Here is a 115,343-nt window from a genome sequence, read left to right as displayed (position 1 = left end):
GCCTGCGACGACACGGTCCCCGACGCTGACGAGCACGCCGTCATCCCACATGTGCGCGTAGGCGGAGGCGATGCGCTCGCCGCCGATGGTGTGCTCGATGATGATGAGGCTGCCGTAACCGCCCGACGGCCCGGCGAAGCTGACCACGCCATCGGCGAGCGCGAGGATCGGCGTGCCGTCGTCGGCAGCCCAGTCGGTGCCTGAAGTGAACGCTCGCTCCCCCGTGAATGGGTCTTCGCGCCACCCGAAGTCGCTCGTGTTCACCCACGTCCCGTTCGGTAGCGGGAACACCAGGGAAGTCGTCTCGTGAACTTCGCCGAGTGGCGTGCCGCCGGGCGTCGCCTCGGCGCGCCGAGTGAGCGCCGCCAGGATCGCCTCGGCGACCGGCTGATAGTTCTGATAGCGGTCGGGATTCGCAGAGACCTCCACCGCTTGCGCCGATTCGCCGGGGTCTAGGCTCTGCCAGTCGGGGATATCGAGCAGCCCGCGCGGCGATGGGTAGTTCGGTCCCTTCGCCCCGCCGTAGAACGCCCGCGCCTGGTACTCGGCGTCCATCAGTTCCTCCACGGTGCCCCAGCCCGCGCTCGGGCGCATCTGGAACAGCCCGAGCGAGTCATGGTCGCTGCCCGCCCCGTCGTTCAGGTAGTCGCCCGACCCCGGAACGGCGCTCGGGTTGGCGAGCATCCGCAGCAGGGATTCTGTGAGCGCGGCCATTAGCGCGACGAGGACGCCCATGCGCCCCACGCCCTCGGTCTGCGCGCCGACCGTGATGATCGTCGCGGCGTGCGTGAGCTGTTGACGCTCGAGCGTCACGGTCGCGCCCGAGCGGGTGGTCGACGTGAGCGATTCGGGAATCGGCCCGACGACAAGCGAGGTTGAAGGTAAGCACGCGGCGAAGGCCGCAGGCGACACGAGCAGACCCACGCCGACGAGGCCCATGGGGAGCACTGCGACGAGGATGGCGATGACCGCAACGAGCTTCTTCATGCGGATGCCGATCAGCGCAGGGGGTTGTCAAGCTCGGAGATGCGAAGCGCGCGGCAGGTATCGAAGGTCGGCTCGCAGGTGATGAAGACGGTGAACGCGACCTCGTGGGAGCTGGTCACGGGCTCGGTGCCGTGGATGCCCTCGCGTTGTCGAATGCCGGTGATCGTGTAGGCGACGGTGCCCGGAAGGATCTGTCCCTCGGCTGCCTGCTCCAGCGCAGTCGCCCACTCGTCCGGCACGAGCACGTCGTTGATGTCGAGCCATTGGCGGGTCTGCATCGTGCGGAGCTGCGCCCAGGCGTCCGCGGTCGGGAGATATGTGCGCACGTCAGAGGCGAGCCCGGCAGTCTCATTGCCGGAGGGGTCGCCCACATCCACGATGACCTGCGCATAATCGGTCGGCCCGAACTCGGTCGCGGTGTCCCAGGCGAACAGCGCGGTGGCGAGGGCGCGCGCGAACGTCTCGGGATCGTCGGACTCACGGACGACGCGCGGCGTGCTCGATGTCGGCGACGGCGTGCTGGTCGACGCGCCGGGAGGATCGCCCGCGGTGTTTCCGGGCGAGGGGTCGGAGCGAGGCGCGAGCAACAGCCCGTAGAGCCCGACTCCGACGAGGACGGCGAGCACGGCGGCACCGACGATCAGGAGGATCATGAGGCGACGGGGGAAGCGAGTCTGCGGCATCAGGCACTCTCCTTGGCGAGACGTTGGCGGGCGGCGCGGGCGGCTCGGGCCGCGTCGAAGAAGCGGACGGTGGCGTCGAGGATCGTCTCGACGTGCTCCCACTGTTCGTCGCTCAGTGCGGTGCCGACCTCGGCGGGGTCGTAGTGCGACCACCACTGATCGAGGTCGTTCCAGGTGAGCGTGAACGCCCGCACCGGGTAGCGAACCGGCACGGGGCTTGTCGCTGGCGCGGGAGTCGGGCCGCGCTTGCGTCCTTGCTTCGCGCGCTCCAGCGCCTCTTGAGCGAGCAGCTCCAGCTCGCCGGGCGGCTCGGGCTCATCCTGCGGGATCGCGAGCATGGCGATGGTGCGGGCGTGCGCCGTGGTGATCGACGCGCCCCGGTCGATGGCGTCGAGTTCGGAGCGGGCGAAGCTGCGCACATCCTCCGGCTGGCGGGGGTCGTTCGCGATCCGCTGGAGATCGTTGATCTGCTCCAGGCTCGTGTACGACTTGCGCCCGGTGACCATGATCGCGGCCTGCGCACGGGACTTGCCAGGGGCACCGATCAGCGGTGGTGCCGTGACGGCACCACCGGTCGTTCCGGCGATATTCCCGCCCGCACCGAACTGCGTCGCCGCCTGACGACGGGCGGCATCCTCGGCCATGAGCGTCTTCAGCTCGCGGTACAGCGCCGCGGCCTCGGTCTGTGTGAACGGCTTGTGCAGCACGTTGTCGGCCTGCTCAGCCATGAGCCTCTGGAGCCGGTCGCTGATCCCGGAGCGCACGAACACGTTGACCTTCTTGTAGCCGAGCTTGCGCAGGGCGGCAATGCGGCGAGCGCCGCACACGAGCACCCCCTCCGGCGTCACGGTCGGGGGCTGGAGCAGTCCGTCACGTTCGATGGATGCTGCGAGTGCGTCGATGTCGCCCAGCTCCACGCGATGACGGCTGCCGACGACAATGGAGTCGATGGTGCGCTCCAGCTCGATGTGCCCGGTGCTCGCCGCCATGCGCTCACCTCGCCCCCGCCGGAGTGGGCGCGTTCAGGCCGAGCAGCAGCACGAGGTCGTCATCGGTGAGCAGCGCGCGCAGGGGTTCGCCGACAAGAAGGCGGTACAGCACGCCGCGGCCGACGGCGGTGCGGGCCTGATCGGGATCGGGGTTGCCGAGGATCGCACGGAGCAGCGCGTTCCAGCTCGTCGACGACAGATCGAGCACGGCCCGAGCGTGTGGGTCTCGCCGAAGCGACTCCGCTGCGCTCGCCCGCGACGGCGCTTCGCCGAGTCGAGTGCAGATGTGCTCGATGGCCGCGCGCGCCGTCTGCTCCGGCCAGTCGAGCAGCGTCAGTAGCTTGATCGCGTCCTCGACTGCACGGACGACGGCAAATGCCTCGTCGTCCGATTCGTTCTCGTCCTCACCCGCGGGCGCGACCTGCAACGCTTCGTGGTAGTCGGTGAGCGGGTTCTCCCGGTCGCTGAACCGCTCCGGGTCGTGGAAACCGCTGTATTGCGGCCTGCGTGCCTGATGCGTCGAGCACAGCAGTCCGTTGCCTCGTTCCTCGGCGATCAGTGTGACCTGCACAGCACGGGTGACGACTGCCCACGGATCTTCCGCGTTGCGCACGGCCGGGGTGAGCATCGCGTCGAACGCGGCGCTCGCCGCCTCCCACGGGTCGAGGCCGTGCTTTCGCGCGAGGCTCGCGTACCGACCCGCCGTGTACTCCATGAGCGCCGCGACATCCACGTCGCGCTGCCACGCGCCTTTCCCATCGTCGTGCAGACGCTCCAGGAGCGCGCGCAGTCCCTCCGGAGTGCGGAACGACGTGGGAGCGGCCTGGGCAGACATGGCGCGCTCACAGGCGGCGGAGCGGGTCGCGGCTGACAGAGGACTGGTGCGCGGGCGACTGCCCGAACGCGGAGAGCGGCGCGATGCCCTGGGCACGCGCCCGGATGCCTGGCCGGGTCACCGGAGTTGCCTGCGGCGAGGTCTGCCGACGCTCCTCGACGCGGCGTGCCAGCTCGGTGCGCAGGTCGATGCCGCGTCCGATCATGCGGGCCGAGGCGGACGGGAGCAACTCGGTCGGGCGCACCCACACCACCTGGCTGCGGTCGTGCTCTGCGCTCAGGCGCTTCAGGAGTGGGTGGCCGTCGCGCCACGTCTGTGCGGCGAGCCACGGGTCGGTGTGGCGCGCCAGTTCCGAGATCTCAGCAGCCTCGCTCGGAGTCGGCTTCAGCGTGTGGAGGACATCGGCAAGCCGACGGGCGTGCTCGTCTTCCGGCAGCTCATCGTTCACAGCGCCCCTCCTTCCGATGCAGAGGCGCGCGCGGGCGTCGCCAGCCAACGGCCGACCGTGGACGGATGCACCCCGGTCGCACGAGCGATGGCGGTGTTCGTCATGCCGTCCTCCTTCATCCGCAGAGCGAGTTCTCTAGGAGCAAGGTGCGCAGGCGCTTCCGGCGACAGGTACTCGACCGCGCTCGACACCAACTCGGCCGTCTGCGTCGGCGGCTCTCCACGGAACCGTCGAGTGAGCACCACCGTCAGGTGCGTGATCGCCAGTAGCACGAGCGGCGGAACTGCGGCGACCGATCCCGCGAGCGCAGAAGGAACGTCGGCGTCAGCGGCGACGACCGCGTGGATCGCGTTGGCTGCGACCGAGACCGCGGCACCGGCCATGAGCAGCAGCCACGGATACCAGGCGGCACGCTGCCCCGCGAGCGCGACGACGGACACCGTGGCGACGACGATGATGCCGTCCACGATGAGCGGCCACGCCCACGCCTGGCTCTCATCGACGCCGGAGCGTCGCGCGAGGTCGGCGAGCGCCGTGAACGACAGCCAGAAGGCGGCCGCGGCGATGAATACGGTCCCAGCTACCGCCGTCCACACGGCGATCCGCCCGCGCGGCTGTTGCGTGCTGCCGGGAATCACGAGAGCACCTGACCCGATGAAGGCTGAGCTGCATGGCTGGGCACGGAACTGGCGGCGGGCGCGGACGGTGCGCCCCTCGCTACGCGGTGCGCCGAGCGGATCGTCGTCTCGATCTCCGGCGCGGGCAAGCCTGCGCGCTCGGCAGCCGGCCCCAGCGCGGCACGCACGCGGTCGGGCGGGATGCCCGCCTCGATGAGTCGACACGAGGCCCAGAACAGGCCGCGGTTGCGCTCGCCCTCGCCGCGCATCTCGACCCAGCGGGCGATCCGCTCCACGTCAACGCCGTCCGTTCGCTCGACAGGCATGACGGGCATCGGGCGCGCCGGTCGCGGATCGAGGAACTGCCGCAGCGCGCGGGCATCGACGGGAACCGCATCGCCTCGCCCGGAGCCGATGAGGGCATACGCACTCGGCCCCGCATCGGTGGCGATGATCGAGGGCGGCACGATGACGTAGCCGCCCGATCCCCGGAAGTCGATGCCAGCACGCGCCACCTGCCAGGACGGCTGCATCAGCTCGGGATCGGCCGGGTAGTAGGCATGGACTCCACCCGAGGGCGTGCGGATGAACGCGGCCCAGCGATCCGTCAGCCCCTCGCGCCGGGCCAGCTCGAACGCTGCGAAGCCGCGGATCGCCCCGTGCACGTCGACATCCACGACCTCCAGCCCGGAGATCTGGCCCGTCGGCATCCCGATGTTGGCGCGCGGCCACCGCGCCCACCAGCGAGCGACCTGGCGCGGTTCGGTGCTCGCCTCGTGGAATCCCCGCTGGGTCAGCGGGCGCTTGCCTCCTGTGACGCAGGGAAAGACCGGGATGCCTGCCTCGGCGTAGCGACACGCTGCGGCGCTCGGCGACAGGCCGGTGAGCGAGGCGAGCAGGGCGGCGGCATCCATCGGCTGGCGCTCTCCACGCGAGACTTCCGGCATCGTCATCTCGGCACCTCCTCTGACCTGGTCGTGAGCCGTGGGGCTCTTGTCGATCAGGTGCGCCGGGGTTCCCAAGAGACGGTCGCCGTCCGACGGGCAACGCAGTCAGGCTCCGGGGTCGCGCCGTGCTCATGGAATCGTCCCCTCCCGCTCACCGGGAAGCCGTGTTGAGCATGCTCAAACTCTCCCGCGATTCCGTTCTAACACCGCACGTTGAGCATGCGCAACGGTTGATTTGCGCATGCTCAACGGGTAGATTGAGCATGCACAACTACCCTTGGGCCTGGGCTACGTCGATGCCTTGGCCCTCCCGAAGGGAAGGGGGTCAGCGACGATGACTGAAGACGAAAGTCAGGCTGCGGCTCACGACCTCGCCAAACGCCTGCGACTTCTGATGGATGTCGCTGTCGCCGAGTCCGGTTCCGAACCGACCTACTCGCAGATCGCGGAGCATCTGAGACAACGTGGCATCAGCCTGTCTCGATCACGATGGACGTACATGGTCAACGGCCATCGATACGTTCAAGACACCGCAATCTTCGAGGGACTCGCGGACTTCTTCGGCGTTGATGCTGCCTTTCTTGCCGGGGAGAGCGGCGTGGCTATCCCGGAGAAGGTCTCCGCCCAACTCGACCTCGTGCGTTCGATGCGTGCAGCGAAGGTGAAGTCCTACGCTGCTCGCACGCTCGGCGACATCTCGCCGAAGGCGCTCCAAGCCATCAGCAAGTTCTTGGATGAGGAAATGATGCGAACACCCGAGCACTGACGGGTGTCGCGCACCACGGAGCCGAGACCAGTAGCTGCTCGGCCGAGAGGGGGTAAACGTGAACACCGAAGAGACCGTAACGGCCGCCGTCTCCGATCTGCGGCTCGGCAGCAGATTCACGCTTGCGCACCTTCTCCAGGCCATACAGGAACGGCGCCATCGTAGGCTGCGCGTCGTCGAACTCGCCGACCTCGACACCCGCGACGGCATCTGTGCGCTCTGGCTGGTCACCGACACCGAGGACTTCGTGCTCCACGCACGCAGCGACTCTGCACTGCACCGCCAGCAGTTCGTCCTTCACGAGCTAGCCCACATGATCCTCGGTCACACGGAGGGCGACGATTGCACAGCCGGGGACGTCTTGCTGCCCAACATCCCTCCTCACACGCGCGGACGCCTGCTCAAGCGACAGGACATTGACAGTGAGACGGAGATCGCCGCCGAGTCGCTCGCAGATCGGCTGGCCGCGGGCATCCGAGGATCGGTGTTCGCCGAGTCCCGCTATTCGGAGATTTTCGGGTGATCCAGGCGCTCGTGGCGACGCTCATGTGGGCGCTCGTGGCGAGCCTGCTCATCTTCCGCCGCAAACGGGCGGATCGAAGCATCACCTACGCCTCCTTCACGATTGCCGTCGCGATGACCCTGAACGTCGACGCCATCTACCTCGCCACCGATCCGCTTCTTGGCGGCATGAACGTCACGACCCTCGTTTCGGATGGGCTGCTGATGACCGGGATCTTCTTTCTCGGTCGAGGCGTCATGAAGGCCGACGAGTACCGCCCCAGGCTCGTGCGGGTCGCCGTGGGCATCCCGGTACTCCTCACCTCGCTTCTTGCGATCACCACGACGTTCGTGTTCATCGACCGAGGCACAACCACGACTCGGTTCATGATCGACCTCGGCGCGCAACCCGCAGCAGCGGCCTACTCGATCATCAACTTCAGCTACTTCTTCCTCGTAATCACGACGATGATGATCCTCGCCGCGCGGCAATATCTGCGCAGCTCCGGCATCCAGCGTCTCCCCGCGGCTCTGCTGAGCCTGGGATCGGCGTTCGGCGGCGCACTGTGCCTGGCCGTGCTCATCATGGATGTCGCACACGTCACAGGACATCTCGATCTCATGCGCGCCGTCCAACACGCCTACGAACCGCTCTCTCTACTCGCGTTCCTCTTCCTGTGCGCGGGCTTCGCCGCGCAGCCGGCCGTCCGCCGCGCACAGCACGACATGCGCCGGAAGCGCACCGTCGGCCTCGCGACACAGTTGGAGCCTCTCTGGAAGCGGGCGTCCCTCGTGCGGCCTGGGCTGAGCCAAGCAGACCCGCTCGCTGCGAGCGCGGATGACCTGGAGAGCCGTCTACACCGAGAGATCGTTGAGATCCGCGACGCGATGATCGACCCGCGCGTCACCTTCGACATCAGCGCAGCCGAGCGCGCCCTGCTGAATCGCGCCGAGAGTCACCTCCTCGGACTCGACACGAGAGCGACACGGACCACCGCTTCGCCAGGAGGCCGGGTCGACCAGGGCGGCAGTTCGTGATGCGCCGGGTCGCGCTAGGTGCCGGGCTCGTCGCAGCAGGTGCATTGGGTGTCGGATGGGCGATCGCGCGGCGGTTGACAGCCCCCAGCACGCGGCGATACGACCTGACCGTCCGCGAGGTTGAGCGCGACGGCGACCGCCCTCTCATCGTGCTCGACCGAACTTGCCTGACCGCAGCCGAAGGCGCGTACAACATCTGGTTCGAGAACGGAGGCTGGGCGCAACTCTCTGAAGACGTGCTCGACCGTGGACCGACTCAGATCGCGCGACGGGTGACGAGCACGGCATCGGGGCTCACTCTCAGGGCTGGCGATCATGTCTCCTGGAGCGGCATCTACTACGCGACCCCGAACGACGCCAGCCTTCACGCGCACGACGTCACCATCGACACCCCTGCGGGGGCTGCCCCCGCCTGGCGCATCGACGGCGACGGTGCCAAGTCGACGTGGGCGATCCACCTACATGGCCTCGGCAGCGTCCGAGCCGGAACACTTCGCGGCGTGCTCGCCGCCACCGAGCGCGGCTACACCTCGCTCGTTATCAGCTACCGAGCCGACGGTGAAGGTCCGGGAGTCGGCAACGGTCGCTCAACACTCGGCTACACCGAGGCCGAGGACGCCGCAGCCGCTATCGAGTACGCGATGCGGCACGGAGCCCGGCAGATCGTGCTGTTCGGGTGGTCGATGGGTGCGGCCATCGCGCTCCAGCTCGCTCACCACCCGTTATATCGACGCAGCATCGCAGGTCTCGTGCTCGACTCACCCGTGCTCGACTGGACCGAAGTCATCAAAGCGAACTGCACACGCAGCGGACTCCCCGCAGCCGCGGGCAGCCTCGCGATCCCGTGGCTGACGCTCCGCCCGCTGACCCGCATGGTCGGCCTGCCCGAGCGCATCCCGCTCCGATCCTTCGATTGGACGGTTCGTGCCGAGGAACTCACCGCGCCCACGCTCATCCTTCACGGCACCCACGACGACTCCGTACCGATACGGCTCTCACGAGCACTCCGAGATGCTCGGCCTGGCCTTGTCTCACTGGAGGTCTTCGAAGCAGGACACACGCTGTCGTGGAACTCCGACCCCGACCGATGGCAGAGCGCGGTGATCACTTGGCTTACCGCGCACGTCCCGTATTGAACGCACTCAGGCCTTCCTCCGGGGGCGAGTTGAGCTGCTGAACGTGGCTTCACGGTATAATGCGGGGGATGGTCTCTTTGGCCCGGACTCCGCGTTCCGTGGTGCTGAATGAGCGTCTGTTGATAATGCGGCTCATTACCAGCATCGGTTTGGCGTTGTTGCTGATGCTCGGGATCTCCGTCGCTGGTCACGTCGAGGGCGAAGGTTCCGCCCCGGTTCCGCTGGTGGTCAGCGCCCTGATCGACCCGCACGTCGATTCTGTCGCGTCCGACTCTGAGCCCCAGACAGTCGCCGAGGGAGCGTTCCAATCGGATACTTTGGCGAGCGTCGCGCTGTGTGTGCTGGGTGTGCTGTGTGGCCTAGTCTTCTTCGTACTCACCCGACTGCTGCGGCAACGTCGTCCTCCGTCGACACCTGAGCGGCAGCCGCGCCATTCGTTGTTGCTTCCTGCACCGTTCGCGCGTCCGCGGGTGAGTGTTTTGTCTCTTCCGCAGTTGGGTCTTTCCCGAACCTGATATCCGGCACGCCGCCTGTTGGGCGGTGTTCACCCTGGGCTGTGCCCGGGTTCTGTCCTGTGCCGTGTGAAGTGTTTGGAGTACCCGATGAAAACCCCTGTGAAGGCGACGTTGATCGCCGTCGCGGTCGCCGTTGTGCTGGTGCTGGCCGCAGTCGTCTATGCCCTGGTCAACCGGAGTCCAGTCCCACCGCCCGAGGGGGGAGCCAGTCCGGGGGCCGCGTCGGTTGTGCGGGAGAACTCGCACGTTCTCGACGACGGCGGCCCGGAGGCGGTGACGGTGGTGGAGTTCCTCGACTTCGAGTGCGAGGCGTGTGGCGCGTTCTACCCGATCGTTGAAGACCTGCGGGAGCAGTTCGCGGGGGAGATCACGTATGTGGTCCGGTACTTCCCGCTACCGGGGCACTTCAACTCGAAGAACGCGGCGATCGCCGCGGAGGCCGCTGCAGGGCAGGACCGGTTCGAGGACATGTATCACCGGCTGTTCGAGACGCAGGCGGAGTGGGGCGAGGCGCAGGAGTCCCGTGCTGATCTGTTCCGCGGCTTCGCGGAGGAGCTCGGGCTGGATATGGCTGCCTATGACGCCGCGGTCGCGGACCCGGCCACGGCGGAGCGGGTGGAGCTGGACTTCAACGAGGGCCGAGCACTCGGCGTGGGCAGCACGCCGACGTTCTTCGTGGACGGCGAGCTGCAGGAGCTGCAGGAGTGGGATGACCTTGAGACCGCGATCCAGGCCGCGGTGAACGGTGAATCCTGATGCGGGCGGGGTTGTCGCACCGACGGGCGATCATCGTCGGCGCCGGGCAAGCCGGTCTCGCCGTGGCAGCCGCGCTGAGCGCGGAAGGGTTGCGGCCGCAACAGGAGTTCGTGGTGATCGACGCCGCTCCGAAAGGTCAGCGTCCGTGGGCGTCCCGGTGGCATTCGATGACGCTACTCAGCGATGCCCGGCACAGCAGCCTCCCGGTGCGCCGCCTCCCCGGTGACCAGCGCCGGCATCCCCGGGTCGACGAGATGGTCGACTACCTCACCTTCGTCGAGGCAGGGCTGCGTGTCGAGACGGTCTGGGGCATCCGCGCGATAGGAGTGGAGCACCGCGGCAACGGCTCCACACTGCTGTTGTCGACGACGGCGGGGGAGGTGCAGACCCGCAACGTGGTGTGCGCGACCGGCGCCGCCGCCCATCCGCGGATCCCGGAGTGGGCACCCGCGCTGACCGTGCCCGGTGTCGTGCTACACAGCAGCGACTACCTGTACCCCCGGCAGATCCCCACCGGGGATGTACTGATCGTCGGCGGCGGCAACAGCGGCGTGCAGCTGGCCCGAGAGCTGTCCGCCTCGCACACGGTAACGCTCGCGACCCGAACACCTCGCCGGCATCGCCCCGCAGCCGGCTACGCGACGGGTGCGGGGGAGGGTGCGTCATGGTTGTCCCGGAAGCGGCGCCCCGAACCGTTGTTCGGCGACAGCTACGAGCAGCTGCGCCGCGCCGGGGTCACCCTCCGCCCCGCGGCCACCGCCGCGGACGGAACGACGGTGAGCTTCGCCGATGGCAGCCAGGCCCAACCGGCCTCGGTGATTCTCGCGACCGGCTACCTGCCCGGCGACGATTGGCTCCCCGACGAGGCACGGGAGGACCGGGCGCGGCGCACGATGACCGGGGTACCGGGATTGTTCGTCGCGGGGATGCCGCAGTACGGCGGCCGCGGCTCCGACACCATCGCCGGCGTGTGGCGCGACGCCACCGCGATCGCTCACCACATCATCAACCGCCCCTGAAAGAGCACCATCCATGAACATCACACACCCCCACCCGACACGCAGAACCGCGTCAACCCTTCTCGGCGGACTGACGGTGCTGCTGCTGGCCGGCGGATTACTGCTGGCTAGCACCGCACCCGCCGCCGCGCACGACAACCTGATCTCATCAACCCCCGAGGCCGGCTCCACGGTCGACGTGTCCCCGGCGGAGATCTCCCTCACGTTCAGCGGAGAGCTGCTCACCGCGACCAGCGCCGTGGTGATCGAGGTGACCTCCCCGGACGGGCAGAACGTCGCCGAAGGGGAGCCAGCCGTGGACGGGACCACCGTGACGCAGACGCTGGCGGCGAGCCAGAGCGCGGGCGTGTTCACCGTGCTCTGGCGAGTGGTTTCCAGTGACGGGCACCCGATCAGCGACCAGTACACGTACACGGTCGAAGCCGTCACGACACCCACCAGCAGCCCCACCCCCGGAGAGACGTCGGAGCAGACCCCCGAACCGTCTCCGACCGCCACCGCCACCGCCACCGAGGCCGCGGGCTCGGACGTGCACAGCGGCCCCTCCGGGGGTGGGGCGTTCCTGCCGATCCTGGCCGTGGTCAGCGGCGTTGTCATCGTCGGCGGCGCGCTGGTGGTCGTCCTGATGGTGGCGCGGGAACGTCGCCGCCGTGACCGAGTCGCAGCCGCTGCGGCCTCCGGCAGGGAGACGCCGGAGGCGTCCGGACAGGCGCAGAACCGTGCCACCGATACGTGAACTCCACCCGGTCGGCCCGAGCCGTCACACCCGAAGGAGACCATCATGAAGTGCCCCGTCGACGCCACGGACCTGCTCATCTCCGAGCGATCCGGCGTGGAGATCGACTACTGCCCGCGGTGTCGCGGCGTCTGGCTGGACCGTGGCGAGCTCGACAAGATCATCGACCGCGCCTCCGGTGATCCGCGCACCAGCGGATACGACACCCGCGACTACACCCACAGTCGGGACCGGGACGATCACCGTCGGGACAGGGATCAGCATGGCCGCTCGGGCCGCCGCAAGCGGGAGGGATTCCTCGGTGAGCTCTTCGACTTCTGACACGGCACTTCCGACGAAACCCGCCCGGGCACGCCTGTTCGCGATCGCCTGTGTGGTCGCGGGAGGGGTGGTGCTGATCGACCAGGCCAGCAAGGCGGCGGCACTGTCCGGGCTGAGCGAGACAGAACGTATCCCGCTGCTGGGCGAGGTGTTCGGCCTGCAGCTGGCCTTCAACCCCGGTGCAATCCTCGGCCTCGGGTCCGGCTTCACATGGCTGCTCACTCTGCTCGGCGTGGCCGCGATCGTGGTGCTGTTCATCGCCGCGCTGCGAGCCCGCTCCGTGTGGTGGTCGGCCGGCATTGGGTTCATCTTGGGCGGCGCCCTGGGGAACGTGATCGACCGGCTGTTCGCCCCGCCGGGCTTCGGCCGCGGATACGTGACCGACTTCCTCGCCTACGGAAACTGGTTCATCGGCAACCTCGCCGACGTCGCCCTCGGAATCGGCGTGTTGATCCTGGCGATCGTGCTCTGGATCCGCCGCCGGGCCGCGACCGGCGGCGCCGCTAGCGCGCAGCTGAGCTCGAACTCATCGGTAGGCGGGCTGTGATGGCGAACAAGCGTGCCCCGTCGACGTACCAGCGCAACGCGCTCGCCCCGAGCCTCCTCGCCGCGGCCGTGCTGTTCCTTGCGCCAGTGCTGCAGGGCGGGGACTGGTACCTGGTGCCGCTGTTCGTCGCGTCGATTCTGGCCGTCATCGTCGGCTGGTTCGGAATCCAGGCGCGGCAGTGGTGGTGGGCGCCGGTGTTCGCGGTGATCGCGGTGCTGTGGAACCCGGTGTTCCCGTTCCCGTTTGCGGGGTCGGGTTGGATGGCTGCGCAGCCGGTCGCCGCGATCGTGTTCCTGGTCGCCGGGGCGATGATCAAGGTCAGACGCGCATGAGACGCTCCACCCCGTTCATCGCCGCGCTGGCCCTCGTCGCCGTCGCCCTCACCGGCTGCACCAGTAGCGACAGCCTGGCTCAGCAGTACCGCGACGGGAACGAGAAGGGCTACATTGCCGGTGACTTCCAGGTCGTGGAGATCCCGGCCGCCGACCGAGGCGACCCGGTGGTGTTCGAGGGCGTCACCGAGACCGGCGAGACGGTGTCCAGCGACGACTACCGGGGCGGGGTGCTGGTGGTGAACTTCTGGTACGCCGCCTGCGGACCATGCATCGTCGAGGCACCCCTGCTCGAACAGGTGTGGCAGGAGTACCAGGACCAGGGCGTCGCGTTCCTGGGCGTGAACACCTACGACCAGCCCGCCACCGCCCTGTCGTTCGCTCAGGACAACAACGTCACCTACCCGAGCGTGATCGACGTCAACGACGGGCAAGTCAAGCTCGCCTTCGCGCAGGTCACCCCCATCCAGGCCACCCCCACCACCCTCGTCCTGGACCGCGACGGGAGGGTCGCCGCCCGGGTCATCGGACAGCTGGCCAGCGCATCCATCCTGTCCACCCTCGTCGACGACACCCTGGTCGAGTCCTCGTGAACCCGGGCGCGGTGGTCGTGGACGGTGCCCTGTGGGTGGCGCTCCCGCTCGCCGTGCTCGCCGGGCTGGTCTCCTTCGTCTCCCCGTGCGTGCTGCCGCTGGTGCCCGGATACCTCGGCTACCTCGGCGGCGCCACCGACGCCCACAGCTCCACGTCGACGTCGACGGCCGGAGCGAGCACCGCCGCGGGGGAACGGAGGCGGCTGCTGGTGGGGGTGGCGTTGTTCATCGCCGGGTTCACGGTCGTGTTCGTCACCGTCACGATCCTCGGCGGCACGTTCGGGATCCTGCTGCTGCAATACGCGAACACCCTCACCCGCATCTTCGGGGTCGTGATCATCCTGCTCGGGCTGGTATTCATCGGGTTCTTCGGCATCGCCCAGCGCACCCTCCGCCCCCGCATCCAGGGCCGCGCCGGCCTGATCGGCGCGCCCCTGCTCGGGTTCGCGCTCGGCGTCGGCTGGACCCCCTGCATCGGCCCCACGCTCGCGGCGATCCTGTCGATGTCGTGGAACCTCGGCGACCCCGCCCGCGCCGGGCTGCTCGGCCTGGCGTACTCGCTCGGCCTCGGCATCCCGTTCCTGCTGCTCGCCCTCGGCTGGGGGTGGGCATCCCGCTCGGTCGGGTTCCTCCGCCGCCACATCCGCGCCCTGAACATCATCGGCGGCAGCCTGCTCGTCCTCCTCGGACTCCTCATGGTGACCGGGCTATGGACGGCGCTGATGTCCGCCCTGCAACAGGTGGTGATCAATGTCCCCCTCCCGCTCTGACACCACCACCGAGAACTCGCTCGACCCGCTGCGGCCGGGCGACCACGCCGACTCTGACGCCCCCGAGATCACCCAGCCCGCGCTCAGTGTGACCGGGTGGCTGCGGTGGGCGTGGCGGCAGCTGACCAGCATGCGCACCGCCCTGGTGCTGCTGCTCCTCCTCGCGATCGCCGCCGTCCCCGGCTCCCTATTCCCGCAGCGCAGCGCCGACCCCAACGGCGTCATCCAGTGGGAACGCAACAACCCAGACGTCTTCCCCCTCGCGGACGCGGTCGGCCTGTTCGACGTGTACCTGTCGCCGTGGTTCTCCGCGATCTACCTGCTGCTGTTCACCTCCCTCATCGGCTGCGTCATCCCTCGCGCCCGCCACCACTACAAAGCGCTCCGCTCCCAGCCTCCACGGACCCCCGCCCGCCTGTCCCGGCTCTCGGAATTCCAGGAAGCGAACCTTCCCGCCGACGGATCTCCCGATCCTGTTGAACACGCGATCGGGGTGGCCGAGCGGCAGCTGCGCCGCGCCGGCTACCGGGTACAGCGGTACGACGGCCGCGGGTGGGTGTCGGTGTCGGCCGAGCGCGGCTACCTGCGCGAGACCGGCAACCTGCTCTTCCACGTCGCCCTGGTCGGCGTGCTCGTCTCCGTCGCGATCGGCGGGTCGTTCGCATACACCGGGCAGCGGGTCGTGGTGGAGGGCACCACGTTCGTCAACGCGCTCAGCGACTACTCCTCGTTCAACCCCGGCCGGTTCATCGACGGCACCGGCCTTGCTCCCTACTCGCTCACGCTCGACGACTTCCAGGTCTCCTACCGGCTGCCCGGCACCCCCGGCGCAGGGCAGGCCGGTGACTTCGCCGCCGACGTCACCATCCGCCAGCCCGGACAAGACGACCAGGCGCAGAGCGTGGTGGTGAACTATCCGATCACCGTCCAAGGCGACCGCATCTATCTGCTCGGCAACGGGTACGCACCCACCCTCACCGTCCGCGACGCGGCGGGGGAGGTGGTGTTCAGCGAGTCGCAGCCGTTCCTGCCGCAGGACTCCAACATGACCTCGCTAGGGATCGTCAAGATCCCGGACGGGCTGCCCGAGCAGCTCGGCCTGGTCGGGTTTTTCTACCCCACCCAGGGTGTGTTGCCATCCGGGGCGTTCACGTCGGTCTACCCCGACGTGGTCAACCCAGTCATCACCTTCAACGTGTTCAGCGGGGATCTCGGCATCGACGACGGCACACCCCGGTCGGTGTACACGCTCGATGTCAACGGGCTCACCCAGCACACCGGCGGCGACACCGGCCTCGACTCCCTGGAACTGACCCTCGGCGACACGGTGGACCTGCCCAACGGGTGGGGAACGGTCACGTGGGAGATCGCAGGCGACACCGATCCGGTGAAGCGGTTCGCGTCGCTGCAGATCCAGCGCGACCCCAGCAGCGGCTGGGTGCTCGCGTTCTCGATCCTCGCCACCCTCGGGCTGTTCGCCGGCCTCTTCGTCCCGCGCCGCCGGTTCTGGGTCAAAGCCCGGCCCAGCACGGAGGGTGTGCAGGTCGAGTACGCCGGACTTGCCCGCGGTGAGGATCCCGCCCTCGCCCGAGCCGTCGCCGACTTCGCCGCGCAGCACGCGACCGCCTACACGGCCGAGACTGCGGAGGGGGAGCGGCGGTGAACGAGTGGATCCCTGACACCCCGCCGACCTTGCTCGGGTTCCTCACCCCCGTGCCGCTGCCGTTCCCGGTCCTGCCCACCCTGGCCGCGCTCCTGGCCGCCGGGTATCTGACCGGCGCGATCCGGCTGTGGACGCGGGGGCGCCGCTGGCCGGTATGGCGCACCGTCAGCTTCCTGTTGGGCTGCCTCCTCCTGGCGGCGGTCACCGGGCTCGGCGTCGAAGCGTACGGGTATGCGCTGCTGTCGGTGTTCATGTTCCAGCAACTTTCCCTGATGATGGCGATCCCGCCGCTGCTCGTACTCGGTTCCCCCGGCACCCTGCTGCTGCGCGCCACCCCCCACCACGGCGTCGGGCGGCTCGTCCTCCGCGCCGCCCACGCCGGCCTGCGAAGCCGGGCCGCGCGGTGGGCGTTGAGTCCCTGGGTCGCGCTGCCGCTGTACCTGTTCGCGTTCTACGGGCTCTACCTCGCCGACCTCGCCGACCTCATCCTCGCCGCCCCCGGAGGGCACATCACCCTCGAGGTCGCGTTCCTGGTGGCGGGGATCCTGTTCACCATCCCGGTGCTTTCCGCCGACCCGCTGCCGGTCCGCCTCAGCCACGGCGGCCGCGCCCTGGACGTGTTCGCCGAAGCCGCGCTACACGCGTTCTTCGGCGTGTTCCTGATGATGGCCACCACCCTGCTGGTCGACCACTTCGCCGCACCCACGCTGGCTCTCGGAATCGACCCGATCGAGAATCAGTGGCTCGCCGGAGGCCTGGCCTGGTCCTACGGTGAGGCGCCCACCCTGCTGATGCTGATGTTCGTCATGCACAGGTGGTTCCGCCACGACACTGCCCGCGACGCCGCCGACGCCCGGTACGCCGACACCCACGGCGACCCCGAACTGGACGCCTACAACGCCTACCTCGACACCCTCCGCCAGAAGGACACCTGACGGATGCACACCACCACACCCCTTCTCGCCGCAGGGCCTGCCGCCCGTGGGAGGACGGACGCCCGTGACCTGAGTCCCGTGCTGCCGCTGTGGGCAGCGGTGCCGGTCGCCGCGGCCGGCGGAGTCGCGCTGGATCTCGCGTCGCCGCCGCTGGGGTGGTGGCCGCTCGCCCTCGTCAGCGTCACCCTCGCCCTCGCCACCCTGATCGGCCGCAGCATCGGCGGGGCGCTGCTGGCCGGCACGGTGTTCGGGGGAGCGTTCTACTTCACCCACCTGGTCTGGGTGGGGGAGTTCCTCGGCCCGGTACCGTGGATCGCGCTGGCAGGCCTGGAAACGGTGCTGTTCGGCCTCGGAGCCCTCCCGATCACCCTCGCCTACCGGTGGACCGCACGGTTCCGCCCCCAAGGGCCGGGGCAGCTGGTCGGAGTGCCGCTGCTGGTCGCCGGGCTCTGGGCGACCCGCGAGGTCGCGATGGGGGCATGGCCGTACTCGGGATTCCCGTGGGCGCGGCTGGGCATGACCCAAGTCGACGGCCCCCTGCCCCAGCTCGCGTCCTGGACCGGCGTCACCGGGCTGTCCTTCCTCCTCGCGGCCGTCTGCGCCGCGCTCCTGCAGTGGCTCCGCTCCGGCGGCATCCGCTTCTCGCGCGGTCTCCTCCCCGCCGCGACCGGTCTGCTGCTGCTGGTCGCGGTCCCGCAGTTCCCCACCACGGGCGCCGGCACGTTCACCGTCGGGTGGGTGCAGGGCAACGGCCCCGCCGGCTACTTCGACGCCCGGAACCCCGGCGACATGCTCGCCGCGCAGACCGCCGCCACCGAGCCGCTGCTCCGGCAGCCGATGGACCTGCTGGTATGGCCCGAGGGCTCGGTCGACTCCGACCCCCTCGCCACCCCAGCCACCGCCGCAACCCTGGACCGGGTAGTCCGTGACGCTGGCGCACCGCTGCTCCTGAACGCCGCCACGACACGCGGCGCGGATGTGTTCAACACCTCGCTGCTGTGGACCGGAGACCGCGCGCAGCCGCAGTGGCACGACAAGGTCAACCCGGTCCCGTTCGGCGAGTACGTGCCCGACCGGTGGTTGTACGAGCTCCTCGCCCCCGACCTGGTCAGCCTCATCCAACGCGAATACACCCCCGGTACCAACCCGCCCTTAGTGACTGTCGGTGACGTCGGGGTCGGGTTGGCGATCTGCTTCGACGTGATCTACGACACCGTCATCTGGGACGGCGCCCGCGCCGGCGCTCAGCTGTACGTGTTCCAGACCAACAACGCCGACTTCCGCGGCACCGACGAGAACATGCAGCAACTCGCGTTCGCACGGATGCGGGCGATCGAGACCGGACGCACCGTGGTCAACGTCTCCACCGTCGGCACCAGCCAGGTCATCGCACCAGACGGCACCACGATCGACACCGTCGACGTCAACACCGCCGCCGGCCGAGTCACCACCGTGCCGCTGCGCACCGGGCTCACCCCGGCAGTGATGGTCGGCCCGTGGGTCACGGGGATTCTCCCTCTCGCGGCCGTCATGGTTCTGGTCGCGCTCGGCGTCCTCCACCGCCGCCGGATGCGAGGGGCTGCCGGCGAGGGGGATCGTCGCGTCAGGAGCAGCTCCGGTGGTCGGGTCGGACGAGTGAGGGGAGATCGAGATGCGACATAGGCAGCAGGTTCAACCAGGCGCCTCCCGTCTGAGCATGGGGGAGGAGTGCGGTTGCGCTCCGTCACCGGTCGAGCGCCGCGCCCTGTGGCCGGGAATGACCCGTCGCGGGGCGCTCGGGCTGGGGGTTCTCGGCATCGTCGCCGCGGGCATCCTCACAGATCCGTACCTGCCCGTTGCGGTTGCGGCGGCGTACCCGTCGTGGGACGACGTGCAGGCGGCGAAAGCGAACGAAGCGGCCAAGGCCGCGGAGATCGCCCGGATCCAAGAGCTGATCCAGAGCCTCACAGGTGAGGTCGAACGCACCCGCGCTCTCGCCGAGCAGGCCGCCGACGCGCTCTACACCGCCCAACAGGACTACTTCGCCGCCGCATCCCGTGCGGATTCCCTGCAATCTCAAGCCGACGAGGAAGCGGCCGCCGCGGCCGCCGCGTCGGATCGGGCGGGACGGGTGGCTGCGCAACTGTACCGCAACGGCGGCGACACCGCAGCGGTGGAGCTGTTCCTGTCGGGCTCCGCGGCGACCGCTGACGACCTGCTCGCCCGCCTGGGTCTCATGGACAAGCTCCTCGAACGCAACCAGACCGTCTACGCCACGGCGCTCACCGCACGCAATGCAGCCCAGGGCCTGAGCGATCAGGCGATGGTCGCTCGCGATGAGCGCGACCGGCTGCAGCAGATCGCCGAGCAAAAAAGGCTCGAGTCGCAGCAGGCCGCCGACGCCGCGCAGACCGCGCTGGATGAGCAGACCCTCCGACTGGGCGAGCTGCAGGCGCAGCTCGCCGCCCTGCAGGACACCACCACGAAAACCGTGGCCGACTACCAGGCCGGTGTCGAGGCCGCCCGCATCGCCGAGGAGAACCGCCGCGCCGCCGAACGAGCCGAATCGCAACGTCAGGCCGCGGCATCCGGAGGGGGCGGTGTGGTCAGCTCCGGGTGGGCGCGCCCCACTTCCGGGCCGCGCACCTCCGGGTTCGGTCCCCGCAGCTCGCAATGCGGCAACGGGTACTGCTCGACCAGCTACCACTACGGCGTCGACCTGAGCGGTGGCTGCGGCGCGGGGATCTACGCGGCCGCGGCGGGCACCGTCGTCTACGCCGGATACAACGGCGGCTACGGCAACTACATCAAGATCGACCACGGCGGCGGGATCGGCACCGGATACGCCCACATCCGCCCCGGCGGGTTCTTCGTCGGCTACGGCCAACGGGTGAACGCCGGCGACCTGATCGGCAGCGAGGGCAACACCGGAAACGCGTTCGGCTGCAACCTGCACTTCGAGGCCTACGTGGGCGGCTCCCCAGTCAACCCGATCGACTTCCTCGCCGCCCGCGGCATCTCCATCTGACCCGACACGAAGGAGGACATCATGACGGAACAGCTCCCCGCACCCGACGCCGACCAGCCCCAGACGCCCCCCACACGCCGCAGCCTCCGCAAGGCCACCGCCTCGCACCGCACGGCCACCACCCGCACCCAGCAACTCTCTGCCTCCAGCGTGCCGCCGCGCGACTCGAGGATGCTGCGCCCGGTGCGGAGCTTGGCGGTCCTCACGATGGTCAGCGGCCTGATCGCGACCGTCGCCCTACCTGCCTACGGCGCTTGGCAGACGACGGCCCCCGAGCCGCTGACCCTGCAGCAGGTTGCCTCCGACGATGCCCAGTCCCTCGTCGTCGCCTCCGACGCGACCAGGACACAGCTGGCCCGGGAGAGCTACTCGGCCACCACTCAGGAGGAGATCGACCGGAAGAAGGCGGCGGAGGCCGCCGCCGCCCGCGCACGCGCCTCAGCTAGCGTCGCGTCCGTCCCGTTCGACTACAGCATGGTGCCGTCGGGCAGTGGACTGGTGCGCTGGCCGGTGGGCGGCCCCTTCACCGTGACGGACCGGTTCGGTGCGCGAGGCGGCGCACACATGGGCACCGACATGGTCGCCGCCGGCGGCACCCCCGTCTACGCCTCCCTCGACGGCGTGGTGAGGATCTCGCAGGACAGCTACGGCGGCTACGGCGTCACCGTCGTCGTGGAATCCGTCCTGAACGGCCAGCGGGTGAGCACGGTCTACCCGCACATGCAGACCGGAAGCCGACAGGTCGCTGCCGGTGACACCGTCACCGCCGGGCAGCTGGTCGGCCTCGTCGGCAGCACCGGACGCTCCACCGCCAACCACCTGCACTTCGAGGTCTACATCGACGGCACCGCCGTGGACTCGCTGGTCTGGTTGCAGACCAACGCAGGCTGAACCCGCCACCCCCACTGATGAAGAGGACACCCCCGCCATGACCGGAACTGACCCGCTCTCCCTCGACGGCATCTCGCTGCTGCTGGTGTGGACGGCGATCGCCACCTACCTGCTCGCGTTCATCGCCTACACCATCGACCTCGCCCAACGCTCCGTCCCCGCCAGCGTGCCCCGCCGTGAGCCCGCACTGGTCGGCGCAGCGGCAGCCGCGGACTCCGGGGGAGGGGAACCTCCCCCCGCCCCGCCCGGGGACATGCGGGTGCCGCCGGCGCAGCGTTCACGACTCGTGTGGGCGCGGATCGGGACGGCGCTGACAGTTCTCGCGTTCCTGTTCCACTTGGGCGGCACTATCCTGCGGGGGATCTCCGCAGAGCGGGTGCCTTGGGCGAACATGTACGAGTTCGCCCTGACCGGCACGGTCCTGATCGTCGCCGTCTACCTTGCCGTCCTGCGCCGCTATGACCTCCGCTTCCTCGGCGCGTTCCTGATCGGCATGGTGGTGCTGCTGCTGGGCGGCGCGACGATCACGTTCTACGTCGAGGTCGTCCCGCTGATGGACCCGCTCAAGAGCGTCTGGCTGGTCATCCACGTCTTCGTTGCCTCGCTGGCCACCGCCCTGTTCGCGATCGCCTGCGGCCTCGCCGTCACCCAGCTCCTGCAGGCCCGCCGCGAACGCCGCACCACGGCCATAACCGGGGATGACGTGCGGCGCAGCGGTCCCCGTTTCCTGGCCACCTTGCCGCCCGCGGACGCGCTCGAGTCGCTCGCGTACCGGTTTGTGATCGTCGGGTTCGTGTTCTGGACCTTCACGCTGATCGCGGGCGCGATCTGGGCCAACGACTCCTGGGGAAGGTACTGGGGGTTCGACACGAAGGAGGTGTGGACCTTCGTGATCTGGGTGCTCTACGCCGGCTACATCCACGCCCGCGCGACCCGGGGATGGCGCGGCACCCGTTCCGCCTGGCTGTGCATCATCGGGTTCATCACGGTCCTGTTCAATTTCACCATTGTCAACATGTTCTTCAAAGGACTCCACGCCTACTCCGGCCTCAGCTGACGTGACCCCGGCCACCACCCGCCACCCCTCCGCGCAGGGTGCAACCGTGCTGCGGCTCACTCCGCGCGCCCTCCGCGCTGCAGGCCCCGCGATCCTTGTCGGGACCGCGCTCGTCGCGCTGCTCGCAGGGCTGGCGTTCGGCGGGGGAGCAGCCGGGCTGCAGCTTGGAGATGCCGGCCCCTTCGTGCGGTGGGGTCTCCCGATCGCGAAGCTGATCGTGAACCTTTCCGCCGCAGGCATGGTGGGCGTGCTCGTGACGGCCCTGTTCACCCTGCGGGCGGGTGAGCGGGAGTTCGACGTCGTCCTGGACACCGCCTCGATCGCCGCCGCCGTGTTCACCGTGGCCGCCGGCGTCACGGGGTTTCTCACCTTCGTCAACGTGTTCAACCCCACGCTGGACGCAGGGCCGGTGTTCGGCGCGCAGATCGGCCGGTTCCTCGTGGAGACCGAGGTGGGCCGCACCTGGCTGATCACGACGGTCGCGGGCGCGGCGCTCACTGTCCTCACCTTCGCGGTGCGGTCCTGGCCGGCCACACTCGTGGTGACGGCCCTCGCGGTCGCTGCCCTGGTGCCGATGGGCACTCAGGGGCACTCCGGCGACGACGCGTTCCACCACGAGGCGATGATGGCGCTCATCCTGCACATCATCGGCGCCGCGGTCTGGGTCGGCGGGCTCCTGCTGCTCGTCGTGGTCCGCCCGCTGCTTTCGCGGGGCCGCCTCGCCGACGTCGTCGCCCGCTACTCGAGCATCGCGCTGGCCACGTTCGTGCTCGTAGCGGTGTCGGGCACGGTGCGCGCCGCGATCGGGCTGCAGGACTGGACCGCGTTGCTTTCCCCGTACGGGATGATCCTCGCCGTGAAGGTGGTCGCGCTGGTCGCGCTCGGCTTCTTCGGCGTCTGGTATCGCGCCCGCCTGATCGGCACGATGCGCACTTCCGACCGTGTCGGCCGGTCCTTCTGGACCCTCGTCGTGTTTGAGTTGGCGGTCATAGGTCTGGCCAGCGGCGCCGCCGCCGCGCTGGCCCGCACGCCTCCGCCGAACCCGACCCCGCTTCCGGTGACCCCGTCGCCGGCGGAACGGCTCACCGGGGCGCCGCTGCCGGCGGAGCTCACCATCGACCGGTGGCTCACCGCCTGGAACATCGACCTGCTCTGGGCGGTCGTGGCCGGGTTCGCGGTGTTCTTCTACCTCGCCGGGGTGTGGCGTCTGCAACGTCGCGGCGATGCGTGGCCGGTGCACCGGACGATCATGTGGGTCGTCGGGATGGTCCTGCTGGTGTGGGTCACCGGCGGCGTCGTCAACGTCTATCAGGACTACCTGTTCAGCATGCACATGGTCGGGCACATGCTGCTCACGATGGCGATCCCCGTCCTGCTGGTCGCCGGCGCTCCAGTCACGCTCGCCGCGAGGACGATCCGCAAGCGTGAGGACGGCACCCGCGGCGGCCGCGAGTGGATCCTGTGGGCCGTGCACTCCCCGGTTGCCCGTATCCTCACCAACCCGTTCGTCGCCGCCGGGCTGTTCATCGGGTCGCTGTGGATCTTCTGCTACACCGACTTGTTCCGCTGGTCGCTGTACGACCACCTCGGACACCAGTGGATGGTGGCGCATTTTCTCATCACCGGCTACCTGTTCGTGCTCTCCCTGATCGGCGTCGACCCGGTGCCGTACCGGCTGCCCTACGCGGGCCGGCTGCTGCTGCTGATCGGCATCATGGCGATGCACGCCTTCTTCGGGATCGCCATCATGATGCAGTCGGGGCTCTTGGTCGCCGAGTGGTTCGGCTCGATGGGTCGCACCTGGGGTGCGACACCGCTGGAGGACCAGTACACCGGCGGCGGAATCGCGTGGTCGATCGGCGAGATCCCCACGCTGATCCTCGCGATCACGGTCGCCATCCAGTGGAGCCGCAGCGATGACCGCGAGACCAGGCGCCGCGACCGGCACGCCGACCGCACCGCCGAGGCAGAGCTGCAGGAGTACAACGCGCGCCTGCTCGAGCTCGCCGAGCGCGACGCCCGCCACCGCGGCTGACCCCGGCCGTGAACTCGCGGGAGAAGAGACCCAGATGACGACGGAGCAGGAGCTCGCAGAACGCTACGGCCGCGGCGCGCGACCCCTGCGGGGTCGCGCGTTCTGGGTCAGCGTCGTTGTCTTGGCCGTGGCGTCCGTCGTGGCGCTGTCGTGGTTGACCGTTTCCAACTCGCTCGACGACGTCGGATACGACGAGACCGGCTTCGAGCTCGTCGACGAACGCAGCGTGACGGTGTCCTTCCAAGCCACCCCACCCTCCGGCTCCGGTTTCGCGTGCGCGCTGCAAGCGCTCGACGAGGACTTCGGCGTCGTGGGGTGGCGAGTCATCGAATACGCGGCCGCCGAGACGATCACGCGCACGTTCGTCGAGACCATCCCCACCGTCGCGCAGGCCACGACCGGCACCGTGCACTCCTGCTGGGCGATGTAGCCAGGGCACCGGCGAGTCGCTCACCGATGCCCTTCGCGTCCTAAGACTGGCGCAGGAGCTGCTCCGTCGCTCAGGCTGTGGGCTTGTCTTCGTGGTCGATGCCGTGGTGCTCCTTGCCGCGCTCGAAGTTCAGCAGGCGGAGAGCGTTGGCGACGACGATGAGGGTGGAACCTTCGTGGATGAGGACGACGGCGCCGATGTTGAGCCCGATGAAGGTCGCGATGACGAGGAGCGCGACGATGGCGAGGCTGGCGATGAGGTTCTGCCGGATGATGCGGCTGGTGGCGCGGCTGAGCCTGACCGCGAACGGAACACGGCCCAGGTCGTCGCTCATCAGCGCGATGTCACAGGTCTCCAGGGCGACGGTGGAGCCGGCGGCGCCCATCGCGATGCCGATGTCGGCACGCGCCATCGCAGGAGCGTCGTTGACACCGTCGCCGACCATCGCGATCGGCCGGTGCGTTCCGGCGAGCCGAGTGATTTGAGCGACCTTGTCCTCGGGCAGCAGCTCTCCGACCGCAGTGTCGACGCCGACCTCGCGACCGACCGCATCGGCGACACGCTGGTTGTCCCCGGAGATCATCACCAGCTGCCCCACGTTCGCGCCGCGCAGAGCCTGCAGCACCTGGGCGGACTCCGCACGGGAGGCGTCCATCACCCCGACGAGGCCGAGGAACCGACCCGCGCGGCGGACGATCATCAGCGTCTGCCCCGAGTCCCTCGCTCGCTCGTAGGCGTCCTCGAGCTCGACCGGCAGGGTCAGCTGCTGGTCGGTGAACATCCGCAGGTTGCCGACCTCGACCGGCTCCCCGCCGATCGTGGCGCGCACGCCTCGGCCGACGACCGCGTTCAGATCGGTCGCCTCCAGCCTCGCGCTGTCGGGCACCTGGTCCCCGAGGTCGCGGACGATCGCGGACGCGAGCGGGTGATCGCTGAGCGACTCCACGGCCACCAGGGTGGGGACCAGTGCCGCGCCGGCCTCGCCGGCGGCAGGAGTGGCCGAGGTGACGCGGGGCAGACCCCAGGTGAGGGTGCCGGTCTTGTCGAACGCCATCGCTTTCACCCTGCCGAGCGTCTCCAACGGGGCACCGCCCTTGACCAGCACACCGGCACGGGCCGCGCGGGCGACCCCGGCGAGGACCGCGGCGGGGGTTGCGATCGCAAGGGCGCAGGGGGAGGCGGCGACCAGCACCGTCATGGCGAGGTAGAACGTATCCGGGAACGCCTGACCGAACGCGAACATCGACACCAGCAGCGTGGCGGCGACGCCGAGGATCACGGCGGGCACGTACCAGCGCTGGAACCGGTCGATGAACTGCTGAGTGGGGGAGGCCGCCTGGTCGGCGGTGCGGACCAGCTCGACGACCTTGCTCAGCGTCGAGTCCGCGGCGGTGGCGGTCACTTCGACCTCCAGCACCCCGGACCCGTTCACCGTGCCAGCGAACACCCGGTTCGCCGCAGGGAGCGTGTCGACGGTGCGCATCGCCCGCTCCGGGTCGGAGACGGCCTCCTTCTCGACCGGGATCGACTCGCCGGTCACCGCGGACTGGTCCACGGCAGATACCCCGGAGATCACAAACCCGTCCGAGGGGATACGCGAGTTCGGACGGATCACCACGATGTCGCCCACCGCGATCTGCTCCACCGGCACCTCGACCGGCTCGCCGTCACCGCGTCGCACCAACGCGGTGCGGGGCGCGAGCTCAGCGAGGGCCTCGATGGACTTGCTGGCCCGGCTGAGCGCGTACTCCTCGAGCGCGTGCCCGAGGCTGAACAGAAACAGCAGCACCGCGCCCTCGGCCCAGCGTCCGATCAGGGCGGCACCAACGGCTGCGACCAGCATGAGGAAGTCGACCTCGAACCGTCCGCGCAACGTGGAAGCGATCGCGGCGCGCACGGTGAAGAAGCCGCCGAAGAAGTACGTGGCGAGGAAGAACGCCAGCGGCCAGCCGAGCATCGGCAGCCCCAGCGCGAACTCCGCGATCATCCCGGCCCCGTAGGTGACGCCGGACGCGATTGCGAACCACAGCTCCCACCGTGCGGAGCCGTGCGCGTGCTCCTGCGTATCCGCGGTGGAAGGGGCGGTGGTCGGAGAAGCGTTCATGTCAACGACAATACATCACAACATTGTGATATGTTGTAGTTGTGAATGATTATCGCGATCGGGGCACAATGATGACCGTGAGCCAGAAGCAGGAATCGGAGCCGCTGTCGGTTGCGGATGCGGAGCAGTTGGCGGAGATCATGCAGGGACTGGCGTCGCCGGTGCGCCTGCGCATCCTGAGTGTGCTCCGAGAGCGGCCGAGCACCGTCACCGAACTCAGCGTGCGACTCGCCGTCGGCCAGACAACTGTGTCGAACCACCTACGGCTGCTGCGGCACCTCGACCTGGTCACCGGCGACCGCGACGGCCGCCACATCCACTACACGCTTTTCGATGACCACGTGACCGAACTCCTCGACGAAGCCATCGGACACCTCGAGCACCTGCCACGCGGAACGTGACGATCTGGGCGTCTAGCCAGAGGCGACGTGATCGCTGCGGCGTGCAGCCCTGAGATCATGGCCAGGGCGACTGCGGCAACAGCGCCAGTCACTCCCACACCAGCAGGAGTGGCCGCAGCAAAGGTGAGGCTGATCGCCCCCGCCCAACCCGCGATCGGGTAAGTAATGAGGAACAAGGCGTGCGAGAGTGCGAACTGCGCGGTGTAAGCGAGGTTGCGGTTTTGCGGCGTGGACGCGTCAGCGAGCAGTCGCGACGACGGGGTGTTCACGAGCGACGTCGCTGCTCCGTGCACTGCCCAGAGAATCAGCAGCGCGATCCACCCGGCTCCCGTCGTCACCGGGACGACAGTCACGACGAGGGCGCCTGCCAGGCTGACGGCGATGACGACGACGCCGGCGATCATCGTGCGGATCACGCCAATCCGCTCGACGATGCTTGGCATGGTGAGCGCCACGAGCAGCGATCCGACGCCGTAGCAGGCGACGCCAGCGCGAGCGCCGTGTCGCCGAGCTCGAAAATACTGCGGGCGTGCACCACCGAGTTGACCAGCACGATGGCCGTGCCGGCCGCGACCACGACCTCGGGCGCTCTCCAGAGACCAGTACACGTCTGGCACATCGAGGCTGACCCCGCCTGACGGCGGGCTCAGTGGCTCACCTCTTTGACGAGAGAGGCGGTGCCGGGTGTCGGTTTCGATGCGGGTCATGGGTGCGGGGGACGGCTACAAGTACCTGCTGCGCACCGTGGCATCCGCCGACGGCGAGCGGGCGCTCTCGACACCGCTGACCCACTACTACGCCGAGGCGGGCACTCCAACCGGCCGCTGGATGGGCGGCGGCCTTGCCGCGCTCGGGAACGGCGAGATCCACGAAGGTGCGCAGGTGTCCGAGGCGCAGCTCCAGCTCCTGCTGGGCATGGGCCTTGACCCGGTGACGGGCGATCCGCTGGGGAAGGCGTACCCGGTGTTCCCGGCCGTTGAGGATCGGATCGCCACGCGGCTCTCCTGGCTCGATCCGGCGCTGGGCGCGGCGGAGCGCGCCGAGGCAGTCGCGGTGATCGAGGCGGAGGAATCGGCGCGCAGGTCGCGGCGGGCGGTCGCGGGGTTTGACTTCACGTTCTCACTGCCGAAGTCCGCGTCGGTGGTGTGGGGTCTTGCGGACGCAGCGACTCAGGCGCAGATCGCAGGGGCGCACCATGCGGCCGTTGCAGAGGTCGTTGCGTTCATGGAGCGGGCGGTTGCGGCGACGCGCTCGGGCGCAACCACCCGCGACGGCGCGGTTGCGCAGGTCGAAGTGACGGGGCTGATCGCCACGGCGTTCGATCATTTCGATTCGCGGGCGGGCGATCCGCAGTTGCACACGCATGTAGTGATGAGCAACAAGGTGCGCACCGTGTTCGACGGCAAGTGGCGGTCGCTGGACAGCCGGCCGCTGCACGCGGCGACCGTGGCGCTGAGCGAGCTGCACAACGCGGTCTTCGCCGACCACCTCAGTCGCGCGCTCGGCGTCGGCTGGGAGCAGCGGGAGCGGGGAGCCGACCGCAACCCGGTGTGGGCGGTCGCCACGGTGCCGGAGGAACTGGTCGCGGAGTTCTCGTCCCGGTCCCGGCACATCGACATCGAGAAGGACCGACTGATCGCCGAGTACGAGATGGCGCACGGGCACGCGCCGTCGCGGGAGACGATCATCCGGCTTCGACAGCAGGCGACGCTGGCAACCCGGCCCGACAAGGAAGTCCACCCGCTCGCCGACCTCGCCCAGGAGTGGCGCACCCGCGCGAGCCGACTGCTGGGCCGGGACGCAACCGAATGGACGCGAGAAGCCGTCGCGGTCGAGCCCGCGAAGCTCCTGCGCGCGGAGGATGTGCCGCTGGAGCGGATCGCAAGGCTCGGCGCGTCGGTGGTCGCCGCGGTTGCCGAGAAGCGCACGACGTGGAATCTTTGGAACCTCTACGCCGAGGCAGCACGGCAGACGATGGGCTGGCGCTTCACCGGCACGGAGGACCGCGAGGCGATCACTGGCATGATCGTCGATGCCGCAGAGCAGGCGTCCATCCGGCTCACCCCGCCCGAGCTTGCCTCCAGTCCGGCCGCGTTCCAGCGCGCGGACGGGACGAGCGTGTTCCGGCCTCGCAACGCCGCCCGCTATAGCGGTGCCGCGGTGCTCGCTGCTGAGGATCGGCTGCTTGCACGTTCCCGCGAGCAGGTTGCACCGCGCCTGGCCGACGCAACCATCGCGCACGCGCTGCAACCTCACGGTGGGCGCGCGCTCGGGGACGACCAGCGCACCGCACTCGCAGCGATTGCGTCGTCTGGCCGGATGCTCGACCTGCTCGTCGGCCCCGCGGGGGCGGGCAAGACCACCGCGCTGCGCGCATTGCGGCGCGCGTGGGAGGCCGAGCGCGGGCTCGGCTCAGTCGTCGGCCTGGCACCGTCCGCGGTCGCGGCCGAAGTGCTGGCCGGTGACCTCGGCATCCCGACGGAGAACACCGCGAAGTGGTGGCAGACCTACCGCGACCACGGGACCGGGTTTACCGCTGGGCAGCTCCTGATCGTGGACGAGGCATCCCTTGCCGGGACGCTCGCGCTCGACCGGCTCGTGCGCATCGCGGCCGACGCCGGAGCGAAGGTGCTGCTCGTAGGCGACCCCGCGCAACTCCAGTCCGTCGACGCCGGGGGAGCGTTCGGGATGCTCGTCGCCGACCGCGCCGATGTGCCCGAGCTGACGGACGTGCGCCGCATCGCCGCAGCCTGGGAAAAGGAAGCCACCCTCGAACTGCGCCACGGGCGCATCGAAGCCATCGACACCTACCAGGCCCACGGGCGCATCCACGCAGGGGAGGCCGAGCGCATGGCTGATGCCGCCTACGCTGCGTGGCAACGCGACCGCGCCGCTGGACTGGCAAGCATCCTCATCGCCGAGTCGAGTGCGATGGTCACCACCCTGAACCAGCGCGCCCGCGCCGATCTCGTCCTCGCCGGGCAGGTCGACGCGCGCGCCGAGGTGCGGCTGCATGACGATACCGAGGCATCCGTCGGGGACGCGATCATCACCCGCCGCAATGACCGCGAGCTGCGCATCGGCCGCGGCTGGGTGCGCAACGGCAGTCGATGGACGATCACCGCCATTGGCGCCGACGGATCGCTACGGGTACGTCTCGCCGGACGGCGCTGGGGCGCGACCGTGCGCCTCCCCGCTGAGTACGTCGCTGAGCACGTCGAACTCGGCTACGCGGTCACCGCGTATAGGGCGCAAGGGGTTACCGTCGATACCGGGCACACGCTCGTCGAACCCGGCGCGACGCGCCAGAACTTCTACGTCGCCATGACCCGCGGAAGGGTCGGGAACACCGCCTACGTCTCGATCAACCGTCCCGACGACGACCACATCCACCCTCCCACTCAGGACACCGCCGCAGTCGCGGCCCGCAAGGTGCTCGCCGGGGTACTCCAGCACGTTGGAGCGGAACTCTCCGCCCGTCAGATGATCGCCGCCGAGCAGGACGCCTGGTGCTCGGTTGGCCAGCTCGCCGCCGAGTACGAGACCATCGCCGCCGCCGCACAGCAACCACGTTGGGAAGCCCTCGTGCGCGCCACCCGACTCACCGCGGCCGAAGCCGACGCCGCCATTGGATCGACCGCGTTCGGTGTGCTCGGTGCCGAGCTGCGCCGCGCCGAGGCGGACGGGTACGACACGGAGCGCCTGCTTCGCGCGCTCGTCGCTTCGCGCCCGCTCGATGACGCGGGCGACGTGGCCGCGGTGCTCCACGAACGGGTGATCCGTGCCCTCGGCCGAGCGGACGGTGCCGGGCGCGTGCGCCAGGCCGCCCTACCTATCGCCGGACTCATCACCCCGGCTCTCGGCACGATGGACGACGACATGCGCGCCGCGCTCCGCGAACGCGCCGTACTCATCGAGCAGCGCGCCGATGCACTCGTCGCCGAAGCGGTTGGGGCATCCGAGGCATGGGCCGCGGAACTCGGCCCAAAGCCCGCCGATCCGCAACTTGCCGCGATTTGGCGACGCGAGGGGCGCACCGTCGCGGCCTACCGCGACACCTACGGCATCACCGAGACCAGCGCGCTCGGACTCATCGGCGACGACGCCCGGCAGCGCACAGACGCCGCGCGAGCACGCGCCGCGATCCTGCGCGCACAACAGCTCGCGGCACGCGCAGCAGAACCGGAGTCCACGGTCAGCGCAGTCGGGGTATCCGCGCCACGCCTGTAGTGCCCTTCCGTGTGTCCGAGGTCGGGCGTACCCTGGGTGTCGAGGTAGTAGCCACGATTTCTAGGTCGCTTGCGACGGTCCCCTCGGGACGCTCACCACATGATCTACCTCCTCGGCGGAGCTACGCACCCTCTCAGGAGGCGGACATCATGCTCCGACTGCTCTGGAATCTCAGCATCCGGGTTCGGCTGTTCCTGCGGACGTACATGCCGACGAACATCCTGCTCAACGCGGTGCGGACGCGCCGCGGACTGAAGTGGGGCGTGCCCGCCATGCTCATCGCCGCGCCGTACCTGCTCGGCGCGTGGCTCCTGACCGTCTGGATCGCCGACGGCGGGCCGGGCTGGCTGAACCTGCTCGTGCTGCTCTTCATCTGGAACGCGCTGAAGTTCCTCGTCAACGGGCCGATTACGCTCGTCGTCCTGATCCGGGCGCGCGTCGCCGAACGGCGTGACCGTCGACTCGCCGAGCGTGAGTCGGCGGGGTACGCAATCAGCGAGGACGCCCCGCTGCTCACCTCGTCGCGCGCCTGACGAGCACACGACAGGGTGCCCTCTGCTCGTCTGAGGTGACAGGGAGTTCGACAAGCCCGCGCGCCAAGGATCGTTGTCCTTGCAAGGTGCGAAGATCGGAAGACGGCAACTTTGCAGGGGGCTCTCACCTATGGCGCAGGACTATCCGCTCGAGGAGTTGAGTCCCCGTGCCTTCGAGCAACTCACCGTGGCGCTCGTGCTGAAGGTGCTGGGTAACGGCGTAGAGGCATTCGGTTCAGGCCCCGACGGAGGGCGAGAAGCGACCTACAGAGGCCAAGTCAACTGGTCCGCGACGGCCGGGTTCGGTGCCGAGTCGTGGGACGGATACGTCGTGATCCAGGCGAAACAGAAGGAGACGCTGGGGACTCCTGCGCAGAATGCCGCGTGGTTGCGCAAGGAGATCTCGGACGAGTTCGACGCATGGATGAGCGACGACAGCCGGCGGGGGCAGCTGCCGCAGTATGTCGTCTTCGTCACGAACGCCCGCCTAAGTAGCGTTTCCGGGACCGGCGGCATCGACCAGATCAACTCGTTCATCTCGCAACGTATCGCAGACTCGAGGATCGGCAGCGACGGCAAACCCGACTCACTTCGCGCGCGTGGGATGAGGGCCGGGAAGGTCTGGCATCGTGACCAGCTCAATGGATTGCTCACCGCATTCGACGGAGTTCGAACCGCCTTCAAGGGACTGCTGACGGTCGGCGATATTCTTGCCCGGCTCAACTCGCTGAATGGTCTGCTGACGCCTGACGAGTTTGAGCCTGTCCTCAAAGCTCATGCGCTGAACACGATCGGTACTGAACGTTGGGTCAACTTCAGAGAGGCGGGCGGGACGAGTCGGCAGTCAGTCGAGCAGGTCTTCATCGATCTGAAAGCCGAAGGCACAGAGGACTCGGACGCGTCGCTGCTCAAGGAGGTGATCCTGCACGCTGAGTCCGTTCTCAAGCCGTCATTCGCACATGATGCCAGGCACCTCGTGATAACGGGTCAGCCAGGGAGCGGGAAGAGCACCATCACGCTGTTCCTCACCCAGATGTATCGAGTGGCATTCTTATCCGACGAATTGCTGACGCCGACTGCGGCTGACGTGCGTGACGGTACTGCCGACGCACTCCGACGTGTTCAGGTCGAGTCACCTCGGAACCATCGTTGGCCTATTCGCGTGAACCTTGCCGAGTATGCGGACGCTATCGGGCCTAGTGGTGACAAGAGTCTGTTGCGTTGGCTCAGCGAGCGGGTCGCTGCCCGTGCTGAGATCGAGATCAAGCCGCACACGCTTCGGCGATGGATGGTGAACTGGCCGAGTCTCGTCATCTTGGATGGCCTGGATGAAGTGACAGCGCCTGAAGTCCGTCCTCGCGTGCTCGATGAGATTCGAGCTTTCGTGGAGGACGCCGATCAAGGCGATGCGGACCTCCTTGTCATCATCACGACACGTCCCACCAGCGATGACGAGCAGATCATGCCTGAGAGGTTCCGGCAGTTGAGCTTGCGGTACCTCGATGCCGATACCGCGCTCTCATACGGCCGTCATGTCACGACGAGGCGACTTGCGGATGACCTGGATCGGCGAGACCAAGTCATCTCGCGATTTGAACGCCACGCCGCGGACGCAACGATGCTGCGATTGATGAAGACGCCGCTCCAGGTGCTCATCATGACGCTCATCTTGGAGCGGTTCGGCGTACTTCCCGCTGACCGATACCAACTGTTCTGGCGCTACTTCGAGACGATCTACGAGCGCGAGTCCGCAAAGACAACCACACTCGCCCCTCTGCTCGCAGAGCAGCGACGAGCAATCACCGAGTTGCACGAGACTGTCGGACTTGCGCTCCAGGTGCACGCCGAAACCGCGACCGATTCGCGGGCCATCATGAGCAAGCCTGAGCTGCGCGGGCTCGCTATGCAGCGACTCGTCGAGGTCGGCTACCAGCCGGGCGAAGGGATCGAACGCATCGCTGATCGGATCGTGCAGGCCGCGACAGAGCGCCTTGTTCTCTTGGTCCCTGCGGAGGACGATGGTGTGTCATTCGAGATCCGTAGCCTCCAGGAAGTCATGGCTGCACGCGCGTTGAGCAGCGGCACCGACGAGCAGGTGCGTGTGCGCATGATGGCCATTGCATCGAGCCCGCATTGGCGGAACACTTTCGTGTTCATCGCCGGCCGATTGTTCGCAGAGGGACCAGACCATCGCCGTGATCTCGTGGCCGAGGTCGTCGAGCGAGTCGACCAGCGAGAGGGCTGGCCGGGGTGGCTCTGTTCTGTCGGCCCGGAAGTCGCTGCTTTCCTGCTCGATGATGGTCTCGCCGCCACTACCCCGCGGTGGCAGCGCAGGCTCATCGACGTCGCGCTGCGCTGCCTTACCGGGACCGTCCCAATCGATGACCGTGCGCTAGCAGTTGGGCTCTCCGCGGCGGGATCAGCAAGCAAGAACGACCTCATGTACATCCGCAACGCCCTGAAAACCGCGCTTGCGGGAACTCCCGCCGCACGACATGTGGCGCAGAGCCTGATCCGGCAAGCGGCGTTTGGTGGAGCCATCCCCGACACCCATGCTGCAAAGCAGCCTGTTGCTCCCGGTGAGCCGTTGCTCGTCGCCGACCTCATCGCGCCCCACTCAGGAGAGTTGGGCGTCTCGGCTGAAGTGCAGGGTGTGCTCGACGGGATTCTTGAAGAGCTTCGCGCTAACGCACTGACGGATGCCTCGGCGCGAAACCTCCAATCGCGCAGCGCGCTCGCGTCGATTTCGTTGCCGCTCACCTTGCAGGGGCTTCTCAATACTGAAGTCGGGCTCGCGCTGGAGCTGATGTTCGGCGCGTTGCCACCGGAACGATGGGCTGCGGCGCCAGCGGTCAGCTATGCCGTCGCGTCTGAACTCACCCGGGCTCCTGTCGGTGGACTGCTGTAGTAGCGACCCGTTGAGTCAGCGCGCTGTTCGGGTGCGCAGAAGCGGGCACACACGCTGTCCGAAAACCTGTCCGTTTACTACCCGTAGCCGTCCGTAAACGTCCAGAGATAGACTGAGCCCCAGACGGCAACTGCCGCCTGGGGCTCAGTAAATTGCTGGTCTCAAGAACCGGAAGTGTGGCTCTGAGGGCCTCCCGGAATCAGACCCCGAAGTACAGCTCGTACTCGAAGGGGTGAGGACGGGCGTTGATCGGCTGGATCTCGTTCTCGAACTTGTACTCGATCCAGGTCTCGATGAGTTCGGGCGTGAACACGTTGCCCCGCAGCAGGAACTCGTGGTCGGCGCGCAGGGCCTCAAGCGAGTCCAGCAGCGAGTTCGGCACCTGAGGGATGAGCTTCGCCTCCTCGGGAGGAAGCTCGTAGAGGTCCTTGTCGACGGGCTCGTGCGGCTCGATGCGGTTCAGGATGCCGTCGATACCGGCCATGAGCTGCGCAGCGAACGCGAGGTAGGGGTTTCCTGACGAGTCGGGAGCACGGAACTCGAGACGCTTGGCCTTCGGGTTCGACCCCGTGATCGGGATGCGGACCGCCGCCGAACGGTTACCGGCCGAGTAGACCAGGTTGACCGGTGCCTCGTAGCCCTTCACCAGACGCTTGTAAGAGTTCAGCGTCGGGTTGGTGAATGCCAGAACCGACGGCGCGTGTGCCAGCAGACCGCCGATGTACCAGCGGGCGGTGTCGGAGAGCTGAGCGTAGCCGGCCTCGTCGTAGAACAGCGGCTTGCCCTCGAGCCAGAGGGACTGGTGGGTGTGCATACCCGAGCCGTTGTCACCGAACAGGGGCTTCGGCATGAAGGTCGCGACCTTCCCCCACTGCTCAGCGACATTCTTGACGATGTACTTGAACTTCAAGATGTCGTCGGCCGCGTGGACCATCGTGTCGAACTTGTAGTTGATCTCCTGCTGACCGCCGGTGCCGACCTCGTGGTGGGCGCGCTCGAGCTGGAGGCCCGCCTCGATGAGCTTCAGCGAGATGTCATCGCGGAGGTCGGCCGTCTTGTCGACGGGGGAGACCGGGAAGTATCCGCCCTTGTAGGGAGTCTTGTTGCCGAGGTTGCCGCCCTCTTCTTCGCGGCCGGTGTTCCAGGCGCCTTCGGACGAGTCCACCGAGTAGAAGCTCGAGTTCTGCGTCACCTCATAGCGCACGTCGTCGAAGATGTAGAACTCCGCCTCGGGCGCGAAGTAGGCGGTGTCGGCGATGCCGGTGGAGGCGAGGAACTTCTCCGCCTTCTTCGCGACCTGGCGCGGGTCCTTGTGGTAGATCTCGCCCGTGCGAGGGTTGTAGATGTCGAAGACCATGATGAGCGTCTTCGCCTCACGGAACGGGTCGAGGTACGCCGTCGTCACGTCCGGAATCAGCTGCATGTCCGACTCGTGGATGTTCGCGAACCCCCGGATCGAGGAGCCGTCGAACAACTGGCCGACGGTGAAGAAGTCCTCGTCGACGGTGGATGCCGGAATGTTGAAGTGCTGCTGCACACCGGGGAGGTCCGTGAAACGGATGTCGAGGAACTTGACGTCCTCGTCCTTGATGAACTTCAGCACCTCGGATGAATCTTTGAACATGAAGACTCCAGAGGTAGGGCGTGGTGATACCCGTGTCGGGTTTCCCAGAACGCTAGTGGGTGGGGATTGCCCTGCCGTGTCCCTATTGTTTCGAGCATGTTACGAGGGCCCCGGATAGGCTCATGCAGTGACGTCAGATTCGCAGAGTTATCCCGGCGAGCGGCTCGGCGTGCCCGAGTCTGGTCCGGGGTCGATCGGGCGCCTCGGCCGTCGGGTCGGTGCCCTCTTCGTCGATTACGGCGCGGCCTACCTCATCTCGGGGTTTTTCGCGTGGGATCCGCTGGCGATCCTCGCCATCTTCGCGTTGATCCAGATCGCGTTTCTCCCGACACTGCAGGGCAGCCCGGGTCATCGCATCTTCGGTCTGACCCTCCAGCGCGTCGGAGGCGGCTGGGTGGGTGTGTGGCGGCCCATCATCCGTACGCTTCTGCTGATCATCGTCATCCCCGCCGTCATCTGGGATGCCGACCAACGGGGACTGCACGACAAGGCGGCGGGAACCGTTCTGCTCCGCAGCCGCTGAGAGCCAGCGAAGCGACCGGGCGGGTTCAGCGAGGGCGCGGTGCCCGAACCTTCGTGGGGTCGATACCCTTCGGAATCGGCAGCGAGGTGAGCGACTGGGACACCGAGTCGACACGCTTGATGACTGCGGCCATCGTGGCGCGGTCGATCTTCTTGGGAAGCTTCTTGATCGTCGTCGCGAGCTTCGAGATGGGCACCTCGTCCTCTCCGTGCCCAACGTAGAGCACGGTCAGCGGGACGCCCGACGCGACTCGAGCCACCTTCTGGCGCTCGTCGTTGACCAGGCGGGTCAGGCGACCCCGTGCGCCCTCGCCGATGATCACGACGCCGCCTCGGCCGATGACGCGGTAGACCGCTTCCTGGGTCTTCGGGTTCACGCCCACGGGGGTCTCGTTTGCCTGCCAAGCGCGTCCGAGCGACGTGGAGATGACATGTCCCGTGGCACCGGGAACACCATCGATCCGCTTGTACATGGCACGTGTCGAGAGTCGGGTGGTGAGCGTGAGGCCCATCAGGATGCCGAAGAGCAGACCCGTGACACCCCAGAGGATGACACTCCAGACAGCCACCGGCGGGATCAAGAATCCGAGACCGACACCCAGCGCTGTGCCGGCGAGTACGACGCCGACGAGCATCCAGGGAAGACCGCGGTAGGTCTGCTGCGTGAACGTGTAGAGGGTTCGGAGCTGGGAGAAGAATCCCGGTCTCCGGCTCGAGGAGGACGCGCGTGCTGCCATCCCTCCAGACTACCCGGGCGCGACGGTCGTCACTGGTCGACGGCCGGCGGGTAGGCGCAGAACCCTCAGCGTTCCTCCCCAGCACGCGTGGTTCTGTCCTTGTCCGCATCCGCGCTGCCGGCGCCGCGTAGCCCCTCGCCCCCGACCAGGCTGAACACATGAGCGAGACAACGCCCGCGTGGACCGAGGATCCTCTCCTGATCGCGTTCACACCGCTGCGGCGCGTGACTGTCCGCGAGTCGCCGTACGCGGGGACGCTCGTTCGCAGCCCGACCGGCGTTCATCTGCTCGTTGACCCGGATCAGATACCCGTCGGGGAGCTGTTCTGGACCCCTCGGGAGGACACCCATGTGCTTCGGGCGATCGACGCCGTGCACATGGGGGCCTCAGGCTCGGATGCGGCGACCGGAGCGCTGGTCGAAGCCTGTCGGGAGCCCCTCGAGGTGTACATCGACGCGAGGGAGGCCGCGCGTGCGCCGCTGACGCCTGCCGAGTGCGCCACCATCATGATCAGTCTTCTGCGGGGAGTATCTGAGCTGCGCACCGCCGGGGGTCACGAAGCGTGCGGCGCCTGGTGGCTGTCGTCGACCGCCCGACCCGTCTTCGCGATCCTCCCCGGTGGAGAACGGGCGGATGCGGGTGCGTGCCGCATCCTGCGTCGCCTCCGCGTCGATGATGCTCACGGCGGCGCCGCACTGGAGGCGATCATCGCACTCGTGCTCGCGGACGATGCACGCAGCGGCGGGATCGACGCCTGTGAACGTGCCGTCTTCGAGTGGGCCGAGCCCGGGCCGTTGCGTCCCTGCTCTGATGCGGACGCGCCGATGCGGCTCCCACCCTCCGCGGGCGCGGCGGATGGTGATGCCGCGTGGCGATCCTCACCGGTCGCATCGCGGGACATCGAGCCGGGGGCCTTCGATCGTCTCGTGCGCGGCGGGGATGGCGGCTGGCAGGAAACACTCTCCGACGTGGCCGCGTCAGCGCGCGGCGCACTGCGCGCATTGCGCCGGACACCGGTGACCAATCGCCCACGGCGCCGTGGGCGAATCCTGGCCGCGGCGGCAGTCGTCGGGGCGGTGCTCGCGGGAGCGTTCACGGTCTTCGTCCCCGGATCGGAGAGTCCGCTGGAGGAGGTCGCGGTCGCCGACCCACGCGGCACAGCGAGCCCGGACGCGTCGCTGGCGAGCGCTCCGGACAGCGCCGGCGAACAGGCGGAAGCGGCCGCGACGGATCTGCCGCGCGTCACCGCGCAGATGCTGGATGCCGTGACCACGTGTGGGGGCGATGCCGCCTGCATCCAGACGATTGCCGAGCGTGCGGATCTGACCGTCTCGGCGGGAGCCGCTACGGCGCCCGCCATCGAGCGTTCACTGCACCTCGTCGATGAATACGGCGATGTCGCCGTGATCCGCGCGGAGGCTGACGGCTACGCGCCGCAACTGATCGTCGTGGCCCGACATGATGACAGATGGCTGCTGCGGGAGGTACTCGACCTCGCGCAGCAGCCATCGTCGTAGTCGCACGACGCGACCCTGAACTACTCCGTCAGTTGTCAGATCCCCAGGTCGCCAGTGAAGTCCGCTTCTTCCAGACGCGACTTCACCGCGCCGAGGAAGCGTGCCGCATCGGCGCCGTCGATGATCCGGTGGTCGTAGGACAGCGCGAGATAGACGTACGAGCGCACCGAGATCGCATCCTTGCCGTCGACCTGGACGACACCGGGTCGCTTGACGACGGTTCCCGTGCCCAGGATCGCCGACTGCGGCAGGAAGACGACAGGCGTGTCAAAGAGCGCGCCGCGTGAGCCTGTGTTGGTAAGGGTGAACGTTCCTCCCGCGAGCTCGTCAGGCTTGAGCTTGTTCTCGCGGGTGCGCGCGGCCAGGTCGGCGATCTCGTGTGCGATCTGCGCGAGGTTCTTCGTCGCGGCATCCCGCAGCACCGGAGTGAGAAGCCCTCGTTCGGTGTCCACGGCGATCGAGAGGTTCTCCGTCGCGGGGTACACGATCGATCCCTCGTCCACCGTGGCGTTGATCACGGGGTAGGCCTGGAGAGCCTCCGCGGCGGCAAGCGCGAAGAAGGGCAGGAACGACAGCTTGTCGCCGGTCTTCTTCTGGAAATCGCCCTTGACGGCATCGCGGAACGACGCGAGCTTGGTCACGTCGACCTCGACGACGGTGGTCAGCTGCGCCGTCGACTGCATCGACGCGACCGCGCGCTCCGACAGCACCTTCCGCAGGCGCGACATCGGCTGCGTCGTGCCGCGAAGCTCGGAGACCTCGCGCGCGGCACGGGCAGGGGCCTGCGAGGCGGATGCAGGAGCAGTCGCCGACTCGGCGGCCGCGAGCACGTCCTCCTTCCGGATGCGTCCTCCTACGCCGGAGCCCTTCACCCTCGACAGATCCACACCCTTTTCCTGGGCGAGCTTCCGTACCAGCGGCGTGACGTAGGTCTTGCCCTCACCCTCACCCTCAGTCCCGGCGTCGGCGGCGGCCGCTTCGGTGACCTCGGAAGAGGTCGCCGGCGTCTCGGCCGTGCGGCTGGGTGCGGCGGGCTTCTCCGGCTCCGGCTGGGGCGTGCTCGCCTCGGGGGCGGGCTCGGCCTTCGGTGCGGGGGCCTCGGCGGGGGCCGGCGTCGACGCAGCCGCATCACCGATCCGGGCGAGGGTCGCGCCGACCGCGACGGTCTCGTCCTCCTGCACGAGGATCTCCTGGATGGTCCCGGCGACGGGGGAGGGGATCTCGGTGTCGACCTTGTCGGTCGAGATCTCCAGCAGCGGTTCATCCACCTCGACAGCGTCGCCGACGGACTTGAGCCAGCGGGTCACGGTGCCTTCGGTCACGCTTTCGCCGAGTTCGGGAAGCACGACGTCCTTGCCCTCACCCGAGGGTGCAGCATCCGCAGCCGGTGCCGCGGCGGGCGCGGGCTCTGCTGCGGGCGCAGTGGCCTCTGGCTCCGGAGCCGCAGGCTGCTCAGGCGCCGCCGCTTCCGCGGGCGCCTCCTGCGCAGGGGCATCCGAGGACGGCGCGGACGAACCGTCGCCGATCTTGGCCAGAATCGCCCCGACCTCGACGGTCTCGTCTTCGTCTACGAGAATCTCTTCGATCACGCCCGAGACGGGCGACGGGATCTCGGTGTCGACCTTGTCGGTCGAGATCTCGAGAAGCCCCTCATCGGCCTGAACCGTGTCTCCGACCTTCTTGAGCCAGCGGGTGACCGTTCCCTCGGTGACACTCTCGCCGAGTGCGGGGAGGACCACGGAAGTGCTCATCAGTTTGTCTCCTTCAGCATGCCGATGTCGTTTCCAGCTTAGTGATTCCCGTGGCAGCGTCGTCAGAGCGCGTGCAGCGGTTTGCCCGAGAGCATGAGGAGCGCTTCACCGAGCGCCTCGCTCTGGGTCGGGTGGGCGTGGATGAAGGGCGCAACGTCTTCGGGATGGGCGTCCCACCCGACGAGCAACTGGCCCTCCGTGATCAGCTCGCCGACCCGGTCACCCACCATGTGCACGCCCAGCACAGGGCCGTCGCGGCGGCGCACCACCCTCGCGAACCCGGACGTTCCGAGGATCTCGCTCTTCGCGTTGGCAGCTAGCGGAATCTCGGCGACCTGCACCGCGTCCTTGCCGAATCGTTCGATCGCCGCGGCCACCGTCAGGCCGACGGACGCGACCTCCGGGCTGGAGTAGGCGATGCGGGGAACCGTCGTGTCATCGAGGGGAGCCACCGACTGACCCGCAATGCGCTCTGCCACAGCAATGCCGTGGGCGAACCCACGGTGCGCCAGCTGAGGGCCGCGGACGATGTCCCCGACCGCCCACACATGCGGGGCGGTCGTGCGTAGCTCGGCATCCGTCACCACGAATCCGTCGCTCAGCTCGACGCCGGCATCCTCGAAGCCCAGACCGGACGTGCGAGGCATACGGCCCGCGGCGACGAGCACGACGTCGGCGGTGAGACTCGAGCCGTTCGAAAGGGCCACCGTCACCTCATCGGACCCGGCGATCACCTCGGTGGATGACACCCCGAGTGTCGCTTCGATCCCGCGCTTGCGGTAGGCACGCAGAAGCGCCGCACTACTGGCTTCGTCCTCTGCGGGCAGGAGGCGCGAGAGGGGCTCGACGATCGTGACCTCTGCCCCGAACGACCGCCAAAGGCTGGCGAACTCGACTCCGATCACTCCGCCGCCGAGAATCACGACCGAGTGCGGAACCTCTGCGAGTTCGAGCGCGGTATCACTACTGAGCACTCGCCCTCCCACAGGGACCTGGGGAAGCTCCCGGGATCGGCCCCCGGTCGCGAGGACGATGTCTGATCCGGTGAGAACACGTTCTCCGACACGGACGCGGCGATCGGGCTCGAGACGACCTTCGCCCGGCACTGTCACGACTCCGCGCGAAGAGAGCAGGCTCGTCAGTCCGGCGTGTTTCTTGCTCACGATGCGGCGTCGGTACTCGTGCACGGCAAGCATGTCGACGGACTCGAAGCTCGCCCGCACGCCATGGTGGTCCGCATGCCGAACGACATCCGCGACTTCACCGGCATGCAGGAGCGCCTTGGTGGGGATGCAGCCACGGTGCAGGCAGGTTCCGCCCACCTGGTCACGTTCGACGAGGGCGACCGTGCGACCGAGCTCTCGCGCGCGAAGTGCGGCGGCGTAGCCACCGGATCCGCCGCCGAGAACGACGACGTCGAATGCGTCCTCGCTCATCGCTGCGCCTCGCTGAGCACGAACTCGATGAGACTGCGGGTGGTGGCCGCGGTGGGGCCTTTGTCGGTGAATCCGAACGGGCCTCCTTTGTTCATGCCCACGCCGGCGATGTCGAGATGAACCCACGGGATGCGAGTGCCCGTGCCATCCGCGCTCTCCTGCGTTCCGACGAAGTGGCGCAGGAACAGGCCTGCGAACAGGGATCCGCCGGCGGGATCCCCGACCTTGGCGTTGCGCAGATCAGCGATGGGAGAGTCAAGTTCGTCGACCATGTGGTCGGGCAGCGGCATCTGCCAGGCCAGTTCGTCGACGCGGCCTGCTGCCGCCAGGTATCGAGCCACAGCATCGTCATCGCCCATCACTCCGGCGTGCCGTGTTCCCAGCGCGGTGGTGATCGCGCCCGTGAGCGTTGCCACATCGACGATCAGATCCGGATTCTCGCGACGTGCGGCAACGAGACCGTCAGCGAGGACGAGCCGGCCTTCCGCATCCGTGTTAAGTACTTCCACCGTGGTGCCGTCAGCGATCCTCAGGACATCACCCGGGCGCGTGGCCGTCCCCGAGGGCATGTTCTCGGCAAGGCACAGCCAGGCCGACACCCGCACGGGCGCCCCGAGTGCCGCGACGGCGCGCAGCACGGCCAGAACCGTCGCGGCGCCGCACATGTCGTACTTCATGTCGACCATGCCGGCAGCGGGCTTGAGCGACAGTCCACCGGAGTCGAACGCGATGCCCTTGCCCACGAGCGCGATATGGCGGGTCGCGTTATCCGGGGCATACTCCGCGCGCACGAGCCGCGGCGGCCGCGTCGAGCCTCGGCCGACGCCGAGGATTCCGCCGAATCCGTCGTCGGCGAGGGCGTTTTCGTCCCACACGCGCACCGTCGCGGGCAGGCCCGCCAGGAGCTCTTGTGCCATCGCGGCCATGTCAGCCGGTCCGAGCGCGGCGGCGGGAGTCGTCACCAGATCCTTCACCAGAGCGACGGCCTCGATCGCGGCGCGGACCTGGGCTGCGTCCTCGTCGGTGACCGCATGGGCACTGTGAACGGTGACGCGGGTGGCGCGAGGCTTGGGCTGTTCCTTCTTGAAGCTCGCGAAGCTGTAGCCGCCGAGTCCGGCGCCCTCGGCCGCGGCGAGTGTCGCCTCGAGCGTCGGGTGGAAGGGCGTCGCGACGGCGACGGTAGCGAACCCGGTGAGAGTGCGGCATCCGACACCCACGGCGTTCCGAACCGATGCCGCGTCCCGCTCGGAACCGGATCCGACAACGGCGAGCGGGGCCGTGAACAGCTGAGGGGCAGCGACGCGCGCATAGCTTCCGGTAGAGCCCGTGAAGCCGATCGACTCGAGGGTCTCGCGCAGGCCCGGAAGGGACGCCCAGTCGTCCCCGCTCGTGGCGGAAAGGAGCGGGATGACGATCAACACCGCCTCTGCGTCGTGTTCGGTTACCGGGGCTTCGCTGAATTCGACGACAGGACAGGCCATGACCTCATCCTAGGTCGGGGCCTGTTCGCTATGAGCGGCACGCGACGGGGCAGTCGACGTGAGCGCGCGCCTAGCATGGTGGCATGACTCTGTCGGTACCCGTCTACCACCGCGTCGCCAGCGCTCCGCCGGTGCCCGCCGGTTTGCCGTTGGTGATTGCACTGACCGGTTTCACGGACGCGGGATCCGCGGTGAGCAGGGTGATCTCGTACGTGCGGGAAGAGCTGGAGCCGACGCCGATCGCCGTGTTCGAGAACGACATCCTGCTCGACTACCGCGCCCGTCGCCCCGTGATCTCCTTCGAGCACGACCACCTCACCGACTACCGGCCGCCGCGGCTGGAGCTCTCACTCGTGCACGATTCGCTCGGTCAACCGTTCATCACGCTCACCGGCTATGAGCCGGACTTCGCGTGGGACACCTTTACGGCGGCAGTCCTCGACCTCGCGGCCGAACTCGAGGTCTCGAGCGTGACGTGGGTGCATGCCATTCCGATGCCCGTGCCCCACACCCGCCCGCTGGGAACGACCGTCAGCGGCACGCGGACCGAGCTGACGGCTGCGCACTCGGTGTGGCAGCCCGAAACGCAGGTACCGGCGACCGTAGGGCACCTCGTGGAGTACCGGTTCGCTGAAACGGGCGCGGATGTCGCGGGTTTCGTTCTTCTCGTCCCTCACTACCTCGCAGATACACAGTTCCCCGCAGCGGCGCTGGCTGCACTGGACAGCATCACGATCGCGACGGGCCTCGTCTTCGCCGGTGAAGAGCTGCGCGACGAGAATCGGGAGTACCTCGAGAAGGTTCAGGAGCAGGTGAGCGGCAGCGATGAACTGCAGCGAATGATCGAGTCCCTCGAGGAGCGCTACGACGCATATATGGCCGGCGCGACCAACGCGACGCCGATCATCCACACCGGCGACCTTCCGACGGCGGATGAGATCGCCGCCGAGCTGGAGCGTTACCTGGCAACCCGCCCCGCCGGCGACGACGACAAGGGCTGAACACCGCTCCCGCCACGAGCCGGTCGGTTGCGAGATTCCGGCGTCTGGGAATACGGGGATCAACGCCGCGGTTCTCTTCACAAGACGTTCGCGCAGGCCGGGGGAGTGGGCCGGGGAGCGCGGGCGGAGTATGAGACAATGGTGGTTCGACCCATTGTCACCCTGGCCGTGAGACGCCGTGGGACTTGACAAGGGTCTTACTAGCGTCCGAAACCAACAGCGCGGCAACAAGATCGCCGTGCGCTGAGAGGCGAAACGTGACCGCAAGCACGACATCCACCCGCACGCGCGCCAAGAAGGCCGAAGCGGACGAGCTGGCTCCCGAGATCGAGCGCGACGACGAGGTCGCGACGACGCCGGCCCGCAAGCGTCCGGCCGCCGCCAAGAAGCGTAGCGGCGCCGCGGGAGGCAAGGCCAACCCGAAGAAGGCAGGCGCGAAGAACTCAGACGACGAGTCGGACGAGATCGATGACGACGTCGAACTCGACGAAGCCGACATCGATAGCGACGACGACAGCACGGACGACGAATCATCCGACGCCGCGCCGTCCGACGACGCGGTCGATGCGCCCGAATCGAAGAACACCGCGGACGGCGACGACGATTCGGACGACGACGAGACGCCCGGTAAGCCTGTCTTCACCGAGCCGCTCCCGAGTGGCGCCATCGTCATCACCTCGAACGACGAGGATGACGTCCCGATCTATTCCACGCAGATCACCGGGGCCACTGCCGACCCGGTCAAGGACTACCTGAAGCAGATCGGCAAGGTTCCGCTGCTGAACGCGGCCGAAGAAGTCGAGCTGGCGATGCGCATCGAGGCGGGCTTGTTCGCCGAAGAGAAGCTGTCGAACATGAGCCCGGCCGAGAAGTCGAGCCAGCTCGGTCTGGACCTGCAGTGGATCGCGCGCGATGGTCAGCGCGCCAAGAGCCACCTGCTCGGCGCGAACCTGCGCCTGGTCGTGTCTCTCGCCAAGCGCTACACGGGCCGCGGGATGCAGTTCCTCGACCTCATCCAGGAGGGCAACCTCGGCCTCATCCGTGCCGTCGAGAAGTTCGACTATACGAAGGGCTTCAAGTTCTCCACGTACGCCACGTGGTGGATCCGTCAGGCGATCACGCGCGCCATGGCCGACCAGGCGCGCACCATCCGCATCCCGGTGCACATGGTCGAGGTCATCAACAAGCTCGCCCGCGTGCAGCGCCAGATGCTGCAGGACCTCGGTCGGGAGCCCACCCCCGAAGAACTCAGCCGCGAGCTGGACATGACTCCCGAGAAGGTCATCGAGGTGCAGAAGTACGGCCGCGAGCCGATCTCGCTGCACACCCCGCTCGGTGAGGACGGCGACAGCGAGTTCGGTGATCTCATCGAAGACACCGAGGCGGTCGTGCCGGCGGATGCCGTCGGATTCACGATGCTGCAGCGTCAGCTCGAGTCGCTGCTGGATTCCCTGTCCGAGCGTGAGGCGGGTGTCATCCGCATGCGCTTCGGGCTCGGTGACGGTCAGCCCAAGACGCTCGACCAGATCGGCGACACGTTCGGCGTGACCCGGGAACGGATCCGACAAATCGAGTCCAAGACGATGGCCAAGCTTCGCCACCCGTCGCGGTCGCAGTCGCTGCGGGACTATCTGGAATGACCGGCGTCGCCAACGAGGGCAAAGCGCTCGAAGTCGAGATCGACGGCGCGCGCTATCGGCGGATTCCGATCCGCACGCGCGTGGTGATGCCCGGCGATGACCTGGATGACATCATCCGCGAGTACGCCCTCGAGTACGCCGCAACGGGCGACACCCTGTTCGTCACCGAGAAGATCGTCGCCATCACTCAGGGGCGTTCGTTCGCCGTCGAGGACATCGAGCCGCGCAAGCTTGCGCGATTCCTGTCGCGGTACGTGACGCGAACGCCCTACGGAATCGGCCTCGGCATGCCCGAGACCATGGAGATGGCCCTGCGCGAGTGCGGCACGCCGCGCATCCTGTTCGCCGCGGCGGTCTCGGCAGTGACGAAGGCGTTCGGGCGTTCCGGCGACTTCTACCGGATCGCCGGTGACCGGGCTCGCGCGATCGACGGTCCGACAAGCGGCACGATCCCCCCGTACAACAGCGCTGTCGTGCTCGGCCCGGAGCGCCCTCGAGACGTCGCGCACCACCTGAAGGGTCTGCTCCCCGAGGGCGTTGAGGTGGCCATCGTCGATATCAACGACCTCGGCGGGAACATCCTCGGCTCGACCCTGTCGAAGGCAGAGGAGAAGACGCTGCTCGCGGTGCTGCGCGATAACCCCCTGGGCCAGGGACACCAGTCCACGCCCCTCGGTATCGTTCGCTCCGCCTGAGGGTCAGAACCCGATCGCAGCGCGGTAGCGAGGTTTGTGCCCGGTGCGGATGCCGGTGACGCTCGGCTTGTTCTCGTACACCCCGGCGGCCCAATTGCCCTCCACCAGCACCGGACCTGTCGGTGACACGACGATGTCCCAGCCGACGTACCGCACGGTGGGGACGACCCGCGCGACCTCGTCGATGAAGGCGGTCACGTCGTCGAGCATCGGCAGGACGAAGTCCGCAATGCGCTCTCCGGTGTCGGGGTGGAACTCGTGCACGTGTCCGTGTGAGTCGTAGCCGGGGCCCAGTGCCCTTCCGTGGTCGTCGAGCATCGAGTAGAACCCTCCGAAGCTCATCTGGTCGCTGACGGCACCGCGCCCGAACTTCTGGGCCATGGCGAGGATGTGTGTCCGCTCGCCGTCGAAGAACGTTGTCACTCGCGTCGTGTTGACGGTGCCCGGGCAGAACGACGCCAGCGTCGGATGCTGCGTGATGACCTCCTCGGCCAAGAGTTCGCCGCGCTCGAGCAGGCCGCGGTGAAACATCGTCCAGTCCGTCACGTCTTCGGCGTGGTAGCGGTGCACGCCGGACCCGGCTTGACCGATCGGCTCCTTCACGACAACGGTTCCGTTGCGCTCGACGAAATCGCGCAGTTCCGCCGCGTTCTCCGGCGTGATGGTCATCCACTCACGGCGAAGGAACGGAGCGAACGTCCGGTTGAACGCGATCTTGTCGTGAAAGAGAGCGCGAAAGCGAGGATCGTCGTAGCGCTGCGAGAGCTCGTTGGACACCGGGTGCGTCATGTATGTCGCGCGTTCTTCGCGATTGAGAATCGCGAAGTCATAGTCGACGTAGTCCTGGAAACCGACCTGCCGCACGCCAGCTGACCAGAGCATGTCGGCGAGGATCGCCGGAGTCCATTTGTCATGCTCCTGGGCGGTTTCGCGCGCACGCTGCCACAGGGCCCGGATGTCTATGCGCCGGGCACGCGCAGCCCGATAGCGCATCCGCGTCCGCGGATCGAGCGAAGCCATTCAGTCAGCGCTGAGGCGGTGGGTCTCGTCGTGCCAGCTCGTGGCCACCTCGCGGAGCTTCTCTTCGTAGCGACGTCCGTGGTGTGCGCAGAACAGCAATTCGCTACCGTTGACCTCGGCGGCGATGTAGGCCTGAGCTCCGCACGAGTCGCAGCGGTCGGCGGCGGTCAGACGGCTCTCGATGACGTCGATTTCTGCGGGGGAAACGGTAGCCATGGTCATGCCTCCTCGGTGCGTCACTCCTGGCGGTGTCATGACATACAACCACGGGGATGTTTCGGGTATGCCGTGAACGGGTCACATTTCGCTGAGCGCGTACGACGCTCGGGGCCGCCGCGTGGCTCCCGGCGGTGGGGTGCGGGCGACGTAGTCTGAACGATTGTGACCGCCGAATACTCCGCCCATCACCTCCAGGTGCTCGAGGGACTGGAGGCCGTCCGCAAGCGCCCCGGGATGTACATCGGATCCACCGACTCTCGGGGCCTGATGCATTGCTTGTGGGAGATCATCGACAACTCGGTCGATGAGGCTCTCGCCGGTCACGGCTCGACGATCGAGATCGTGCTGCACGCCGACGGGAGCGTCGAGGTGCGCGATCGCGCGCGCGGCATCCCCGTTGACATCGAACCGCGCACCGGATTGTCGGGCGTCGAGGTCGTCTTCACGAAACTCCACGCGGGCGGGAAGTTCGGTTCCGGCTCGTACAGCGCATCCGGTGGCTTGCACGGCGTCGGGGCATCCGTCGTGAACGCATTGTCGGAGCGCCTCGATGTCGAGGTCGACCGGGGCGGCAAGACGTGGGCGATGTCCTTCCACCGCGGTGAACCGGGGGAGTTCGCGGGCCCGTCACCGGATGCGGCGTTCACGCCCTTCGAGAAGAGCTCGACGCTGCGCGTGGTCGGCAAGACCCCCAAGGGGGTGACCGGAACGCGCATCCGCTACTGGGCCGACCGTCAGATCTTCACTCGTGACGCCGCGTTCTCACTCGAGGATCTGCAACAGCGTGCCCGGCAGACCGCGTTCCTCGTTCCGGGGCTGGCCATCACGATCACCGACGAGCGTGATCCCGAGGCGCCCGTGACAACGGAGTACCGTTTCGACGGCGGCATCTCGGAGTTCGCGGAGTTCCTCGCCCCGGACGCGGCAGTGACCGATACGTGGCGACTGCAGGGCACCGGGACATTCACCGAGACCGTGCCGGTTCTGCAGTCATCCGGCGCCATGGTGCCGACCGAACTCGAACGGTCGTGCGAGGTCGACGTCGCGGTGCGTTGGGGCACCGGATACGAGACCACGATGCGCTCATTCGTGAACATCATCGCGACGCCGAAGGGCGGAACGCACCAGCAGGGTTTCGAGGCAGGCGTGATGAAGGTCATCCGCGCGCAGGTGGAGCAGAACGCGCGCCGCCTGAAAGTCGGCAATGACAAGCTCGACAAGGACGACATTCTCGCGGGCTTGACTGTCGTGCTCACCGTGCGGGTGCCCGAACCGCAGTTCGAGGGCCAGACCAAAGAGGTGCTCGGGACACCGGCAGTTCGCCAGATCGTCTCGAACGTCGTCGCACGCGAGTTGACCGCGAGGTTCACGTCGTCCAAGCGAGACGACAAGGCGCAGACCTCGCAGCTGCTGGAGAAGGTCGTCGCCGAGATGAAGGCGCGGATATCCGCTCGCGCCCACAAGGAGACGCAGCGGCGCAAGAACGCCCTGGAATCGTCGTCGCTTCCTGCCAAACTCGTGGACTGCCGCTCCAACGATGTCGGGGACTCAGAGCTGTTCATCGTCGAGGGCGACTCGGCGCTGGGCACCGCCAAGCTCGCGCGAAACAGCGAATATCAGGCGTTGCTCCCGATCCGCGGAAAGATCCTCAACGTGCAGAAGGCGTCGATCAGCGACATGCTCTCGAACGCGGAGTGCGCGTCGATCATCCAGGTGATCGGCGCCGGCTCAGGACGATCCTTCGACATCAGCACCGCGCGTTACGGCAAGGTCATTCTGATGAGTGATGCCGACGTGGACGGTGCCCACATCCGAACACTGCTGCTCACGCTGTTCTTCCGCTACATGCGCCCGCTCATCGAGGAAGGCCGGGTGTTTGCCGCGGTGCCGCCGCTTCACCGCGTGGTGGTGCGCCACCCGGGTGCGAAACCGAACGAGACGATCTACACCTACAGCGAGGCGGAGCTGCACGCGCTGCTGAGCCGACTGACGAAGGCCGGCCGTACCTGGCAGGAACCCATCCAGCGCTACAAGGGTCTCGGAGAGATGGACGCGGAGCAGCTGGCCACGACCACGATGGATCGCGCTGGCCGTACCCTGCGGCGCGTGCGGGTGCAGGATGCCGAGTCCGCCGCATCCGTGTTCGAACTGCTCATGGGCAACGACGTCGCGCCGCGGCGTGAGTTCCTGATCGATTCCGCCGATCGGCTTGCTCGCGAGCGCATCGACGCCTGAGCGCGGTTGCTGAGCGCGGTCGCTGAGCGCGTTGCTGAGTGTCTCTGATCGCCGTCACTGGTCGGGTCCTGAGCGCCAGCCCGGTCGTCATCGCACGACGGTGCCGATCGCGGTGACACCCGCCTCGAGCGCGACGCCGGATGCGTCACGCTTGGCGCCCGCGGGGGGAAGTGTTCGCGGAGCACCGTCTTGTGCCACCGCCCGCGGATCGGAGCCCGCCCATGCCAGCACCAATCGATCCTCGCCCTTGAGGAAGCGATGTGCCCGGACGCCGCCGGTCGCACGCCCCTTCGGAGGAAACTCTGTGAGCGCGGAGACCTTTCCGGAACTGGCGTCGGCACCTGCCAGAGCCCCGGCGCTTCCGGCCACGGTCACCACGACGGCATCACCTGTCTGCGACGCCGGGACCACCGAGAAGCCGATGACGCTGGCGCCGGAGGCGAGCCGGATGCCTGCCATGCCACCTGCGGCACGTCCCTGCGTCCGCACCGTGCCGGCGTCGAACCGCAGCAGCTGTGCGTCATCGGTGACGAACAGCAGTTCGGCGTCATCCGGTGCCAGCGCTCCGCCGACGACCACGTCACCGGGCTTGAGCGCGATGATCTCAATCTCATCGCGGGCAGCGATCTCGGTGGGCAGGACCCGCTTGACGACGCCTTGAGCGGTACCCAGGGCGAGCGGGATCGTGCCCTCGAGCGGGACGAGAGCGACGACGTGCTCGCCGCCTGACAGTCCGAGGTACTGATCTGCCCGGGTTCCGGCTGCCAGATGCACGGCGTTGCCCGGCACGGACGGGAGGTCGACGGGGGTGAACCGGACGAGCCGCCCGCGGGTGGTGAGCGCGCCGAGGTGTCCGCGGGTGGTGGCGTCTCCGACGCTTCGAATCGCGTCGTGCTTCGATCGGCGGGTGGGCGAGACGATTCCTTGGCCGGGCGCGCCCTCGTCCAGGTCAGCGCGGACCATACGCCCGGTTGCCGAGAGGAAGACACGGCATGGGGTGTCGGCGATCTGTAGATCGACCGGCTTCTTCGAACTCGACCGCGGTGTGACCGGACCGCCGTTGAGCAGGAGAGTGCGGCGCGGCGTCCCGAACGCTTCGGCGGCGGCATCCAGCTCCGTCGCCACCTGTGCGCGGATCAGGCGATCGCTCGCAAGCAACGCCTCGAGCTCGGCGATCTCCGCCTTGAGCGCGTCGCGCTCCTGCTCGAGTTCGATGCGGGAGAACCGCGTGAGTCGCCGCAGTCGCAGCTCGAGGATGTACTCCGCCTGGGGCTGCGAAAGGTCGAAGACCTCCATCAGGCGAGTACGCGCCTGCTCGCCGTCGTCGGAGCCGCGGATCACCTGGATGACCTCGTCGATGTCGACGATGGCGATCAGCAGGCCCTCGACCAGGTGCAGCCGCTCACGCCGCTTGCCGAGTCGGTGCCGACTGCGCCGCGTCACGACCTCGATTCGGTGACCGACGTAGACCTCGAGCATCTCCTTGAGCCCGAGCGTCTGCGGTTGCCCCTCGACGAGAGCGACGTTGTTGATGCCGAAGGAGTCTTCGAGCGGTGTGAGACGGTACAGCTGTTCGAGGACCGCATTCGGATCGAAGCCCGTCTTGATACCGATGACCAGCTGCAGACCGCGGTGACGATCCGTCAGGTCAGTGACGTCGGCGATTCCCTGCAGCTTCTTCGAAGTGACGGCATCCTTGATCTTCTCGATGACGCGCTCGGGCCCCACGAGGTAGGGCAGCTCGGTGACGACGAGCCCTGTCCGCCGTGGCCCGAGGGACTCGATCGACACCTTTGCGCGGGTGCGGACGGAGCCGCGGCCTTTCGTGTAGGCATCCTTGACGCCCTCGAGGCCGACGATGATGCCCCCGGACGGGAAGTCGGGCCCGGGGACGAACTCCATGAGGTCCTCGACGCTCGCGTCGGGGTGTTCGAGCAGATGCACGGCAGCCGCGACCACTTCGATGAGGTTGTGCGGTGCCATGTTGGTGGCCATGCCCACGGCGATCCCCGAGGCTCCGTTGACCAGGAGGTTCGGGAACGCGGCGGGAAGAACGGCGGGCTGTTGAAACTGCCCGTCGTAGTTCGGGATGAAGTCGACGACGTCCTCGTCGAGGTTCTCCGTCAGCGCGAGCGCCGGCGCAGCGAGCCGCGCCTCGGTGTATCGGGGCGCCGCCGGCCCGTCGTCGAGGGAGCCGAAGTTGCCGTGGCCGTCCACAAGGGGCACGCGCAGGGAGAACGGCTGTGCCAGACGCACAAGCGCGTCGTAGATCGCGGCGTCGCCGTGGGGGTGAAGCTTCCCCATCACCTCGCCGACCACGCGCGAGCTCTTGACATGGCCGCGATCGGGGCGAAGCCCCATGTCAGCCATTTGGAAGAGAATGCGGCGCTGCACGGGCTTCAGGCCGTCACGCGCATCCGGCAACGCGCGCGAGTAGATGACCGAGTAGGCGTACTCGAGGAACGAGCCCTGCATTTCGGCCGCGACGTCGACATCCTCGATCCGCTCGGTGACCTCGGCGGGTGTGGTGGGACGGGAAGACGGCATGACGAAACCTCGAGCGCTCGGATGGACGCACCTCGGCCCCCCGCGAAAGGGGCGCGTGGGAGACTGGCTTGGATGCCGATCACACTACCTGCGCACTCGCCGAGAACCCGGAGCCTCACCGGCGTCGTCCCTGAGATGTTCCGGTCACTGCAGGGCGCAGGCGACTGGCTCCGCCCCGCGCGAAGCGCCATCCTTGTGATGCTCGACGGGGTGGGAGCGGCGCAGCTGCGCGCGCGTGCGGGACACGCACGGTTCCTTGCGAGCCTTGCCGGTCCGCGTGAGATCGCCCGCACGACCTTTCCCTCGACGACGGCCAGTGCGCTCACGACGCTGCTGACCGGCACCGATCCCGGAGCGCATGGCATGGTCGGATACCGCGTCCGTGTGCCGGAAACGGGCCGCATCGCGAATCTGCTCCACGGGTGGGAGGACGGCGACCTGCCGGATGACTGGCAGCGCGCCGTGCCGCTCACCCGGTCGCCGTCCGGGACGGGGTCCGCGTACGTCGTTTCGAAGCCGGACTTCGCGACGACGGGCTTCACCCGCGGCACGACCGACGGCGCCGAGTTCATCGGGGTTTCCGACGTCGGGGAACGGATCGCGCGGGCTGGTGCCGTCGCCGCGCAGCATCCGGGGAGCTTCATCTACCTCTATGTCCCCGAGCTCGACGGAATCGGGCATCGCGTCGGCTGGGAGTCGGCGGCCTGGACCGATGAGCTGGAGCGCGTGGACGGGGCGCTGCGTGACCTCGTACGCGCAGCGCCTCAGGCGGGTGTCCTGATCACCGCGGATCACGGCATGGTCGATGTCTCGGCGCACCGTCACGTGCTCCTCGACGACGGAGACGCCCGGTTGGAGGGCGTCGCGCAGATCGCGGGGGAGCCCCGAATGCTGCACCTCTACACCCATCCCCAGTCTGCGGATGCGGTGGCGGGAGTGTGGCGTGCGGCCGAGGGGGAGCGAGCCTGGGTCATGACCCGCGGCGAAGCGATCGCGTCGGGCGTGTTCGGGACCGTCGACGAGAGCGTGGCGCCACGGATCGGCGATGTGCTCATCGCCGCCAGGGCGCGCGTCGCATACTACGACAACCGCCTCGCCGACACATCAGCGCAACGCATGGTTGGCCAGCACGGATCGCTGACCCTCGACGAAGCGGTCGTGCCGCTTCTTCGCGCGGGCGCCTACGCCGGCTGACGCCTACTCATCGGATCGGGCACCGAAGACGATCTCATCCCAGGTCGGAAGAGATGACCGACCACGTCGACGCGACGATGAAAGCTGAGTGGCCTCGAGGTCAGCAGGCTCTTCTTCCGCCACGGGTGCGGGCGGCGTCGTTGTCTCGTCATAGCCCGGCTCGAGCGCGTCGAACAGCGCAACTGGCGCGCGTTCGGCATCCTCGGCCGCGGCGTCCGGAGCCGCTTCCCGCTGTCCGCGCCGGCGACGCAGGGCTTCGAGAAGATCGGCGGTCTCGGGAGAGGTCGTCACGACGGGGTCTGCGGCGCGCTTTGTCGCAGCCTCCCGGACGGCGGCGCTCGCCCGTTCGGGTGTGCGCTCGGCGGGACGCTCGTTCTCCCGTGCCTGCTCGTCGTCCCGGCGCGGTCCGAACGCACCGGAATCGAAGCGCGAATCGTCTTTGGACGGCGACGGGTCCAGCGCGCGAAGCCGGGGGATGAGGCCCTCCGGCAGCGCTCCCTGCCTCGACAGCTGGGTCGCGTCCGCGTTGAGCGGAGACAGCGTCGTGCGGCGGGGGTCAAAGCTCCACCGCGCGTCGCGCTCGACCTCGCCGGTTCGGAATTCGAGCTTGATCACCCAGCCGGTCGTGTCCTTCCAGCTGCTCCACCGTTCGGCGACTGCGCCTGCCTCGGCGAGCTTGGCGCGAACGGCGGCGCCGAATGTGGACTCACCGTCGGGTTCCAGCTCCGCGGACACGAGCACGGGGACAGCGAGCGCCTGGGCGAGCACGTGCTCACGTTCAGCGAGCACGGGGCCCTCGAACCGGCGCACGTCCTCGACTCGCGCACCGAGAAGCTCGGCGACTTCCTCGGCGCTGAGGCCGGCGCGAATCTGGGTCTGGATGTCACGCGGACTGGGCCTGGCCGCGGTGGCGTCGGCATCGCGCGCACGGCGTGCCCGGCGCACCTCGAATGCCAGCGCGTCATCGAGCGCGAGCGTGAACCTGTCGCCCGACTCCGTGGCGAGGATGAGCTGATCGTCTTCCGTCGCGATGACTTTGAGCTGTTCCATCCCCCACTCCTTCCGTGCCGCTTCGGCGTGTCGGCCCCATGCTGACACACCGGCCGGCTGCCCAAGGGAATATCCGTCGCGCGCCGTCGGTTTCGTTCACGTCGGCGCACGGTGCGAGCATTTGCGAAATCCGCATCCGTCGTGCAAACTATCGCCGCCCACCGCGGCCCCGCAGCACCGCACCACAGCATCACGTAACGGAAGTAGAGATCCCCAGGAATGGCCACCGACTACGACGCCCCCCGCAAGAGCGACGACGACAGCGAGTCCATCGAGGCGCTCAAGGAGCGGGTCCCCGACAAGATGTCGGGTTCGGTCGACGTCGATGACTCGGACAACCCGTCCGGCTTCGAATTGCCCGGCGCGGATCTCTCCGACCTCGAACTCGACGTCGTCGTGCTGCCCCCGCAGCAGGACGAGTTCACCTGCGCGAGCTGCTTCCTGGTGAAGCACCGGTCACAGGTCGACCACGAAGAGGCCGTGGGGATCATCTGCAAGGAGTGCGCGGCCTGACCGAAGGTCGCGCCCCGGTACGGGCTCTCTAGTGGGGCGATCTCGCATATCGGATCGCGGCCGCGAGCCGGTCCGGCGTCCGACTTGAGATGACCCATGCGCGCGCGGGATCGTCGGGGTCGACAACGGGAACGACGACAACACCGTCGATGCCTCCGCGGATCAGGTGCCACGCCGTTGCATCCAAGCCGGGCCCGCGTGCCAGCCTCGCGTCTTCGCCCGTGAGGGCGACGGGTTCACCCAGGAAGTGTGCGGCGATCCACGCACGGCCCGCGCGCACGCGTCCGTCAGAAACGCGGACTACGGGACTCAGCCACACCAGAACGGCGATCGCCAGAATCCCGACCGCGGCCCCGACGATGAGCGCGACTGTCGTGTCGATGGGAGCCAGAACGAGCGCGGCCATCGGGGCGAGGACCGCCGCCGAGACGATCACCCACAATGACGGCCCCAACCGTTCCTGGTAGACAGCTGCGGTCTGGACTCTCGTGGTCGCCATCGTGTTCTGCACTACCCTCGTTGCGTGACCCCATCCGTGGACATCCCCATTATCGCCGCCCACCTGCCGACATACAGCCACCCCGGTGACGCGGGCGCGGATCTGATCGCCGCGGAGGCCGTTCGCCTTGAGCCGGGGGAGCGGGCGCTGGTGGGCACGGGCGTGCGTATCGCGCTGCCCGAGGGGTACGCGGCGTTCGTCGTACCGCGCAGCGGGCTCGCGGCCAAGCACGGCATCACAGTTGTCAACGCGCCCGGCACTGTCGATGCCGGTTACCGCGGTGAGATCAAGGTGTGTCTGCTCAACACTGACTCGCGTGACGCGTATGAGATCGCCGTCGGGGACCGCATCGCGCAGATGATCGTGATGCCCGTGACCGTCGCGCGGTTCGTCCCCGTGGAGCAGCTGCCCGAGAGTGTGCGCGGTGAGGGCGGTTTCGGCTCGACCGGTTACGTCGGCGGTACCGTTGACGGCATGGAACGGAGTGCGCAATGACGGAGCAGATCGACGGTCAGGCCGCCGAAGGGGCAGCAGACGGCGCCGAGAAGGATGCCAAGTCCGCTCCGGCCGACCGTGAGCAGTCGGGGCCTTTCGACGAAGCTGAGGCCCGCGCCGTTCGCCCCTACATCGACCTCGGCGCGGTCAAGATCCTGCCGCGGGAGGGGTTGAACCTGCGCCTGGAGGTGGAGGAACAGACCAAGCGCATCGTCGCTGTCGGTCTCGACTACGCCGGCTCGACCCTTCAGGTCCAGGCGTTCGCGGCTCCTCGGTCGACGGGCCTGTGGAACGAGACCCGGGAGCAGATCCGAGCTCAGATCCGCCAGCAGGGCGGGCGCGTCGAGGAGCGCCAGGGTGCGCTCGGACCGGAGCTGCTGGCCGAGGTGCCGGTCATCGCCGGCACGGATCCCTCGGCAGGAACGCGCATCGCGCGTTTCGTGGGTGTCGACGGACCTCGGTGGTTCCTGCGCGGGGTCATCGGCGGTGCGGCGGCGACGGACATCGATGCTGCCGCTCAGGTCGAAGACCTCTTCCGCTCGATCGTCGTCGTACGGGGCACGACACCCATGCCCCCTCGTGACCTGATTCCGCTGCGGATGCCGGCCACACCGGGCAACGCGTGAACACCGGCGGCGAACGCGAACAGGCCCCGGCGCACGAACCGGGCAGTGCTCAGCCGGTCTCCGGCGACGAGCAGCCCCGAGTCTCGGATGCCGTGAGCGCCGCTCTCGGCGAGGCTGCGCGTCGGGCAGGCCTGGATCCGGCGCAGGACGTGACCGCGCGGCGCGCGGTATGGGCCGCCATCGGAGGCTGGCGCGGCATCCTCGAGTCGGTGCTGCCGAGCCTCGCGTTCCTCGTGCTCTACACGCTCACTAGTGAGCTGCTGCTCGCGCTGGGGGTGTCTGTCGGATTGGCAGTCGTGTTCACGGCCGTGCGCCTCATCGCCCGTTCTTCCGTCAACGCCGCGCTCGGGGGATTGATCGCTGCCGCGGCCGCCGCGGCGCTTGCTCTGTGGACCGGCCGGGCCGAGGACAATTTCGTCCTCGGTTTCATCACCAACGGGGTGTACGGATCGGCGTTCCTGGTGTCGGCTCTGGTCGGTTGGTCACTCATCGGCCTTGCCGTGGGCTTCCTCATGGGGGAGGGGACGGCATGGAGACGCGATCCGCGCAAGCGCCGGGTCTTCTTCTGGCTCGCGATCGCGTGGGCGGCGCTGTTCGCGGCTCGTCTGATCGTCCAATTGCCGTTCTACTTCGCCGGGGACGTGACCGCGCTCGGGACGACGAAGCTGCTGATGGGCATCCCGCTGTTCGCGCCCCTCATCGCGGTCACCTGGCTCGTCGTGCGCGTGCTGTATCCGAGTCGGACCGAGTGATAGGATTTATCTCGACGTCAAGATACTTTTCTCTCCCAGGCGAGTAAGGCTCACCTTGCTGGCAGGCCTTGGGGGGGACGAACAAGATGGGGAGCGCACGGCTGCCCGCCTCCGCCGACGAAGGAGCACACATGTCCACCGTTGACAGCTTCGGTGCCAAGAGCACACTGACAGTCGGGGAGACCGACTACGAGATTTTCCGGATCGACTCCGTCGCCGGATACGAGAAGCTTCCGTTCAGCCTCAAGGTTCTTCTGGAGAACCTGCTGCGCACCGAAGACGGTGCGAACGTCACGAAGGAACAGATCGAAGCACTCGGTTCCTGGGACCCGAACGCGGAGCCCGACACCGAGATCCAGTTCACGCCGGCGCGCGTCGTGATGCAGGACTTCACCGGAGTTCCCTGCATCGTCGACCTGGCCACCATGCGCGAGGCCGTTGCCGAACTCGGCGGCGACCCGGCGAAGATCAATCCTCTCTCGCCTGCGGAGATGGTGATCGACCACTCCGTCATCGCCGACCTGTTCGGTACGCCGAACGCGCTCGAGCGTAATGTCGAGATTGAGTACGAGCGCAACGGCGAGCGGTACCAGTTCCTGCGCTGGGGGCAGACGGCGTTCGACGACTTCAAGGTGGTTCCTCCCGGCACCGGCATCGTGCACCAGGTGAACATCGAGCACCTGGCCAAGGTCGTATACGACCGCGAGGTCGGTGGCGTCCTTCGCGCCTACCCCGACACCTGCGTCGGCACCGACTCGCACACCACGATGGTCAACGGCCTCGGCGTTCTTGGCTGGGGAGTCGGCGGTATCGAGGCCGAGGCCGCGATGCTCGGCCAGCCCGTGTCGATGCTCATCCCGCGCGTCGTGGGATTCAAGCTCACCGGTTCGATCCCGGCGGGCGTAACGGCAACCGACGTTGTTCTGACGATCACAGACATGCTCCGCAAGCACGGCGTTGTCGGAAAGTTCGTCGAGTTCTACGGTGAGGGCGTCGCATCGGTGCCGCTTGCCAATCGCGCGACGATCGGCAACATGAGCCCCGAGTTCGGCTCCACTGCGGCGATGTTCCCGATCGATGACGTGACGCTCGAGTACCTCCGGCTCACGGGCCGGGACGAGCAGACCGTCGCGCTCGTCGAGGCATACGCGAAGCTGCAGGCGATGTGGCACGACCCCGCGCGGGAGCTCGTCTTCAGCGAGTACATGGAGCTCGATCTGGGTACGGTCGTGCCGTCCATCGCGGGCCCGAAGCGCCCGCAGGACCGCATCCTGCTGTCGGAGGCGAAGGCCCAGTTCCAGAAAGACATTCTGAACTACGCCACGCCGACGTCGTCCGAGTCGATCGTCGACCTCGAGTCCCAGGGTTCGTTCCCGGCATCCGACCCGGGCGGCGAGCCCGGCGACGAGGACAGCCACACGCACGAGGTCCTCATCTCGTCCGGTGGCCCGGAGGCCGCATCCAAGCCGGTCAAGGTGACGACCCCGGAAGGTCAGAGCTACGTTCTGGACAATGGCGCCGTGACGCTCGCGGCGATCACATCGTGCACCAACACGTCGAACCCCTCCGTCATGCTCGCTGCCGGTCTGCTTGCGAAGAAGGCTGTCGAGAAGGGTCTGACGCGTAAGCCGTGGGTCAAGACGACCCTGGGACCCGGCTCAAAGGTGGTCACCGACTACTACGAATCCTCTGGCCTGGACAAGTCGCTCGAGGCGCTCGGCTTCTACACCGTCGGTTACGGCTGCACCATCTGTATCGGCAACTCCGGTCCGCTGATCGAAGAAGTCTCGACCGCGATCAACGACCACGACCTCGCGGTGACGGCAGTCCTGTCCGGCAACCGGAACTTCGAAGGCCGGATCAGCCCCGACGTGAAGATGAACTACCTCGCTTCGCCTCCGCTCGTCGTCGCGTACGCCCTCGCCGGCTCCATGAACTTCGACTTCGAGACAGATCCGCTCGGCAAGGACAAGGACGGAAACGATGTCTTCCTGAAGGACATCTGGCCGACCACCGAGGAAGTGCAGTCCGTGATCGATTCCTCGATCTCACGGGAGCAGTTCATCAAGCAGTATGCGACCGTGTTCGACGGCGACGAGCGTTGGCGCAGTCTTCCGACGCCGGATGCCGCCCAGTTCGAGTGGGACCCGAACTCGACCTACGTGCGCAAGGCGCCGTACTTCGACGGCATGAAGATGGAGCTGACCCCGGTCTCCGACATCCGCGGCGCGCGCGTCATGGCCACGCTCGGCGACTCGGTCACGACGGACCACATCAGCCCCGCCGGGAACATCAAGGCGGGCACCCCCGCCGCCCAGTACCTGACCGAGCACGGCGTCGCGCAGAAGGACTTCAACTCCTACGGGTCCCGGCGTGGAAATCACGAAGTGATGATTCGCGGAACCTTCGCGAACATCCGACTCAAGAACGAGTTGGTGGCGGCCGTCAACGACGGCCAGATCGTCGAGGGCGGCTACACCCGCGACTTCACCAAGCCGGGCGGGCCGCAGTCCTACATCTACGACGCCTGCATGAACTATCAGGCTCAGGGGATCCCGCTCGTCGTCCTCGGCGGCAAGGAATACGGGTCGGGGTCGTCGCGCGACTGGGCGGCCAAGGGCACCAATCTCCTCGGCGTGAAGGCCGTCATCACCGAGAGCTTCGAGCGCATCCACCGCTCCAACCTCATCGGGATGGGAGTTGTGCCGCTGCAGTTCCCGGCCGGCGAGAGCTGGAAGTCGCTCGGGCTGGACGGCACCGAGATCATCAGCATCACCGGCCTCGAGCAGCTCAATGAGGGCGTGACGCCCAAGACGGTGCACGTGACCGCGGAGCCGAGCGAGTTCTCCCCGGAGGGCAAACAGACGATCGAGTTCGACGCCATCGTACGGATCGACACGCCGGGAGAAGCGGACTACTACCGCAACGGCGGGATCCTCCAGTACGTGCTGCGGTCGCTCGTCTGACGCTGCGCCCCCGCGATCGCGCCAGGCGTGCGGGGCGGAATCGAAACACCGTGGTGCTCGATCCCGCCCCGCAGCCGGTCGATAGACTTGCCAGACGTCATCGGATGTGCGGTGGCGGCCGACGGGAGGAGTGAGATGGCTCTGCTGCCCACGATCCGCTCGCCGCGGGATCTGGATGCTCTGACGACAGACCAGCTTGCAGATCTCGCCGCAGAGGTGCGCGCGTTCCTCATCGAGAACGTCGCCCGCACGGGCGGTCATCTGGGTCCGAACCTGGGTGTCGTCGAGTTGACGATCGCGCTTCACCGCGTCTTCTCGTCGCCGGATGACCCCATCATCTTCGACACCGGACACCAGTCGTACGTGCATAAGCTGCTCACGGGTCGGCAGGACTTCTCGCACCTGCGCAGTCGCGATGGCCTTGCCGGCTATCCGCAGCGATCGGAGAGCGAGCACGACGTCGTCGAGTCCTCCCACGCGTCGAGTTCGCTCAGCTGGGCGGATGGCATCTCCCGGGCCTTCGCGCGCACCGGGCGTCGCGACCGGCATGTTGTGGCAGTGGTGGGGGACGGCTCCCTCACAGGTGGCATGACGTGGGAAGCGCTCAACAACATCTCCGACGACAATGACCGCAACCTGGTGATCGTCGTCAACGACAATGGCCGCTCGTACGCGCCGACCATCGGCGGCATGGCGCGCTACCTGAACCGCGTGCGCACGGCATCCAGCTACGAGACGCTCCGTCGCCGCTCCGACCGCCTCTCGAGCCGGCTCGGCCCCGCCGCTCGCGCCTTCTACCGGGGAGTACGCGGGGGGACGCGCGGCTTCCTCTCGCGCTTCACCAACAACGAGGCTCTCTACTCGAATCTCGACATCAAGTACCTTGGACCGGTCGACGGCCACGACCTGCCGATGCTGCTCGAGACCTTGGAGCTCGCGAAGGAGCACGGCGCACCGGTGATCGTGCACGCGATCACCGAGAAGGGCCGCGGCTACGAACCTGCCCTCCGCGACGTGGCCGATCAGTTCCACGCGGTGGGGCGCATCGACCCTGTATCGGGCGAACCGGTCGGCGGATCCTCGTCACCGGCCTGGACTGATGTCTTCGCGAACGAGCTCGTCGAGGTCGGCGCGGAGCGGGAGGATGTCATCGCGATCACCGCGGCGATGCTGCGGCCGACCGGACTGCAGCCGTTTGCCGAGCGATTCCCGCAGCGGGTCTACGACGTCGGCATCGCGGAGCAGCACGCCGCGGCGTCGGCTGCCGGTCTCGCCTTCGGCGGTCTGCACCCCGTCGTGGCGATCTACGCGACCTTCATGAATCGCGCCTTCGATCAGGTCATGATGGACGTCGCGCTCCACCGGGCCGGCGTCACGTTCGTCCTGGACCGCGCGGGCGTCACCGGCCCCGACGGTCCGAGCCATCACGGCGTGTGGGATCTCGCGATGCTGCAGCTCGTACCCGGCATCCGTATTGCGGCGCCCCGCGACGCGGACCGACTGCGCGAGGAGTTCCGCGAAGCTGTCGCGGTGTCGGATGCGCCGACTGTCGTGCGCTTTCCCAAAGGCGCGGTGCTTCCCGACCTTCCCGCACTCGAACGTCTCCCCGACGGTGTCGACGTGCTCGCGCGCGGCGGGGCCGAGGATGTTCTGCTCGTCGGGATCGGTCCCATGGCGCACATCGCGATGGACGTCGCGAGCAGGCTGCGCGCGCAGGGGATCGGCGCGACCGTCGTCGACCCCCGTTGGGTCATTCCGGTGCAACCCTCCATCGTTGACCTGGCCGCCGCCCACCGTCTGGTGATCACTCTCGAAGACGGCATCCGCGTCGGCGGCATCGGGACCCGAGTACGTCAGGTGCTTCGCGAAGCCGGCGTCGACACCGCGGTGGACGAGCTCGGCCTGCCTGACGAGTTCATCCCGCACGCGAGCCGGGAGCAGATCCTTGAGGATGCGGGACTTGTGGCGAGCAAGATCGCGCAGGATGTCGTCTCTCAGGTCCTCGGCACCAGGATTCCGATCGCACGTCGCGCCGAGAACGGCGCCGATCTGATCGCGGAACTCACGCGCGGGCGCGAGTAGCCGGGCTGACGGCACAGAGGAGGGGTCCGGACGCCACATCCGCGCCCCTGCTCTGTGCGTGACGGTCAGCTGGCGGACGCAATTCCCCGGATCGGGGGTTCGTGGAAGGTGCCGCCGAAGACGCGCTGGGACGCACCCTCGCGATCGAGGTACGGTGACGCGCCGCCGTCGATGAACGGCCAGCCCGCGCCGAGAATGAGGCACAGATCGATGTCTTCGACCTCGGGTACGACGCCCTCATCGAGCATGATCCGAATCTCCTGCGCAAGGCCGTCCTGGACGCGGCGAAGGATCTCGTCCTCGGCCGCGGGCGCTGTGCCCACTGCCGGCTTGAGGAGCTTCTCAGCGGCCTTCGTCCAGCCGGTGACCTTTCCGTTCTTGTCCTTCTCGACGACGTCCGGCAGTTCGGCCAGTTCGTGGAAGTTGGCGTTGGCGTAGAACCGGTCCGGGAAGGCTGTCGCCATCGTGTCCTGCACGTGTGCAGCGACCTTCCACCCGACCAGGTCGATGAGCTGGAACGGCGTCATCGGCAGTCCGAGAGGACCGAAGGCCTTCTCGACGCTCAACAGCGGCGTGCCCTCGTAGACGGCGCGAGCTGCCTCTCCCATGACCTTCGCGAGGAGACGGTTGACGACGAAACCGGGGGCATCAGCGGTGAGCACGGCGTTCTTGCCGAGACCCTTCGCCACGACGAAGGCGGTGGACAGTGCAGCCTCGTCGGTGCGGGGGGTCTTCACGATCTCGATAAGCGGCATGACCGCAACCGGGTTGAAGAAGTGGAAGCCGACGAGCCGCTCGGGGTGTGCGAGCTTCGCTCCGATCTCCTCGACCGACAGCGACGAGGTGTTCGTCGCGAGGATCGCGTCCTCCGCGACGATCTGCTCGATCTCGCCGAACACCTGCTGCTTCACGCCGACCTCTTCGAACACGGCCTCGATCACGAAGTCGCAATCGGCATACTCGCTCTTGTCGGTCGTCCCGTGGATCAGCGCGCGGAGGCGGTTCGCTCCGTCAGCGTCGAGGCGGCCCTTCTGTTCGAGCTTGGCGATCTCCTCGCGAATGTAGCTGAGACCCTTGTCGACGCGCGCCTGGTCGAGGTCTGTGATGAGCACCGGGACCTGGAGCTTTCGGACGAACAGCAGCGCGAATTGGCTCGCCATGAGGCCGGCGCCGATGATGCCGACCTTCTGCACCTTCTTGGCCAGCGCCTTGTCGGGCGCACCGACGGGGCGCTTGGCGCGCTTCTGGACGAGATCGAAGGCGTACATGGATGCGGCGAACTGGTCGCCGGTGATGAGATCGGTCAGCGCCTCATCCTCGCGGGCGAAGCCCTCTGCCCTCGTGCCGCTCTTGGCCTTGTCGAGCAGGTCGAGCGCGACGTACGGCGAGCGGGGAACGGTCCCGATTCGGTTCTCGAGCATTCCCCGGGCCATCTTGATCGCGATGGGCCACTTCGTCAGCCGCTCGATCTTGCCCGGCTCGTTCTTGCGCTCCACCTTGATCCTGCCGGAGAGAACGCCATCGGCCCAGCGCAGCGAGTCCTCGAGGTAGTTCGCGGCGGGGAAGATGGCATCCACGATGCCCAGGTCGAAGGCCTGCTGCGGCTTGAGCACGCGGTTCTGCTTCAGCGGATTGGAAATGACCACTTCCAGCGCGTTCTCAATGCCGATCAGGTTGGGGAGCAGATAGGCCCCGCCCCATCCCGGGATGAGTCCGAGGAAGACCTCGGGCAAGGCGATGGCAGCGGCGGACGCATCCACGGTGCGGTAGGTGGAGTTCAAGGCGATCTCGAGGCCACCCCCGAGTGCGAGCCCGTTGACGAACGCGAACGATGGCACGCCGAGGCTCGACAGCTTCCCGAGAACCTGGTGCCCCCGCTGCGCGACCAGCTTCGCGATCTCTTTCGAGGGCACTCGGGAGACATCGCTGAGGTCGGCACCCGCGGCGAGGATGTACTGCTTCCCGGTCACTCCGACGGCGTGGATCTCGCCGGCAGCGGCGCGCGCGGTGAGTGCGTCGAGTGTCTCTCCGAGCTCTTTCAGCGTTGCCGGTCCAAGGGTGTTGGGGCGAGTGTGGTCTCGCCCGTTGTCGAGGGTGATGAGGGCGAGGACCCTGCCCGAACCAAGGCGCACGTCGGTCACGCGCGAATGCGTGATGACCTCGCCGTCGGTCAGCGCGTCCAGGGGCGAGAAGTCGATCTCGTCATAGTTGGTCATGTCGACGAACACCTACTTCTTCTTCTTGCCGGTGTAGTGCGGGTTCTCCCAGACGACGGAGCCTCCCTGACCGAGGCCCACGCACATGGCGGTCAAGCCGTAGCGGACGTCCGGGCGTTCAGCGAACTGCGCAGCGAGCTGAATCATCAGGCGAACGCCGGACGCCGCCAACGGATGCCCGAGCGCGATCGCTCCGCCCCATTGGTTGACCCGGGGGTCGTCATCCGCGATACCGAAGTGGTCGAGCAGCGACAGCACCTGCACGGCGAACGCCTCGTTCAGTTCGAACAAGCCGATGTCATCGATCGTCAGGCCTGCCTTCTGCAGCGCCTTCTCAGTCGAGGGGATGGGACCGATGCCCATGATCTCTGGCTGTACGCCTGCGAAGGCGAACGACACAAGTCGCATCTTCGGTGCGAGCCCGAGCTGGCGCACCGCGTCACCACTGGCCAACAGCCCCATCGTCGCGCCGTCCGTGAGCGGCGAGGACGTACCGGCGGTCACCCGACCGTGCGGTCGGAACGGGGTCTTCAACGCGGCGAGGCCTTCCATGGTCGTCTCGGGTCGACGGCCTTCGTCTTCGGTCGCGAGCCCCCACGCGCCCTCGGCGTTCCGGATCGCCACGGGGACGAGGTCGGGCTGGATCTTCCCGGCGTCGTACGCCGCCTGAGCCTTCTGCTGGCTGAGCATGCCGAAGCGGTCGGCGCGCTCCTTCGTGAGCTGCGGGAATCGGTCGTGCAACCGCTCGGCGGTCACTCCCATGTTCAGCGCGCCCGGGTCGACCATTTTCTCGGCGACGAATCGAGGATTCGGGTCCGCATTCGAGCCGATCGGGTGCCGACCCATGTGCTCCACGCCGCCGGCGATCGCGAGGTCGTACATCCCGAAGCCGATCGATCCAGCCATCGTGGTCACGCTCGTCATCGCGCCCGCGCACATCCGGTCGATGGCGAAGCCGGGGACGGTCATCGGCAGGCCGGCGAGGATCGCGGCTGACCTGCCGAGGGTGAGGCCCTGGTCTCCTGTCTGTGACGTCGCGGCGATGGCCACGTCATCGATGCGGTCCTTCGGGACCTCAGGGTTGCGTTCCATCAGCCCGATGATCGCCTTGACCGCGAGGTCATCGGCGCGGGTGTTCCAGTACATGCCCTTCTCGCCCGCGCGCCCGAATGGGGTCCGCATACCGTCGACGAAGAAGACGTCCGACATTTCGGCCACTCTGCCTCCAAAGAATTGGGAATGAGGCCAGCCTAAGAGGGGGCCAAATCCAGGGGGAATCGCTTGGGTCGAACCTACGAACCGCTCTCCGACGCCTCTGTCGGAGCTTGCTCGGATTCCACAAAGGCTTGGGCGATCACCTGTGCAGTCTGCTCAATCTGCCACGGCCGCGCTCCCAGTGCAGCGAGCGCCTGCCCGATCGTCTCCGGATCGACTGGGGCCGGAGGTGACCACGCGACGCGTCGGAGCAGCTCCGGGGTGAGCAGGTTCTCGACGGGCATCGCCAGGCTCGTTGCACGTTCGTCGACACGGGGCTTCGCGGCCTTGAGCCGCGCGTCAGCTTCGGGAGCGCGGTCCGCCCAGGCGCGAACCGGCGGGATCGGATCAGTGCCCCGCACGCGGTCGGGTGGCAGCTCGGTGGCTGCTCGGCCTGCCTCGAACGCGGCCCACCAGCGGTCGAGTTCCGAGCGGCTGGCCCGTCCGGTGAACGCCTTGACCGCCGCCAACTGCTGCTTGCTCTGCGGGTCGGCGAGAATGGCAGCGACGAGTGCTCGGTCGGGCACGAGTCGGCCCGGGGCCACATCCTGAGCGATCGCAAGCTCCTCGCGCGCCAGCCACAGGGCACGGGCGATGGCGAGCCCTCGCCGGCCCTTCACCGTGTGCAGACCGCTCAGGCGCCGCCACGGATCCTCCCGGGGCGGCTTGGGCTCGCGGGTGAGGACCGCGGCGAACTCTTGTGCAGCGAAGTCCGTCTTGCCCGCATCAGCGAGTTGCCCGGCGAGGATGTCGCGAACATCGATCAAGTACTCGACGTCGTGTGCGGCATACTCGAGCCACTCCTGAGGGAGCGGCCGGGTCGACCAATCGGATGCCGAATGCGCCTTGGCCAGCGTGATCCCCAGGGTCTCTTCGACGACAGCGCCGAGTCCTACGCGCTCGCGACCGAGCAGTCTCGAGGCCAGTTCGGTGTCGAACAGCGACGGGGGCTCCAACCCGAGCTCGCGAAGCGAGGGGAGGTCTTGGCTGGCCGCGTGGAACACCCATTCCACGCGTCCTATCGCGTGCTGCAGCGAGGAGAAGCCACCACCGATCGCTGGCGGGTCGATGAGGATGACGCCTGTGCCCCGGCGAAACAGCTGAATGAGGTACGCCCGCTGGGAGTAGCGGAAGCCGGAGGCTCGCTCGACGTCGACTGCCACGGGCCCCTCGCCATCTGTGAGGCGTGCGGCTGCTGCCTCCAGACCCGCGGCATCCGTGATCACGGTGTATTCAGCCACGGCTCACCCGGCGCGAGGTGACTGTCGCGATCTGCTCCGACCCCGGAGGCAGACCGGCGAGCATGCAGACCAGTTCCGCCCAGGCTTCGACGTGCGCTCCGAGGTTTGCCGTCGGTGTCCACGACGCACGTAGCTCGATCTGTGCGCCGTCCCCTTCGGCGGCGAGCGTGCCGAACCCCTTGGAGAGGGTCTTGGTCGCGGTTCCCGAGGGGGAGTGATAGGTCGCCGTGTGCGCCTGCAGGGCGTCCGTGAGCCACGACCAGGTCACGTCTGCCAGGAGGGCATCCATGCCGATCTCAGGTTCGAGAGGAGCCTGCGCGAAGCACACGATGCGCCACGATCCGTTCCACTGCGCGGGCTCGTCCGCGTCGTGGAGCAGGATGAATCGGCCCGTTCCGTACGCTGACTCGTCGCCGGAGGCGTCGGCCCGCACATCCGCAGCCAGGGCGAGCGCCTCGGGGGCCAGACCCGACGGTGCCGGGATCTCGCGGACCGTGAGGTCGTCACGGAAGGTGGTCGCGCGGATCGTCGCGGCCACGTCCTCGAACGCTACCCCCGATAGAAGGTCTCCGGTCACCCCGACAGACTAGAGTGAGGACTCCATGGTCGAGTCCAGGCGCGCCGCCACCACACCGTACGCCGTCATCGTCAGAACGGCTCTTGCGGTGATCTCGGCATCCCTCGGCGCCGTCCTCGCGCTGTGGGGTGCGATCGCGGTGCGGATGGCCAGGCGTGTCGTCACTCCGGCTGCCCGCGTCCCGGATTGCCGCATCCTCGAGCTGGACACGTCATCGCAGACGATCACCCTCACTCGAACGCCGGACACTGAACTCGCCGGCCGTTACGGCCTGTTCACGGCGGGCACAGAGGGGTACCTCAAGCTCGGGTCGGTGCTCTCGGAGACGTCGGTAGCGGTCAAGCGCAAACTCCTCACTCATGTCGGCCCACAGTCCCGGATCGTGCGTGACGCCGCGTTCAGCGGCTGGTACTACCAGCGACCCGAGGAGCTTCATCTTCCCTTCACGCCCGAGTTGGTCGGTTCTGCCCTCGGCCCGTGCCCCGCGTGGCTGTTCCCCGCCGGCGACGGCGACGTGTGGGTGATCCAGGTTCACGGGCGCGGCGCAGCACGCGCCGAGTGTCTTCGTGCTGTTCCGGTGTTTCACGCGCTCGGCATCACCTCGCTCGTGGTCTCGTACCGCAATGACGGCGAGGCGCCGCGCAGCAGGTCCGGCCGGTACATGCTGGGAGCCACCGAGTGGCGCGACGTGGACGCAGCGCTCGGGTTCGCGCGGCGCCGGGGTGCGAAGCGCGTCATCGTGATGGGCTGGTCGATGGGGGGAGCGATCTCGTTGCAGTTGGCGCTGAACTCCGCCCACCGCGATCTCATCGTCGGGCTTATCCTCGACTCGCCCGTCGTCGACTGGCGCATCGTGCTCGACTATCAGGCCCGGCTCGTGAAGCTGCCCGCACCCGTGACCCGCTTGGCGATCACAATCCTCGGCGCCGATTGGGCGACAGCGCTCACCGGAGCGGGAGCGGCCATCCCTTTCCGTCGCCTCGATGTGCTGGCTCGGTCGGCAGAGCTGCATCATCCGATCCTGATCCTCCACAGCGACGACGACGGATTCGTCCCCTCAGACGCCTCACACGACCTCGTGGTCGCGCGCCCCGACATCGTCGAACTCGACGTGTTCAGTGTGGCCCGTCACACGAAGCTCTGGAATTACGACCAGGAACGCTGGACCAGTCGGATCACCCGGTGGCTGACCGAGCGTGGCTTCGTCACCGAGACCGCAACCGAAGATAGGTGAAGCCCGCCTCGTCAACGAGGTGACCGGCGATCTCCGTGCCGGCGGACTCGACCAGGGCGATGAACGGATGATCGGCCGGTGTGAGAGCCGGAGCGATCGTGACGCAGTATTCGTCGATCACGCCCGCACGTGCGAACTGCCCCGCCAGCGAGGGCCCTCCTTCGCACACGAGTCGGCGCAGCCCACGCTCGCGCAGCACATCGACGACCGCCTGAGGCGCGAGGTCCTCGTCACGCAGCCCGATCACGTCGGCGGGCAGGTGCGCCACCGCGGTCTGCACGTCGTGCGTGCGCGACGCGGGACACAGCACCAGCAGGCGGTCTCGTACGCCGTCGGGTACACGCAGTCCCTCGAGCGATCCCGAACGTGTCACGACCGCCAGTACGGCAGAACGGGGGAGGAGGTAGCCTTCCGCGCGGACGGTCTGGGCGCCGACCACAACCGCGTCTGCCGCCGCCCGGATGGCTCCCAGGATGAGGCGATCGGCGCCGCCGGTGAGGGTCTCGCTGGTCCCGTCACCGCCGACGGCAGCCCCGGTGATCGACGCGATCATGTTCAGACGGACGCTGCTTTCCGAGACGGATGCGTACCGCTGGTCGATCCACGCGCGCGCGGCGTCCCGGTCGGCGTCGATGTCGATCGCCGCGAGTGTTCGGGGAGCGAGCTCGGTCACGAGCACGGTCGTCTCCTCTCCTGTCTCAGCACGGGTCGCCTCCCTCCGGATGGCGACCGTCGGGTCGATCTCCCGCGTAAAGTAGGAGCGTCCTCCCCCCCTGACTCTAGGCGGCACGCGGCGCTGCCGCATCCGCCGCCTCTCGCGGAAATCACCCATGCCTGCATCCGGACCCACCGGCGTCGTGCGCCTCGCGACGCGCACTCCCGACCTTTCCGGCGACCAGATGGTCGCGGCGCTCACTCCTCCGCCGCAGTTCGCGAACGCCTCCTTCGAGTCCTATCGCGCCGACCCGGAGTATCCGTCTCAGCAGGCGGCGAAAGAACTGCTGATGACATTCGCGGGAGTGGGTGCGGAGCCGTCCCGAGGCGGCTTGTTCCGCCGGCGCGCGAAGCAACCGGACCTCAAGCCCGGTGTCTATCTCGACGGAGGGTTCGGCGTCGGAAAGACGCACCTGCTGGCGGCGATCTATCACGCGATGCCCGCACGACGGAAGTACTTCGGGTCCTTCATCGAGTACACGGCGCTTGTCGGGGCGTTGGGCTACCAGAATGTCGTGCGCCTGTTCACCGGCGCAGATCTGCTCTGCATCGACGAGTTCGAACTCGATGACCCCGGCGACACGATGGTGATGACCAGGCTGCTCGGCGAGCTGGTGGCAACCGGAACCCGTCTGGCCGCTACCTCGAACACACCGCCCAATGCCCTCGGAGAGGGAAGGTTCGCGGCGCAAGACTTCCTGCGCGAGATTCACGCGATGGCAGAGAGCTTCCAGACCATCCGCATTGACGGCACCGATTACCGCCACCGCGATGTCGATGGCCATGCGGTGACGCTGGACGCGTCGCACTACGCGCAGGCCATTGAGTCAGCATCCGTCGACGCACTTGTCAGCGACGACACATTCGCGGACGTCATCGCGCACCTTGCGCGAGTGCACCCTTCCCGGTACATCCGGCTCATTGACGGCCTCGCGCTCGTGGGGCTGCGTGAAGTATCCGTGCTCACCGATCAGTCCGCTGCGCTGCGCTTCGTCGCGCTGGTCGACCGCATCTACGATGCACAGATCCCGATCCGGGCGACCGGGATCAGCCTCGATCGTGTCTTCCCGGAGGAGATGCTCGCCGGGGGGTATCGCAAGAAGTACCTCAGAGCGATCTCACGCCTCGTTGCCTCGACGATCGCGTGACTTTCGTGGCGACCTGACGGTCTCCCGAAACCTGATGTTTACCTGCCGCCGGTGTGCGTAACAGACGCGAAACACGGGGCACCCTCTGGGCGAAACCGGTCACCGCGAGACTGGCTCCGCAAGTGCCCGACTACCCGCGTCGGTGCAACTTTCGACACACGACACGAATTGAGGACTCTCAATGGATGCTGGAACTCTCGCCTGGGGTATTACCTCATCGGCGCTAGTCCTGTTCATGACGCCCGGCGTCGCCTTCTTCTACGGTGGTCTCGTCAAGGCGAAGAGCGTCATCAGCATGATGATGATGAGCTTCGGCGCGATGGCTCTGATCGCGGTGCTCTGGATCCTGTACGGATTCAACATGGCCGCGGTGAGCGACCCCTGGGCTTTTGCAGGAAACCCCTTCTCGAACTTCGCGCTCTCGTCGCCTGAGCTTTCCAGCTCGGACTTCGTGCTGGCGCTGTTCGGGTCCACCTTCGCGATCATCACGGTGGCGCTCATCTCGGGCGCCATCGCTGACCGCGCCCGGTTCGGATCGTGGATGATCTTCGCCGGTGTATGGGCCACGGTCGTCTACTTCCCGGTCGCCGCATGGGTCTGGGGCGGCGGCTGGATCATGAACCTCGGCACCGCGCTGTTCGGCGAGGAGTCCGGGATCTTCGTGATGGACTACGCGGGTGGTACTGCCGTTCACATCAACGCGGGTGCTGCGGCTCTTGCGCTGGCCCTTGTGCTCGGCAAGCGCATCGGTTTCCAGAAGGGCATCCAGAAGCCTCACAACGTGCCGCTGGTCATGCTCGGTGCGTCGATCCTGTGGTTCGGCTGGTTCGGCTTCAACGCGGGTGCTGAGGCGAACTGGTACTACGGAGACGGCGTGTACGGCTCGATGGGTCCCGACTCGCTCGCCGGCATCATCGTCATCAACACGCTCGGCGCGACCGCTGCGGCCATCATCGGTTGGCTCATCGTCGAGAAGTTCAAGGACGGCAAGGCCACGTCTGTCGGCGCTGCCTCGGGTGCGGTTGCGGGTCTGGTCGCGATCACCCCGGCCTGTGCATTCCTCAGCCCCGGCTGGGCTCTGCTGCTCGGTCTCGTGACCGGTGTCATCTGCGCCTTCGCGATCGAGCTCAAGTGGAAGCTCGGCTACGACGACTCGCTCGACGTGGTCGGCATCCACCTGGTCGGTGGCGTCATCGGAACGCTGTACCTCGGCTTCTTCGCGACCGAGACGGGCCTGTTCCTCGGGGGCGGCTTCGAGCAGCTCGCGGTCCAGGCGATCGCAGCGTTCGGTGTGCTGATCTACTCCTTCGTCGTCGCCTGGATCCTGGGCTTCGCGATCGAGAAGACGATCGGCTTCCGCATCAAGAACGAGGACGAGCTCGCCGGTGTCGACACCACCGTGCACGGCGAAGAGGGCTACTCGCTCGCCGAGCAGAACTGATCCCTCCGGGGAGATCATCTCCTTACCCTCAGGGGCGTCGCGACTGGTTCGCGGCGCCCCTGAGGCGTCTTCTCGCGTCCTCGGCGGCTAGGGTGACTTCGTGAATCGGCTGTCCTCGTTTGTCCGTAAGGTTGCGCGTGCGCTCACGCCGCCGACGCGCAGGAAGGTTCGCACGGATGCCGTACCAGATGCGCCACCGCTGGCCGTCCGAACACGGATCGTTTCTCCACCTGCCGCAAACGGCCTGAAGATCGGCTATGCACCCGAAGCTGATGGGGGCGCTGACGCCGGCGAGATCGTGTGGACCTGGGTGCCTTACGCAGAGGGCGACGGAAGAGGCAAGGACCGGCCGGTGCTTGTGATCGGCCGCCAAGACTCCGACCACGTCTATGCCGTGCGATTGACGAGCCGACCGCACGACGGGGACCGCGACTACATCGCGATCGGGTCGGGTTCGTGGGATGCGAAGGGGAGAGCATCCTGGGTGGATATCGAGCAGCTCTACAGCGTGCACCATCGAGGGATGCGTCGTGAGGCTGCTGCGCTCGAACTCGACCGCTTCGTGATTGTCGCCAACGCCCTGCGTCGTCGTTACGGCTGGGACGCCGAAAGGCACCGGTGACGGGAAGAGTGGTGGGCGATACCAGACTCGAACTGATGACCTCTTCCGTGTGAAGGAAGCGCGCTACCAACTGCGCCAATCGCCCATGGCCCGTGCGGGCCGAGACTCGATCTTACCGGATCGCTGGAGTCGCCCACGACCTTCGAGCGCCCGACACGCGCGGACCCGTGCCGGTTTTGCGCAGCGCCGTTTGTCCACTAAAGTCGATCAAGCGCCACACGGTGGCGCAATGCGGATGTAGCGCAGTTGGTAGCGCATCACCTTGCCAAGGTGAGGGTCGCGAGTTCGAGTCTCGTCATCCGCTCGAGTGCGGGGTCTCCTTCGGGAGTCACGACACGTGGGTCGAACCACACACGGTGGCGTGGCCGAGCGGCTAGGCACCGGCCTGCAAAGCCGTTTACACGGGTTCGAATCCCGTCGCCACCTCGCCGAACAACTGAATAGCCTTCACAGGCGCGATTGGCGCAGCGGTAGCGCGCTTCCCTGACACGGAAGAGGTCACTGGTTCGATCCCAGTATCGCGCACCACCCGAACCCCCGGACCTCCCGGGGGTTTTTCGGCTTCTGGGGGCAGGCGTTACCCCGAGAACTCTCGGTATCCGTCGTCGGAACAGTTCCTCGCGCACTGGCTCTGGGCTACGCCTGCCCGAGATACTGAGGCGTATGAGCGAGAACGCGTCCGACCACTGGTTCCACCGTTGCCTGCATGCCACGAAGCAGTGGCTGCTCGACAATCCGACGTCGGCTCTGAGCACGGAGGCTTTCGACGCGGTCGTCGGCGCCGGTGGGGTGCCGCGGCGCGACGAGACCACCGGCGAGCACTTCCTCGCCGATGCCGACCAGGAATACCTCGCCGAGCTCCGGCGGGCCGGCGCGACCGAAGACCCGCGCTGACGAGAATGGCCCCCCACCCGGATGGGCGAGGGGCCAGCGAAACGGATGCCTGAGGCTCAGGCCTCGCTCATCGCGAGCTTCTCCTTCTGCCCCTTGGCGGCGTAATAGGCCGCACGGGCGGCATCGCGACGCGCCTGCTCGGCCTGACCGGCCTCACGAATGTCCTCCGAGACCGGGTAGTACTCGGTCGTGGGCTTGCCGTTGTACTTCTCGATGTACGCATCGAGTTCGGGGCCCGAGGTCCACGAGGTGATCAGGCAGTAGCGCGGCTTGTCGCCCTGATGGTGCACCGCGTGCCACAGCCGCTGCGTGTCGACGATCAGCTGAGCGCCGGCAGGCAGCGCGATGCGGTACTCGATGCTCGGGTCGGTGCGGTTCTCACGGAGGACGAAGTAGCTGTCCTTGTCGTCAGTGAGGTTGAAGAACCCGCGCACAACCCACCCCGTCCCGTCGGGGTTGAGGCGGTTGTTGTCGTCCTGGTGCAGGTTGTAGAGGCAATCAGCGTAGGAGTTGGGCTGAAGCTCGATCACGCGGCAGCGGCCGACATTGGCGCCCGGCTCCTTCGCGCGAGCAGTGAGTGTCGGGGCGATGGCGGTCTGGGAGTCGATCCACACGCCGTCCTTGTCGGTACGTGGCGGCTGGTGGTTCCAGAACCCGTTGCACTCGATGTCGCCCTTAGCCGACGCGAGTGGAGCGAAACGGGTGTCACCGGACGACTTCCAGTCAACGTATTCGATGTCGAGCCACTCCTTCGGATCCATTGGCTCGTTGTAGCTGTCGAGAACGACGAAGCCGGTCTCGTCGAGAGCGGCGCTCTTGATGTAACCCATAGGGTTCGTGCCTTTCGATCGGTGGGCCAGCGCGTTTTTACAGGCCCAACTTAGGCAACCCTACTCCCGGGGCTTGTGCCGAACCTGGGCGTGCGCGCCGTGATTATTAGACTCGACGGGGCCGTCCACGACACCGAGGGGACACTCGATGATCACTGCCACCAACATCCGCGCGCACGCTGTCAACACGGTTGCGTGGTTGGCGTCGGCGCGGGCCACGATCGTCGTCCCGGTGTATCAGCGCCAGTACCGTTGGGACATCGGTGGCTGCGAGCAGCTGCTGAGCGACATCCGGGCGGTCGCCGACCGCGACGACGCGCACATGCACTTCATCGGATCCATCCTCAGCGCGGCGGGCGGTCCGGAAGACGCCGAGTCGGACGACGGTGCCGAAGAATGGGTGCTCATCGACGGGCAGCAACGCATCACGACCCTCATGCTCCTGGTCGCGGCGCTGTTCCACACCATCCGTGACGAGGACCCGGCGGTTGCCGCAGAGCTTGAACGCGTGTTGATCCACAGCTCGACGGGACAGACGAAGCTGCGTCCGCACCGGGAGTGGGCCAGGTCGTTCCGCGACGTGATCGTCGGTGGACCGAATGCCGCGCCGGCCCCGTCGCGGTTCGCCGACAATTACGCGTTCTTCCGCAGCCAGGTTCCCCCGCGCGATGTCGCACGCATCTGGCGCGGACTCCAGCGGCTCGAGCACGTCGCGATTTCGCTCGGCAGCGGAGCCAACGCGCAACAGATCTTCGAGAGCCTCAACTCCACCGGGGAGCCGCTGCGCGATCACGAGCTCATCCACAACTACGTGCTCATGGGGCTCTCCCATGCCGAACAGCTGGTCATCGAGGACGAATACTGGGCGGCCATCGAGTCCAGCACAGGCGAGCACATCGCCTCGTTCTGGGCGCACTACCTGGTCATGGTCGGCGGTCGAGAGGTGGTCACGACCTCCGGCGGGCGCGGCGTCTACGACGTGTTCCGGGCGCGCGTTCCGCGCCTCGAGCCCGCGGCGCTGCGCGGTGAGGCGGCACGGTGGCGGTCGTTCGCCGACCTCTATGCCACGCTGCTCGACCCCTCGCGGGAATCGGATGCCGAGATCCGGACGCAGCTTCATCAGCTGAACACCTTCGGTCGCGGCATGTACCCGCTCGTGATGGCGCTCTGCGCCCGCCACCGGAAGGGTGAGCTCGATCGTGCCGTCCTCCTCGAATTGCTCGAGGATCTGCAGTCACTCCTGTTGCGTCGAGAGGTCGTCGCAATCGCAAGCGACCGGCTCGTCGCCCGTCTGGTGCGTGCGCTGGATGGCGGTATCGCGTCTTTGGTGTCGGCGATGTCGCGGCTCACACCGTCGGACGATCGGGTCAGGGTCGCGCTCAAACACAGCCGACTCCCGCATCCGGAGTACGTCCTCTCGCGCCTCGCGCAGGCGGACGTCACACGCGACGATCTCATCGTCGATCACGTGTTCCCGGCCGCGCCCTCCGACGCGTGGACGGGCGGTGACGGACGGGTGTGGAAGGACTACACCGAGGACGAGCAGAACAGCCACCGGGCTCTCGCGGCAACACTCGGAAACCTCACTCTTCTCGAGGAACCGCTTGCTGCACAGGTTTTCGACGCGTCGTTCCCCGACAAACGGGCCGTCTACGCGCGCAGCGCGATCGCGCTGACCGCGCCGCTTGCCCGAGCGGAAGCCTGGGGAACGGCGGCCATCAGCGCGCGTTCGGCCGAACTCGCGGCTCGGGTCCTCACCATCTGGCGTCGGCGCGGTCCCCTCGTCATCGACGACGACGGGCTGACCCCCATCCTTGACGCGATCGCGCGGCGGGGATGGCCGCGTGGCTGGGAACGGGAGTTCTCGTACGTGGAGTACGTCGGCGAGCACTGGGAAGTCCCCGACATCAAGTACCTGTTCAATCGCATCTTCAAGCGGCTCTGGGCGGACAGACGCGAGGCGGTGGTCGCGTACTGTGCACGGCGTGGCGGACCGGTCTATGACAGCCGCGCGTGGAACGGCGAGTGGGACAGTCTCGACGCCGATCATCACCTCTACATGGGATGGGATTCGCGCTACATGATGGCTGCCGTCCAGGGGGTGCTCGACGAAGCCGGGCTCGCACCCGAGGTGTTCGTCAAGTACTCCTATATCGGGCAGATCATGTGACCTCCTGGTCGGATGCCGCGCTCCAGGCTCGATAGCCTGGAGTGTGCAATCGCCCAGGAGTTCGCTGTGACACAACCGCTCGTTCCATCCGACGTCGTCTATCCCGCCGACGGTTTCGCTCTCTTTCCCGACCGCTCCGTCGTCGCGCTGAGGGTCAACGGCGCGCTGAAAGACCTCGCAACGACCGTCACGGCAGACGACGAGGTCGAACCCGTGACGATCGACAGCGCGGACGGGCTCGACATCCTGCGGCATTCCACGGCCCACGTGCTTGCGCAGGCCGTGCAGCGGATCCGGCCCCAGGCGAACCTCGGCATCGGCCCGCCGATCACCGACGGCTTCTACTACGACTTCGGCGTCGACGAGCCTTTCACCCCCGAAGACCTCAAAGCGATCAAGAAGGAGATGGAGCGCATCGTCCGGGAGGGACAGCGGTTCATCCGCCGAATCGTGAGTGATGAGCAGGCTCGTCTCGAACTCGCCGACGAGCCGTTCAAGCTCGAGCTCATCGGTCTCAAGGGCGGGGGAGCGGATGCGACAGAGGGAGCATCCGTCGAAGTCGGCGGTGCCGAGCTGACCATCTACGACAACGTGACCCGCGACGGCGAGACCGTGTGGAAGGACCTCTGCCGCGGACCGCACCTGCCCAGCACCCGCATGGTCGGCAATGGCTGGGATCTGACCCGGATCGCCGGCGCGTACTGGCGGGGCAGCGAGAAGAACCCGCAGCTGCAGCGCATCTACGGCACCGCCTGGCCGACCAAAGACGAGCTGCGGGCCTACCAGCACCGGCTCGAAGAGGCCGCGAAGCGAGATCACCGCAAGCTGGGCAAGGAACTCGACCTCTTCTCCTTCCCCGATGAGATCGGCTCTGGTCTTTCGGTCTGGCATCCGAAGGGCGGGATCGTCCGCGGCGAAATGGAGCAGCACGCGCGGCGCCGTCACGTGGAAGGCGGATACACCTACGTCTACACACCGCACATCTCGAAGGAGGACTTGTTCCTCACGTCAAATCACCTCGTGACCTACCGCGAGGGGATGTTCCCTCCGATCCGGATGGACGAGGAGGTCGATGCTGACGGACACGTCACGAAGCAGGGGCAGGACTACTACCTGAAGCCGATGAACTGCCCCATGCACATCCTCATCTACAAGGAGCGTGCGCGCAGCTACCGCGACCTGCCGATGCGTCTTGCCGAGAACGGCACCGTGTACCGCAATGAGCTCTCGGGCGCTCTCCACGGCCTGACCCGTGTCCGCGGCTTCACCCAGGACGATTCGCATCTGTTCGTCACCCCCGACCAGTTGGAGGGTGAGGCGACTCGCGTTCTGGAGTTCGTGATCTCCATGCTGCGCGACTTCGGATTGGACGACTTCGAACTCGAGCTCTCGATGCGCGACGACGAGAAGTCCAAGTGGATCGGCACCGACGAGTTCTGGGAGTACTCGACCAACGCCCTGCGCAACGTCGCCCTGGCCTCGGGACTCAAGCTCACCGAGGTTCCTGGTGAGGCGGCGTTCTACGGGCCGAAGATCGATCTCAAGACAAAGGATGCGATCGGGCGTACGTGGCAGCTGTCCACCGTCCAGGTCGATCCGAACCTCCCGGAGCGTTTCGGCCTGGAGTACACGGGACCCGACGGCGAGAAGCACCGCCCGATCATGATCCACCGTGCGCTGTTCGGGTCGATCGAGCGCTTCTTCGCGATCCTGCTCGAGCACTATGCCGGGGCATTCCCGGTCTGGCTCTCACCGGTGCAGGTCGTCGGCATCCCGGTCGCCGAGGAGTATGCCGACTACCTCGGCCAGTTCGTCGATCGGCTCCGCGCTGCCGGGGTCCGCGCCGAACTCGACCGCAGCGATGACCGAATGCAGAAGAAGATCCGCACCCACACGACCCAGAAGGTCCCCCTCCAGGTCATCGCAGGGGAGCAGGATCGCTCCGCAGGCACGGTGTCGTTCCGCTTCCGCGACGGATCGCAGACCAACGGCATCCCGCTTGACGAGGCGATCTCGCGCATCACTGCCGCGATCGAGAACAGGGTGCTCGTCGATACCGCCGAGGATCTCGCATGACGGATGCTGAGGCATCCGACGCGCCCGAGGTCCTGCAGCCTGGCGAGCTTGCGGGGGTCCCCGACGGGTTCCAGCGCCTGTGGACTCCGCACCGGATGGCCTATATCCAGGCGGGAGCCGACGCGATGCGCGCGGACTGTCCGTTCTGCGCGGCGCCGCGGAAGTCGGACGCCGATGGCCTGATCGTTCGCCGCGGGAAGAGCTGCTACGTGCTGCTCAACCTGTTCCCCTACAACTCCGGCCACATGCTGGTCTGCCCGTACCGCCACGTCGCGACATACGACCTCGCGACCGTCGAAGAGACGCGGGAGATGGCGGAACTCACCCAGACGGCGATGAGAGTGCTCCGGAGCGTGTCTCGGTGCGACGGTTTCAACATCGGCATGAATCAGGGCGCGGTGGCCGGCGCGGGCGTCGACGAGCACCTGCACCAGCACATCGTCCCCCGGTGGGCATCGGACGCGAACTTCTTCCCGATCATCGCGCGGACCAAAGCCCTGCCGCAGCTGCTCGGCGACGTCCGGGAGACGATATCCCGGGCCTGGCCCGTCTAGACCGAGGGGCCTGAACCGCTAGCGAACCCGTTCGACGCCGAACTGCATGCGCGGGTGTGCGTACGCCTCCTGGGACTCCACCAAACGCAGTTCGCGCTGCCCCGACTCGAAGGTGTTCTGGAGCAGGTCGAAGACGCTCGATGCGGTGCGTGCGAGGGCGGCGGCAGCGTCCCCGCTCTCCCGAAGGTGCGCGGTGAACAGCGCCGCCGTGACATCTCCCGATCCGTTCGCCTTCATCGGGATGCGCGGAGTCTGCACGATCCACGCCCCGTCGTCGGTGACCGCGAGCATCTCGAGCGTGTCGGCGGGCGCATCGGGGCGATCGACGCTCGTGACGAGCACGGTGCGCGGGCCCATGGCTCGGGCTCTGTCGGCCGACGCGAGCGTCGAGTCGAGATCGGACGGCTCGGTACCGGTGAGGAAACCGAGTTCGAACTGGTTGGGTGTGATGATGTCGGCGTGCGGCACGACACGCTCCCGGAGGAGAACCGGGATCGCCGGCGCAACGAAGCACCCGGATGCCGCGTTGCCCATGACGGGATCGCACGCGTACACGGCCGAGGGGTTCGCGGCCTTCACCCTGGCGACAGCGTCGAGGATCACCTCTCCGATCCCTTCGCTTCCCTGGTATCCCGAGAGGACGACATCGATTTCGGGGAAGACTCCGCGCTCCTCGATGCCTCGAATGACCTCGGCGACGTCGGCGGGCGGGATCAGCGGACCGCGCCAGGCGCCGTAGCCGGTGTGGTTGGAGAAGTTCACCGTGTAGACCGGCAGAACCTCCACGCCGATGCGCTGAAGGGGGAAAACTGCCGCGGAGTTGCCGACATGACCATAGGCGACGGCCGACTGGATGGAGAGGATCTTCACCGTTCGATCATCCCATCGCAGAGATCTCGGAGACGCGCGACGTGGCAGCCCCGACGGCGGCTGCCACGTCCAGAGCGAGCTGCTCGGCATCCGCTTCGTCGAGGTCGTGCACGGTGAGGCGCAGGTGGGACGCCGCAGCGTCATCGCTCAGGACGAACTCGTCCCCGGGACGCGCGAGCCATCCGCGCCGCATGAGATGGGCTGCCACCTCGCGGGCCGGGCCGCCCACGTTCACCCATAAGTTCAGTCCGTCGCCGGGTTCGGTGGGCACGCCGAGTTCGGTGAGCCTCCGGCTGAAGGCGTCGTTGCGGCGCGCGTAGTGGCGGCCCGCGTCGCGGATGGTGGCCATCGCCTCGGCATCCGTGACCAGCGCGAGGGTGAGGCGCTGCAGCAGATGGCTGACCCACGTCGTTCCCGGCGTGAGGCGCATGGACAAGCGCTCGGCGGTATGGGGGTCGGATGCGGTGACGGCCAGACACATGTCGGGACCGAGGAACTTGGACACCGATCGCACCAGAGCCCAGCGGCGACGTGCGGGCCCGATGAGGGTGTGCAGCGGAGTGCGCGAGAGCATCGCGAAGTGATCGTCCTCGATGACCAGGACGTACGGATGCTCGTCCAGCACCGCCCGCAGGGCCTTCGCGCGGGACGCGGACAGACTCGCCCCGGTCGGGTTCTGCGCCCGCGGGGTGCACACGAGCGCCCGGATTCCCTCCGCGAGTGCTGCGCGCAGCCCGTCGACCGTCATGCCCTCCTCGTCCACGGGGATCGCGACCGGGCGGTACCCGCCCAGGCGAACGGTGTGGATGCTGGCGAGGAAACAGGGATCCTCCAGACCGACGGCGTCCTCGCGGGTCAACGCCTGAGCCAGCAGCCGCTCAACGGCATCGGCGGCGCCGCTGGTGATCGTGATGCGAAACGGGAGGTCTTCGGTGAGATCCTCGGCGATCCACGTTCGCGCCCACGCTTCGAGGTCGCGATCGACCACGGGCTCGCCGTAGAGGACGGGGCGACCCGTCACGCGCGCCAGTGCGGCGGATGGGTCGGGGATACGCCTCGGGTCCGGATTGCCCGTGCCGACGTCGCGCAGGACGCTGTCTGGCGCGTACCCCTCTTGAGCGACCGGGATCCGGTCGGCGATGCGGGTGCCGCCGCGGCCGCGCGCGACGGTGACGCCGGCCTGGGTGAGATGGCGATAGGCAGCCATGACGGTGTTCCGGTTGACCCCGAGTGTCTGCGCGAGAACGCGCACCGGCGGGAGTGGCTCACCGGCGACGAGGTCACCGCGGTCCACGAGCGCCCGCACGCTATCGGCGATCTCGGTCGCCGTCGCTCCGGTGATGCCCACGTTCATGACGCTCCTTTTCGGTGGGGCCAGTCTATGTCGCGGGACGTGCTAGGTTTTGGCATAGGTCAATCTCGAGGAGTACCCGTGTCCGCTTCCACCACCGGATCATCCCGCGTCAAGCGGGGACTTGCCGAAATGCTCAAGGGCGGCGTCATCATGGATGTCGTCACCCCCGACCAAGCCAAGATCGCGGAGGATGCCGGCGCTGTCGCCGTCATGGCTCTCGAGCGCGTCCCCGCCGACATCCGTGCGCAGGGTGGTGTGTCGCGGATGAGCGACCCGGACATGATCGACGGCATCATCGATGCGGTGTCGATCCCCGTGATGGCCAAGGCCCGGATCGGACACTTCGTCGAGGCGCAGGTGCTCCAGGAGCTCGGCGTCGACTACATCGACGAGTCCGAGGTGCTCTCGCCGGCCGACTACGTGAACCACATCGACAAGTGGGGCTTCACCGTTCCCTTCGTCTGCGGTGCGACGAACCTCGGCGAGGCGCTCCGTCGGATCAACGAGGGCGCGGCGATGATCCGATCCAAGGGCGAGGCCGGTACCGGCGACGTCTCGGAGGCGATGAAGCACATCCGCAAGATCAAGGGCGAGATCGCCGCTCTGGGCGCCCTGTCGAAGGACGAGCTCTACGTCGCGGCCAAGGAGCTTCAGGCTCCGTACGAACTCGTCGCGGAAGTCGCCGAGACCGGCAGTCTTCCGGTGGTCCTGTTCGTCGCCGGCGGCGTCGCGACGCCGGCGGATGCCGCGATGATGATGCAGCTGGGTGCGGACGGTGTCTTCGTCGGGTCCGGCATCTTCAAGTCGGGCAACCCCGCGCAACGTGCCGCGGCGATCGTGAAGGCAACGACCTTCTACGACGACGCGAAGGTGATCGCCGACGTGTCACGCGGTCTGGGCGAGGCCATGGTCGGCATCAACGTGGCCGACCTGCCCGCGCCCCATCGTCTGGCTGAGCGGGGCTGGTGAGCACCGCACGGCCGCGTGTCGGGGTCCTGGCCCTGCAGGGCGACGTGCGTGAGCACGTCGCCGCCCTGCGGGCCCTGGATGCCGAGGTGTCGCTCGTGCGTCGCCCGGAGGAACTCGCCGCCATCGACGGTCTCGTCCTCCCGGGTGGTGAGTCCAGCGTCATCGACAAGCTGTCGCGCTCGTTCGCGATGCGCGAGCCGATCATCGCGGCGCGCGAAGCCGGCATGCCGATGTATGGGACGTGCGCCGGGCTGATCCTGCTCGCCGACCGTATCCGTGACGGAATCACCGGCCAGCAGACCTTCGGCGGCCTGGATGTCATCGTCCGCCGCAATGCCTTCGGCAGCCAGGTCGACTCCTTCGAGACAGATCTCGAGGTGCCCGTCTTCGGAGAACCCCCGGTGCACGCGGTCTTCATCCGTGCGCCGCTCGTGGAGCAGGTGGGGGAGCGCGCCGAGGCCATCGCCGCGCTCCCGGACGGTCGCGTGGTGGCGGTGCGGCAGGGGCCGCTGCTCGGCACGTCTTTCCACCCCGAGGTGACCGGCGAGACACGCTTCCACGAGTTGTTCCTGGAGGCGGTGCGCGCGGCGTCCTGACGGGGCCCGGTTCCCGGGCCGATAGAATCGAGCGCATGTCCGGCCACTCCAAGTGGGCGACGACCAAGCACAAGAAGGCCGTCATCGACGCGCGTCGTGCCAAGTCGTTCGCCAAGCTCATCAAGAACATCGAAGTCGCAGCCAAGCTCGGCGGCGCAGACCTCGCGGGTAACCCGACGCTGTACGACGCCGTGCAGAAGGCGAAGAAGACCTCGGTCCCCAACGACAACATCGACCGCGCGATCAAGCGAGGGGCGGGCATTTCGGGAGACGCGGTCGAGTACCAGACGATCCTCTACGAAGGCTACGGACCCAACGGCGTCGCGCTCATGATCGAGTGCTTGACGGACAACAAGAATCGGGCGGCGGCCGAGGTGCGCACCGCACTGACCCGCAACAACGGCACTCTGGCCGATCCGGGTTCTGTCGCGTACAACTTCCACCGCAAGGGCGTCATCGTCGTCTCGGGCGAGGGCACGACCGAGGATGACGTCATGCTCGCTGCCCTGGAGGCCGGTGCCGAGGAAGTGGAGCCGCACGCGCAGGGCTTCGAAGTGATCACCGAGGCATCCGATCTGGTCGCCGTCCGGTCGGCACTCCAGGAGGCGGGACTGGACTACGAGTCGGCGGACGTCGAGTTCGTGCCGTCGCTGAAGGTCGAGGTCGACGCGGACACCGCACGCAAGGTCTTCCGCTTGATCGACGCGCTCGAAGACAGCGACGACGTCCAGAACGTCTACAGCAACTTCGATCTCTCGCCCGAAGTGCAGGCCGAGCTCGAGAACGACGAGTAGGGCGCGCCTGCGCACGCACGTGCCCGGGCACGCCTAGCGTGGCCGGGTGGCGACTGTTCGCGTGCTTGGAATCGATCCCGGCCTCACCCGCTGCGGTGTCGGCGTGGTGGACGTCGCGGCCGACCGTTCCGCCGTGCTCGTGCACGTGGGTGTCATCAGAACGGATGCCGGGCTTGCTGTCGAGCGGCGGCTGGCCGCGATCGCCTCCGGGATACGCGACGTCCTGGACCTCCATCGCCCCGACGTCGTGGCCGTCGAGCGCGTCTTCGCCCAGCACAACCGCAGCACCGTGATGGGCACCGCGCAGGCCAGCGGCATCGCGTTGATGCTTGCGGGGGAGCGGGGGCTGCCGGCTGCGACCCACACGCCCACCGAGGTGAAGGCCGCGATCACGGGCTACGGAAGTGCCGACAAACGTCAGGTCCAGGCGATGGTTGCGCGCATCCTGCGGCTGGATGCCGCACCCCAACCCGCCGACGCCGCCGACGCGCTCGCGCTCGCCCTCTGCCACGCGTGGCGCGGTGCCGGGCACGGGTCGCCGACGGCGGGAGAGCCCTTGACGAGGGCTCAGCAGGCGTGGCGGGATGCCGAGCGACGCGCCCGCGTCTGAGCGTGTCGGTCGAACAAATGTGCGATTGGCACCCTAGCCTGCTGTGAGGCCCCTGCTCCGCCGATCGGAAGGAGAACGATGATCTCGTCAGTGCGAGGTGTTGTCGGCCACGTCGAGCAGGACTCGGTCGTGGTCGAGGTCGGCGGAGTCGGTCTCACTGTCGCTGTCGCTCCACACGTCGCCCGATCCGCTCGGGTCGGTGAGTCCCTGTTCCTCCACACCTCGCTCATCGTGCGTGAGGACGCCCTGAGCCTGGTCGGATTCGAGACCCGCGAAGAGCTCACCACCTTTCTTCTGCTGGTCGGCGTGTCGGGGGTTGGGCCAAAGTCGGCTCTCGGCGTGCTCAGCGCCATGTCGGTGGATCAGATCGCCCAGGCAGTCGCCGACGAGGACGACGCGCCGTTTCGGCGTGTCTCGGGCATCGGCCCGAAGACCGCGAAGCTCATCGTCGTCCACCTCGCAGGCAAGGTCGTCGCTCCCGCCGCCGCGCGCACGATCCCCGCATCCGATGATCGGGTGCACGCGCTGACTGCCGCGCTGACGGGCCTCGGGTGGTCAGAGCGCCACGCGGCGGAGGTCGCGGCCGGTGTCGTCGAGGATGCCGCGGCGGAGGCATCCGTCCCCGATCTCCTGCGCCGCGCACTCGCAGAGCTCGGACCCGCCCGGAAGGAGACGGCACGTGGATGACCTGACCGATCCGACTCCGTCGCGCGACGAGAGTGAGCTTGCACTGGAGGGCGCCCTTCGGCCCGGATCGCTTGCGGAGTTCGTGGGGCAGACGAAGGTTCGCGGGCAACTCCAGCTGCTGCTGGATGCTGCTCGGTTACAGCAGCGTCCCGCAGACCACATCCTGCTGGCCGGACCCCCGGGGCTGGGGAAGACGACGCTCGCGATGATCGTCGCACACGAAAGCGAACGGCCCCTGCGGATGTCGAGCGGCCCCGCCATTCAGCACGCCGGCGACCTCGCCGCGCTGCTTTCGAGCCTCACCCCCGGGGAAGTGCTCTTCATCGACGAGATCCACCGGATGGCCAGATCCGCCGAGGAGATGCTCTACCTTGCGATGGAGGACTTCCGGATCGACATCATGGTCGGCAAGGGCGCGGGCGCGACCAGCATCCCGCTCGATCTGGCACCGTTCACCCTCGTGGGAGCCACGACGCGCGCGGGACTGTTGCCGAACCCGCTGCGGGATCGGTTCGGCTTCACCGCGCACCTCGAGTACTACGAACCGGAGGAGCTGGAGCGGGTCCTGGAGCGTTCGGCGCGAATGCTCGAGGTCCCCCTGCCCGCTGGGTCTCGCGCCGAGATCGCGCGACGCTCGCGCGGCACCCCCCGCATCGCGAATCGACTGCTGCGCCGGGTTCGCGACTACGTGGTGGTGCACGGCGGTAGTGCGAGTGCGCAATCCGTCGATGCCGCACTCGATCTGTACGACGTCGATGCGATCGGGCTGGATCGCCTGGACCGGGCCGTCCTCGAGACGCTGGTGCGCCGCTTCCACGGCGGCCCTGTCGGGCTGAACACCCTGGCCGTGACGGTGGGGGAAGAGGCCGACACGATCGAGTCCGTCATCGAGCCGTACCTCGTCCGGATCGGCTTCATGGGTCGCACGCCGCGCGGGCGCATCGCGACGCCGGATGCCTATGCACACCTCGGGGTCCGCCACGCCGATCAGACGCTGAGACTGGATGACCTATAATTCCTGGAGGCTTTGACCCCTCCACGCGGCCCGACGTCTGCGCGGCCGCACCCGAAAGGCGCCCCTCTTCATGAACTTCCAGGACTTCTTCCTCAACTACGGCCTGCTCATCCTGTTGGGCGCCCTCCTGGTGTTCATGTTCTGGAACTCCAGCCGACGCATGAAGAAGCAGCGCGAGGAGCAGGCGCAGAAGGCCCGACAGACAGTTCCGGGCGCCGAGGTGTTGCTGCAGGGCGGCCTGTACGGCACGATCGTCGAGTTCGACCCCGACAACCTCGACCAGCCCGCCATCGTGGAGATCGCTCCCGGAGTCGACATCAAGGTTCACAGCCAGGCAATCCTGCGCATCATCACGCCCGCGGACGAGGTCGACGACGAGACGGACGACGAGTTCGACGGCATCGTGGACAAGTACCACGAGACTCACGACGGCGAGACCGCCGACGCGGTGGCCACGGATGCCGAGCCCGCCGCCGACTCCGACAGTGACGGCAGCGACGGCGACCCCAAGCCGCGCGCCTGACCCCCTTCCCGAGAGACGCTCTCCGTGGCCGTATCCACTCCCGTTCGCCGTGCCTGGCGGGCCCTCACGGGTCTGCTGACGATCACCGCGATCCTCTTCGGTATCAATGCGCTCGGTGTCTACGTGTTCAACGCGAGCTCGTGGGCTCCGGAGCTCGCCCTCGACCTGCAGGGCGGCACGCAGATCATCCTCGAAGCGCAGACTGCTGACGGAGCAGATCCGTCCGCAGAGCAGATGAACCAGGCGGTCACGATCATCCGCCAGCGTGTCGACGCCTCCGGAGTGGGTGAAGCCGAGGTCACGACCGAGGGCGGCAAGAACATCGTGGTGCAGATCCCCGGGGAGGCCGACGAGCAGACCCGCCAGCGCATCGAGGCCTCCGCACAGCTGCAGCTTCGCGCGGTCCTCTACACCGGATCTCCGGCGACGAGCTTTGTCGGCGAGGACGGTGAGACGACTCCGTACCCGACGCCGGACCCGACCCTCGAGTCGACGCCCGCGGTAGAGCCGACCAGCGGCAGCGACACCGCCTGGATAACGCCGGCGCTGCAGGCCGAGTTCCTCGCCTACGACTGCGCGAACCCCGACAACGACCCCGCCAACGCGCCGACCGATGCGCCGCTGATCACTTGTGATGCCACCGGTACCGTGAAGTACATCCTCGGGCCGGTCGAGCTGGACGGTTCGTCGATTGTCGACGCGACCAACGGGCTGGAGCAGACCTCCGGACGCTGGGTGGTCAACCTGCAGTTCGACGAAGCCGGAACCCAGACCTTCGGGGAGATCAGCCAGCGTCTGTACGGCGCGACCCCGCCGCTGGACCAGTTCGCGTTCGTCCTGGACGGCTACGTCCTGACGGCGCCGTCGATGAACGCTCAGATCCTCGACGGACGACCCAGCATCAGCGGGAGCTTCACCCAGGAGAGCTCGAAGGTCCTCGCCGACCAGCTCAAGTACGGTGCGCTGCCGCTGAGCTTCGTGGTCGTGAGCTCGGACACGATCTCTGCGACACTCGGATCCCAGCAGCTGCAGATCGGCCTGATCGCAGGTCTCATCGGTCTCGCGCTCGTCGCGGTCTATTCGCTCATCGTCTATCGTGCGCTCGGCTTCGTCATCATCGCCTCCCTGATCGTCATGGCCGTGTTGACATACGTCATGCTGGTCATCCTGGCGTGGCGGATGGGCTTCCGCCTGTCGCTAGCGGGCGTCGCGGGTCTGATCGTCTCCATCGGATTCACCGCGGATTCCTTCATCGTCTACTTCGAGCGAATTCGCGATGAGCTGCGCGACGGAAAGTCGATCACAGGTGCCGTGGAAGACGGCTGGGCGCGGGCAAAACGGACGATCTACATCTCGAAGTCGATCAACATCCTCGCGGCAGTCGTGCTCTACATCCTCGCTGACGCGACGGTGAAGGGGTTCGCCTTCACTCTCGGCCTCACAACCGCGATCGACGTCCTCATCTTCATCCTGTTCACACACCCGGTGATGCAGCTTTTGGCTCGGACCCGTTTCTTCTCCTCGGGGCACCCGTTGTCGGGGCTGGACCCCGACGCCCTCGGCGCGGTCTACCGCGGGCGTGCGCAGTTCCGCACCCCGCTCGTGGCTCCCAAGACCGCGGCCGAGAAGCGCGCTTCCCGCTCCCGCGGGGAGGCCGCCCGCCGCCAGACCATCGCCGAACGAAAGCTCGCCGAATCCCGCACAACCGGATCTCCGGGTCGTGCCGAGGGAGAGGACACCCCCTGATGCGCTCCCTCAACCAGGTCGGCAATGACCTCTACAGCGGGAAGACGTCGTTTCCCTTCGTCGGCCGACGCCGACTGTGGTTCATCATCGCCGCCGTCCTCGTCATCGGGTCCGCGCTGGTCCCGTTCATCCGACCGATCCAGTTCTCGATCGAGTTCACCGGCGGGTCGCAGTTCACCGTGTCGGGCATCACGAGCCCGGACCAGCTGATCGCGACCGAGGCCGTGCAGTCCGTCGTCCCCGGGGCGACGACGAAGGTCGCAACAGTCGGCGCCGACACCATCCGGGTCCAGACCGACCAGATGACGGATGCCGAGACGCGCGACGTGGCCACCGCTCTGGCCGACGCGTACGCCGTCGACCCCAGCGAGGTGACCACGTCATTCATCGGCCCCAGCTGGGGGCAGGATGTCACTCGCCAGTCGCTGTGGGGCCTCGCGATCTTCCTGGCGCTGACCTTCATCATCCTCGCGTTGTATTTCCGGACCTGGAAGATGTCAGCGGCGGCGATCATCGGTCTCGTGGACGTGTTGGTCATCACCGTCGGCATCTACGCGCTGTTCGGATTCGAGATCTCCCCGGCCGCCGTCATCGGATTCTTGACGATCCTCGCGTACTCGCTCTACGACACCACCGTCGTGTTCGACAAGATTCGAGAGAATACGGCGGAGGACGGCGAGATCTCCGGCCGCACCTTCGGCGAGTCCGTCAACCTCGCCGTGAACCAGACGCTCGTGCGTTCGATCAACACCACGGTGGTCGCGATCTTGCCGGTCGGTGCGATCCTGTTCATCGGCGCGTTCTGGCTCGGCGCCGAGACTCTGAGCGACATTTCGCTGTCGATCTTCGTGGGCATCATCGTCGCCGCCTACTCGACGTTGTTCGTGGCTGCGCCGCTGTTCTCGCTGTTCCGTGAGAACGAGGCGCCCATCCGCCAGCGCGACCAGCGCGTGCTCGCCGCCCGCGAACAGGCGGTCGCGTCCGCGTGAGTCGCTGCGCCGCGGCGTAGGATATGTGCTCCAGCGAAGGGAGGGCGATCGGATGACCGAGACCGTTCCTCCCGCCCAGAGCGTTCCCGCGGGATCGTCGTCGCTGCTGCGCCTTGTGCCGCGGATCTTTTCGCGCGCCGCCCGACGTGACGACGTCGAGAAGCTGCTGCGGACCGTCCGCACACACCACCCCAAGGGTGACCTCGCGATCATCGAGCGCGCCTACGCGATCGCCGACCGCGCGCACGCTGGGCAGAAGCGCCAGAGCGGCGAGCCCTACATCACGCACCCGCTCGCTGTCGCCCAAATCCTCGCGGATCTCGGTCTGGGGCCGAAGGCCGTCGCGGCGGCTCTGCTCCACGACACGGTCGAGGACACCAGCTACGACCTCGACGCACTCACCGCCGAGTTCGGCGACGAAGTGGCCATGCTCGTGGACGGCGTGACCAAGCTCGACAAGGTCAAGTACGGCGAGAGCGCCCAAGCCGAGACGGTGCGCAAGATGATCGTCGCGATGTCGCGCGACATCCGTGTGCTGCTCATCAAGCTCGCCGACCGCCTCCACAACGCACGCACCTGGGGCTTCGTTCCCCCCGAGAAGGCGCGCAAGAAGGCCACCGAGACGCTCGAGATCTATGCACCGCTCGCGCACCGCCTGGGAATTCAGACGATCAAGTCCGAGCTCGAGGATCTGTCGTTTGCCGTCCTGCACCCCAAGCTCTACGCCGAGATCGAGAGCCTGGTCAAACAGCGCACCCCGCAGCGCGACAAGTACCTGCAGAACGTGATCGACGCTGTGGACGTGGACCTGCGCGAACTCCGGATCCGCGGACGTGTGCTGGGCCGCCCCAAGCAGCTGTACTCCGTGTACCAGAAGATGGTGGTGCGCGGACGCGAGTTCGATGACATCTACGACCTGATCGGCATCCGGATCCTCGTCTCGTCCGTACGCGACTGCTATGCCGTCCTCGGTGCCATCCACGCCCGCTGGACACCCTTGCCGGGACGGTTCAAGGACTACATCGCCACTCCCAAGTTCAACCTGTACCAGTCGCTGCACACGACCGTGATCGGACCCGAGGGACGCACGGTCGAGATCCAGATCCGCACGCACGAGATGCACCAGCAAGCCGAGTACGGGGTTGCGGCGCACTGGAAGTACAAGGAGCGGATGGCCGGCGGCAAGGTCGATGACAAGGCCTTGGACACGGATCTTGCGTGGCTGGCCCGGATCTCCGACTGGCAGGCCGAAACCGCAGACCCCGGTGAGTTCCTGGACTCACTGCGCTTCGAGATCGGCGCGAAAGAGGTCTACGTCTTCACCCCGAAGGGGCGTGTCATCGGGCTTCCCTCGGGTGCGACCCCTGTCGATTTCGCCTACGCGGTGCACACCGAGGTCGGTCACCGCACCATGGGCGCAAAGGTCAACGGCCGGCTCGTGCCACTCGAGTCGGAGCTCAAGAGCGGTGATGTCGTCGAGGTCTTCACCTCGAAGAACCCGGATGCCGGGCCGAGCCAGGACTGGCTGACGTTCGTCAAGAGCACGAGAGCCCGCAGCAAGATTCGCGGCTGGTTCACGAAGGAGCGCCGCGAAGAGGCGATCGAGCAGGGGAAGGAGTCGATCGCGCGGGCGATGCGGCGCCAGAACCTTCCGCTGCAGCGACTGATGAATCAGGACACCCTGAGCGAAGTCGCGCACGGCCTGCGCTATGAGGACGTGTCGGCGCTCTACGCGGCCGTCGGCGAAGGCCATGTCTCGACGCAATCGGTCATCGAGAAGGTGACGGCTCTTGTCAGTGCCTCCAGCGACACCGCGACGGGCCCGATCGACCTGCCGCACGTCGGCCGGTCTCGCCAGCCCCGCACCGCCGATTCGGGAGTCCTCGTGCGCGGTGCCCCCGACATCCTGGTGAAGCTCTCGAAATGCTGCACGCCGGTTCCCGGCGATGAGATCCTCGGGTTCGTCACGCGGGGCAGCGGCGTCTCGGTGCACCGCGCCGATTGCACGAACGTGGAATCTCTGCGCTCGGACCCGGCGCGACTCATCGAGGTGGAATGGGCCCCCACCACCAAGAGCGTGTTCCTGGTCCAGATCCAGGTCGAAGCCCTCGACCGCTCCGGGCTGCTGAGCGACGTGACGCGGGTCCTCAGCGAGCACCACGTCAACATCCTGTCGGCATCCGTGTCGACGACCAACGACCGGCTGGCCCTGAGCCGATTCGTGTTCGAGATGGGCGACATCGTGCACCTCGACCGGGTGCTCAACGCCGTACGGCGGATCGATGCGGTCTACGACGTCTACCGCGTGACGTCCTCGTAGGCATCCGCGGACCATTCGCGCAGCAGCCGGAGCGCCCTGACCTTGTGGGGCACTGTGCCCGCACGCTGGAGCCAGTCGATGCCCTCTCTCACCGCGCCCTGGCCGCGGTCGACGAAACCGCGAAGGGCCGCCCGATGGTCTGCATCGTCGACCCGCGCGAGATCGGCGACGGTACGCGCGGGAGTCGTGACCAGAACGCCGCCGATACGGAGCAGGTCCGCTTCGGGAAGGTAGACGTCGCGGTAGTGGAGCCTGCGATGGATGACCCCATGGATCCGCTGGCTGACAGCGCGCTGAACGGTGTGTCGAGCCGGCGGCTCGGCGATCGCACCATGAACCCAGGCTGCCGTCAGATGAGTGGCCGCCATGAGGTCGCGCAACAGCGGACCGAGGGAGGCGGCACGCACAGCTGTCGTCTCGATCGTGTCCGCAGGCATGTAGGCGGCATCGACCTCGACGAGGTGCCCGTCCAGTCGCGCGGCGGACAGTTCCGCGAGCGAGAGCTTCTCATCAGCGAAGTACAGAAACGGAGATGCCATTCCCGCAGTCTGCCGGGCACGCCCCGGTGGCGACGGTGCGATCCCCGCGGCTGTGGAGAAGTCGGGTTCAGCCCTCGACGGCGCGGAGCCAGGCGCGACGCGCCTCGAGTGCCTCCGTCGCCTGGCGGATGGCGCGCTGGTCCTTGCGAGCCGTCGCCTCAGCGAGCTCCGCCTCGAGCTTCTCGATCGCGTCGTAGAGCTGGCGGGTCATGTCGTTGGCTCGCGCGGTGGTCTCGGGATTGTTCCGCGTCCATTCGGCGTCTTCGCGCGAGCGCACAGACACCTCGATCTTGCGCAGTTCGTCGTCGAGCGCACGTTCCTGCTCACGCGGGAAGATCCGACCGATGTCATCCCACGACCGCTGAATCGCGGTGAGAGCGCTGCGAGCGGCAGCAAGATCGTGCATGTCGAGGATCGGGCGCGCGCGTTCGAGGAGCGCGCGTTTGGCGTCGATCTTCTCTTTCGACGCCTCGACTTCCGCCGCTTCGCGTTCGGCCCGTGCGGCGTACAGGGCGTCGCCGGCCGCCTTGAAGCGTGCCCAGAGCGCGTCGTCGACCTTCTTGCCGGCGCGCCCCGCGGTCTTCCACTCGTTCAGGAGATCTCGATAGGCACCGATGCCGTCCTCGCCGCGGGGCGCGAGTGCTTCCGCACGCTCGACGAGACGGTTCTTGCGCTCTCGGACGGCTTTGTGCGCCTCATCGAGTTCCGCATAGAACTCTCGACGGTGCTTGTCGACGATCGCACGCGCGTCACGGAAACGCTTCCAGAGTGACTGGGAGATCGACTTCGGGATGTGCGGGCCGGACTGCTGGTGAGACTGCCACTGCTCGAAGAGGGCGGTCATCTCCGCTGAGGCGGTCTTCCACTGAACGGTCTGCGGGTCCTGAGCGGCAATGGCCTCCGCCTGCTCCACGAGCCGAGTGCGCTCGGCGATCGCGGCATCCACGGCCTCTCGCGCCTGCGCGGCCTCTGCGGCGCTGGCCTCGGCGAGCGAGGCGGTGAGCGCCTCCAGTCGTGCACTCAAGGAGGCGAGATCGCCGACCGCCGATGCTCCGGCGATCTTGCCGCTGAGCGTCGCCGCTGTCGCCCTGAGGTCGGCCGCGCTCGCACCGCCCCGGCGATGGCGCACCTCAAGGAGGGCTACCTCGGATGCGAGATCGGAGAACTTCCGCTCGTAGTATGCGAGCGCTTCTTCGGCGGTGCCATCGGGGTACTGACCGACGACTCGCCACTGGTCACCTTCGCGGACCGAAACAGTGCCGTCATCGTCGACCCGGCCCCAGGGGTGGTCGGCGGCGGTGGAGGACGAAGCTGTGTCTGACACGGAAGGCACCTCAATGCGGCATGGCCGCCTGCGGGGGTTGGACGCTTAAGCCTAATACGGGGCGCGCGTCCTGCCACGGCGGTGTCCGGGATCATGTCGGGATCCGCGGATAGCCTGGATGCCATGTCCAACTCGGCGGGGCTCTTCTCCGGTCAGACCCCGCTGCCCGTGCGCATGCGCCCGACCTCGCTTGCGGAGGTCGCCGGTCAGCAGCACCTGCTTCGCCCGGGGGCACCGCTGGTGGTCCTGGCCGATCCGGACGGGGGAGCCCGGGCAGCGTCATCCGTCATTCTGTGGGGCCCTCCCGGCACGGGCAAGACGACACTGGCCCAGGCTGTCGCGCGCTCGTCCGGGCGCCGTTTCGTTGAGCTCTCTGCGGTGACAGCGGGAGTCAAGGACGTTCGCGAGGTCATGCAGGACGCGCTCACGCAACGTGACCTCTACGGCTCATCGACGATCCTCTTCCTCGACGAGATTCATCGCTTCACGAAGGCTCAGCAGGACGCTCTGCTGCCGGGCGTCGAGAACGGGTGGGTCGTGCTCATCGCGGCGACCACGGAGAACCCGTCGTTCTCGGTGATCTCGCCGCTGCTGTCCCGCTCGCTGCTGCTGACACTCCAGCCGTTGACGGATGACGACCTGGCAGCTCTCGTCGACCGGGCGGTCTCCGACGCGCGGGGACTCGCGGGGGCCGTCAGCCTGACGGATGAGGCGCGCGTCGCCCTCGTCCGGCTGGCCTCCGGGGACGCGCGGCGAGCGCTGACCGCCCTGGAGGCTGCAGCATCGCTTGCCGAGCCGGAGTCGGAGGGGGAGGCGGGGGTCATCACCGCCGAGCATGTCGCGCAGGCGGTGGATCGAGCATTGCTTCGCTACGACCGCCAGGGCGACGAGCACTATGACGTCATCAGTGCGTTCATCAAGTCGATCCGCGGGTCGGATCCGGATGCGGCGCTGCACTATCTGGCCCGCATGATCGAGGCAGGGGAGGACCCGAGGTTCATCGCGCGGCGCCTGATCATCTCCGCCGCCGAGGACATCGGCCTGGCGGATCCGCAGGCGCTGCCGTTGGCCGTCGCTGCAGCGGATGCCGTGCAGCTCATCGGATTCCCCGAGGGCCGGATCCCGCTCGCGGAGGCCACCATCTACCTCGCGACGACGGCGAAATCGAATGCGGCCTACCTCGCGATCGACGCTGCGATCGCGGATGTGCGCGGCGGCGGGGCGGGCCGGGTGCCTCCCCATCTGCGGGACGCCCATTATCCCGGCGCTGCTCGGCTCGGACACGGCAAGGGCTACCGCTATCCGCACGACGATGACCGAGGCGTGGTTGCCCAGCAATACCTCCCGGACGGTCTGCGTGACCGCAGCTACTACCGTCCGACCGCCCGCGGGGCTGAGCGCGAGATCGGCGCGCGATGGAGTCGGATCCAGCGCATCCTGGGGCGTGGCGGTGGGTCCGGAGCCCGAGGCGCGGGCGACTCCGAGAGCGACTGACCCGTCTGGTAGACTGTTTCGGTTCGAAACCGTGTTTTCGGATATCCCCTCACTCGATAATCCCCTTCGGTGCGCTGCGACGTGCGAACCGACGTGTGAGTGCGGGATACGTCCGTGAGTCGCGAGAGACGCGGCCACGTCATCGGAAGGAAGTCTTCGTGCCCACGAAGTCCCAGGATCGCCGCAAGGTGCGCATGTCGCGCGCCCTCGGCGTCGCACTGACCCCCAAGGCCGCCCGCTACCTCGAGAAGCGCCCCTACGCGCCCGGCGAGCACGGCCGCACCAAGCGCAAGGCCGACAGCGACTTCGCCGTCCGTCTTCGCGAGAAGCAGCGCCTGCGCGAGCAGTACGGCATCCGCGAGAAGCAGCTGCGCATCGCGTTCAACGAGGCTCGCCGCAAGGACGGCTTGACCGGTGAGAACCTGGTCGAGCAGCTCGAGATGCGCCTTGACGCACTCGTGCTTCGCGCCGGTTTCGCGAGGACGACCGCGCAGGCCCGCCAGCTCGTCGTGCACCGCCACATCCTCGTCGACGGCAAGACCGTCGACCGTCCGTCGTTCCGCGTGGCGCCCGGCCAGCTCATCCACGTCAAGGAGAAGAGCGAAGGCCTCGAGCCGTTCCAGGTCGCCGCAGCCGGCGGTCACGCCGAGGTTCTGCCGCCGGTTCCCGGCTACCTCGAGGTCGAACTCGACAAGCTCCACGCCCGCCTCGTGCGTCGTCCCAAGCGCGCCGAGGTGCCCGTGGTCTGTGACGTCCAGCTCGTCGTCGAGTACTACGCGGCCCGATAAGCGGTCATCGGCATCCGCTTCGCCGCCCGTCGATCGGTGCAGCGAGCGAGCGTCCACGAAGGGCGTCGGGGCAACCCGGCGCCCTTCGCCGTTGTCGCCTACGATGGGATGAACCGCCGTCGCGGGAAAGGGAGTGAGCGCATGAAAAACCTGCTGTGGTTCGCACTGGGGCTTGCCGGGGGTTTCGTCGCCGCGCACTACGTGAACAAGGATCCCCGCGGACACGAGTTGCTCGCCGAGGTGGACGCCCGCATCTCGCAGTTCACCGATCGCATCGCCGACGCCTACCGTGAGCAGGAGGCACGCATCGTCGGTATCGTCGAGGACGCCGCCGGTGCGGCATCCCAGACAGCGGATGCGGCTGCCGCCACGATCGGGGACGTCACGGACACCGTCACGGATGCCGTCGGCGACGTCGCCGACGCGGCGAAGAACGCCGCGAAGAAGCTCACCGACTGATCCCGACGCAAGCGTGCACCGCCCCGTACCGGGTGGTGCGGCTCGTCTGTGCAAAGGAAAACGATGAAGACCGCCGAGATCGCACAGCGCTACCTCGACTACTTCGAGAAGAACGACCATGTGATCGTCCCCAGCGCGTCGCTGGTCACCGATGATCCCTCGCTGTTGTTCACCGTTGCCGGCATGGTGCCGTTCATCCCCTACCTCACGGGCGTCGTCCCGGCCCCCTACCCGCGCGCAGCAGACGTGCAGAAGTGCATCCGCACGAACGACATCGAAGAGGTCGGAAAGACTGCCCGTCATGGCACCTTCTTCCAGATGCTCGGCAACTGGTCGTTCGGTGACTACTTCAAGGCGGGAGCGATCGAGTACGCGTGGGAGCTGCTGACCTCCTCCGAGTCTGACGGTGGCTTGGGTTTTGCCGAGCGCGACCTGTGGGTGACCGTCTACGAGGACGACGACGAGGCAGCTGGCCTCTGGAAGCGGATCGCCGGCCTTCCGGACGAGCGCATTCAGCGCTTCGGCAAGGAGGACAACTACTGGTCGACCGGGCAGCCGGGACCGGCGGGCCCGTGCTCCGAGATTTACTTCGACCGTGGCCCGGCGTACGGACCCGACGGCGGACCTGCCGTTGATGACAGTCGGTTCACCGAGATCTGGAATCTCGTCTTCATGCAGTACGCCATCACGAACGTTCGCTCGAAGACCGACTTCGATGTGGTCGGCGAGTTGCCGCAGAAAAACATCGACACCGGTATGGGGCTCGAGCGCGTCGCGTTCATCAAACAGGGCGTCGAGAACATGTACGAGACGGATCAGGTCCGTCCGGTCCTCGACCGGGCTGTCGCGCTCTCCGGCCGCACCTACGGCGCCGTGCACGAGGATGACGTCCGGTTCCGTGTCGTGGCTGATCACGTGCGCTCCTCGCTCATGCTTCTCTCCGACGGCGTCCGCCCCTCCAACGAGGGTCGGGGGTACATCCTGCGCCGCCTCATGCGCCGCACGATCCGCGCCATGCGGCTGCTGGGTGTGGACGCCCCCACCTTCCCGGAGTTGTTCGCTGCCTCCCGCGATGCGATGGCCCCGGCGTACCCGACACTGGTGACCGAGTATGCCCGTCTGGAGTCCGCCGCTGTCGCGGAGGAGGAGACCTTCCTGCGCACTCTCGCGGCAGGTTCCACGATCCTCGACCTCGCCGTGTCCGAGACCAAGGGTGCGGGCAAGCAGGAGATCAGCGGTTCCGAAGCGTTCCTCCTCCACGACACCTACGGCTTCCCGATCGACCTGACGCTCGAGATCGCAGAAGAGGCAGGTCTGAGCGTGGACCGAGCCGCCTTCGACGCGCTCATGCACGAGCAGCGCGCGCGTGCGAAAGCCGACGCGAAGTCCCGTAAGCGGACGATCGCGGATCACTCGGTCTACCGTGAGTTCCGCGCCCTCGGCGAGACGACGTTCACGGGATACACCGACCTCGAGACCGAGTCGCGTGTGCTCGGAGTGCTCGTGGACGGTGTCTCCGTCGACCGGGCTACCGCAGGTCAGACCGCCGAAGTCATCGTTGCCGAAACCGCCCTGTATGCCGAGTCCGGTGGTCAGGTCGCAGACAAGGGCATCATCGTCGGTCCGGGGTTCCAGCTCGATGTCGTCGATGTGCAAAGGCCGGTGCCGGGACTTGTCAGCCACACGGTGGAGGTGAGGTCCGGTGAGGTTGCCGTGGGGCTGGCCGCCACGACGATCGTCGACGCTGCAAACCGACGCGCGGCCGCGCAGGCGCACTCCGCGACCCACCTCGTGCATGCGGCCTTGCGTGACACGCTGGGGCCCTCTGCCACTCAGTCCGGCTCACTCAACCGCGCCGGCTACCTGCGCTTCGATTTCACGTGGTCCCAGGCGCTGTCGCCCGAAACCCGGTCAGAGATCGAAGAGATCGCCAACAACGCCGTGCGGGACAACCTGCAGGTCACGACCCGCGTCCTCGCGCTCGATGAGGCCAAGGAGCTCGGTGCGATGGCACTGTTCGGCGAGAAGTACGGCGATACCGTGAGGATGGTCGACATCGGCGGACCGTGGTCTCGTGAACTCTGCGGCGGCACGCACGTCGCCACCAGCGCCGAGGTCGGTCTCATCAACCTCGTGGGGGAGTCCTCGGTCGGTGCAGCCAACCGCCGCGTCGAAGCGCTCGTCGGGGCAGATGCCTTCCGCGAACTCGCGGCGGAGCGAGCGATCGTGTCGCAGCTCACCTCGTCTCTGAAGACTCCGCGCGACCAGCTTCCGGCCCGGATCGCGGAGCTCACGGCGAGCCTGAAGGCTGCGGAGAAGAAGATCGCGGCACTGCAGTCCAAGGCGCTCAACGAGCGGGTCCCCGAGCTCATCGGCGCCGCGACGCGGGTGGGTGCGCTCACCGTCGTCGCGGCCAGCCTCGGACGCGCCGGCTCCGCCGATGATGTCCGGGCCGTTGCCCTCACCGTACGGGAACGTCTGGGCTCCGACGCGGCAGTCGTTGCGCTGGGCGCAGAGGTCGGCGACCGTCCCGTCGTGATCGTTGCCACCACCGAGTCAGCGCGCGCTCTCGGTGTGAAGGCCGGCCCGCTCGCCAAGGCGGCGGCGGCAGCGCTCGGCGGCGGGGGCGGCGGGCGCGATGACCTCGCGCAAGGCGGTGGGACGGACACGGCTGCCCTGGGGCAGGCGTTGGACGGTGTCGTGAAGGCGCTGCCCCGATCGTGAGCGAGTTTCGTCGCGGCATCCGCCTCGCCGTCGATGTCGGCAGGGCCCGCGTCGGTGTGGCCCAGTGCGATCCCGACGGCATGCTCGCGACTCCGACCGAGACGATCCCGCGAACGGATCGCACCGTGGACCGCTTGAGGGAAGTGATCGACCACTCGCAACCGATCGAGGTCATCGTCGGATTGCCGATCAATCTGCGGGGCGAGCGAACCGCGTCGACAGAGGACGCGGAGGACTTCGCACGACAGCTGGGCGCATGTGTCAGCGTTCCGATCCGGATGCTGGATGAGCGGCTGAGCACGGTTTCTGCGCAATCGGCACTTCGCGCATCCGGCAGAAGCACCCGATCGTCTCGTACGATTGTGGATCAGGTTGCCGCCGTCGTGCTGCTGCAGCAGGCGTTGGACATCGAGAAGAGCACCGGCCGCCCACCGGGTGCGCTGCTACCCCCCGCCGAGGAGCCTGCCTGACATGCCCGACGATTCGTCACCGTTCGACGACCCGTTCGCCGACCTATTCGGCAAGCTCCCGGACGGTCGCTCCCGCAGCACGGGTGCCACCGGTTCCGGCTCGGCAGCATCGGATGATGCCGCCGAGCCAACCGCCTCGCCCTCTCGGGATGACGCGCCGGAACCGGTCTCGCCCACGTCCCCGCCCCCTGCCGCACCCAGCCCACACCCGGACTCGCCGCCGGTCCCGTCGTCGCGCCGCGCGGCCCGCGCGGCGCGCGCCGCCGGCACGCCCGAGGAGGCATCCCCGGCCGCCAGCGGACGTTCGCCGTCGACCCCGGATACGACCGGGCCGGCACCTGCCGCGACGTCAGCGACCGACGACGTTCCCCCTGAACTCTTCTGGGCAGCGGTCGCAGCACCGCCGACCTCGACGCAGCACCTCACCTCGACCTCGACGGCGATCCCGCGCGACGAGGTGCCACGGCCCGCGGCTTCGCCGGGCACACTGGACGATCTCTTCTCCGGGGAGCGCACGACGGATGACATCGGCATGACGCGCAGCACTACAGAACGCACACGCCGCCGGCGCGGCGGGTGGATCGCGCTGATCGTCGTAGTCGCGCTGCTGGGAGGCGCCGCCGCCGGTGGGTGGTGGGTCTGGTCGACCTACGAGGACAAGATCCGCGAGGTTCTCGGATGGGAAGAGCCACAGGAGTACGAGCCGGGGATGGCGACCGGTGAAGCCTTCTTGACGATCGTCTCCGGTGACACCGGCGCCTCGATCTCGCCCAAGCTCTACGAGGCGGGAGTGACCAAGACCCCGGATGCGTTCTACGACTACCTCGTCGCCGAGGACCTGAACCCTCCGTTCGTCCCCGGCGTCTTCCGGCTGCAGCAGCAGATGACCTCCGCGGCAGCGCTCGAGGCCATCCTCGATCCGGCCAACAAGATGGAGAACTCCGCTCAGCTGCGTGAGGGCCTCACCGTGGACCAATCCATCGGGATCCTCTCGGAGAGTCTCGGCATCCCGCTGGCGGACTTCGAGGCGGCAGTTGCAAATCCGAGTGCGTACGGCGTCCCGGTCAATGAGGCGGTCGTTGCGGCGGGTGGGCAGCCTCTTGAAGGGTGGCTCTTCCCGGCGACATACACGTTCGATCCCGGGGTCACTGCCGAGCAGGTCATACAGACCCTCGTCGACCGCGCCATCTCGTCGCTGGATTCTGCCGGCGTGCCGGTCGAGGACAGAGAACGCATCCTGACGATCGCATCCGTCATCCAGCGCGAAGCCCGCTTCGAGGCGGACTTCTACAAGGTGTCCCGCGTCATCCAGAACCGGCTGGACCAGGGCATGAAGCTGCAGATGGACTCGACGGCCCAGTACGGCTACGGCGAGCTTCATGACGGAACGGTGAGCTCGTCGGGTGAGGCGCTCAGCGACAACAACCCGTGGAACACGTACGTCATCGACGGACTCCCCGTCGGTCCCATCGCGAACCCCGGCGATCTCGCTATCGATGCGGCGATGCATCCGGAAGAGGGACCCTGGTTGTACTTCGTCACTGTGAACCTCAACACGGGAGAGACCGTCTTCACGACCAACTACGATGACCACCTCGCGGCGGTCGAGCAGTGGCGGCAGTGGTGCTCGGAGAATCCCGACGCTGGGTGTTGACGTGACGGGTCGTCACACGCACCTTCAGGTCTGGGGTGACCCGGTCTCGCACAGCCGCTCGCCGGCGCTTCACGCCGCGGCCTACCGCGCGCTCGGTCTCGCATGGACCTACGATCGCCGTCGTGTGTCGCGGTCGGTCTTCCCTGACGAACTGGCGACGCTCGATGACACATACCGCGGGCTGTCGGTCACGTACCCCCTGAAGGAGTCGGCGTTCTCGGCATCCGTGATTCGGGATGACCGTGCCGAGCTCACCGGCGCCGTCAACACTCTGCTCCTGACGGGTCCCGACCCGGTCGGGTTCAACACGGACGTGGGAGGAATCGTCGGGGCCCTCCGCGAGTGCGGCATCGCCGACTTTCGCCGCGCACGGATCGTCGGTGCCGGCGCGACCGCCACGTCAGCGCTCGTCGCTGCTGCCGAGCTCGGGGCGGAGCGTGTCGACGTGGTCGCCAGACGGCTCCCTGCCGTCGTCCCGCTGCAGGAGCTCGGGGACCGGCTCGGGATCATCGTCTCCGCTGTCGCACTCGGTACGCGGGAGCTCTCACCGGTCGATCTGACGATCGCGGCCCTGCCGGGCGACGCCCGCCTGGTCGACGCGGACGCTGACGTCCTTGCCGAGGCCGGAGCGACTCTGTTCGACGTCGTCTACGGTCAGGGAATCACCGCCCTGCAGGCGGCGTGGGCCCGCGCCGGGCACCCCGTCCACACGGGGGAGGGGATGCTGTTGCACCAGGCCGTCCTCCAGGTGCGGATCTTCGTCGGCGGCGACCCCGCCACACCACTGCCCGAGGAGGATGCCGTCGTCGGCGCGATGCGCGCGTGCCTCGTGGGAGACTAGACCAATGCTCCGCGTGCTCACGGCCGGCGAATCGCACGGCCCCGAACTGGTTGCCGTCATGGAGGGTCTTCCCTCGGGTGTGCCCGTTTCCCGCTCTGAGATCCAGGCCGATCTCGCCCGCCGCAAGCTCGGGTACGGGCGGGGATCGCGCATGAAGTTCGAAGAGGACGAGCTCACGATCTCGAGCGGCGTACGACACGGCTACTCCCTCGGCAGCCCCATCGCGCTGCGTATCGCGAACACCGAGTGGCCGAAGTGGGTCGAGGTCATGAGCGCCGAGCCGGTCGAGCTGACCGAGAAGTCGCGCGGTCGCGGTGCGGCACTCACCCGTCCGCGACCGGGCCACGCCGATCTGGTGGGGATGCAGAAGTACGGCTTCGATGAGGCCCGGCCGATCCTGGAGCGGGCCAGTGCCCGCGAGACCGCTGCCCGGGTCGCACTCGGAGCCGTTGCGCGTGCGTTCCTGGCCGAGCTCGGCATCCGTCTGGTCTCCCACACCGTGGGAATCGGACCGGTCGAGGCGCCACGCGATGCCCCCCTGCCCGGGCCGGACGACGTCGCGGCGCTCGACGCCGACCCGATGCGCTGTTTCGATCCCGAGACCTCGGCCCGCATGGTCGCCGAGGTCGACGACGCCCGCAAGGCGGGCGACACGCTCGGCGGCGTCGTCGAAGTGCTGGCTTTCGGTCTGCCCCCGGGGCTCGGCAGCCACGTCCACTGGGACCGTCGGCTCGACGGCAAGCTCGCGCAGGCTCTCATGAGCATCCAGGCGATCAAGGGCGTCGAGGTCGGCGACGGGTTCCTCACGACACGGCGGCGCGGATCCGAGGCCCACGATGAACTGTTCGCCACCGACGGGGGCATCACACGAGCCACCGATCGCGCGGGAGGGACCGAAGGCGGCATGTCCACCGGCACGGTCCTGCGGGTGCGTGCCGGAATGAAGCCGATTGCGACGGTTCCCCATGCGCTGCGCACCGTGGATGTCGCCTCCGGCGAGACCGCGAACGCCCACCACCAACGCTCGGACGTCTGCGCTGTGCCTGCCGCCGGTGTCGTCGCGGAAGCGATGACGGCGCTCGTGCTCGCCGACGTCGTGCTGGAGAAGTTCGGCGGGGACAGCGTCACGGAGACTCGCCGCAACCTCCAGGCATACCTCGACGCGATCCCTCAGACGCTGCGCACGAGCACCGACAGCGACGGTTCGCTTTTGGGCGGCGTCACCCTCGACGGCGATGCCACGAAATAGCCCCCTCGTGCTCGTCGGTCCCATGGGGGCAGGCAAGACGAGTGTCGGACGCCGCGTCGCCAAGGCGCTCGGCGCGCAGTTCATCGACACCGATGCCGTGGTGCAGCGCGAGCACGGTCCGATCGAGCAGATCTTCGCAACCCACGGCGAAGCGGCGTTCCGAACCTGGGAGCGCGCGGCGATCCGTGACGCGCTCGACCACGACGAGGCTGTCGTCTCGTTGGGGGGAGGCGCGGTGCTGGATGCCGATACCCGAGCGGATTTGGCCCGCTGCCGGGTCGTGATGCTCACGGTCGATCCCCGCGTCGTGGCCGGTCGCATTCAGGGGACGACACGCCCATTGCTCTCCGGGGAGGACCCCCTCGTGAGATGGCGGCGTATCTGGCAGGAACGGCGAGGCCTCTACGAGAGCGTCGCCGACCTCACGGTCGATACCTCGACTGGGCCCCTCCAGCACGTCGTCGACACGATCACCGCCTGGGCGCGTGAGTCGCAGGAGGAGCCCGATTCGAGCGTCCCCGCAAAGGAGCAGGCATGACCGCACCGACCACCATCGCCGTCACCGGCGAGAACCCGTACGAGATCACGATCGGACGCGGCATCCTCGATTCTGTCGCCGCAGCGCTTCCGGAGACGGCGCAACGCGTGCTCATCGTGCACCCGCCGACCCTGTCCGCGCAGGCGGAACAGTTGCGCGCGCTGCTGCAGGAGGGGCGCCAGGTGCTCCTTGCCGAGGTGCCCGACGCGGAGGCAGGCAAGCGCGTCGAAGTGGCAGCGTTCTGCTGGCAGGTGATGGGGCAGGCGAACTTCACCCGCACGGACGCGGTCGTCGGTTTCGGTGGGGGAGCGGTGACCGATCTGGCAGGCTTCGTGGCGGCCACGTGGTTGCGCGGTGTCGCGGTGGTCCAGGTGCCGACGACCGTGCTCGGCATGGTCGATGCCGCAGTCGGGGGCAAGACAGGGATCAACACCGCCGAGGGCAAGAATCTCGTCGGGGCATTCTGGCCGCCTGCCGCCGTCGTCTGCGACCTCGACGTCTTGGGGTCGCTCTCGCGCAACGAGACGGTTGCCGGCTTCGCCGAGGTCGTCAAGGCCGGGTTCATCTGGCACCCCGAGATTCTCGAGCTGATCGAGAAGGATCCGGATGCCGCGACCGACCCCTCCTCGGACGCGTTCCGGCGGTCCATCGAGTTGGCTATCGGGATGAAGGCGCGGGTGGTCTCCGAGGATCTCCGGGAAGCGGGCCTTCGGGAGATCCTCAACTACGGACACACGCTGGGCCACGCGATCGAGCACACCGAGCGCTACCAGTGGCGTCACGGGGCCGCCATCTCGATCGGCATGGTCTTCGCCGCAGAGCTGTCGCGCCTCGCCGGTCGACTCTCGGATGACGCAGCGCAGCGTCACCGCGACATCCTCACCTCCCTCGGCCTCCCGACGACCTACCGCGCGGGCGCCTGGCAGCAGTTGCTCTCGACGATGCAGCGCGACAAGAAGACCCGCGGGAGCATGCTGCGCTTCATCGTCCTCGACGACATCGCGCGCCCGACGGTGCTGCAGGCTCCCGACGAGTCGCTGCTGTTCGCGGCGTACCAAGAAGTCGCGGAGTGAGCCGCGGGGCCGCTCCCGGGGAACGGGAGATGCGCCGCGCAGTAGGGTGGCGGACGTGACCACAACTCCTCGTCGCCTCCTGCTTGTCAACGGCCCCAACCTGAATCTTCTGGGTACGCGGGAGCCGGACATCTACGGCAGCGAGACGCTCGCGGATGTCGAGGCGCTCGTGACCGAGACCGCGGCGCGTGCCGGGTTCGAGGTGCGGGCGGTGCAGTCCAATCACGAAGGTGTCCTCATCGATGCGATCCACGACGCGCGCACCGACTGCGCGGGGATCGTCATCAACCCGGGCGGCCTCACTCACACCTCCGTCGTCCTGCGCGACGCGCTTTCGGCCGTCGCGCTGCCCGTCGCCGAGGTGCACATTTCCGACGTCTCCGCGCGAGAGCCCTTCCGTCACCACTCCTACGTCCGCGACATCGCCGCCGTCCACGTCGTCGGCGAGGGCGTCCCCGGCTATGCCCGCGCGACCACCCTGCTGATCGACATCCTCACCGGCCGCGCCGAGGGCTGACGCACCCGCCGTCGCCGTCTCGCTGCGCTTCCGGGTGGTTGGGGCTTCGGGGTGGACGGGCGCCCGGATGGACGGGCGGGGCGGATGCGGGGGTGGGGGGACTCCCGTAGACTCGGATGTCGGCCGCGGCCTGGCGCGCGGCACCCACGCTCACGAACGGAAAACCTCACCCCCATGGCATCCACCGCAGATATCAAGAACGGCGTCGTCCTCAACATCGATGGACAGCTCTGGAGCGTCGTGGAGTTCCAGCACGTGAAGCCCGGCAAGGGCGGCGCGTTCGTGCGCACCAAGCTGAAGAACGTGCTCACCGGCAAGGTGGTCGACAAGACCTTCAACGCCGGCGCGAAGGTCGAGATCGAGAACGTCGACCGTCGGGACTACACCTACCTTTACAACGACGGCGAGAGCTTCGTGTTCATGGACCAGACCGACTACGACCAGATCAACGTCCCCGAGGCGACGGTCGGCGACGCCAAGAACTTCCTGCTCGAGAACCAGCAGGTCACGATCGCGATGAACAACGGAACGCCCCTGTACATCGACATGCCGGCGTCGGTCGTGCTCGAGATCACCTACACCGAACCGGGCCTGCAGGGCGACCGCTCGTCGGCGGGAACCAAGCCCGCGACAGTCGAGACCGGGTACGAGATCCAGGTTCCCCTGTTCCTCGAGACCGGCACGAAGGTCAAGGTCGACACCCGCACGGGCGACTACCTCGGCCGCGTCAACTGACGCGCCGTCTCGATGAGCGCCCGAACGAAGGCGCGCAAACGCGCGCTTGACATCCTGTTCCAGGCCGACGTGCGCGGCGAAGACGTCGCGCTCACCCTCGCCGCCGAAGCGCGGCGTGCTGCATCCGAGCCTGCCCGGGAAGCCTCTTGGCTCTACGCCCGAGAGATTGTCGACGGGGTCATCGACAACGCCGCCGCGATCGACGACGCCATCACCGCGGCCGCGAAGGGGTGGACCCTCGCCCGGATGCCCGCGGTCGATCGCGCTCTGCTGCGCATCGGGACCTGGGAGATCGTCTACAACGACAGTGTGCCCGCTGCCGTCGCGATCGACGAGGCCGTCGAACTGGCCAAGGAGTTCTCCACCGACGACTCCGGCGCGTTCGTGCACGGGGTGCTGGGTCGTGTGGCACGGGATGGCGAACGCGGCACCGCAGAAGGCGACTGATCTGGCCGCATTTGTACGGCGTGAACCCAGGGCCGGCGTCGAGGCGCCGCCTACACTCGTCACGGGAGAGGAGCGTGCATGCGCATCACCGGACTTGGACATGCGGGTATGTTCATCGAGACCACCGGAGGGTCGATTTTGTGCGACCCCGTGATCGGGCCGTCCTTCTTCGGGTCGTGGTTCCCGTTCCCCGACAACCGCGGCCTGGACTGGGAGCGCTTCGGCGCGGCGGATTTCCTGTACATCTCGCACCGCCACCGCGACCACTTCGACCCGCGGATGCTCCAGCGCTACGTGCGCACCGACATCCCGGTTCTGCTCCCGGAATACCCGACGGACGATCTGGAACGGGATCTGATCGACCTCGGCTACACGAACATCATCCGTACCGAGGCGGGCGTGCCGCTGACATACGGTGACCTGAAGATCATGGTCACGCCGCTGCGCGCGCCCTCCGACGGCCCGATCGGCGACTCGTCGCTCTCGGTCGACGATGGCACCGCCAGCATCCTGAACCAGAACGACTCCCACCCGCTCGACCTGGAGAAGCTGCTCGCGTTCGGTAAGCCGGATGCCTACTTCACACAGGTCTCGGGCGCCATCTGGTGGCCGATGGTGTACGACCTGCCGCAGGACTCCAAGCAGCACTTCGCCAAGCTCAAGCGCGAGGCCCAGAACAAGCGAGCGATGTACTACATCGACAAAGTGGACGCCGCCCACGTGTTCCCGATGGCGGGCCCTCCCATGTTCCTGAGGGACGAGCTCTTCCGCTACAACGGCACGGGGCTGGATGACGACTCGATCTTCACCGACCAATCGGAGTTTCTGGAGCACCTGCGCGAGCAGCGCCCCGACAAGGTCGGCCACCTCTTCCTCCCCGGCACACAGGTCGACATCGACGGCGGTGCCGTCACCGTCACCCAGACGCTCTACACGGATGACGAGATCGACCGCGTGTTCCACGACAAGTGGAACTACCTGGCCCACCAGCGCGACACCCGCCAGGACGAGATCGCCGCCGAGGAGGCCCGCCGCGCTCCCGTACTTCCGCCGGACGAGATGCTCGCGGCGATCAAGGAATGGTGGGAGCCGCTGCTGCGGCGGGCCCGCACGATCCGCGACGGCGTCGGCGGCAACGTCAGGTTCCAGATCGGCGAGCTGGACATGGTGGTCGATTTCCCGAAGGCGAAGGTCCGTGAGTACGCGGGGGAGGAGTGCATCTACTGGTACACGATTCCGGCAGACCTGGTCTCGACCAACATCGCCGACCACGAGATCGACTGGTCCAATTCGATCTTCCTGTCCATGCAGTTCTCCGTCGGGCGTAGCGGCAAGTTCAACGAGTTCCTGACGACATTCCTCAAGTGCCTTTCGCGCGACCGCATCGAGTACGTCGAGAACTGGTACGCGGAGCAGTCCGACCAGACCGAGGATGTCGAGCTCGAGGACTGGGTCGTGCAGCGGCGCTGCCCCCACCTGCGGGCAGACCTCACCAAGACAGGCAAGATCGACGACGGCGTGCTGACCTGTTCTCTCCACGACTGGAAGTGGGACCTCGCGTCTGGACGGTGTCTGACGACAACCGGCCACGCCATCCGCGCGCGAGCACTCGACAGCGCCGCCGCCGAGGCGGCCACGACTCCGGCCGGCACCCCCTGAGCACCGATCGCGGGCTCCGCTTCGGGCTGGACCCGCTGCACCTGGTGGACGTCCTGGTCTACGTCGTGGTGCTCAACCTCGCGATCGAGTACTTCCCGGCCGTCATCAGCGAGACCTTCACGCTGTCGCTGTTGACCGCCGTCGTGCTCAAGCTCGTCCTTGAGGGCGTGCGCGCGCTGAAACGCCTTGTGCTTGCCCGCCTGCGTACCGCCGCTCGACCGGTTCAGAAAGCGACAGCCGCAGCGATGCTGGTCCTGCTGCTGCCGGGCAGCAAGATTGTCGTGCTCGAGGTGATCGCGCTTCTGTTCGCCGGTCGCGTGCAACTGGGAGGCTTCTTCGCTGTCACCGGTCTGATCCTCGTCCTGCTGGCCGCCCGCGCCGGAGTGCGGTGGCTCCTCGCCGCGCCGCCCCGCGTCGGGTAGTCTCGAACCACAGCAACCTTTAACCCCGTCCTGTGAGGCGGAGAAGGGAGCGACGATGAGCACCCGCACGGTCATGCAGGATGCCGACATCTCACGCGCTCTGACGAGAATCTCGCACGAGATCATCGAATCCAACCGCGGTGCCGGCGAACTCGTCCTTCTCGGTATCCCCACGCGCGGTGTCCCGCTCGCGGAGCGCGTCGCGACCCTCATCAGCGGCTTCACTGCCCACCCCGTGCCCGTCGGTGCGCTGGATGTCACGATGTACCGCGACGATCTGCATCGCAACCCGACGCGTACCCCGCATCCGACCCGCATCCCCGACGCCGGGATCGACGGCAAGACCGTCGTGCTCGTGGACGACGTGCTTTTCTCGGGGCGAAGCATCCGTGCCGCGCTGGATGCGCTGCAGGACATCGGCCGTCCATCCGCCGTGCGCCTGGCCATCCTGGTCGACCGCGGACACCGTGAGCTTCCGATCCGCCCCGATTTCGTCGGGAAGAACCTGCCGAGTTCCCGATCGGAGCACGTCGCGGTGCGACTGCGTGAGATCGACGGCATCGACGAGGTGAGCATCCGATCATGAGGCACCTGCTCGACACCGCTACCCTCTCGCGAGAGGACGCGCTGCGGATTCTCGACACCGCTGAAGACATGTCAGACACGCAGCGCCGCGAGGTCAAGAAACTCCCGACGCTGCGCGGCAAGACGGTCGTCAATCTCTTCTTCGAAGACTCCACCCGCACGCGGATCTCGTTCGAAGCCGCCGCCAAGCGTCTGTCCGCGGATGTGATCAACTTCGCCGCGAAGGGGTCCTCCGTCTCGAAAGGCGAGTCGCTGCAGGACACTGCCCAGACCTTGCAGGCGATGGGCGCGGATGCCGTCATCATCCGCCATGGCGCCTCGGGTGCGCCTCACACGCTCGCCACGAGCGGCTGGATCACGGCAGGCGTCGTCAACGCCGGTGACGGCACGCACGAGCATCCGACACAGGCACTGCTGGATGCCTTCACCATGCGCAAGCGTCTGTTCGGCCAGGACAGCAGAGGCCGTGACCTGTCAGGCACGCGCGTCGCCATCGTCGGGGATGTCCTCCATTCCCGCGTCGCCCGCTCCAACATGTGGCTGCTTCACACCCTCGGTGCGCAGGTGACGCTCGTCGCGCCCCCGACCCTTGTGCCGCAGGACGTGTCCGCCTGGCCTGCCGAGGTGGTCTACGACCTCGATCAGGCGATCTCGGCGGCTCCGGACGTGCTGATGCTGCTGCGGATCCAGCTGGAGCGCATGAATGCTGCGTACTTCCCCAGCGAGCGCGAGTACGCCAGACGCTGGGGCTTCGACGCGCGGCGACTCGCGGCGCTGGGCGCCGATAGCATTGTCATGCACCCGGGGCCCATGAACAGAGGGCTCGAGATCTCCGCCGAAGCCGCCGATTCAGCACAATCCACCGTCCTGGAACAGGTTGCCAACGGCGTTTCGGTACGGATGGCGGTGCTGTACCTGTTGCTGGCAGGTTCGGCGTCACCACCGTTGTCATCGGGCACGAAGGAGGAACAGCAATGAACGAGGTCCTCCTGGTCCGCGATGCAGAACTCGTGGACGGAACCCGCACCGACCTGATCGTCGACGACGGCATGATCGTCGAGGCCGGCCCCGGTCTCCACAGGGCTGGTGCGCGGGTCATTGACGCATCCGGCTTGCTCGCGCTTCCCGGCCTCGTCGACCTCCACGTCCACTTCAGAGAACCCGGATACGAGGCATCGGAGACCATCCTCACCGGCTCCCGGGCCGCCGCCGCCGGAGGCTTCACGACAGTCTTCACGATGCCGAACACCTCTCCGGTCGCCGACACCGCGGGCGTCGTGGAGCAGGAGCTCGCCCTCGGCGAAGCCGCCGGATACGTCACGGTGCAGCCCATCGGGGCGGTCACCGTCGGGCAGAAGGGCGAGCGTCTGGCCGAACTCGGGGCGATGGCGGACTCTCGCGCACGCGTGCGCGTGTTCAGCGACGACGGCTTCTGCGTCTGGGACCCCGTCATCATGCGCCGCGCACTCGAATACGTGAAGGCCTTCGGCGGTGTCATCGCGCAGCACGCGCAAGACCCGCGTCTGACCGAAGGTGCGCAGATGAACGAGGGTGTGGTGTCGGCGGAGCTCGGGCTGGCGGGTTGGCCTGCGGTGGCGGAGGAAGCCATCATCGCGCGGGATGTCCTGCTGGCCGAGCACGTCGGGTCGCGCCTCCACGTCTGTCATCTGTCGACGGCCGGCTCGGTCGACATCATCCGATGGGCCAAGAAACGCGGCATTGCGGTGACGGCCGAAGTCACGCCGCACCACCTGCTCCTGACGGAGGACCGAGTCCGCGGGTATGACGCCCGGTTCAAGGTCAACCCGCCGCTTCGCACGGCCGAGGACGTCGAGGCCGTGCGGGAAGGCCTCGCCGACGGCACGATCGACATCGTCGCCACAGATCATGCGCCGCATCCGAGCGAGACCAAAGCCTGCGAGTGGGAGGCAGCATCCCACGGCATGGTGGGCCTGGAGAGCGCGCTGCGCGTCGTCCACAGCACGATGGTCGCGACCGGGCGCATGGCCTGGACCGATGTGGCGCGCACGATGTCCGCCGCGCCGGCGCGTATCGGCAGCGTGAGCGGCCATGGGACACCCGTCGAGGTGGGCCAGCCGGCGTCGTTCACGCTCTACGACCCGACCCCGATCCGGACGTTCTCGGTAGAGGATCTGCGCGGGCGCAGCCGGAACTCTCCGTACCTCGGCGAACGGCTGCCCGGACAGATCCGGTTGACGGTCAACCGCGGCACCGTCACGGTCGCCGACGGTGCCGTCCTCGACACTCCGGGGGTGATGGCATGACCCGCGAAGCCGCCGTCCTCGTGATGGTCGCGGTCGCCGTTGTGCTCCTGGGACTTGCCGCATGGGGCTGGGTGCGGCGCACCCGGCGGGACCGGATGCCGCTCATCGCCCCATCCGAACTGAGCGACGCCGGCGCCGCGCGCGAGGTGATCGACGCCCTGTACGTGGCAACGACCGTCCATGACGCACCCCTGGAACGGATCGCCGCGCCGGGGCTCGGGTACCGGTCGCCGGTCACGGTGACCGTCACGGATGCCGCTGTCGCCCTGGATCTCACAGGTCAGCCCCGCATCACGATCGGCTCCGACCGGATCACCGACGTCACCCAGGCGACCATGACGATCGATCGCGTGGTCGAGAAGGACGGCCTGGTTCGCGTGAGCTGGCTCGCCGACACCGGCGTGGTCGTCGACACCTACCTGCGCCCTCGCGACACGTCCGCGCGTCGCCTCGCAGAAGCCCTCGCGCCGCTGGCCGGCGCCTCCGACCCCTCCACATCCCCCGGAGATTCCGAATGACCCTCTTCCGAACTGATCCTGCCGTGCTCGTCCTCGAGGACGGGACGCGCTTCCGAGGTCGCGCCTACGGTGCGCGCGGTGTGACGCTGGGCGAAGTCGTCTTCGCCACCGGGATGACCGGATATCAGGAGACCCTCACCGATCCGTCCTACGCGGGCCAGATCGTCCTGCAGACGGCACCGCACATCGGGAACACCGGCATGAACGACGAGGATCCCGAGTCGCGGCGGATCTGGGTCGCTGGATACATCGTTCGGGACCCGTCGCGCGTCGTCTCCAATTGGCGGGCGGACGAGTCCCTCGATGATGCGCTCGAGCGCGACGGGATCGTCGGCATCAGCGGCATCGACACGCGCGCGGTGACGCGGCACATCAGGTCGGCGGGCTCCATGCGTGGGGGTGTCTTCTCGGGAGAGGCGGTAGCGCTCGACCCCGAGGAACACCTGCGCCTGGTTCGCGAGGCGCCCGCGATGGCGGGGCAGAACCTGTCGGCATCCGTGTCGGTCACCGCGCCCGAGGTCACGCCCGCCACCGGGGAGCGGCTCGGTTCGCTCGCGGTGATCGACCTCGGGATCAAGAAGGCGACGATCGACAACCTCGCCGCGCGCGGGTTCGATGTCCACGTGCTGCCGCAGGATGCGACGATCGATGACATCCGGGCCATCGATCCGGTCGGGGTCTTCTACTCGAACGGTCCGGGGGACCCGTCTGCCTCCGCAGACCATGTCGAGCTGCTGCGCGCCGTGCTCGATGACCGCGTTCCGTTCTTCGGTATCTGCTTCGGCAACCAGCTGCTCGGTCGCGCGCTCGGTCTCGACACCTACAAGCTGCCTTTCGGGCACCGGGGCATCAATCAGCCGGTACTGGACAAGCAGACCGGTCGCGTGGAGATCACCGCCCACAACCACGGGTTCGCCGTCGAGGCCCCCCTGGATGAACCCTTCGAGAGCCCACAGGGCTACGGACGAGTCGAAGTGAGCCACATCGGCCTCAACGATCGGGTCGTGGAAGGTCTCCGGGCGCTCGACATCCCGGCGTTCTCTGTGCAGTACCACCCCGAAGCCGCTGCCGGGCCCCACGACGCCAACTACCTGTTCGACCGGTTCGCCGACCTCGTTCGCGCGAACCTCAGCATGAAAGAAGCGAATGCCTAAGCGCGACGACATCCGCTCCGTCCTGGTCATCGGCTCCGGCCCGATCGTGATCGGTCAGGCCTGTGAGTTCGACTACTCCGGCACCCAGGCGTGCCGAGTGCTGCGCGCCGAGGGCGTGCGCGTCATCCTGGTCAACTCCAACCCGGCCACCATCATGACCGATCCGGACTTCGCCGACGCCACCTACATCGAGCCGATCACCCCCGAGGTGATCGAGACGATCATCGCGAAAGAGAAGCCGGATGCGATCCTGCCGACCCTTGGCGGTCAGACGGCGCTCAACGCCGCCATGGCGCTGCACGATCGCGGCATCCTCGAGAAGTACGACGTCGAGTTGATCGGCGCGAAGGTGGGCGCGATCCGCAAGGGCGAGGACCGCCAGGTGTTCAAGGAACTCGTGATCGAGGCGGGTGCAGATGTGGCCGCCAGCCGCATCTGCCACACGATGGACGAGGTGCTCGCCGGCGCCGAAGAACTCGGATACCCGCTCGTGGTGCGTCCCTCCTTCACGATGGGAGGGTTGGGTTCGGGCTTCGCCTACGACGAGGCCGACCTGCGCCGCATCGCGGGCGCCGGGCTCCACGACTCGCCCACGCACGAGGTTCTCCTCGAGGAGTCCATCCTCGGCTGGAAGGAGTACGAGCTCGAGCTCATGCGCGACACCGCCGACAACACGGTGGTCGTGTGCTCGATCGAGAACGTCGACCCCGTCGGTGTGCACACGGGTGATTCGATCACGGTGGCCCCGGCTCTGACTCTCACCGACCGCGAGTACCAGCGTCTTCGTGACATCGGTATCGACATCATCCGCGCGGTCGGCGTGGACACCGGGGGATGCAACATCCAGTTCGCCGTCGACCCCGCCAGCGGACGCATCATCGTCATCGAGATGAACCCGCGCGTGTCCCGCTCGTCGGCACTGGCGTCGAAGGCGACCGGGTTCCCGATCGCGAAGATCGCCGCCAAACTCGCCATCGGGTACCGCCTCGATGAGATCCCCAACGACATCACGAAGGTCACCCCGGCAAGCTTCGAACCGACCCTCGACTACGTCGTCGTCAAGGTGCCCCGGTTCAACTTCGAGAAATTCCC

The 115,343-nt window shown here is 67.6% G+C and carries 106 protein-coding genes and 4 tRNA genes (2 of these 110 cut by a window edge); 80 read left to right on the top strand and 30 right to left on the bottom strand.

Annotated features, from left to right (window positions below; all coding sequences use genetic code 11):
• The 7 genes in view from ACSGC5_RS03950 to ACSGC5_RS03920 are tightly spaced (at most 11 nt apart) and all read right to left on the bottom strand, a layout consistent with a single transcriptional unit that may run on beyond the window.
• Window positions 1-987 carry the 5' portion of a M23 family metallopeptidase gene (locus ACSGC5_RS03950; RefSeq protein WP_434969307.1) on the bottom strand. The gene continues 183 nt to the left of window position 1, outside the view, so 987 of the gene's 1,170 nt are visible here — the first part of the coding sequence; it begins with the start codon at window positions 985-987; the stop codon falls past the left edge of the window.
• Window positions 988-998: 11 nt separating this feature from the next.
• Window positions 999-1,670 (bottom strand): hypothetical protein, encoded by a 672-nt coding sequence (locus tag ACSGC5_RS03945; RefSeq protein ID WP_434969306.1) that lies wholly within the window; start codon window positions 1,668-1,670, stop codon window positions 999-1,001.
• The gene (locus ACSGC5_RS03940; RefSeq protein ID WP_434969305.1) at window positions 1,670-2,659 is read right to left on the bottom strand and encodes a ParB N-terminal domain-containing protein; all 990 of its coding nucleotides are present in this window, start codon (window positions 2,657-2,659) and stop codon (window positions 1,670-1,672) included. Before ACSGC5_RS03940 ends, ACSGC5_RS03945 begins: the two co-directional genes overlap by 1 nt.
• 4 nt (window positions 2,660-2,663) lie before the next feature.
• Window positions 2,664-3,494, bottom strand: a complete 831-nt coding sequence (locus ACSGC5_RS03935) for a hypothetical protein (RefSeq protein ID WP_434969304.1) — start codon at window positions 3,492-3,494, stop codon at window positions 2,664-2,666.
• Window positions 3,495-3,501: 7 nt separating this feature from the next.
• Window positions 3,502-3,942 (bottom strand): hypothetical protein, encoded by a 441-nt coding sequence (locus ACSGC5_RS03930; RefSeq protein ID WP_434969303.1) that lies wholly within the window; start codon window positions 3,940-3,942, stop codon window positions 3,502-3,504.
• A complete protein-coding gene (locus ACSGC5_RS03925) occupies window positions 3,939-4,580 on the bottom strand; it encodes a DUF2637 domain-containing protein (RefSeq protein ID WP_434969302.1) in 642 nt (213 codons plus the stop codon). Before ACSGC5_RS03925 ends, ACSGC5_RS03930 begins: the two co-directional genes overlap by 4 nt.
• Window positions 4,577-5,512 (bottom strand): bifunctional DNA primase/polymerase, encoded by a 936-nt coding sequence (locus ACSGC5_RS03920; protein WP_434969301.1) that lies wholly within the window; start codon window positions 5,510-5,512, stop codon window positions 4,577-4,579. The genes ACSGC5_RS03925 and ACSGC5_RS03920 overlap by 4 nt, the downstream gene beginning before the upstream one ends.
• 328 nt (window positions 5,513-5,840) lie before the next feature.
• Here ACSGC5_RS03920 and ACSGC5_RS03915 point away from each other — a divergent pair, with 328 nt between their 5' ends.
• The 21 genes from ACSGC5_RS03915 (at window position 5,841) to ACSGC5_RS03815 (ending at window position 24,554) form a co-directional block, all read left to right on the top strand.
• Complete coding sequence (locus tag ACSGC5_RS03915) at window positions 5,841-6,272, top strand: hypothetical protein (RefSeq protein ID WP_434969300.1); 432 nt, start codon at window positions 5,841-5,843, stop codon at window positions 6,270-6,272.
• Window positions 6,273-6,330: 58 nt separating this feature from the next.
• Window positions 6,331-6,795: a hypothetical protein gene (locus ACSGC5_RS03910; protein WP_125131942.1), complete on the top strand. Its 465-nt coding sequence runs from the start codon at window positions 6,331-6,333 to the stop codon at window positions 6,793-6,795.
• The gene (locus ACSGC5_RS03905; protein WP_434969299.1) at window positions 6,792-7,811 is read left to right on the top strand and encodes a DUF6545 domain-containing protein; all 1,020 of its coding nucleotides are present in this window, start codon (window positions 6,792-6,794) and stop codon (window positions 7,809-7,811) included. The genes ACSGC5_RS03910 and ACSGC5_RS03905 overlap by 4 nt, the downstream gene beginning before the upstream one ends.
• A complete protein-coding gene (locus ACSGC5_RS03900; RefSeq protein ID WP_434969413.1) occupies window positions 7,811-8,947 on the top strand; it encodes an alpha/beta hydrolase in 1,137 nt (378 codons plus the stop codon). The genes ACSGC5_RS03905 and ACSGC5_RS03900 overlap by 1 nt, the downstream gene beginning before the upstream one ends.
• A gap of 68 nt (window positions 8,948-9,015) precedes the next feature.
• Window positions 9,016-9,462 carry a hypothetical protein gene (locus tag ACSGC5_RS03895; protein WP_434969298.1) on the top strand — a complete coding sequence of 149 codons (447 nt, stop codon included), beginning with the start codon at window positions 9,016-9,018 and terminating at the stop codon, window positions 9,460-9,462.
• Between the two features lie 87 nt (window positions 9,463-9,549).
• Entirely contained in the window at window positions 9,550-10,218 is a 669-nt protein-coding gene (locus tag ACSGC5_RS03890) for a DsbA family protein (protein WP_434969297.1), read from the top strand.
• 11 nt (window positions 10,219-10,229) lie between these two features.
• Window positions 10,230-11,237, top strand: coding sequence for a flavin-containing monooxygenase (locus tag ACSGC5_RS03885; protein WP_434969296.1), 1,008 nt, complete (start codon window positions 10,230-10,232; stop codon window positions 11,235-11,237).
• Between the two features lie 13 nt (window positions 11,238-11,250).
• Entirely contained in the window at window positions 11,251-11,973 is a 723-nt protein-coding gene (locus ACSGC5_RS03880; protein WP_434969295.1) for a copper resistance CopC family protein, read from the top strand.
• A 45-nt stretch (window positions 11,974-12,018) separates the two neighbouring features.
• On the top strand, window positions 12,019-12,294 hold the full coding sequence (locus ACSGC5_RS03875) for a zf-TFIIB domain-containing protein (protein ID WP_434969294.1): 276 nt from the start codon (window positions 12,019-12,021) through the stop codon (window positions 12,292-12,294).
• Window positions 12,275-12,841 carry a signal peptidase II gene (locus tag ACSGC5_RS03870; protein WP_434969293.1) on the top strand — a complete coding sequence of 189 codons (567 nt, stop codon included), beginning with the start codon at window positions 12,275-12,277 and terminating at the stop codon, window positions 12,839-12,841. Before ACSGC5_RS03875 ends, ACSGC5_RS03870 begins: the two co-directional genes overlap by 20 nt.
• Entirely contained in the window at window positions 12,841-13,173 is a 333-nt protein-coding gene (locus ACSGC5_RS03865) for a DUF6804 family protein (RefSeq protein WP_434969292.1), read from the top strand. The genes ACSGC5_RS03870 and ACSGC5_RS03865 overlap by 1 nt, the downstream gene beginning before the upstream one ends.
• Window positions 13,170-13,766, top strand: coding sequence for a TlpA family protein disulfide reductase (locus ACSGC5_RS03860; RefSeq protein ID WP_434969291.1), 597 nt, complete (start codon window positions 13,170-13,172; stop codon window positions 13,764-13,766). The genes ACSGC5_RS03865 and ACSGC5_RS03860 overlap by 4 nt, the downstream gene beginning before the upstream one ends.
• Window positions 13,763-14,536 (top strand): cytochrome c biogenesis CcdA family protein, encoded by a 774-nt coding sequence (locus ACSGC5_RS03855; protein ID WP_434969290.1) that lies wholly within the window; start codon window positions 13,763-13,765, stop codon window positions 14,534-14,536. The genes ACSGC5_RS03860 and ACSGC5_RS03855 overlap by 4 nt, the downstream gene beginning before the upstream one ends.
• Window positions 14,517-16,199 (top strand): cytochrome c biogenesis protein ResB, encoded by a 1,683-nt coding sequence (gene resB / locus ACSGC5_RS03850; RefSeq protein ID WP_434969289.1) that lies wholly within the window; start codon window positions 14,517-14,519, stop codon window positions 16,197-16,199. The genes ACSGC5_RS03855 and resB overlap by 20 nt, the downstream gene beginning before the upstream one ends.
• Window positions 16,196-17,134, top strand: a complete 939-nt coding sequence (locus tag ACSGC5_RS03845; RefSeq protein WP_434969288.1) for a cytochrome c oxidase assembly protein — start codon at window positions 16,196-16,198, stop codon at window positions 17,132-17,134. The genes resB and ACSGC5_RS03845 overlap by 4 nt, the downstream gene beginning before the upstream one ends.
• Before the next feature lie 3 nt (window positions 17,135-17,137).
• Entirely contained in the window at window positions 17,138-18,796 is a 1,659-nt protein-coding gene (lnt, locus tag ACSGC5_RS03840; RefSeq protein ID WP_434969287.1) for an apolipoprotein N-acyltransferase, read from the top strand.
• 94 nt (window positions 18,797-18,890) lie between these two features.
• Entirely contained in the window at window positions 18,891-20,141 is a 1,251-nt protein-coding gene (locus ACSGC5_RS03835; RefSeq protein ID WP_434969286.1) for a peptidoglycan DD-metalloendopeptidase family protein, read from the top strand.
• Window positions 20,142-20,162: 21 nt separating this feature from the next.
• Complete coding sequence (locus ACSGC5_RS03830; protein ID WP_434969285.1) at window positions 20,163-21,032, top strand: M23 family metallopeptidase; 870 nt, start codon at window positions 20,163-20,165, stop codon at window positions 21,030-21,032.
• Window positions 21,033-21,069: 37 nt separating this feature from the next.
• Window positions 21,070-22,089, top strand: a complete 1,020-nt coding sequence (ccsB, locus tag ACSGC5_RS03825) for a c-type cytochrome biogenesis protein CcsB (RefSeq protein ID WP_434969284.1) — start codon at window positions 21,070-21,072, stop codon at window positions 22,087-22,089.
• Window positions 22,090-22,135: 46 nt separating this feature from the next.
• Window positions 22,136-24,124: a cytochrome c oxidase assembly protein gene (locus tag ACSGC5_RS03820; protein ID WP_434969412.1), complete on the top strand. Its 1,989-nt coding sequence runs from the start codon at window positions 22,136-22,138 to the stop codon at window positions 24,122-24,124.
• Between the two features lie 34 nt (window positions 24,125-24,158).
• Window positions 24,159-24,554, top strand: a complete 396-nt coding sequence (locus ACSGC5_RS03815) for a DUF4307 domain-containing protein (protein WP_434969283.1) — start codon at window positions 24,159-24,161, stop codon at window positions 24,552-24,554.
• A gap of 70 nt (window positions 24,555-24,624) precedes the next feature.
• Here the strand turns inward: ACSGC5_RS03815 and ACSGC5_RS03810 are convergent, their stop codons facing one another.
• Window positions 24,625-26,658, bottom strand: a complete 2,034-nt coding sequence (locus tag ACSGC5_RS03810) for a heavy metal translocating P-type ATPase (protein WP_434969282.1) — start codon at window positions 26,656-26,658, stop codon at window positions 24,625-24,627.
• A 77-nt stretch (window positions 26,659-26,735) separates the two neighbouring features.
• On the opposite strand from ACSGC5_RS03810, the gene ACSGC5_RS03805 reads away from it, so the two are divergent.
• Window positions 26,736-27,059 (top strand): ArsR/SmtB family transcription factor, encoded by a 324-nt coding sequence (locus tag ACSGC5_RS03805; protein ID WP_434969281.1) that lies wholly within the window; start codon window positions 26,736-26,738, stop codon window positions 27,057-27,059.
• On the opposite strand, the gene ACSGC5_RS03800 is transcribed toward ACSGC5_RS03805, so the two are convergent.
• Complete coding sequence (locus tag ACSGC5_RS03800) at window positions 26,978-27,502, bottom strand: MFS transporter (RefSeq protein WP_434969280.1); 525 nt, start codon at window positions 27,500-27,502, stop codon at window positions 26,978-26,980. The genes ACSGC5_RS03805 and ACSGC5_RS03800 overlap by 82 nt on opposite strands.
• A 241-nt stretch (window positions 27,503-27,743) precedes the next feature.
• Here ACSGC5_RS03800 and mobF point away from each other — a divergent pair, with 241 nt between their 5' ends.
• The 3 genes from mobF to ACSGC5_RS03785 all read left to right on the top strand — a co-directional run bounded on the left by mobF (window position 27,744) and on the right by ACSGC5_RS03785 (window position 34,730).
• Window positions 27,744-31,289, top strand: coding sequence for a MobF family relaxase (gene mobF, locus ACSGC5_RS03795; RefSeq protein ID WP_434969279.1), 3,546 nt, complete (start codon window positions 27,744-27,746; stop codon window positions 31,287-31,289).
• A 149-nt stretch (window positions 31,290-31,438) separates the two neighbouring features.
• Window positions 31,439-31,822: a sulfate permease gene (locus tag ACSGC5_RS03790; protein ID WP_434969278.1), complete on the top strand. Its 384-nt coding sequence runs from the start codon at window positions 31,439-31,441 to the stop codon at window positions 31,820-31,822.
• A 388-nt stretch (window positions 31,823-32,210) separates the two neighbouring features.
• Window positions 32,211-34,730, top strand: coding sequence for an NACHT domain-containing protein (locus ACSGC5_RS03785; protein ID WP_434969277.1), 2,520 nt, complete (start codon window positions 32,211-32,213; stop codon window positions 34,728-34,730).
• Between the two features lie 199 nt (window positions 34,731-34,929).
• Here ACSGC5_RS03785 and glnA read toward each other — a convergent pair whose 3' ends face one another.
• Window positions 34,930-36,354 carry a type I glutamate--ammonia ligase gene (gene glnA / locus ACSGC5_RS03780; protein WP_434969276.1) on the bottom strand — a complete coding sequence of 475 codons (1,425 nt, stop codon included), beginning with the start codon at window positions 36,352-36,354 and terminating at the stop codon, window positions 34,930-34,932.
• Window positions 36,355-36,481: 127 nt separating this feature from the next.
• Here glnA and ACSGC5_RS03775 point away from each other — a divergent pair, with 127 nt between their 5' ends.
• On the top strand, window positions 36,482-36,877 hold the full coding sequence (locus ACSGC5_RS03775; RefSeq protein ID WP_434969275.1) for an RDD family protein: 396 nt from the start codon (window positions 36,482-36,484) through the stop codon (window positions 36,875-36,877).
• A 25-nt stretch (window positions 36,878-36,902) separates the two neighbouring features.
• Here the strand turns inward: ACSGC5_RS03775 and ACSGC5_RS03770 are convergent, their stop codons facing one another.
• Window positions 36,903-37,613, bottom strand: coding sequence for a DUF4191 domain-containing protein (locus ACSGC5_RS03770; RefSeq protein ID WP_434969274.1), 711 nt, complete (start codon window positions 37,611-37,613; stop codon window positions 36,903-36,905).
• Window positions 37,614-37,771: 158 nt separating this feature from the next.
• On the opposite strand from ACSGC5_RS03770, the gene ACSGC5_RS03765 reads away from it, so the two are divergent.
• Complete coding sequence (locus tag ACSGC5_RS03765; RefSeq protein WP_434969273.1) at window positions 37,772-39,130, top strand: hypothetical protein; 1,359 nt, start codon at window positions 37,772-37,774, stop codon at window positions 39,128-39,130.
• A gap of 35 nt (window positions 39,131-39,165) precedes the next feature.
• On the opposite strand, the gene sucB is transcribed toward ACSGC5_RS03765, so the two are convergent.
• The 3 genes from sucB to ACSGC5_RS03750 form a co-directional block, all read right to left on the bottom strand.
• On the bottom strand, window positions 39,166-40,881 hold the full coding sequence (sucB, locus tag ACSGC5_RS03760) for a 2-oxoglutarate dehydrogenase, E2 component, dihydrolipoamide succinyltransferase (protein ID WP_434969272.1): 1,716 nt from the start codon (window positions 40,879-40,881) through the stop codon (window positions 39,166-39,168).
• A 62-nt stretch (window positions 40,882-40,943) separates the two neighbouring features.
• Window positions 40,944-42,317 carry a dihydrolipoyl dehydrogenase gene (gene lpdA / locus ACSGC5_RS03755; protein ID WP_434969271.1) on the bottom strand — a complete coding sequence of 458 codons (1,374 nt, stop codon included), beginning with the start codon at window positions 42,315-42,317 and terminating at the stop codon, window positions 40,944-40,946.
• A complete protein-coding gene (locus ACSGC5_RS03750; protein ID WP_434969270.1) occupies window positions 42,314-43,798 on the bottom strand; it encodes a leucyl aminopeptidase in 1,485 nt (494 codons plus the stop codon). The genes lpdA and ACSGC5_RS03750 overlap by 4 nt, the downstream gene beginning before the upstream one ends.
• An 83-nt stretch (window positions 43,799-43,881) precedes the next feature.
• Between ACSGC5_RS03750 and ACSGC5_RS03745 the strand changes: the two genes are divergently transcribed.
• The 3 genes from ACSGC5_RS03745 (at window position 43,882) to ACSGC5_RS03735 (ending at window position 47,134) form a co-directional block, all read left to right on the top strand.
• The gene (locus ACSGC5_RS03745; protein WP_434969269.1) at window positions 43,882-44,799 is read left to right on the top strand and encodes a proteasome assembly chaperone family protein; all 918 of its coding nucleotides are present in this window, start codon (window positions 43,882-43,884) and stop codon (window positions 44,797-44,799) included.
• Window positions 44,800-45,056: 257 nt separating this feature from the next.
• Window positions 45,057-46,439: an RNA polymerase sigma factor gene (locus ACSGC5_RS03740; protein ID WP_434969267.1), complete on the top strand. Its 1,383-nt coding sequence runs from the start codon at window positions 45,057-45,059 to the stop codon at window positions 46,437-46,439.
• Window positions 46,436-47,134, top strand: coding sequence for a coenzyme F420-0:L-glutamate ligase (locus ACSGC5_RS03735; RefSeq protein WP_434969266.1), 699 nt, complete (start codon window positions 46,436-46,438; stop codon window positions 47,132-47,134). The genes ACSGC5_RS03740 and ACSGC5_RS03735 overlap by 4 nt, the downstream gene beginning before the upstream one ends.
• 3 nt (window positions 47,135-47,137) lie before the next feature.
• On the opposite strand, the gene ACSGC5_RS03730 is transcribed toward ACSGC5_RS03735, so the two are convergent.
• Window positions 47,138-48,154, bottom strand: a complete 1,017-nt coding sequence (locus ACSGC5_RS03730; RefSeq protein ID WP_434969265.1) for a sugar-transfer associated ATP-grasp domain-containing protein — start codon at window positions 48,152-48,154, stop codon at window positions 47,138-47,140.
• Entirely contained in the window at window positions 48,155-48,370 is a 216-nt protein-coding gene (locus ACSGC5_RS03725; RefSeq protein WP_434969264.1) for a DUF7455 domain-containing protein, read from the bottom strand.
• Between the two features lie 165 nt (window positions 48,371-48,535).
• Here ACSGC5_RS03725 and ACSGC5_RS03720 point away from each other — a divergent pair, with 165 nt between their 5' ends.
• Window positions 48,536-50,608, top strand: coding sequence for a DNA gyrase/topoisomerase IV subunit B (locus tag ACSGC5_RS03720; protein WP_434969263.1), 2,073 nt, complete (start codon window positions 48,536-48,538; stop codon window positions 50,606-50,608).
• Window positions 50,609-50,695: 87 nt separating this feature from the next.
• Here ACSGC5_RS03720 and ACSGC5_RS03715 read toward each other — a convergent pair whose 3' ends face one another.
• Window positions 50,696-53,155, bottom strand: coding sequence for a DNA gyrase/topoisomerase IV subunit A (locus tag ACSGC5_RS03715; protein WP_434969262.1), 2,460 nt, complete (start codon window positions 53,153-53,155; stop codon window positions 50,696-50,698).
• Between the two features lie 72 nt (window positions 53,156-53,227).
• Here ACSGC5_RS03715 and ACSGC5_RS03710 point away from each other — a divergent pair, with 72 nt between their 5' ends.
• Window positions 53,228-54,349, top strand: coding sequence for an alkaline phosphatase family protein (locus tag ACSGC5_RS03710; protein WP_434969261.1), 1,122 nt, complete (start codon window positions 53,228-53,230; stop codon window positions 54,347-54,349).
• Window positions 54,350-54,352: 3 nt separating this feature from the next.
• Here ACSGC5_RS03710 and sepH read toward each other — a convergent pair whose 3' ends face one another.
• A complete protein-coding gene (gene sepH, locus ACSGC5_RS03705; protein WP_434969260.1) occupies window positions 54,353-55,399 on the bottom strand; it encodes a septation protein SepH in 1,047 nt (348 codons plus the stop codon).
• 219 nt (window positions 55,400-55,618) lie between these two features.
• On the opposite strand from sepH, the gene ACSGC5_RS03700 reads away from it, so the two are divergent.
• Window positions 55,619-55,912: a DUF4193 domain-containing protein gene (locus tag ACSGC5_RS03700; RefSeq protein WP_228178831.1), complete on the top strand. Its 294-nt coding sequence runs from the start codon at window positions 55,619-55,621 to the stop codon at window positions 55,910-55,912.
• Window positions 55,913-55,940: 28 nt separating this feature from the next.
• Here ACSGC5_RS03700 and ACSGC5_RS03695 read toward each other — a convergent pair whose 3' ends face one another.
• On the bottom strand, window positions 55,941-56,411 hold the full coding sequence (locus tag ACSGC5_RS03695; RefSeq protein WP_434969259.1) for a DUF3093 family protein: 471 nt from the start codon (window positions 56,409-56,411) through the stop codon (window positions 55,941-55,943).
• Between the two features lie 24 nt (window positions 56,412-56,435).
• Between ACSGC5_RS03695 and dut the strand changes: the two genes are divergently transcribed.
• The 5 genes from dut to dxs all read left to right on the top strand — a co-directional run bounded on the left by dut (window position 56,436) and on the right by dxs (window position 63,332).
• A complete protein-coding gene (gene dut, locus ACSGC5_RS03690) occupies window positions 56,436-56,906 on the top strand; it encodes a dUTP diphosphatase (RefSeq protein ID WP_434969258.1) in 471 nt (156 codons plus the stop codon).
• Window positions 56,903-57,532 carry a DUF3710 domain-containing protein gene (locus tag ACSGC5_RS03685; protein ID WP_434969257.1) on the top strand — a complete coding sequence of 210 codons (630 nt, stop codon included), beginning with the start codon at window positions 56,903-56,905 and terminating at the stop codon, window positions 57,530-57,532. The genes dut and ACSGC5_RS03685 overlap by 4 nt, the downstream gene beginning before the upstream one ends.
• Window positions 57,529-58,284 (top strand): DUF3159 domain-containing protein, encoded by a 756-nt coding sequence (locus ACSGC5_RS03680; protein WP_434969256.1) that lies wholly within the window; start codon window positions 57,529-57,531, stop codon window positions 58,282-58,284. The genes ACSGC5_RS03685 and ACSGC5_RS03680 overlap by 4 nt, the downstream gene beginning before the upstream one ends.
• Before the next feature lie 131 nt (window positions 58,285-58,415).
• Window positions 58,416-61,250 carry an aconitate hydratase gene (locus tag ACSGC5_RS03675; RefSeq protein ID WP_434969255.1) on the top strand — a complete coding sequence of 945 codons (2,835 nt, stop codon included), beginning with the start codon at window positions 58,416-58,418 and terminating at the stop codon, window positions 61,248-61,250.
• 135 nt (window positions 61,251-61,385) lie between these two features.
• The gene (dxs, locus tag ACSGC5_RS03670) at window positions 61,386-63,332 is read left to right on the top strand and encodes a 1-deoxy-D-xylulose-5-phosphate synthase (protein WP_434969254.1); all 1,947 of its coding nucleotides are present in this window, start codon (window positions 61,386-61,388) and stop codon (window positions 63,330-63,332) included.
• A 65-nt stretch (window positions 63,333-63,397) separates the two neighbouring features.
• On the opposite strand, the gene ACSGC5_RS03665 is transcribed toward dxs, so the two are convergent.
• The 4 genes from ACSGC5_RS03665 to ACSGC5_RS03650 form a co-directional block, all read right to left on the bottom strand.
• Window positions 63,398-65,548, bottom strand: coding sequence for a 3-hydroxyacyl-CoA dehydrogenase NAD-binding domain-containing protein (locus ACSGC5_RS03665; RefSeq protein ID WP_434969253.1), 2,151 nt, complete (start codon window positions 65,546-65,548; stop codon window positions 63,398-63,400).
• Window positions 65,549-65,560: 12 nt separating this feature from the next.
• Window positions 65,561-66,766, bottom strand: a complete 1,206-nt coding sequence (locus ACSGC5_RS03660; protein WP_434969252.1) for a thiolase family protein — start codon at window positions 66,764-66,766, stop codon at window positions 65,561-65,563.
• Window positions 66,767-66,840: 74 nt separating this feature from the next.
• Complete coding sequence (locus ACSGC5_RS03655) at window positions 66,841-68,043, bottom strand: HRDC domain-containing protein (protein ID WP_434969251.1); 1,203 nt, start codon at window positions 68,041-68,043, stop codon at window positions 66,841-66,843.
• Complete coding sequence (locus ACSGC5_RS03650; RefSeq protein ID WP_434969250.1) at window positions 68,036-68,620, bottom strand: DUF3000 family protein; 585 nt, start codon at window positions 68,618-68,620, stop codon at window positions 68,036-68,038. Before ACSGC5_RS03650 ends, ACSGC5_RS03655 begins: the two co-directional genes overlap by 8 nt.
• Window positions 68,621-68,645: 25 nt before the next feature.
• Here ACSGC5_RS03650 and ACSGC5_RS03645 point away from each other — a divergent pair, with 25 nt between their 5' ends.
• Window positions 68,646-69,854, top strand: coding sequence for an alpha/beta hydrolase family protein (locus ACSGC5_RS03645; RefSeq protein ID WP_434969249.1), 1,209 nt, complete (start codon window positions 68,646-68,648; stop codon window positions 69,852-69,854).
• Here ACSGC5_RS03645 and ACSGC5_RS03640 read toward each other — a convergent pair.
• Window positions 69,826-70,533 (bottom strand): dihydrofolate reductase family protein, encoded by a 708-nt coding sequence (locus ACSGC5_RS03640; protein ID WP_434969248.1) that lies wholly within the window; start codon window positions 70,531-70,533, stop codon window positions 69,826-69,828. The genes ACSGC5_RS03645 and ACSGC5_RS03640 overlap by 29 nt on opposite strands.
• 151 nt (window positions 70,534-70,684) lie before the next feature.
• On the opposite strand from ACSGC5_RS03640, the gene zapE reads away from it, so the two are divergent.
• From zapE to ACSGC5_RS03625, 3 genes are all read left to right on the top strand, one after another.
• Complete coding sequence (zapE, locus tag ACSGC5_RS03635) at window positions 70,685-71,716, top strand: cell division protein ZapE (protein ID WP_434969247.1); 1,032 nt, start codon at window positions 70,685-70,687, stop codon at window positions 71,714-71,716.
• Between the two features lie 181 nt (window positions 71,717-71,897).
• Entirely contained in the window at window positions 71,898-73,157 is a 1,260-nt protein-coding gene (locus ACSGC5_RS03630) for an ammonium transporter (protein WP_434969246.1), read from the top strand.
• A gap of 100 nt (window positions 73,158-73,257) precedes the next feature.
• Entirely contained in the window at window positions 73,258-73,779 is a 522-nt protein-coding gene (locus ACSGC5_RS03625) for a type II toxin-antitoxin system PemK/MazF family toxin (protein WP_434969245.1), read from the top strand.
• A gap of 9 nt (window positions 73,780-73,788) precedes the next feature.
• On the opposite strand, the gene ACSGC5_RS03620 is transcribed toward ACSGC5_RS03625, so the two are convergent.
• Window positions 73,789-73,864, bottom strand: a tRNA-Val gene (locus ACSGC5_RS03620).
• Window positions 73,865-74,010: 146 nt separating this feature from the next.
• Between ACSGC5_RS03620 and ACSGC5_RS03615 the strand changes: the two genes are divergently transcribed.
• The 4 genes from ACSGC5_RS03615 to ACSGC5_RS03600 all read left to right on the top strand — a co-directional run bounded on the left by ACSGC5_RS03615 (window position 74,011) and on the right by ACSGC5_RS03600 (window position 74,673).
• Window positions 74,011-74,083: transfer RNA gene (locus ACSGC5_RS03615), tRNA-Gly, on the top strand.
• 51 nt (window positions 74,084-74,134) lie between these two features.
• A tRNA-Cys gene (locus ACSGC5_RS03610) sits at window positions 74,135-74,205 on the top strand.
• A 27-nt stretch (window positions 74,206-74,232) separates the two neighbouring features.
• Window positions 74,233-74,307, top strand: a tRNA-Val gene (locus ACSGC5_RS03605).
• Window positions 74,308-74,442: 135 nt separating this feature from the next.
• A complete protein-coding gene (locus ACSGC5_RS03600; RefSeq protein WP_434969244.1) occupies window positions 74,443-74,673 on the top strand; it encodes a hypothetical protein in 231 nt (76 codons plus the stop codon).
• Between the two features lie 56 nt (window positions 74,674-74,729).
• Here the strand turns inward: ACSGC5_RS03600 and ACSGC5_RS03595 are convergent, their stop codons facing one another.
• On the bottom strand, window positions 74,730-75,503 hold the full coding sequence (locus ACSGC5_RS03595; protein ID WP_434969243.1) for a hypothetical protein: 774 nt from the start codon (window positions 75,501-75,503) through the stop codon (window positions 74,730-74,732).
• Window positions 75,504-75,651: 148 nt separating this feature from the next.
• Here ACSGC5_RS03595 and ACSGC5_RS03590 point away from each other — a divergent pair, with 148 nt between their 5' ends.
• The 3 genes from ACSGC5_RS03590 to ACSGC5_RS03580 are packed head-to-tail and all read left to right on the top strand — an operon-like array spanning window position 75,652 to window position 80,303.
• Window positions 75,652-77,673, top strand: coding sequence for a DUF262 domain-containing protein (locus ACSGC5_RS03590; RefSeq protein ID WP_434969242.1), 2,022 nt, complete (start codon window positions 75,652-75,654; stop codon window positions 77,671-77,673).
• A gap of 12 nt (window positions 77,674-77,685) precedes the next feature.
• A complete protein-coding gene (thrS, locus tag ACSGC5_RS03585; protein WP_434969241.1) occupies window positions 77,686-79,749 on the top strand; it encodes a threonine--tRNA ligase in 2,064 nt (687 codons plus the stop codon).
• Entirely contained in the window at window positions 79,746-80,303 is a 558-nt protein-coding gene (locus tag ACSGC5_RS03580) for an HIT family protein (protein WP_434969240.1), read from the top strand. The genes thrS and ACSGC5_RS03580 overlap by 4 nt, the downstream gene beginning before the upstream one ends.
• 18 nt (window positions 80,304-80,321) lie before the next feature.
• Here ACSGC5_RS03580 and pdxY read toward each other — a convergent pair whose 3' ends face one another.
• Complete coding sequence (gene pdxY, locus ACSGC5_RS03575) at window positions 80,322-81,173, bottom strand: pyridoxal kinase PdxY (protein ID WP_434969239.1); 852 nt, start codon at window positions 81,171-81,173, stop codon at window positions 80,322-80,324.
• Between the two features lie 7 nt (window positions 81,174-81,180).
• Complete coding sequence (locus tag ACSGC5_RS03570; RefSeq protein ID WP_434969238.1) at window positions 81,181-82,527, bottom strand: aminotransferase class I/II-fold pyridoxal phosphate-dependent enzyme; 1,347 nt, start codon at window positions 82,525-82,527, stop codon at window positions 81,181-81,183.
• A gap of 27 nt (window positions 82,528-82,554) precedes the next feature.
• Here ACSGC5_RS03570 and pdxS point away from each other — a divergent pair, with 27 nt between their 5' ends.
• The 10 genes from pdxS to ACSGC5_RS03520 all read left to right on the top strand — a co-directional run bounded on the left by pdxS (window position 82,555) and on the right by ACSGC5_RS03520 (window position 92,776).
• Window positions 82,555-83,496, top strand: coding sequence for a pyridoxal 5'-phosphate synthase lyase subunit PdxS (gene pdxS, locus ACSGC5_RS03565; protein WP_434969237.1), 942 nt, complete (start codon window positions 82,555-82,557; stop codon window positions 83,494-83,496).
• Window positions 83,490-84,092, top strand: a complete 603-nt coding sequence (gene pdxT / locus ACSGC5_RS03560) for a pyridoxal 5'-phosphate synthase glutaminase subunit PdxT (protein ID WP_434969411.1) — start codon at window positions 83,490-83,492, stop codon at window positions 84,090-84,092. The genes pdxS and pdxT overlap by 7 nt, the downstream gene beginning before the upstream one ends.
• A gap of 35 nt (window positions 84,093-84,127) precedes the next feature.
• Window positions 84,128-84,886, top strand: coding sequence for a YebC/PmpR family DNA-binding transcriptional regulator (locus tag ACSGC5_RS03555; protein WP_434969236.1), 759 nt, complete (start codon window positions 84,128-84,130; stop codon window positions 84,884-84,886).
• A gap of 46 nt (window positions 84,887-84,932) precedes the next feature.
• Entirely contained in the window at window positions 84,933-85,496 is a 564-nt protein-coding gene (gene ruvC / locus ACSGC5_RS03550; RefSeq protein ID WP_434969235.1) for a crossover junction endodeoxyribonuclease RuvC, read from the top strand.
• Between the two features lie 78 nt (window positions 85,497-85,574).
• Window positions 85,575-86,183 carry a Holliday junction branch migration protein RuvA gene (gene ruvA / locus ACSGC5_RS03545; protein WP_434969234.1) on the top strand — a complete coding sequence of 203 codons (609 nt, stop codon included), beginning with the start codon at window positions 85,575-85,577 and terminating at the stop codon, window positions 86,181-86,183.
• Window positions 86,176-87,198, top strand: a complete 1,023-nt coding sequence (gene ruvB / locus ACSGC5_RS03540; RefSeq protein WP_434969233.1) for a Holliday junction branch migration DNA helicase RuvB — start codon at window positions 86,176-86,178, stop codon at window positions 87,196-87,198. Before ruvA ends, ruvB begins: the two co-directional genes overlap by 8 nt.
• A 70-nt stretch (window positions 87,199-87,268) precedes the next feature.
• Window positions 87,269-87,721, top strand: a complete 453-nt coding sequence (locus ACSGC5_RS03535) for a preprotein translocase subunit YajC (protein WP_434969232.1) — start codon at window positions 87,269-87,271, stop codon at window positions 87,719-87,721.
• Window positions 87,722-87,745: 24 nt separating this feature from the next.
• Entirely contained in the window at window positions 87,746-89,467 is a 1,722-nt protein-coding gene (gene secD, locus ACSGC5_RS03530; protein ID WP_434969231.1) for a protein translocase subunit SecD, read from the top strand.
• Window positions 89,467-90,456 (top strand): protein translocase subunit SecF, encoded by a 990-nt coding sequence (secF, locus tag ACSGC5_RS03525; RefSeq protein WP_434969229.1) that lies wholly within the window; start codon window positions 89,467-89,469, stop codon window positions 90,454-90,456. Before secD ends, secF begins: the two co-directional genes overlap by 1 nt.
• A gap of 52 nt (window positions 90,457-90,508) precedes the next feature.
• Window positions 90,509-92,776, top strand: coding sequence for a RelA/SpoT family protein (locus tag ACSGC5_RS03520; protein WP_434969228.1), 2,268 nt, complete (start codon window positions 90,509-90,511; stop codon window positions 92,774-92,776).
• Here the strand turns inward: ACSGC5_RS03520 and ACSGC5_RS03515 are convergent.
• Window positions 92,755-93,315 (bottom strand): hypothetical protein, encoded by a 561-nt coding sequence (locus tag ACSGC5_RS03515; RefSeq protein WP_434969227.1) that lies wholly within the window; start codon window positions 93,313-93,315, stop codon window positions 92,755-92,757. The genes ACSGC5_RS03520 and ACSGC5_RS03515 overlap by 22 nt on opposite strands.
• A 67-nt stretch (window positions 93,316-93,382) precedes the next feature.
• On the bottom strand, window positions 93,383-94,639 hold the full coding sequence (locus ACSGC5_RS03510) for a DUF349 domain-containing protein (RefSeq protein ID WP_434969226.1): 1,257 nt from the start codon (window positions 94,637-94,639) through the stop codon (window positions 93,383-93,385).
• A gap of 123 nt (window positions 94,640-94,762) precedes the next feature.
• Between ACSGC5_RS03510 and ACSGC5_RS03505 the strand changes: the two genes are divergently transcribed.
• The 21 genes from ACSGC5_RS03505 to carB all read left to right on the top strand — a co-directional run.
• The gene (locus ACSGC5_RS03505) at window positions 94,763-96,133 is read left to right on the top strand and encodes a replication-associated recombination protein A (RefSeq protein ID WP_434969225.1); all 1,371 of its coding nucleotides are present in this window, start codon (window positions 94,763-94,765) and stop codon (window positions 96,131-96,133) included.
• Window positions 96,134-96,291: 158 nt separating this feature from the next.
• Complete coding sequence (gene rpsD / locus ACSGC5_RS03500) at window positions 96,292-96,921, top strand: 30S ribosomal protein S4 (protein ID WP_434969224.1); 630 nt, start codon at window positions 96,292-96,294, stop codon at window positions 96,919-96,921.
• A 141-nt stretch (window positions 96,922-97,062) separates the two neighbouring features.
• Window positions 97,063-97,380: an ATPase gene (locus tag ACSGC5_RS03495; RefSeq protein WP_434969223.1), complete on the top strand. Its 318-nt coding sequence runs from the start codon at window positions 97,063-97,065 to the stop codon at window positions 97,378-97,380.
• Between the two features lie 63 nt (window positions 97,381-97,443).
• Window positions 97,444-100,104 carry an alanine--tRNA ligase gene (gene alaS / locus ACSGC5_RS03490; RefSeq protein WP_434969222.1) on the top strand — a complete coding sequence of 887 codons (2,661 nt, stop codon included), beginning with the start codon at window positions 97,444-97,446 and terminating at the stop codon, window positions 100,102-100,104.
• The gene (gene ruvX / locus ACSGC5_RS03485) at window positions 100,101-100,574 is read left to right on the top strand and encodes a Holliday junction resolvase RuvX (RefSeq protein WP_434969221.1); all 474 of its coding nucleotides are present in this window, start codon (window positions 100,101-100,103) and stop codon (window positions 100,572-100,574) included. The genes alaS and ruvX overlap by 4 nt, the downstream gene beginning before the upstream one ends.
• Before the next feature lies 1 nt (window position 100,575).
• Entirely contained in the window at window positions 100,576-102,228 is a 1,653-nt protein-coding gene (gene mltG / locus ACSGC5_RS03480) for an endolytic transglycosylase MltG (protein WP_434969220.1), read from the top strand.
• Between the two features lies 1 nt (window position 102,229).
• A complete protein-coding gene (locus ACSGC5_RS03475; RefSeq protein ID WP_434969219.1) occupies window positions 102,230-103,069 on the top strand; it encodes a shikimate dehydrogenase family protein in 840 nt (279 codons plus the stop codon).
• 4 nt (window positions 103,070-103,073) lie between these two features.
• Window positions 103,074-104,318 (top strand): chorismate synthase, encoded by a 1,245-nt coding sequence (gene aroC, locus ACSGC5_RS03470; RefSeq protein ID WP_434969218.1) that lies wholly within the window; start codon window positions 103,074-103,076, stop codon window positions 104,316-104,318.
• Window positions 104,305-104,856, top strand: a complete 552-nt coding sequence (locus ACSGC5_RS03465; RefSeq protein WP_434969217.1) for a shikimate kinase — start codon at window positions 104,305-104,307, stop codon at window positions 104,854-104,856. The genes aroC and ACSGC5_RS03465 overlap by 14 nt, the downstream gene beginning before the upstream one ends.
• Window positions 104,853-105,929: a 3-dehydroquinate synthase gene (aroB, locus tag ACSGC5_RS03460; RefSeq protein WP_434969216.1), complete on the top strand. Its 1,077-nt coding sequence runs from the start codon at window positions 104,853-104,855 to the stop codon at window positions 105,927-105,929. Before ACSGC5_RS03465 ends, aroB begins: the two co-directional genes overlap by 4 nt.
• A gap of 55 nt (window positions 105,930-105,984) precedes the next feature.
• Window positions 105,985-106,446, top strand: coding sequence for a type II 3-dehydroquinate dehydratase (locus ACSGC5_RS03455; protein ID WP_434969215.1), 462 nt, complete (start codon window positions 105,985-105,987; stop codon window positions 106,444-106,446).
• A 174-nt stretch (window positions 106,447-106,620) separates the two neighbouring features.
• Window positions 106,621-107,181 (top strand): elongation factor P, encoded by a 561-nt coding sequence (gene efp, locus ACSGC5_RS03450; RefSeq protein ID WP_434969214.1) that lies wholly within the window; start codon window positions 106,621-106,623, stop codon window positions 107,179-107,181.
• A 12-nt stretch (window positions 107,182-107,193) separates the two neighbouring features.
• Entirely contained in the window at window positions 107,194-107,628 is a 435-nt protein-coding gene (nusB, locus tag ACSGC5_RS03445; protein WP_434969213.1) for a transcription antitermination factor NusB, read from the top strand.
• Window positions 107,629-107,706: 78 nt separating this feature from the next.
• Window positions 107,707-109,287, top strand: coding sequence for a Rieske 2Fe-2S domain-containing protein (locus ACSGC5_RS03440; RefSeq protein ID WP_434969212.1), 1,581 nt, complete (start codon window positions 107,707-107,709; stop codon window positions 109,285-109,287).
• Window positions 109,288-109,331: 44 nt separating this feature from the next.
• Window positions 109,332-109,709 (top strand): hypothetical protein, encoded by a 378-nt coding sequence (locus ACSGC5_RS03435; RefSeq protein ID WP_434969211.1) that lies wholly within the window; start codon window positions 109,332-109,334, stop codon window positions 109,707-109,709.
• Between the two features lie 55 nt (window positions 109,710-109,764).
• Window positions 109,765-110,295 (top strand): bifunctional pyr operon transcriptional regulator/uracil phosphoribosyltransferase PyrR, encoded by a 531-nt coding sequence (gene pyrR, locus ACSGC5_RS03430; RefSeq protein ID WP_434969210.1) that lies wholly within the window; start codon window positions 109,765-109,767, stop codon window positions 110,293-110,295.
• Window positions 110,292-111,272 carry an aspartate carbamoyltransferase catalytic subunit gene (locus tag ACSGC5_RS03425; RefSeq protein ID WP_434969209.1) on the top strand — a complete coding sequence of 327 codons (981 nt, stop codon included), beginning with the start codon at window positions 110,292-110,294 and terminating at the stop codon, window positions 111,270-111,272. Before pyrR ends, ACSGC5_RS03425 begins: the two co-directional genes overlap by 4 nt.
• Complete coding sequence (locus tag ACSGC5_RS03420) at window positions 111,269-112,579, top strand: dihydroorotase (RefSeq protein WP_434969208.1); 1,311 nt, start codon at window positions 111,269-111,271, stop codon at window positions 112,577-112,579. Before ACSGC5_RS03425 ends, ACSGC5_RS03420 begins: the two co-directional genes overlap by 4 nt.
• A complete protein-coding gene (locus ACSGC5_RS03415; RefSeq protein ID WP_434969207.1) occupies window positions 112,576-113,097 on the top strand; it encodes a hypothetical protein in 522 nt (173 codons plus the stop codon). The genes ACSGC5_RS03420 and ACSGC5_RS03415 overlap by 4 nt, the downstream gene beginning before the upstream one ends.
• Window positions 113,094-114,251: a glutamine-hydrolyzing carbamoyl-phosphate synthase small subunit gene (gene carA / locus ACSGC5_RS03410; protein ID WP_434969206.1), complete on the top strand. Its 1,158-nt coding sequence runs from the start codon at window positions 113,094-113,096 to the stop codon at window positions 114,249-114,251. The genes ACSGC5_RS03415 and carA overlap by 4 nt, the downstream gene beginning before the upstream one ends.
• On the top strand, window positions 114,244-115,343 hold the start of the coding sequence (gene carB / locus ACSGC5_RS03405) for a carbamoyl-phosphate synthase large subunit (RefSeq protein WP_434969205.1). It continues 2,188 nt past the right edge of the window; only the first 1,100 of its 3,288 coding nucleotides appear in the window; the start codon lies at window positions 114,244-114,246; the stop codon falls past the right edge of the window. Before carA ends, carB begins: the two co-directional genes overlap by 8 nt.

Origin of the sequence: Microbacterium sp. bgisy207, assembly GCF_965345035.1 — a bacterium.
GTDB lineage: Bacteria > Actinomycetota > Actinomycetes > Actinomycetales > Microbacteriaceae > Microbacterium.
This window is presented reverse-complemented; position numbering and strand designations above follow the sequence as displayed.

Coding starts and splice junctions, on each gene's coding strand:
- ACSGC5_RS03725 (WP_434969264.1), bottom strand. CDS start 48,370: ATGGCTACCGTTTCCCCCGCAGAAATCGACGTCATCGAGAGCCGTCTG.
- ACSGC5_RS03570 (WP_434969238.1), bottom strand. CDS start 82,527: ATGAACGTGGGCATCACCGGAGCGACGGCGACCGAGATCGCCGATAGC.
- ACSGC5_RS03895 (WP_434969298.1), top strand. CDS start 9,016: ATGGTCTCTTTGGCCCGGACTCCGCGTTCCGTGGTGCTGAATGAGCGT.
- ACSGC5_RS03415 (WP_434969207.1), top strand. CDS start 112,576: ATGACCCGCGAAGCCGCCGTCCTCGTGATGGTCGCGGTCGCCGTTGTG.
- ACSGC5_RS03770 (WP_434969274.1), bottom strand. CDS start 37,613: ATGGCAGCACGCGCGTCCTCCTCGAGCCGGAGACCGGGATTCTTCTCC.
- sepH (WP_434969260.1), bottom strand. CDS start 55,399: ATGGAACAGCTCAAAGTCATCGCGACGGAAGACGATCAGCTCATCCTC.
- ACSGC5_RS03630 (WP_434969246.1), top strand. CDS start 71,898: ATGGATGCTGGAACTCTCGCCTGGGGTATTACCTCATCGGCGCTAGTC.
- ACSGC5_RS03515 (WP_434969227.1), bottom strand. CDS start 93,315: ATGGCATCTCCGTTTCTGTACTTCGCTGATGAGAAGCTCTCGCTCGCG.
- secF (WP_434969229.1), top strand. CDS start 89,467: ATGCGCTCCCTCAACCAGGTCGGCAATGACCTCTACAGCGGGAAGACG.
- ACSGC5_RS03595 (WP_434969243.1), bottom strand. CDS start 75,503: ATGGGTTACATCAAGAGCGCCGCTCTCGACGAGACCGGCTTCGTCGTT.
- ACSGC5_RS03935 (WP_434969304.1), bottom strand. CDS start 3,494: ATGTCTGCCCAGGCCGCTCCCACGTCGTTCCGCACTCCGGAGGGACTG.
- ACSGC5_RS03665 (WP_434969253.1), bottom strand. CDS start 65,548: ATGACCAACTATGACGAGATCGACTTCTCGCCCCTGGACGCGCTGACC.
- pyrR (WP_434969210.1), top strand. CDS start 109,765: ATGAGCACCCGCACGGTCATGCAGGATGCCGACATCTCACGCGCTCTG.
- ccsB (WP_434969284.1), top strand. CDS start 21,070: ATGACCGGAACTGACCCGCTCTCCCTCGACGGCATCTCGCTGCTGCTG.
- ACSGC5_RS03815 (WP_434969283.1), top strand. CDS start 24,159: ATGACGACGGAGCAGGAGCTCGCAGAACGCTACGGCCGCGGCGCGCGA.
- ACSGC5_RS03835 (WP_434969286.1), top strand. CDS start 18,891: ATGACCCGTCGCGGGGCGCTCGGGCTGGGGGTTCTCGGCATCGTCGCC.
- ACSGC5_RS03465 (WP_434969217.1), top strand. CDS start 104,305: ATGCCACGAAATAGCCCCCTCGTGCTCGTCGGTCCCATGGGGGCAGGC.
- pdxS (WP_434969237.1), top strand. CDS start 82,555: ATGTCGCGGGACGTGCTAGGTTTTGGCATAGGTCAATCTCGAGGAGTA.
- ACSGC5_RS03420 (WP_434969208.1), top strand. CDS start 111,269: ATGAACGAGGTCCTCCTGGTCCGCGATGCAGAACTCGTGGACGGAACC.
- resB (WP_434969289.1), top strand. CDS start 14,517: ATGTCCCCCTCCCGCTCTGACACCACCACCGAGAACTCGCTCGACCCG.
- ACSGC5_RS03495 (WP_434969223.1), top strand. CDS start 97,063: ATGAAAAACCTGCTGTGGTTCGCACTGGGGCTTGCCGGGGGTTTCGTC.
- zapE (WP_434969247.1), top strand. CDS start 70,685: ATGCCTGCATCCGGACCCACCGGCGTCGTGCGCCTCGCGACGCGCACT.
- ruvA (WP_434969234.1), top strand. CDS start 85,575: ATGATCTCGTCAGTGCGAGGTGTTGTCGGCCACGTCGAGCAGGACTCG.
- aroC (WP_434969218.1), top strand. CDS start 103,074: ATGCTCCGCGTGCTCACGGCCGGCGAATCGCACGGCCCCGAACTGGTT.
- ACSGC5_RS03800 (WP_434969280.1), bottom strand. CDS start 27,502: ATGCCAAGCATCGTCGAGCGGATTGGCGTGATCCGCACGATGATCGCC.
- ACSGC5_RS03890 (WP_434969297.1), top strand. CDS start 9,550: ATGAAAACCCCTGTGAAGGCGACGTTGATCGCCGTCGCGGTCGCCGTT.
- ACSGC5_RS03790 (WP_434969278.1), top strand. CDS start 31,439: ATGCTCCGACTGCTCTGGAATCTCAGCATCCGGGTTCGGCTGTTCCTG.
- ACSGC5_RS03580 (WP_434969240.1), top strand. CDS start 79,746: ATGACGGATGCTGAGGCATCCGACGCGCCCGAGGTCCTGCAGCCTGGC.
- ACSGC5_RS03945 (WP_434969306.1), bottom strand. CDS start 1,670: ATGCCGCAGACTCGCTTCCCCCGTCGCCTCATGATCCTCCTGATCGTC.
- mltG (WP_434969220.1), top strand. CDS start 100,576: ATGCCCGACGATTCGTCACCGTTCGACGACCCGTTCGCCGACCTATTC.
- ACSGC5_RS03920 (WP_434969301.1), bottom strand. CDS start 5,512: ATGACGATGCCGGAAGTCTCGCGTGGAGAGCGCCAGCCGATGGATGCC.
- ACSGC5_RS03940 (WP_434969305.1), bottom strand. CDS start 2,659: ATGGCGGCGAGCACCGGGCACATCGAGCTGGAGCGCACCATCGACTCC.
- efp (WP_434969214.1), top strand. CDS start 106,621: ATGGCATCCACCGCAGATATCAAGAACGGCGTCGTCCTCAACATCGAT.
- ACSGC5_RS03710 (WP_434969261.1), top strand. CDS start 53,228: ATGCCGATCACACTACCTGCGCACTCGCCGAGAACCCGGAGCCTCACC.
- alaS (WP_434969222.1), top strand. CDS start 97,444: ATGAAGACCGCCGAGATCGCACAGCGCTACCTCGACTACTTCGAGAAG.
- ACSGC5_RS03520 (WP_434969228.1), top strand. CDS start 90,509: ATGACCGAGACCGTTCCTCCCGCCCAGAGCGTTCCCGCGGGATCGTCG.
- ACSGC5_RS03535 (WP_434969232.1), top strand. CDS start 87,269: ATGAACTTCCAGGACTTCTTCCTCAACTACGGCCTGCTCATCCTGTTG.
- ACSGC5_RS03750 (WP_434969270.1), bottom strand. CDS start 43,798: ATGGCCTGTCCTGTCGTCGAATTCAGCGAAGCCCCGGTAACCGAACAC.
- glnA (WP_434969276.1), bottom strand. CDS start 36,354: ATGTTCAAAGATTCATCCGAGGTGCTGAAGTTCATCAAGGACGAGGAC.
- ACSGC5_RS03645 (WP_434969249.1), top strand. CDS start 68,646: ATGGTCGAGTCCAGGCGCGCCGCCACCACACCGTACGCCGTCATCGTC.
- ACSGC5_RS03600 (WP_434969244.1), top strand. CDS start 74,443: ATGAGCGAGAACGCGTCCGACCACTGGTTCCACCGTTGCCTGCATGCC.
- aroB (WP_434969216.1), top strand. CDS start 104,853: ATGACCGCACCGACCACCATCGCCGTCACCGGCGAGAACCCGTACGAG.
- ACSGC5_RS03685 (WP_434969257.1), top strand. CDS start 56,903: ATGACGGAGCAGATCGACGGTCAGGCCGCCGAAGGGGCAGCAGACGGC.
- ACSGC5_RS03675 (WP_434969255.1), top strand. CDS start 58,416: ATGTCCACCGTTGACAGCTTCGGTGCCAAGAGCACACTGACAGTCGGG.
- ACSGC5_RS03830 (WP_434969285.1), top strand. CDS start 20,163: ATGACGGAACAGCTCCCCGCACCCGACGCCGACCAGCCCCAGACGCCC.
- ACSGC5_RS03865 (WP_434969292.1), top strand. CDS start 12,841: ATGGCGAACAAGCGTGCCCCGTCGACGTACCAGCGCAACGCGCTCGCC.
- ACSGC5_RS03505 (WP_434969225.1), top strand. CDS start 94,763: ATGTCCAACTCGGCGGGGCTCTTCTCCGGTCAGACCCCGCTGCCCGTG.
- lpdA (WP_434969271.1), bottom strand. CDS start 42,317: ATGAGCGAGGACGCATTCGACGTCGTCGTTCTCGGCGGCGGATCCGGT.
- sucB (WP_434969272.1), bottom strand. CDS start 40,881: ATGAGCACTTCCGTGGTCCTCCCCGCACTCGGCGAGAGTGTCACCGAG.
- ACSGC5_RS03440 (WP_434969212.1), top strand. CDS start 107,707: ATGCGCATCACCGGACTTGGACATGCGGGTATGTTCATCGAGACCACC.
- nusB (WP_434969213.1), top strand. CDS start 107,194: ATGAGCGCCCGAACGAAGGCGCGCAAACGCGCGCTTGACATCCTGTTC.
- lnt (WP_434969287.1), top strand. CDS start 17,138: ATGCACACCACCACACCCCTTCTCGCCGCAGGGCCTGCCGCCCGTGGG.
- ACSGC5_RS03730 (WP_434969265.1), bottom strand. CDS start 48,154: ATGGCTTCGCTCGATCCGCGGACGCGGATGCGCTATCGGGCTGCGCGT.
- ACSGC5_RS03735 (WP_434969266.1), top strand. CDS start 46,436: ATGACCGGCGTCGCCAACGAGGGCAAAGCGCTCGAAGTCGAGATCGAC.
- ACSGC5_RS03875 (WP_434969294.1), top strand. CDS start 12,019: ATGAAGTGCCCCGTCGACGCCACGGACCTGCTCATCTCCGAGCGATCC.
- ACSGC5_RS03765 (WP_434969273.1), top strand. CDS start 37,772: ATGAGCGAGACAACGCCCGCGTGGACCGAGGATCCTCTCCTGATCGCG.
- ACSGC5_RS03715 (WP_434969262.1), bottom strand. CDS start 53,155: ATGCCGTCTTCCCGTCCCACCACACCCGCCGAGGTCACCGAGCGGATC.
- ACSGC5_RS03745 (WP_434969269.1), top strand. CDS start 43,882: ATGACTCTGTCGGTACCCGTCTACCACCGCGTCGCCAGCGCTCCGCCG.
- ACSGC5_RS03915 (WP_434969300.1), top strand. CDS start 5,841: ATGACTGAAGACGAAAGTCAGGCTGCGGCTCACGACCTCGCCAAACGC.
- ACSGC5_RS03555 (WP_434969236.1), top strand. CDS start 84,128: ATGTCCGGCCACTCCAAGTGGGCGACGACCAAGCACAAGAAGGCCGTC.
- carA (WP_434969206.1), top strand. CDS start 113,094: ATGACCCTCTTCCGAACTGATCCTGCCGTGCTCGTCCTCGAGGACGGG.
- ACSGC5_RS03425 (WP_434969209.1), top strand. CDS start 110,292: ATGAGGCACCTGCTCGACACCGCTACCCTCTCGCGAGAGGACGCGCTG.
- ACSGC5_RS03880 (WP_434969295.1), top strand. CDS start 11,251: ATGAACATCACACACCCCCACCCGACACGCAGAACCGCGTCAACCCTT.
- ACSGC5_RS03860 (WP_434969291.1), top strand. CDS start 13,170: ATGAGACGCTCCACCCCGTTCATCGCCGCGCTGGCCCTCGTCGCCGTC.
- ACSGC5_RS03900 (WP_434969413.1), top strand. CDS start 7,811: ATGCGCCGGGTCGCGCTAGGTGCCGGGCTCGTCGCAGCAGGTGCATTG.
- ACSGC5_RS03700 (WP_228178831.1), top strand. CDS start 55,619: ATGGCCACCGACTACGACGCCCCCCGCAAGAGCGACGACGACAGCGAG.
- ACSGC5_RS03695 (WP_434969259.1), bottom strand. CDS start 56,411: ATGGCGACCACGAGAGTCCAGACCGCAGCTGTCTACCAGGAACGGTTG.
- ACSGC5_RS03590 (WP_434969242.1), top strand. CDS start 75,652: ATGATCACTGCCACCAACATCCGCGCGCACGCTGTCAACACGGTTGCG.
- ACSGC5_RS03810 (WP_434969282.1), bottom strand. CDS start 26,658: ATGAACGCTTCTCCGACCACCGCCCCTTCCACCGCGGATACGCAGGAG.
- dxs (WP_434969254.1), top strand. CDS start 61,386: ATGGCTCTGCTGCCCACGATCCGCTCGCCGCGGGATCTGGATGCTCTG.
- thrS (WP_434969241.1), top strand. CDS start 77,686: ATGCCGCGCTCCAGGCTCGATAGCCTGGAGTGTGCAATCGCCCAGGAG.